Consider the following 89,250-nt stretch of genomic DNA (forward strand, 5'->3'; position numbering starts at 1 on the left):
CCCCGGCCTCGAGAACGCCCGCATCATGCGCCCGGGCTATGCGGTCGCCTATGACTTCATCTATCCGGACCAGCTCTATCCGACATTGGAGACCAAAGCGGTCCCGGGGCTTTATGCCGCCGGGCAGATCAACGGTACCTCCGGATATGAAGAGGCCGCGGCCCAGGGGTTGATGGCGGGAATTAACGCCGCTTTAAAAATACAGGGACGCGCGCCCTTTGTTTTAGACCGTTCCCAGGCCTATATCGGTGTCCTCATCGACGACCTGGTTACCAAGGGGGTGGACGAGCCGTACCGGATGTTTACCTCGCGCGCCGAGTACCGCCTGCTGCTCCGCTCCGACAACGCGGATATCAGGCTCTCGGGTTTGGCTTTTGAGCTCGGCCTCATCGACGGCGAGCGCCGTCGCCGGACCGAAGAGAAAGAGCGCCTGACGGCGGAGGTGTCGGGCAGCCTGGAGTCGACGATTATCCAGCCCACGGATACCCTCAACGACATGCTGGTCGGGGCGGGAACCACCCCGGTCGACCGCTCGATGTCCGCGGCGGATCTCCTCCGGCGTCCACAAATCACGGTCGCCGACATCGAGGGGTTTGCGCCGCAGCTGAAACGACTTACAGGGGAGGAGCGCCTCGTTGTCGAGGTCGAAGTGAAGTACGAGGGCTATATCCGGCGCCAGATGTCACAGGTCAAGCAGTTTAAGAGGCTGGAAGCGCGCCGTATCCCCGCCGAACTCGATTATACGCACCTCCACGGCCTCTCGATTCAGGCCCGCGAAAAGCTCACGCAGGTGCGGCCGCGCTCGTTGGGCCAAGCGTCGCGCGTCTCCGGGGTGACCCCGGCCGATATCAACGCCCTCCTTGTCCACCTCGAACAAAGAAAAGCACGAAGCCCCATGTAAAGGAGCCGCCTTGACGACAGAGAAATCGCCGCGCGAGTTGTTGCTGGAGGGTTCGGACGAACTCGGCATCGCCCTCGACCCCGGCAAAGCAGAGGCGCTATTGGCATATCTCGGGGAGATTGCGGCGTGGAACGAGCGGTTCAACCTGACCTCGATAACCGACACTCGGGAGATGGTCGTAAAACACCTCCTCGACTCGATAGCGCTCCTTTCGCGGTTCGAGCCGGCGCTTGGTTCGAGCCTGGTAGACATCGGCGCCGGAGCCGGATTGCCCGGAATACCGCTCAAGCTGGTCCGCCCCGACCTCAAGCTGACGTTGCTGGAGTCCTCAGCCAAGAAAAGCTCCTTTCTCGCGCACGTAATCGACCTTTTCGGCCTCGAAGACGCGATGGTCGCGAACGAACGAGCCGAGGACTTCGGAAAGCGTATGGAAAATCGCGATATTTTTTCTTACGCCGTATCGAGGGCCGTCGCCGATTTGGCGGTCCTTGTGGAGTATGCGCTTCCACTGCTCAGAGTAGGTGGGAGGTTCTTTTGCTACAAGGCCAAGGGCGCACGAGATGAGGTCGAAGGCGTAAAACAGGCCTTGAATTTGCTCGGCGGTCGCATTGATGAGGTCGCTGAAGTTGTGGTACCATTTCTTAATGCGAAGCGTTATCTTGTCGCTATGACGAAGGTAGCGCCGAGCGGGGAAACATACCCGCGCCGAGCGGGCGTACCGGCTAAAAGGCCGATCAGGTAGTAAGCGCGGCACCAAAGAACGTTTTATTGAGACACCGTAATAAGCAGGGGACAATGGCAATAAACCTCTTTTCGCGACGGCTACAGCAGATTGAAGAGGAGATTCGGGGAGAGAAGGCGCCTTTGAGCGACACCCCCCCCAAAATACTCGCGGGCGACCGCAGGGGACTAACGTACGCCGTCGTCAACCAAAAAGGCGGCGTCGGCAAGAGCACCACCGCGATAAACCTCAGCGCATACTTGGCCGACGCCGGCCACAAGGTTCTGCTGGTAGACTTCGACCCCCAGGGCAACTCGAGCAGCGGCTTGGGCATCGACAAGAAGTCGCTGGAGAGATGTGTCTACGACGCGATAATCGACGAGGTGCCGCTGAGAGACATCGTCACCGCGACCTCGATCAAGAACCTGGCGATGGCGCCTTCAACGGTTCAGTTGGCGGGGGCGGAGATAGAGCTGGTCTCGGCGCTCTCGCGCGAGCAAAAACTAAAGCGGGCCCTATCGGCGGTCAAGGGTCGCTACGATTATATCATCATCGATTGCCCTCCGTCGCTCGGCCTTTTGACTATCAACGCGCTGACTGCGGCGGATGAGGTCATAATCCCGGTACAATGCGAGTTTTACGCCCTAGAGGGCTTGAGTAAGCTCCTTGAAAGCGTCCGCTTGGTAAAGACGCATCTAAACCCGGATTTGCAAATCGCCGGCGTCCTTATGACGATGCGGGACATTCGCACGAGACTATCGCAGCAGGTCATCGACGAGGTCAGGAAGTTCTTCCACGAACTGGTGTTCGAGACGATCATACCTCGAACCGTACGCCTCAGCGAAGCGCCGAGCTTCGGGGTGCCGATAAACCGGTTCGACGTCGAATCAAAAGGCGCAAAAGCCTATCAACAATTTACAGGGGAAGTGATATCACGTGCAGAAAAGAGGATTAGGCAGGGGTCTTGAGTCCCTGATACCGGGCCTGACGCAAGACATGGATTTACCCTTGATAATCAGCGGAGACATGTCCGCCGCACTTAAATATGTTCAAGTCACAAAGATAGTGCCCAACCCGAACCAGCCGCGCCGCTATTTCGACGAGACCGCGTTTTCCGAACTGGTCTGCTCGGTCAAGGAGCATGGCCTCGTACAGCCGATCGTCGTTCGCCAAACCGGCTCACTCTTCGAGCTTATCGCGGGTGAGAGGCGCTGGCGTGCGGCAAAAGAAGCGGGGCTCGAGGTGGTGCCGGCTATTATTAAAAACACCTCGGACCGCGAAGCGCTGGAAATAGCGCTCATAGAAAACGTCCAGCGCGAGAACCTCAACGCGCTGGAGGAGGCGGCGGCATACTACCACCTTATCGAGGATTTCGACCTCACCCAGGAGCAGGTCGCCCGGAAGGTCGGCAAGAACCGCAGCACGATAGGGAATACCGTTCGCCTGCTCCAACTTCCCGAGCAGGTAAAGGCGCTTGTCGTCGAGGGAAAACTCTCCGCGGGCCACGCGAGGGCGATCTTGGCGGTAGACGGCGAGGAGTTCCGGTTGCGGTTGGCCGAGCGCGTTCTGCGCGACGCGCTATCGGTTCGCCAGGTCGAAGCGTTAGCCGCGCTATGGAAGGAAGCACCGCAAAAAGAGGCGGCTCACACGACTCCGCTCCATTACAAACGGGCCGCTAAAGACCTATCACGGCGGCTATCGGCCAAGGTGAAGATAAAGACCCAGGGCGAAAAGGGAAGACTCGAGATTCACTTCGGAACCGAGGACGAGCTTAGACAAATCATAGCGCGTCTCTCCGGAGAAGACCTCGAGAGCGTAGTGTTGTAGGTTTGACGCAAGAGCCTCGGGGCACAAAGGATGGGTTCCCGAACCTTTGCTCAACGCTTGGCGGGCGTCCGAGATAATCGATCCGCGCGTCCGGGCAGGCTGCCTGTGGAGACTGCGCCGACGATGACAATAGGTTTGGATTGAGACGGCCAAGCGGTTATAATGGAGTAAACGGCCACAAACGGAGGATTCAAATGAAAGTCAAGCGCTTTGGCGTAGCCGAGTTCGGATTAGGCTTGCTCTCGGGCACCCTGCTGGGGGTGGCGGCGGGTGTTATGATGGCGCCCGGCTCCGGCATTGAGACCAGAGCGCGTCTCTCTCGCCGCGCGAGTGGTCTAATCTACAACGCCGCGGACTTCTTTGAGCGAGCCAAGAGCGGCATCGACATCGCCGCCCTGCGGCTCGAAAAAGTGGTGGGGTTGCAGGAGCGAAGCCTGCGCAAAAGGCTCAACAGCATCAAAGCCCAGCTTGAAGAGTTTCATCTAAATGAAGTATAGTCATGCCGGTCTTCCGAGGCGGGATACCGGCTCGGAGTGCTTGCGGGGAGCGCGCCCAAGCGTGGGGCACACCCGGCGGCATAGCTTTGCGGGAAGGTTTGTTGTGAAGAAAAGAGTCGCGGTCTTGATGGGCGGCCGTTCCGCTGAGAGAGACGTATCGCTCTTGACCGGTGAGCGGATTTACCGGGCGCTGCTCGACAAGGAAGAAGAGGCCTTTAAGGTAGACCTCGACGAGAACGTGGCCGAGGAACTCCTTCGGCTCAAGCCGGATGTCGTCTTTATCGCTCTGCACGGAAAGTTTGGCGAGGACGGAACGGTCCAGGGGCTCCTGGAAATACTCGGCTTGCCTTACACGGGGTCGGGCGTTATGGCCAGCGCCATAGGCATAAACAAAGCGATGTCGAAGAGGCTGTTTCAAGCCGCCGGCGTCGAGACGCCCCCTTACAAATTATTTTGTGCCCGCGACTATGCCAAAGATAGCGAGGAGGTGCTCGCCGGCTCGCTCCGGACTACCGGCATTCCCTGTGTCGTAAAACCCATCTCCGAAGGTTCCACAATCGGCATGAGCCTGGTCAGGCGGGAGGCGGATTTTGTCGAGGCCGTCGAACGCGCTCTGGAGCATGATTCCGAGGTAATGGTCGAGCAGCTCGTCGAAGGTGTCGAGATAACCGTCGGGGTTCTCGGCAACGACCCGGTCGCGCTGCCGACACTCGAAATCGAGACCGAAACCGACTTCTTTGATTATGAGACAAAGTATACGGCGGGCTTAAGCAGGCATATCATACCGGCGAGGCTGCCCGAAGACCAGCAGCGGCGTGCCCAAGAAGCGGCGGTGCGCGCGCACAACGCCATAGGTTGCCGCGGGTTTTCCCGCGTCGACATAATCGTCGACAAAGAAGGAACCCCCCATGTTCTCGAGATAAACACCATCCCCGGCATGACGAGCCTCAGCCTCTTTCCAGACGCCGCTCGAGCGGCCGGCTATGAATTCCCCGAACTCATCGCTTACCTCATCGAGCAGGCGCTAGAGAAGCCTTAGGAGCAGCTTGTCCTTGAGGAGAAGCTATGGTTCTTGCGCGAGTCGCCAATGTTGATTAGCAATATGTAAAATAGTGTCTGTGGGGTTAGCAAGGAATATAGTACAATAGAGACTCGACACCCGGCAGGGCGGAGTTCTAATGTATAATTTCTTACGCGTCGCTCGGTTTATGGACGCCAAACGGAGCACCGAATGAAAAAGCTTCTACAAATATTTTCGAGTACGATGGTGATTCTGGTCGCAGCTCTCTTCGGATCGACGGTTTTGCGGCAGCCGGAATCGATAGGCTGGTTGTTCGAGATCGACCCGGTCTATCTTTTTGTAGGCTTTGGCCTGACCGGTGCGGGCGGCCTGGCCGCGTTTGTCAGCTACTTTGAGTACCACGGCATCGGCTCACAGGACGGCATCGTCAGGCGCGGTCCGCACGAGGACATCGTAGCCATAACCTTCGACGATGGGCCAAACCCCGCCTATACCCCCCAGCTTCTCGACATACTCAAAGAGAAAGGCGTTAAAGCGACCTTTTTTGTGGTCGGGCTTCATGTCAAAAAATATCCGGACATCGCCCGCCGTATCGTCGCGGAGGGGCACGACATCGGCAACCACACCTACACACACAAAGACCTGGTGCCTGCGACGAGGCGCATGGTTCTCGCGCAGACCCACAAGACCGAGCAGGCCATTAAGCGCGTCACCGGCAGAACAACCAAGCTCTTTCGCCCGCCGCGGGGTATCTATAGCGGCGCCGTGCGGCGCCTTCTCGTCGACGATGAGGGGTATCGCCTCATTCTGTGGTCGGTCAGTAGTATCGATTGGCGCCAGACAAGCCCCTTGAAGATATTGAGGCGCGTATTGTGCCATACTCGCCCGGGAAGCATCTTGCTCTTTCACGACAGCGGCGCCGTGCTCCGGCGCGAAGGAGCCAGTCGCCAGAACACGGTAGATGCCCTGCCTATGGTCATCGATGCCCTGCGGGAGAGAGGCTATGAGTTTGTGACGATGACCGAGATGCTTGAGCGCGGCGCCGAGGCGGAGACGGAACTCGCCGGCATATTGGAGCAAGCATAGAGACGACCGCTGCCTCTTATGGTCGGAACAAGGTTGCGCCGAACCTCCTTAAACCCCAAGCGCCCGCCTACACCTCATGCGAATAAGTCTCGGCCCGTCAGCCAAAGCGAGTGACTCACGCTAGAATAAAAGGTGTACACCTGTTAACAATAGATGTACAATATTGTGTATATTATTAATAAACACAGAGGTGAAGGCGGCCTAGATGCTCGAAACATTAATCCGGTCGAAGGTGATGGCGAAGTTGTTATCATTCTTTATGGCCGATATCTCATGCGACACCTACCTCCGCGACATCAGCCGTCAGATAGACGAACCGCCTAGCGCTGTCCGCCGCGACTTGGAGCGTCTCGAAGCGCTCGGTCTTCTAAGGTCTCGAATGGTCGGGAACCACAAGCATTTTAGCGTACGCCGGGAGTTCGCGCTCTTGCCCGAATTAAGAAGTCTTTATATAAAGACAGAGGGTATGTCGGACTTTCTCAGCGAAGAGCTGCAAGAGCTCCACGGTGTGCAGCTCGCTTTTGTCTATGGCGAGTTCGAGAGCCGTCCGGAGAAGATGCTGTCCGGGCTCCGTCTGGTAGTCGTAGGCGAGGTCGACGCGGCGCTCCTTGAGCGCAAGTTGGCCTACATAAAAGAGACGCTGGCCCAATCGATCGAGTGTCGGCAATACGGGGCCCATGAGTTCAAGCGGCTTCTCGAGTCGAAGGACCCATCGCTCGACTCTATTGTCACCGCTGAGACGATAGTGCTGGTCGCGCCCGAGGAGAGCGACGCGTAGGGCATCGGCTCGGCGCCGCTACACGTATTTTCTGCCGATGAGGTAGTGTATGGCCTCGGCCCACCCGGCTCCCATAGCGTGGTTGGTCACAAAGACGTTGGGATAATTTTTGACCGCGTCGAGGAGGCCGGAATTTTTGGTGATGGCGTTTTTGACGAGGAAAAGCGCGCCGACTTCGGGCGCCAGCGCGAGATCCGAGGCCGAGTCGCCAATCGCGATAGTGGTCTCTTTGGGAATAGCGCGAAGTTCGCGGTCTTTTCGCACCGCCGATGCTTTGCCGCTCGCCGCCGGCAAGAGATGGTACGCATGAATCTCCGGGATATCGGCCCGAAGCCGCTCGCTGCGCCGCCTCACCTCTCCGTTGTCTATGATTTTTACGTCCGCAAAGCCCTCGCGGGCCAACAGCTCGTTTGCTTCCTCGGTGTCGATCCGGCCGCGAAAAATGTGCGTGCATTCCCGGTTTTGCGACCAGGGTAGATGGTACTCGAGCAGGCCCGCATATGACTCGAGGAGCAATGCCGGTGCGCCGCCTGCCTCTATCGCTTCCCAGACCGTCTTTCCTTCGGTTCTGAAGTCGCCCGCGTTTAGGACTACCGTCTCGCCCATGCCGTATACCAGCTGGCAACCGAGTTCGGCAATCCAGTTTTGGAAGCCGAGAATGCGCGCGTCTCCGTGGAGCTGATGCCGGTTGCGCCCCGAGACCAGAACGACATCGATGCGGTGGAGGTGGCACGCGAGAATCGCCTGCGCGGCAGCGGCTGTATACTCGTGGTCTTCGTTCTTGAAGAGACATCCCCCGGGCCCAAAAAGCGTCCCATCGACATCGCTGTATACGACTTTTACATCCGGCACGATATTGTCGAGAAGCGCCAGCGGCCACTCCGACAGCTCTTTACCGAGCACGGGGCTCTCTTTAACGCCCAAGAACATATTTACACGCATCCTGTCCGTATCTCGTCTCGCGCGTCTCGCGCGGCTTACTTTATCTTAGTACCTATTTGTATATTTTAACAGATGAATTAGTCTTCGCGCGCGGCGGGCTTGTCGCTGGGGCCGCCGCCGTCGCTTGTTTATGCGGTTACGGCCCCCAATCAAAGAACCGACATCCATATTATTCCCTTTTCCGGCAAAAGCTTACGCGCGCCGGTCATGCCCGCAAAGAAGGCTGTCTAAGGTAGGTATTGCGTCCGCAGACCGACGCAAACCACATCTTCCGGCAGCGAGCGCTGTTTGTATCATAAAGGACTCGGCTCCATTAGGTTCAGGCGTAATATTATTGTTTTGGCATGCCCGGATTCATTCCGTGGCTAGATGCTGTCCCTCGCATATTGCTACCCGTAGCTATTCAAGCCGCGCTTTTTTCGGCGCCAAGACTGCTAAAAAAATTGTAACTAATCAGCGAAAATTTTTGAAAAAACTCTTGACAGGATTTTAGCGATGAATTTGCGTTTCCACAAGTACTTGAAGCGCCCGCCAAACAAGCCGCCCGTGCTTGCTGAAATAGGCTCGCTCGGCGCTAAATTACCGTCGATAATCACGGGAACATACGATTATTTCTAACGCCGCATAATGCCATACAAGCACTAAAACCCCCGCCTTAAAAACCTATGAGATAATATAGCCGCAAGCGAAAAACTAGACTCAGAGATTTTGCAACTCATATTTTATCTCCCGTAGCTCAGGGCTTTAGCCCTGATAATCGCGTATGCATGGCCGTTATCAGCCCTAAAGGGCTGAGCTACGTCAATTAAAATCCCTGAGACTGTGTGGAGCTATTGAAGATAGACACAATCGATGTTGATGCCGCTATTGGTAATGTCAAACAGCTTCTCAAAGAGGAGCCTGATTTGTCGCCTGCTTTAAGATCGGCCCTGGAAGTCCTGCTGCTGCTGCTGATCTCTGTGTTATTAGGCCGCGCCGCGCTAAATAGCAACAACAGCGGCAAACCGCCATCAAGCCCTACAGGCGTATACAGGAATATTTTGCAGCACAGTTGCAAATCCCCGCCCAAGAAGTGTTAGGCGTAGGAATTGCTTACGCTTATACCCATCCTCTTACGACACCATGGGGAAATACTTTCCAAACCTGCACATTCCAGATGCAGAATACATACGGAGCCACGACCAAGACGCAATTCGCGAGCGCGATATCCCATTGGAATGCCCAATTGACCAAGGGGTTTTTATATAAAAGCTCCAGCGATACAGCGGAAACCTATCCGTATCAGAATGGGATAAAAACCGTAACGAAGTACAGCTACGGCATGAATGGGATCGTAGCAGAGTGTGTCGCTTTTTATCATTCCGCTTATGGATATGTCATAGAAACTGATATTTACACCAATAGCTCTTATCCCTTTGCTAATTCTAAAATGGCGGGATACTATGATGTCCAAAGCGTCCCAACTCATGAATTAGGGCACGCGTTACGAGTGGGCCATTCTACGGTAAGCTCTGATACGATGTATACCGTACTGGTCAATAGCGATTATGCCAGAACCGTGACCGCCGCTGACAGGGATGCTGCTAGAGCTTCAACGGCAAGATGGTTTAATTAGCATAATAAGTGATGGAAGGAGGCCGAACTTCGACAGTTAGTAGACAAACGCCGCCCCAAGCAGGGCGTTATCCAGCAAGGATAGAAAGCGGTTAAAATGCGTGTAGTGCCTACGGGGTTATCTCGTAGAACTTCGGCGGCTCTTTGATCTTCAGAGCGGTAAATATCTCCCGCTGGGCCGGCGTGGTCTCGGTTCGCTGCAGAACTTTACCCGCAGGGCCGGAAAACTCGCCAAGGAGAGGGATATGAAAAGCCCCAAAAGATTAAGGGACGTTTTTGCGCTAACGTGTTTTCTAACGTGTGATGGTAGAATATGGCGAGCCCGAAGAATCCAAGCTACATCCATTACTATTATTGACGCGGCATCCACCTGATTTTCCAGCGACCGTCTTCGCGCACGCAGCCCCATCTTTCATCGGTGCCGGTGACAATGTTTCCGTTGACATCGGATTTGAAGCTGACCTCGACTTCGGCGATATCTTTGCTTAGCAGTAAAACAGAGCCGACCTCAAAGCTCAGCAACGTTTCTTTAGAGTCCTTCATCTCCGCCAGGTAGCTTGCACGCGGCGGCGCTCCGGTGTTTCGCCCGTACATAGCGTACACCTCTTGCCAGTCTTTGCGCCGACTTGCGCTCAAATAATCCTCCATAATATCGCCCGGCGCATTCCCGGCTTTGTCATAGACGAGATTTGAGATTATCTTCTTGATCTCACGCTTAAGCTCTTTTGGTGCAAGGTAGTGCCATTGTCGGCTAAATATATCGGGCCGGACTATTTCTTTACCGCCGCTTGAATAAAGCACAACGCGTATGGTCGGGCCGGATGGGTAGTTGAACCAAATCCCATATTGTTCTTCTCCGGGGCCGGGCCCCGGCTTGAATCCTTTACGCGCTTGCGCTTTCTCAATAAGCCGACATATCTTCGCAATCGACTCCGCGTCGACAACGCTAGCAATAGACCGCCAACCTTCTCTTTCCGTCCAGGGCCCTGCGATTGTGATCGTTTCGATATCGGTGAAGCGCAGCGCTTCGGGTTCGAGGCCGACGGGGTGAAAGTGATACCTGTCTCTTAAAGAAACGACTCCGGGCATTAAGTGCTCGATTGCTAGAAAAGCGCCGCGGATTTCGCCTGTGCCGTCGTAAAAGAAATGCGCATGGATTTCGCCCTTGCTTTCTTGAGCGTATTCTTCGAGCCGGTAGGTGAGCTTAGCCACGAGTCTGTCGAGATGCTCGATCATATCGAGCCCGATCTCTTTCGACGCGTCGTTATGAACTTTCATAAAGTAGTCGTCCGCACTGTCGGGCATATTCTCCCTGCCGGCAATGAGCCCGGGCTCACCGATGGGATGCAGGTCGTATTCGTCTAACAGTTGCCTTGCCCGGGCATCGGCTTTTGCTCTGTGCTCTTGAGCGAGCCGCCCATTCTCCCACTCGCGCTCTTTGTCGAGATCGGCTTGCGATTGAGCGGTCGGAGGCGTTTGTGCTTCGCGCACTTCGTCTTTAACGGTGCGAGAGCATGATACGAATATCAGCATGAACGACAAACAGACAAAAACGATTACAAGAAGAGATCGAACCCGCTTTTGCTTATCGCTTAGCAAAACCATCAGCCCCGTTACCCAATAACGTCACGATAATTCTATGGGCTAATGATAGCAAAGAAAAAGATAGTCGAACAGGTACTTTAGTCCAAGGGTATCATGTTCTTATACCACAGCACTCTCCGACGAGGCCTATCGCTAATGGGCACCCAAGAAGGCGGGCTAACGGTGTGCGTCAACCCGCGTGCGGAGCGCAGCGGCTCGCTCTTTTCCTGCACGATCACCTGATTGCCGCCAAGGGCTAACGCGTTGATCTCAATACCACAGGTTTCTTCATCGGTCGCCTCGATGAGATCAAAATGCCTTTCAAGCCAGCGAACCGTGTCAGGCTGAAAGCTCTTACGAGCAAACAGCGCGACATTCTTGCCCACGATGTTGAATTTGGTATCGAGATGGATCACTCCGCGATGCGCAAATGAGATGGTTACGACCTCACGCGGGTTGCCCAATTCTGCCATCAAATACCAGACCAAATACTCTTACTCTCTGCCGGAGTTCCCTCCTTCTCTTCGTTGATTTTTTCAGCCAGCCATTGCTGCCCCGTGGGTGAGTGTTCGCGCACTTCTACCGGCAGCCATTGGTTTGACTTAAATAAAGGAGCATCCTTATCGGCTTTATGCTTGCGAAGCCGGTACCATAACCGATCTGCCTTCACATTATTGGCCGCGCACCATTCTTTAACGCTCTCGCCGCTGCCCTTGATATTGGGCGATCCGATTCTCCCTATTCTGCATCGCTGGAATAGAGTGCATGTAGAAGAATGGAGCGTGTGAACAGGTGTTTTACCACCGGTGGTTGTCAGTTTGGCTGTCAAAACGGGAAAATCCACCGATCGTAAGACCGATGGATTTGTATATTCCCTGCTCGCCTGTTGTGCCCCCGGCATGAATCGAACATGCGACACCAGGTTTAGGAAACCTGTGCTCTATCCCCTGAGCTACGAGGGCAAAAACTTTTTTTAACGTGATTTTGACATAATTGAGTATAGAAGCTCGCCCCCGACACGTCAAGCAGCCTTGCGCGACGCGGCTGCTCATAGCGGCTCCAAGCACCCTGCGCCGGGTCGCTCTTTTATTGTGAAGTCTGTCTCAAGAGGTGTTTGACTTTGCCGTAAGGCTCCACTATCATATACCACAATATACTCCAAATACAGATGCGTAGATGGGAAGAGTACGGTTAAATCACGGGGCAAGAGAGCCGGGTTGCTGGAAGCCGGTGCCTGGTTTAACACGGAAGGCCATCCCGGAGCAGTCGGGCTGAACACAACAGGCGCGAGCCGGTAAATAGGCCCGACCGGTGGCGACGTTAGAGCCGGGGTCGCATCAGACCCCTTGAGGTCGAAGCCGTAAGGCAGCGATAAAAATGGGTGGTACCGCGAGCAGATGATAACCTCTCGTCCCGTTGGGATGAGAGGGTTTTTTTATACAAAGACATGCCGATAAAGGAAAGATATGACGGAGTTTAGGTTTGACCAGTGGCTCGAACTCTACGCCACTCGAGTAAACAAGATGCGCTCATCGGAGGTTCGGGAGATGCTCGCGGTCGCCGCGCGCCCGGACGTCATCTCGTTCGGCGGCGGGATGCCGGACACCCGCGTCTTTCCGATGAATCAAATCGTCGAGGCGACCCAGCGCGTGATGCTTCGTGAGGGCCACGCCGCCCTGCAGTATGGCTCGTCCGAGGGCCATGTGGGGCTGAGGCGCCATATCGCCGCCATCATGGGCGAAATCGACACCGGAATCGGCGTCGACGATATCATAATCACCGACGGCGCCCAGCAGGCGCTCGAGTTTATCGCCAAGATATTTATCAGCCGAGGCGACACTATAATCGTGGAGGCTCCGAGTTATGTCGGGGCGCTCCAGGCATTTATGAGCTACGAACCCGAGGTCGTCGGCATCCCGGTCGACGACTGCGGCATGCGGACCGACATCTTGGCGGTAGAGCTGGAGAGGCTGCGAAGGGAAGGGCGGCAGCCGAAATTCGTCTACGTCACACCCAACTTCCACAATCCCGCCGGGGTCACGCTTACCGGTGCGCGCCGGAGGCACATCCTGGAGCTTTCCGAGGAGTACGGCTTCGTGGTCGTCGAGGACGACCCGTATGGAAAAATCCGTTTTCGCGGGGAAGACGAGATAGCGATGCGGTCGCTGGATGAGCGCGTAATCTATGTCGGAACCTTCTCTAAGATATTCTCTCCGGGCATGCGCCTGGGATGGGTCGTGGCGCCCAGGGCTATCTTGGAAAAACTGATTTTCGCCAAACAGGCGGCAAATCTTTGCTCAAGCTCATTCTCGCAACACGTGACCGACGAGTACTTAAGCAGCTTTGACTGGCAGAAGAACATAGACGACCTGGTCGACCTGTACCGGGAACGCTGCGCTACCATGATCGGGGCGCTTGAGGAGTTCTTTCCCGAGGGCGCCACCTGGACGAAGCCCGACGGAGGGCTCTTTATCTGGGCGACGCTCCCCGAGGGGCTCGACTCGGGCGAACTGCTGGCCGAGTCGATTCGCGAGGCGAAAGTCGCGTATGTTCCGGGACGCGCTTTCTACGTAGGCGTTCAAAAAAACAGCAGCCTTCGCCTTAACTTCTCGTATTGCCCGTCCGAAACGATCGAAGAGGGCATCAAGCGCCTCGGCGCGGTGGCGAAACAACAACTAGCCCTCTACAGGTCGCTCTTTAAGGGTTACTCGCCAGGCAAAGACAAGAACAAGAAATAATGTTTGAGATTTGAGGTTTGTATCGGCGGGCACGCCGGGGGATTGGAGGAGGAGTCGGTGAACGAGAAGATAGCGGTTCTAATGGGAGGACGCTCGCTCGAGCGCGATGTCTCGCTCAAGAGCGGACATCGGGTATACGAGGCGTTGCGGGAGAAGGGCTACGAGGTATTCAAGCTCGATGTCGATGAGAATCTCGTTGAGAACCTCAAGCAGAACCCGGTCGATGTCGTCTATATCGCGCTCCACGGAAAGTACGGCGAAGACGGCACGGTCCAGGAACTCCTCGAGATAATGGGAATTCCATACACGGGCCCGGGTGTCTATTCGAGCCATGTCGGGTTCGACAAGTCGCTCGCTAAAGAGATATTTTTGCGAAAAGATATCCCCACCCCGGACTTCTTTACCCTGAGCGCGGGTAGTTTTCGCGAGATGGGGGCCGCGGGCGCCCTCGACGATGTAGTGGCCAAGCTAGGGCTCCCCATCGTCGTAAAGCCGGCCGGCCAGGGGTCCGCGCTCGGTATTAAAATCGCCCACTCCGTCGAGGAACTGCCGGGCGCGCTCATCGGCGCGCTCAGCTATGACGACAAGGTCGTCCTCGAGAAATATATCAAGGGAACCGAAGTGAGCGTCAGTGTGCTCGGTGAGGAAAATCCGGAAGCGTTGCCGGTGGTCGAGATAAGCACGAAAAAAGAGTTCTTCGATTTCGAGTCGATGTATACGATGGGCGACACCGAGTATTTCATACCGGCGCGCCTGCCCGAGGATGTCTTGAAAAAGGTTCAGGATATCGCGATTCGCGCCCATACCGTGCTCGATTGTCGGGATGTGACGAGAATCGATATCATGGTCGACGGGGACGGCAACCCGTATGTCCTTGAGCTAAACACCAGCCCCGGCATGACCGAGACGAGTCTCTTGCCGATGTCGGCCGCGGCCAAGGGAATCGACTTTAGCGACCTCGTCGAGATGCTCGTCGAGTTCGTCCTGGCGCGCAAGCGCTAGTTTCAAGGAAGCCGCAATAGGGTATTATAATCCGCACGAACGGTGCGGGGGTTTGATAAGAGAAGCTCAAGTATGTCTAAAAAGGAGAACGGTAGAATGGGTAGATTTTTAACGCTTGTCATAGGCGGTATCGCCGGGGCGATAGGCGGCTTGCTGTTTGCGCCGCGTACCGGCAAAGAGACACGGGAGCAGATAAAGTCGAAAATCGATGAGACGATGGAAGGCGGTCTTGAGAAATACGGCGAGCAGTCGGGGAAGCTCCTCGAAATGGCTTCCGAGCGCGGCCAGGTACTTCGCGTCAAAATCGAAGAGGCCAGAGAGCAGATGGTCGGCGGCGTCGACAGTGTAGCCGACAAGGTCCGGGCGAAGATGGGCGCGGAGGCCGAGAAAGCCGAAGAAGTCGTCGAGGAGAAAGTCGAGGCGGCGAAGGAAGAGGTCGAAGCGGTCGAGCCGGCCGAAACTCCCGAAGCGGGGGCCGAGGAGGCGCAACCCGCGGGGGCCGAGAAAGAAAAATAGAAAGCCCTTTTCTTGGGTACAAGCCCGATTGAGGTCAGACCAAGCATTTAAACGCAGGGGATTTTTTTCCCTTGCGTTTTGTTTTTTCGCGACGGCAACCGCTCTGACCTCCTGCGCTCGTGCTTGCAGTTGTTCGCGGATCGTCTAGAATTATAAGGACAGGCAAGGCTAACGGTGGTTGCATGGTGGAAAAAGTAAAAGCAAGACTCTCATCATGGTGGTTCGCGCTCGCCGCCGCATTGTTGGCGAGCGTTGTCTTCGCGGCGCTCTTCGGCCAGTCCTCATATGATATCAACGGGTTCAGGTTGGGCTTGAGCGCGTCACCCTCGTATCGGGGCGACACGGAACTCGCGATCCCGCCATTCGGCGAGATATCCGCCCGGACTCATGGTACGCCGCTTAAGCTTAAGGTCGCCTTCGAGCGTATTTACCCGAGCCGGTTAGCCCAGGTCGCAAACGATATAGACAATGGCGGCGAGCTGGTCGACAGACTCGAGGCCGACGGCCGGAGCGCTTTCAGGCGGTTCGTATTGCGGCTGATCGCGATAGCGGCGCTCGGGGGCGCCCTCGGGGCCGCGTTAACGCCAAGAAGACGCCTGCTCAAGGCAGGGGCCGGCGCACTCGCCGGCGCTTTCCTTGTCGGCTCGTTGCTGCTGGCGACCTACCGAACCTTCGACGTTGAAGCCTTTAAGCAGCCGCGCTATAGCGGCGCGTTGACGGCGGCGCCTTGGGCTATCGACGCCATCGCCAAGCAACTCGGCAATATCGCGGCGTTTCGTCAGGAGATAAAGAGCATCGCTAAGAATATCAACCTCTTTTACTCCAAGGTCGACGCCTGGCAACCGCTTCGGGACGACACCATCAAGGTGCTCCATGTCTCGGACCTCCACAACAACCCGGCGGCGGTAGACCTAACCCGGCGTGTCGCCATCGATTTTAAGGCCGACTTCATCATCGATACGGGCGACATCACCGACTGGGGCACACCGATCGAGACCAAGCTCATCGAGGGCATCGCGACGTTGCCGGTGCCGTATTATTTTGTCCCCGGAAACCACGACTCTCCGGAGACGATAGAATATCTGAAATCGGTAGAGAATGTGACCGTTCTCCAGGGAGCCCCGGTCGAGATAGAAGGAATCCCCGTTCTGGGCGTCCCCGACCCGGCGTCCTACGCCTTTGAGGCCCACGTAGCCGGCGAGGATTCGATGACGGCGATGGAGCGGCGAATCGACGAGACTATCGACACGATGACCGTCGAGCCTCAAATACTGGCGATCCATAACTCCGCGCTCGCCGGCGAGTTCTTTGGCCGGGTACCGGTAGTTTTGAGCGGACATGTCCACAAGGCGCAGCTCAAAGAGAAAGCCGGATACGTTATGAGCAACGCCGGGACTACCGGTGGGGCGGGAATTCGGACGTTTCAAAATAGAGAAGGCGTACCGTATACGCTCAACCTCCTACATTTCGACCGCGCGACAAAACGTCTGGCGGCAATCGACAGCCTTGCCGTGATGGGGGCGGCGCGCGAGTTTCGCCTGGAGCGGTCGCTAATCGAATGGCCGGATGGAGATAGCAGGACTTCCGGCGCGAAGGGCGAATTAATCGAGCAGAGAAAATAGGGGGGAGGTCGCTATAACTTTCGCGCGAACGCTAATCGGATTCTTACTGGAAGTCTACACCAAATTCATCGAGCATCGGGGCGCGCTTTTAGCGGGCGGCATCGCCTTTTTCATCTTCTTCTCGCTCTTTCCGATCCTGCTCTTCACCGGGGTTATCCTCGCTTACGTTCTCGAGAACCAAGCGGTGCGCGCGCAGCTCATGGACTATGTCTTCAATAATTTTCCGGTCTTCGCCGATTTGGCCGGGGGGACGATAGAGGAGCTTATCAACAAGCGCTCGAGCGCCGGCGCTATCGCGCTCATCGGTTTTCTTTGGGCGGGGACCAATCTCTTTGGCGGCTTGGCCATCGGGCTCAACGCGGTCTACGAGGTCGCCGAGACGCGCAACCTTATCTTGCAGCGGCTCATAGCAATTGTCGTTTATCTGATGATAGCCGGGCTTATCATCTTGTCCTTTGGCGCGACCGCAATCGCCTCGGTCTTTCGAGACGAGGTCTTGCGGATGCTCTTTCCCGACCGGATAATCGCGGTCACGTGGACGATATTCAGCCTCGGGTTGGGAGCCGTATTCACGATACTCCTCTTTCTCGTCGTCTACAAGATGGTCCCCAACGTCAAGGTCGGGCTCTTGAGCATCTTGCCCGGGACCGTCGCCGCCGGCCTATGCTGGGAGCTGGCGAAATATGGCTTCGCCGTATACCTAAGCGCGTTCGCGAGCCAGGGGTACGGCCTGATTTACGGCTCGTTCGCGACGATCGTTTTGTTGATGTTCTGGCTCTATATCTCGGCGGTCTTGCTCTTGCTCGGCGCGGAGATAAACGTCGCGTTCAAGCGCCGCGCCGCGGGTGGTGTCAAGAGCTTTGAACCGCGAAAAGGCAGCAAATAGGATATCGGACATCTTCAACCCTTATTATTCGTCGGCGCCCTTTTTTTGGCTGGTAGCGGCGATTGCGACCCCAACTACGGCAGCCTTTCTTCTCAATGCGGCTATTTTGACCGTTTTCTTCAGCGCTTTGCCGCTCTGGGATATTAGACGCCGCATTCGCGGAGGGCAGGTTCGAGACGTCCATATCAGCAGCCGCGAAGACCGGCTCAAGCCCTTCATCTTCTCGCTCAGTTGCGCGGTCGCGGGATTGGCGGCGCTCTACGTCGCCGGCGCCCCCGGCATGGTTCTCGCGGTCGCCTGGACGGTAGTAGCCTTGGGGGCGACGATAACGGCGGTGACTGCGGTTTGGAAGATAAGCCTCCATGCCGCCGGCATCACGTCGATTGCGGCCATGCTCTATTTCATCTTCGGCGCGGCGGCGGCCCCGGCCTTGCTGTTGGTACCGGTCGTGGGCTGGGCGCGCTTGACGCTCCGCAAGCATACTCCGGCGCAGTTGGCGGCCGGGATTCTCGTCGCAATAGTCGCTACTTCCGGGATTTTTTCGTTCTTCGGGCTGATTTGACGGAGCGGGCCGCGCTCGCTTGCCAAAGTATTGCGGTAGATTAGTAACCCCGGATAGACTCGCCGCGCAGCCTTCTGGATTCCTCGGCCACGATGACTCGCCTCTCGGTGATGATTTTATCGACCGGCAGGTCGTGGCTCTCTCTTGGGATGTGCGGGACGATTTGGAGTTCGTAGGCGATTGAGAGTCTCGGAATCGCGGCCCCGACCCGGCTTAAGAAACGGTCGTAGTATCCGCCGCCGTAGCCGATGCGGTTGCCGCATTCGTCGAAGACCATGCCCGGGACGATAACCAAATCGATTTCCGCGGTAGCACAGTCGCAGGTACACGCGACCACCGGCTCCGGAATGCCGTATTTGCTCACAAAAAGCGTGCTAAGGTCATCTACGCCGCGCGGAACGAGGCTGTTGTTTTCGGTGTCGGTGATGGGAAGGGCGATTTTTTTGCCGGCCTTAAGGCTCGTTTCCATCATCGCGAGCGTCGGGACTTCGCTGCCGAACGCCGCGTAGAAAAGTATGTAGGACGAGCGCTCGTACTCGGGCTGCGCGAAGAGGCGCTCTCCGATAAGCGCCGCCCTGTCTTCGCGGTCTTCGGGGCGGAGCGCGTTTCGTTTATCGCTCGTTCTTTGGCGCAGCGCATGCTTTGGCGACATGCAGTTCCTTTCAAAATTCCGCTATTGCGGCGCTTTCTATGTTGAAAGCCCGGCCCAAAAGCAGTTTAATTAAATAAACACGAGCATAGGAGAGGGTCCCGTGATATTCTTTGAGATCATAACGACATTTCGCGACATTACCCTCGACATACTCCCTTTAATTATTATATCACTTGTGCTCGCGGCTGTCCTGGCGCAATACTTCTCGCCGCGCTCGCTCGACCGGTTGATTCAAGGCACTCCGTCACGAGCGGTTTTAGTCTCGAGCTTCTTCGGCGTGTTTCTGCCGGCGACGACGGGTTGTCGAGTGCCGATGGCCGCCATCGCGCGCAAAAGCGGCGCCGCGTGGGCGCCGGTATTGACCTTTATTGCGGCGGGCTCGGCCGCCGGTGTTTCGACCCTGATTGTCACGTTGCTTCTTGGCTGGCAGTTAGCGGTGCTTCGCATTATAATCGCGCTCTTATCGGCGTTGGTACTCTCCCTGGTCGTCACGAAGTTTATCGAGCCGAGATTTGCAACGGCTGCGATGGACTGCGAGGTGGAGCCGCTCTTCGATAACGACTTCTGCGAGTATTGTTTCGAGGCCGAGGATGATGCCCCGCCGGTGTTGCGGCTGTCCCGGGTCTGGCGGAGCCTGGCGCGCGGCGCGCGCGTCGTCGTGCCGTGGCTGGCGCTCAGCCTGCTGTTGGCATCTCTAATAGAGGTGGTCGTCTCGGAAGAGACCGTCACGGCGCTGCTCGGCGGACCGCTGGAAGCGCCTAAAGCCGCGCTTTTAGGGCTGCCCTTTTATTTTGTCTTCGGCGCCGACGTCCCCATAATCTATGTTTTGCTGAAGAAGGGGCTTAGCCTGGGTGGAGCGGTCGCGTTTATGCTCGCCGCCCCTGTGGTAAACGCGCCGGTCTTCGCGATAGTGGGGAGATGGTTGGGCTACCGCAGAGCCCTCGTATTTCTGGCGCTGTGCTGGTTGGTAGCGGCGGCGATAGGCATGCTCTTCGGTTACATGGATGCGCGATAAGGCCGATAACGGCGATAAGGCCACAAGGGGATGTAGTGAAGGGCGCTCTTTGCGGCGGTTGCCGTCTGGATTCCGCCCGACAACTCCTGTATCCTCATGTAGTGCGCGGTTTTCTAGCGGCGGCAGTGAGATTTACAGATGACGCAATAACGAATATTAGCATGACCCCCGCCGAGGAGGCAGAGATGAAGATAGCGGCTAAGTTGGCCGATTCTCTTTTAGCTATCGCACCCGATGAGCGAGTGCACATAATCATAAAATCAAGGCTCTTGGAGAAGGATATCGTCGATGAACTGACGCGAAAGCCCAAGCTGAGCGTGAGGCACATCATCAAGATGGTCAATGCGATATCGGTCAGCCTCCCGGCCGGCGACGTAGAAGCGTTCGTCCGCGAGCCGTGGGTCGAGCGCATAGAGGAAGACGAGAAGGTCTACGCGGTTCTCGACGAATCGTTATCCCTGGTCAAGGTCCCCCAGGTATGGGAGAGCGGCCTCACCGGCAAAGATGTCAAGATAGCGGTCATCGACACCGGAATCGACATCTCGCACCCGGATTTCAACGGCAGGATTCTGGCGACGCAAGACTTCACACTCGAAGGGTTTCGTGACGGCAATGGGCACGGCAGTCTGGTCGCCGGCATTGCGGCCGGGAGCGGCTCATATTCGGCCGGTAAGTTTAAAGGAGCGGCCCCCGGCGCTTTGATTCTCGCCGGCAAAGTCCTCGCCGCCGACGGCAGCGGCAGGATGAGTGATGTGATGGCGGCGGTCGAATGGTCGGTCGACCTCGCCGCTGATATCATCAACCTCTCCCTGGGAACCAGCGGCTCTTCCGACGGCGGCGACGCGCTCTGTGAGATATGCGACCGGGCCGTCGAGAGCGGCATCGTGGTATGTGTGGCCGCCGGCAACGACGGGCCTAACCGCAGGACCGTAGGGAGCCCCGCCGCGGCGCGGCGCGTGATAACGGTCGGAGCCGCTACCGCTAACGGGTTGGTGGCCGAGTTTTCATCCCGGGGACCGACCTCCGATGACCGTCTCAAGCCCGAGATTATCGCGCCGGGCATCGACATTATCTCGGCGAGAGCGAAAGATACGAGAGCCGGTAAACCACTCGACAATTACTATACCTCGGCGACGGGCACGAGTATGGCCACGCCGCATGTCGCGGGCATAATCGCGCTGCTGTTGGAGGCCGCCGGAGATAGCTCCCCGCAGCTTATCAGAGAAGCGCTATTAAATACGGCGACCGACCTGGAATTGGACGATTACGCGCAAGGCGCCGGAATGGTCGACGCGGGCTCGGCCCTGCGCTACGTCCGGACGCATGAAAACCCGCCGGAGCCGAACGAGCAGGCGCCACCGCGCTCGGCCTCGCTAAGCGCCCTTACGCAGCTCTATGAATCGGTCGTCCACCGGGATCGGGGAGCGCGCCGCCGGAACTCCAAGCGGTTCGAACTAATGGATGAAGAGGACCGGGAGCGCATCGAGTTCTAGCCGACGAGGAGGCGCGCCGCCAACGACAGGGCCGGCGATTATTGTCATGCGCCCCAAGAAGTCGGCTCCAAATACGGAAAAACGAGACAGGCGGGGAATTTTTGTCGACTATTATCGAAGTAAACGAACTCGCTAAAGACTATAACGGCCACTCGGCGGTCAAAGGTATCTCGTTTGCGGTCGAGCGAGGCGAGATATTCGGATTTCTCGGCCCGAACGGCGCGGGAAAGACGACGACCATCAACATGCTCTGCACGCTGCTGCGGCCCACCTCGGGCAGCGCGACCGTCGACGGCTACGACATCATAAAAAACCGCCTCGCCGTCAGGCAATCGATCGGCCTCGTCTTCCAGGACCCGAGCCTCGATGAGCGGCTCACCGCCCTAGAGAACCTGAAGTTTCACGGCATGATCTACGGAATACGCCGCGCGGAGCGCGCTCGCCGCATCGAAGAGGTGCTGGAGCTGGTCGAGCTTTCCGATAGGCGCCATGATATGGTTCGCACCTTCTCCGGCGGCATGAAGCGCCGCCTCGAGATTGCGCGGGGGCTTATGCACCGACCGCGAGTCCTCTTTTTGGACGAGCCGACGCTCGGCCTCGACCCGCAGACCCGCCACCGTATATGGGACTACATCAACCGGCTGAGGGTCGACGAAGGCCTCACAATTTTCTTGACCACCCACTATATGGACGAGGCGGAGCACTGCGCGCGCATCGCCATAATCGACAACGGCGACCTTATCGCCATCGATACGCCCGAAAAACTAAAAGAACAGGTAGGAGGCGATGTTGTCGTTCTGGTTACCGATGACAACGCGCGCGCGGCGACCGAGATTCAAGAGAAGTTCGGCGTCGCGGCCAAAGAGGTCAACGGCGAGCTGTCCTTACAGGTGGACGCGGGTGAGCACTTTATGCCCGCGCTTATCAAGGGCTTGGAGTCCGGGGTCACATCGATGTCGCTTCGCAAGCCGACGCTCGAAGACGTCTTTCTCAACCTTACCGGACGGAAGATTCGCGAGGAGAAGCTCGCGGGCATGGACCAGGTTCGGTCCCGGGTGCGCTCAAAGAGGAGGCGACAGCGATGAACGCCGCTCTTATGGGTATTTACACCTTATGGCTCCGCGATATCACCCGGTTTGTCCGGGACAAGCCCCGGATAATAAGTTCGAGCGTACAGCCCCTGCTCTGGCTTTTCGTGCTGGGGATGGGGCTCTCGACCGCGTTTGCGCGCGGCGGCGGCGACAACGACTACATGCGCTTTATCTATCCGGGCATCATCTCGATGTCGGTCTTGTTCACATCGATATTCTCGGCGGTCTCCATAATCTGGGACCGCGAGTTCGGTTTCTTGAAGGAGGTCCTCGTCGCGCCGATACCGCGCTGGTCGGTGGTGATAGGAAGGGCGCTTGGCGGAAGCACCGTCGCGGTATTGCAAGGTACCATCATCCTTCTCGTCGCGCCGCTCGTCGGTGTGAGCTTTACCCTTATCCAACTGGCGCTCTCGTTTCTTATAATGTTTATGATAGCTTTCGCTATGACGTCATTCGGCATCTTGATAGCGGCGCGCATCCATACGCACGAGGGATTTCAGGTGGTCGTCAACTTTATCCTGCTCCCGATGTTCTTCCTGTCGGGGGCGATGTTCCCGGTCAACGAAGGTCTGCCCGCGTGGATGCGGGCGCTTGTCTGCGTCAACCCGCTCAGTTACGGCGTCGACGCGTTACGCCAGACCCTCGTTGGGATAAAGATTAATTCAATCTGGCTCGATTTGTCGGTAGTCGCGGCGTTCGGTATCCTCGCGTTGACGTCGGCGGTCTGGTATTTTGAAAAACACGAGTAAGTACCGGCGCTTTTCTGCCTCGCCGCCGCCGGCCGGCGGCGGCGATACCGTTCTAATATACCGCCCTAATAATTAGCGCTCGGACCGTTGACGAGAGGGCCGCGCAGGACTATCATTCATCTAGTAATTCTTAAGTGGCGAGCCGATAAAACAGGATAGATTGTAAGGCAATGGCCGGCATTGCGGCTCGCCGGTTGGAGGTCAGGTATGTATATCGTTATTGGCGGTTGCGGCCGGGTCGGCGCCCAGCTCGCGACAATGCTCTCGGACGACGGCCACAATGTCGTCGTCATCGACTCCGACGGAGGGTCTTTTCGGCGTCTCGGTACGACCTTTAACGGCCTGACCATTGTCGGCAACGGCTTCGACGAGCGGGTTCTAGAGAAGGCCGGCATACAAAACGCCGATGTCTTCATCGCCGTCACCAACCTCGACAATACGAATATCATGGCGGGCCAAGTCGCCAAGAAGCTCTATGGCGTCAAGAAGGTCATCTCCAGGGTCTACTATCCGGACCGCGAGAAGACCTACCACAAGCTGGGGCTGGAGACGGTCTGCGGCACCACGCTAGTCGCGCGCAAAATCCGCGATTTCATAATCGGGCGCGAGTTTGTCTCGGAGGTAAGCCTCGATTTCAATACGCAGCTCGTAGAGATTAAAGCATCAGCGACACTCGCAGGCAAGAAGGTCGGCGATGTCGAATTAGCCAATGAGTTTAGACCGGTCGTAATCGTGCGGGACGACGTGAGCATGATTGTGACGAATGAAACCAAAATCGCCGCGGGCGATGTGGTTATCGCCGCGGTCAGCGCCGGCGCGGTCTCGAAAGTATCGCGCTATTACGGGGTCGAAGTGCGCTCGACCAGCGCGGCCGGGCTCTCCTGTCCAATTTAGCGCAAAAGGGTCAAAGGTATGTATATTATTATTGGCGGCGGCGGAAAAGTCGGCTCCGGGCTCGCGCGTAAGCTCGGCAAGAAAGGCCACGCGGTGGTCGTGCTGGAGAAAAATCGGGAGAAGTGCGCGCGCATAGCCGAAGACAACGAGGATGTCTTAGTCGTCAACGGGGATGCGTGCGATGTCCGCTACCTCGAGGAGGCCGGCGCGGACCGCGCGGATGTGCTTGCCGCGGTCACCGGTGACGACGACGACAATCTGGTCATGTGCCAACTCGCCTCGGAGGGCTTTAATATCGCCAAGACGGTCGCGAGGGTAAACGACCCGAGAAATGAACGCATCTTCCACGCGCTCGGCATCAACGCTCTATCGAGCACGACGATTATTACAAAACTTATCGAGGAAGAGGCCACGCTCGGCGACATCATAACATTGCAGGCGCTCAAGAAGGGAAACCTCGTTCTTGTTGAGATGGACCTGCCGAGCGACGTCCCGATCGACGGGAAGAAGGTCATGGACATCAAGCTTCCGAAAGAGATAGTCTTGGTCTCGATTATCAGGGGCGATGACGTGATCATCCCGCGCGGCAACACCACCATTCAGGCGGGGGATTCCGTAATAGCGTTGACGACGCCGGACAGAGAGCAGGCGCTGCGAGACATCTTGACCGGAAAGAGGTAGGCGCGTGGCCGACAAGAAAGCGCTAAGCAAGCGAGTCCTAGAGTTCGCCGCGGGTATGGCAACCGAGTTGCTCTACACCGTCTTTCTCGCAGCGGTCGCATTTCTCATAAGCGTCTTCGCGGCGGGGTGGTTCTAAGTGCTTTTCAAGCCCAGGTTGGTCGATTTCAAGATAATAGGTTTCTACTCGGGGAAGCTCACAATCGGCATCGGCTTATTGATGCTTTTACCCATGGCTCTATCGCTCTCTTTACGCGAGTGGAGCCCGGCGCTCGACTTTGTCTTAGGGGTGAGCGCATCGCTGATTCTCGGATATGTTCTTCTCTTGTCGTGTCGCACAAACCGGGAGATGAGCTGGGTTCACGGCGTGGTCGTTGTGCCGATAGCTTGGCTCGTCGCCATGGTGCTAGGTGCGATACCGCTTTACCTAAGCGGGCACTTCGTCTCGTTTCTTGACGCTATGTTCGATACGATGAGCGGTTTAGCGACGACCGGTTTAGCCCTCGTACAAGACCTCGACCACCTTTCGTACGGGCATAATTTCTGGCGACACCTCACGATGTTTATCGGCGGGCAGGGGATAGTCGTCATCACTATCACGCTGATGACCGGCGGAGCATCCGGCCTCTACGGCATGTATGTCGGCGAAGCTCGCGAGGAGAAGATACTGCCGAACCTAATCCAGACCGCGCGCTTTATCTGGCTCGTGAGCCTGGTCTATCTCTGCGTCGGCAGCGCCTTGTTGTGGTTGGTCGGCTGGCAGATCGGCATGTCGCCCGCGCGGGCGCTCTTTCATGGCGTAACCAATTTCATGGCGGCCTTTGACACGGGCGGCTTTTCTCCCCAGTCGCAGAGCATTCTCTACTATCACAGTTTCGCCTACGAGTTCGCCCTAATTCCGCTCATGATAGCGGGCGCACTAAATTTCTCGCTCCACTTCGTGCTCTTCTCTGGAGAGCGACGCGAGCTTTTCAGAAACACGGAGACACGCATGCTGGCGGCGACAATAGCGCTTACTTTCCTGATTACGGCGGTAGGTTTGGCGCAAATCGGGGCTTATGTTGATAGCATGGCCATATTTAGAAGGGGATTTTTCCAAGTAATATCCGCCCACACCGGCACAGGGTTTATGACCGTCTACGGCCCCCAGTTCTCAGGCTTGTGGGGCACGCTTGCGATCGTCGGTGTTACGTTTGCGATGGGCCTCGGTGCGAGTGCCGGCTCGACCGCGGGCGGCATCAAGTCACTAAGGGTCAGGCTCATCCTCAAGGCTTTCGTCCTTGAGACAAAGTCGCTCATACTGCCGCGCTCGGCGGTTTTGGTCGAGACATACCACCACCTGAAGAAGAACATAGTCAACGAGCGACTGCTGCTCAACGCGTTTCTCGTCGGGCTCGCCTACATATTTACGTATATCGCCGGCGCCGTCGCCGGCGTCTTCTTCGGCTACCCGTTCCAGGAGGCGCTCTTTGAGTCGGTTTCGGCGGCGGCGAATGTGGGCTTAACGGCGGGCATCACCCTGCCAAGCATGCCCGACGCCCTAAAGGTCGTGTATATGATTCAGATGTGGGCCGGGCGCCTCGAATTTCTGTCGGTCATGGCGCTCGTCGGTTTTATCATATCGGCGGTGAAGGGGAAATGATGCGAAAAACCACCGTTTTGTTGGTCGCGCTGATTGCGCTGCTTGCCCCCGCGGCCACCGCGCTCGCGGCGGTGTCGAGCACCGAACTCATCGAGAACTCAAGAGCCTATGACGGCACGGTCATCGAGTTTCAGGGGGAGGCTATCGGCGATGTCATGGTGCGCGGGGAGTCCGGTTGGGTCAACCTGCACGATGGCGACAATGCTATCGGAATCTGGGCGCCCGCGAGCGAGTTGCGTAAGATCAAGACCGCCGGCGACTACAATAGCATCGGCGACCGGGTGCTCGTCGAAGGCAGGTTTTACATGGCCTGCCCCACGCACGACGGAGAATTCGACATTCATGCCGAAAGGTTAACGGTCGTCGAAGCGGGCGCGCGCGTGACCCACCCGGTGGAGCCGGGGAAGTTAATCGCGGCGGCCGTCTTGGCGCCCGTCGCCTTGGCGCTCTTTCTCTTCGAGCGCTACCGCCGGAGGCATAACGTGGGTGGTTCTTAACAGCCCTGTATTTACCTGTATTTATCGTGTATAATTATGTCGCGGCGCTGGAAGCAATAGCGTTTGCGGGCATAGCTCAGTCGGTAGAGCATCAGCTTCCCAAGCTGAGGGTCGCGAGTTCGAGTCTCGTTGCCCGCTCAGAGAAGGATGGTTTTGCGGCGATCCATCCATGGTTTCTTGTGCGATAAGCAGATCTAACGAAAAGAAATTCGCGCGCCGCGGAGGACGGCCGTTCGTAGGCCTACGGAAAACGGGCATTGCGCAGGAAGATACGATAAGGGCTACCGGGGCTACCGGGGATACGGGGAGGAGTGTCGATGTCGAAACAATCCAGGGGGCGCGAGGATGAGTATATTGCGAGGCTGGAGTTTGAAAGACTTAAGAAAGTAGACGAGGAAAAGCAGAAGGGTCTAGCCGAAGAAGAAAGAAATAGGCTGAAAGAACTCCACTACATGTGCTGCCCAAAATGTGGGATGCACCTGATCGAGATCGACTATAAAGACATAAAGATAGACAAGTGCTCTGAGTGCGAGGGCATATGGATGGACGCGGGAGAGCTTGAGGCCGTATCTCGGCTGGATAAGACTGTTGTCGATAAATTCTTTGGCGTATTTAAGAAGTAACTTAAAAGCCCGTAATAATTAATCAAGCATGACATTTTAAGGTGAGTGCATGATTTGACGGCAGGCATTGCTTCTAGAAAAGCTAAATATCGTTCGTAAAAGCTAAAGACAATCTAAGGTTTGATTCTTTAGCTTTTCTTATGGTTATTATTAGGGGGTATCATGGACTGGCATATCAAAGAAGTCGATGAAGCTATTGCTGAGTTAAAGACTTCGCTGCGGGGGCTATCTTCGGAGGAGGCCGCCGAGCGACTAGTCGAGTTCGGACGCAATGAATTGCGGGGAAAGAAGAAGAGAAAACCGATCACGATGGTTTTTGACCAATTCAAAGACTTCTTGATAGTCACCTTGTTTTTCGCCGCGGCTATAGCGGGCATCGTGGGAAAGCCCACCGATGCCTTGGCGATATTGGCGATAGTGATACTCAATGCCGCCATCGGCTTCGTCCAGGAATATAAGGCGGAAAAGGCGATCGAGGCCCTAATGTTAATGGCCGCACCGACAGCGACTGTTTTGCGGGACGGCGCGCCGAGGAGTATCGCGGCCTCCGAGTTGGTCCCCGGTGATGTGGTGATTCTCGAGGCCGGACGGATTGTCCCGGCCGATATGCGGCTCATAGAGGCGGCGAGTCTCAAAGCTGAAGAGGCGGCGCTTACCGGGGAATCGATTCCCGTGGAAAAACAGACCGGCGCCAAGGCGGATGTCGAGTTGCCGCTCGGAGACAGAACAAACATGGTCTACAGCGGAACCGCTATCTCCTACGGCAGAGGCGCGGGCGTGGTCGCGGCTACGGGCATGGGCACCGAACTCGGTAAGATTGCGCACCTGCTGCAGGAAGAGAAAGATGTAAGGACGCCGCTTCAACATCGTTTGACGATATTCAGCAAGAAACTCGCCCTGGCGATTTTGGCGATAGTAACAGTAGTCTTCTTGTTCGGGTTGCTCCGCGGTGAGGACGTAGTCCTGTTGTTTTTGACATCGGTAAGCCTTGCCGTAGCCGCGATACCGGAAGCTTTGCCCGCCGTTATAACCATCTCACTGGCCTTGGGGGCGAGCAAGATGGTCAAACAAAACGCCCTCGTAAGAAAGCTCCCGGCGGTCGAGACGCTCGGTTCCGTCTCATATATCTGCTCCGATAAGACCGGAACCCTCACCTTAAACCAGATGACCGTCGAGGAGATCTATGTCGACGGGGAACTCATTATGGGTGACGCGTTTCCTGAAATATCGATAAGTTTAGGATCCCGGGCCGGGCGGCTAGCGGAACGGAATCAACCGCGAACCAGCCTGCTTACGGCTATAGCTTTAAGCAACGATGCTTCCCTCGACAAAGAAGGCGGAGTAATCGGAGACCCCACCGAGGCCGCCCTATACGTGGTCGCTAAAAACATCGGTTTCGACAAAGAGGAACTCTCCAAAGAGTTTCCCAGGGTCGCCGAGATACCCTTCGATTCTGAGAGAAAGCTCATGACGACCTTTCATCGCCGGCCCGATGGGAAGCTGATATCTTTTACGAAAGGAGCCATCGAGTCTATAACCGGTAGGGCGAGTACTATTATCTCCGCCGAGGGGACAAGAGAGCTGGATGTCGCGGAGATTAACGCGGTAAACGACAGGATGGCCGCGGATGGGTTAAGAGTCATTGCGGTCGCGGTTAGAGAGTGGGCCGGCTTGCCGGACAACTTGTCGCCGGAGAAAATTGAAGCGGAACTGACGGTCGTAGGTCTGGTCGGGTTGATGGACCCGCCGCGCGAGGAGGCGAGAGAGGCCGTTTCCGTATGCAAGGAAGCGGGAATCGCGACGGTCATGATAACCGGGGACCATCCCATAACGGCTTTGGCGATTGCGAGGCGCATCGGGATAACCGATGAAGACGGCGTCATAACGGGAAAAGAACTCGATGGGTTTACTCTCGAGGAGTTCGAAAAGCGCGTGGAGCATATACGGGTTTATTCGAGAGTGGCGCCCGAGCAGAAACTTAAGATAGTCAGGGCATTGCAGGATAAGAATCAATTCGTTGCAATGACGGGAGACGGCGTAAATGACGCACCGGCGCTGCGCAGAGCAAATATCGGGGTCGCGATGGGCATCACGGGTACGGATGTCGCAAAAGAAGCGTCGGACATGATACTTCTCAACGACAATTTCGCGACTATCGTCAGCGCCGTAAAAGAAGGCAGGCGCATTTACGACAACATTCTGAAGTTTATCAAATACTCGTTAACCTCGAACGCGGGGACCATATGGGTCATATTTCTTGCTCCCTTTTTTGGTCTGCCGCTCCCGTTATTGCCGATACAGATACTCTGGATGAATCTTCTCTGCGATAGCTTGCCGGGCCTTGCGCTCACCTCCGAGCCCGCGGACAAGAATACCATGAGGAGACCGCCGAGACCGCATGGTGAAGGTGTTTTCGCTCACGGCAGAGGCGGCTTTGTGTTGCGGGTCGGCCTTATTGTGGGCATAACGGCCCTGGCTTTACAGGCGTATGCTTACAGTGCGGGCATGGCCTGGCAGACGATGTTGTTTACATCTCTCGTGCTCGGCAGGATGGCCGTTGCGATGGCGGTGCGATCCGAGCGTGATTCGCTATTTCAAATAGGCGTTTTTAGCAACAAACCGCTCATAGGCGCCATTCTTCTGACCTTCGCTCTACAGATGGCCGCAGTCTATGCGCCGTTCTTGAATCCGATATTTAAGACCGTGCCTCTAAGTTTAGTCGAGCTTGCGGTTGCTTTTTCAATATCGGCTGTTGCGCTGGTCGTGGTCGAGGCGGAGAAGCTTTACAGAAAGAGGTCGGTTGTTACTTCTTAACTTTGGGTAAGGTCTCTTCGACTTTTACTACGCCTTTGTCGCCGGCAATAGGTTCGCCTTTAGCGATGGAATCTCGCAGGACGATGATGTCGACGCGGCGATTCTTCGCTCTCCCGGCCACCGTGCCGTTCTCGGCGATTGTGCGATGCTCGCCATAGCCCGCGGCTGAAAGGCGATCGCTTGCTTCAGGGTGTTTTTCTATCCAGTACATAATGACGTTGGTAGCGCGGTCGGTAGAGAGCTGCCAGTTGGAGGGATAGCGCTCATTGCGAATGGGTACGTTGTCGGTGTGGCCCTCGACCTTTATGTGTTTCTCCGAATGGAGAAGAATGGTTGCGATGGCATCGAGTAGCTCCTTCGCTTTCGGCGACAGGTCGGCCTTGCCGCTTTCGAAGAGGACGTTATCGGAGAGATTTATGACGAGCCCTCGGCCATCGGTAGTGGTCGAGAGATTCCCCACAATATTATTCGCTTCGGTATACTCTTTGATGCGCTTCATCATATAGGTGAGTTCGCGGTGCTCCTTGGCCTCCTTCATATCGACGAGCGCCGCCTCTTTCGGTGCCGGAGCGTTCTTATTATTATCGGCCGCCTTTTTCGACTTCGAGTCGGTTTCCCCAGTTTGCTGTCCGCCCAGGCCGGGAGCGATGCCCTGCCCGCTACTCGCCGTGCCGAGCGCGACCTCAAGCGACTTCGCCATCTTCGAGTATTTGGCGGCGTCGACGTTGGACATCGCATACATTATGACAAAGAAAGCGAGAAGCAGGGTGATAAGATCCGCGTAGGTGATAAGCCAGCGCTCCATACCGCCCTCATGGCCGCCCTCTTCTTCAAAACGGGATCGTCCCATAGATGTCAACCCTCAACTGCCGATAGCTGCGCGTCCGCTTCGGCTTTAATGTTTCTGACCTCCGGCGAGAGAAACGATTTTAGTCGATCCTCGATGATGCGGGGACTCTCGCCCGATTGGATGGCGAGGACCCCCTCGATGATGATCTCGCGCGCAATCGCCTCTTGTTTGCTGCGCACCTTAAGCTTCGCGCCAATCGGAATATAGATGACGTTCGCTGAAAAAACGCCGTATAGGGTTGCGATAAAGGCGACCGCGATAGCCGAACCCAGGTTTCCGGTGTCGGACAGTTTTCCGAGTACGTGGACGAGGCCCATAACCGTTCCGATAATACCCATCGTCGGCGCGAACGCACCGGCCGTGTCGAAGAACTTGGCGCCGGTCTGGTGTCTCTCGCGCATAAACTCCACCTCGGTTTCGAGGATCGATTTGGTCACCTCGTAGTCGGTGCCATCTATGACCAGCGAGATTCCCTGTTTGAGAAAGTCGTTGTCGAGATTTTCGACTACGCTCTCGAGCTTTAGGATTCCCTCGCGTCTCGCCATGTCGGCGAGGCCGACGATGGTTCGAATCGTCTTGAGCGCGTCGGCTTGCTTTTCTTGAAATGCGACCTTAAACCAATTCGGAAGATTCTTGACGTCATTCATCGAGAAGCAGATTATGGTCGCGCCGAGCGTTCCTCCGAAGACGATGACGGCGGCGGGTAGATTGAGAAGCGCCGATAGTTTGCCGCCCTCGAGCACGTTACCACCGAGCAAGGCCGCCATGGCGATGACTATACCGATGACCGTTGCTAAATCCATAAATTTCCTCTTCGAATATGTTTGGAGCAGGATATATTCAATAGACTCGTCACTAACGATTTATCGGCAAAGGGTTCGAGGCTCTTAAGGTTAAAGTGGCGCAAAAATCACTCCGAAAATCATCCCTGGGCAGGATGTGTCCAGCGCGCCGCCTGCTATTATTGGGATAGATTATAAGATTGGGACTGAGGTCGATGTTTGAGCGGGTAAATCTGGGGTATTTATCGGAATTTTACGGCTATTTGATGCTTGCGGCCATAGTCGCACAGTGGATAGTAGTGCCTGTCGGCGCGGCGCTCTATGTCTACATCATTACCAGGAGAGCGCGGTGGTAGCGGGGAAACGCGGGCTACTCTCCGGAATCGCCGACGACGATGAGGACTAAGGTTCCTTTTCTTCGTTGCTCGCCCCCGCTCGGGTCCTGGCTTATGACGCGGTTGTCCTTATCGGCCGATACTCCACTTAGGATTTGCGGATCGATATTGAAGCCTTTCTCCGCCAGGATAGCCTTGGCCTCGTCCTCGAGTTTGTCGAGCACATCTGGGACGGCTATAAGTTCGGGACCCTTGCTAACGTAGATCGTAACAACCGATTCCTTCTTCACCAGGCTTCCGGCGATAGGGACGGTGCGTATTACGGCTCCTTTGTCTATCGTTTCATGGAACGCCTCCGAAGTCTTAACCGTAAGCCCGTCGCCCGCGAGAAGGCTCTCGGCATCAGCCGAGGTCTTTCCTTCGACATCTTGTATTTGAACCGAATCCCGGCCCTTGCTTATTATGAGGTTTACCTCGGTGTCGGCCGGAACCTCTTCGTCCATCTCGGGCTCGGTTCGGATGACCTTGTCCTGGTCGAATTCGTCGCTGAACTCGTATTTGCTGTCGCCGAGCGCCAGTCCCGCCTTGATTAGTTTGTTTGTGGCGACCGCCGAGGTCTCGCCGGTCACATCGGGGACGGTTACCAGGTCGCGGCCCATGCTCACGGTTACCGCCACCTCTTTGCCTTCTTCCAGCTTCTCGCCCGCGCCGGGCTGTTGGCTCATGACGATCCCCGGTTCGATCGTATTGCTAAACGCCTCGCTGACCTCGCCAAGCTTTAGGCCTTTGGCGCTGAGCATGGCCGCTGCTTCGGCTTCGGTCTTTTCGGTGAGGTCGGGGACGGTTATCATCTCGGGGCCGCCTACGATACCGGAGCTTACCAGGAACCAACCGCCGGCCGCGCTTGCCGTTAAAACGAGCATGACCGCGATGATAATCGCCGGCCAGTTAGGTTTTGTTTTAGCCGGCGCCGGGATAGGCCTGGGCGCCTGGCGCTGCGTCGCCGCGTCGTTGCGCGATGTTTGAAGCGGCGCCATAACCAGCGTCTCCTGCTCGTCCGGCGGGATGGCGACAATGGGCATGCCTTCCATCAAGCGCATGATGTCGTTTCGCATCTCGGCGGCGCTCTGGTATCTGCTCTCCGGGTTCTTGGCCATCGCCTTCAGGATTATCGTCTGAAGCGCCGGCGTCACCTCGGGGTTGATTTCAGTGGGCCGCACCGGGGACTCATGGACGTGCTTGAGGGCTATCGCGACCGGGTTTTCGCCGTCGAACGGTATGCGCCCGGTGACCATCTCGTAGAGGACGACGCCGGCTGAATAGATATCCGAGGTGACCCCGACCTCATGGCCCCGCGCTTGTTCCGGCGAGAGGTAGTGCGCGGTCCCTAGAATCGTGCCGGTCTGTGTCATAGTCGAGACACCCGCGCGCGCGATACCGAAGTCGGTCACTTTAACCTCATCGTCCTTTGTGATGATGATGTTGTGCGGCTTGATGTCCCGGTGGATGATGTCGTTGCGGTGGGCGAAGCTGAGCGCCGATAGAACCTTTTTGGTTATCTCCATCGCCTCACGAAGCCCCACTACTCCTTTTGACCGGATGTGTTGCTTGAGGCTCTCGCCCTCGAGGAGTTCCATCACTATGAAGTAAGTGCTGTTTTGGCTGCCCCAGTCGTAGATGCTGACTATATTGGGGTGGTTCAAGTTGGCGGCGGCTTGCGCTTCGCGCCTGAAGCGTGTGACGAAATCCTCGTCTTCGGCAAAATGGCGGTGGAGTACCTTAATCGCCACAGGTCTCTCAAGGACAGAGTCCATGGCTTTGTACACATCGGCCATGCCGCCCGAGCCTATTTTGGCGATTATTTGATAGCGGTCGTTGAAGACTTGCTGTTCCATCTGTTGATTTAGGACTCCCATATTTCTAACAAATTTCGTCATCTGCTTCGATTATCCTGCAACTAAGTCTAAATTCTTGCATACTATGCCGAGCTTTGAAAGGTCCTGGAAATCGCTTGCCCGTTGTACAAGTTACTATCAGGGTTCAAGTTTTTAATCATACCAGACTTAGTCGTTTTTTCCTATCCAAGTTTTCATTACTTCTTTGGCGATGGGCGCCGCCACCTTGCCGCCGGTACCGGCGTTTTCCACTATGACCGCGACGACTATCGCCGGGTCATCGGCGGGCGCGAAGCCGACAAACCAGGCGTGAGGCGCTCCCTTGCCGACCTCGGCGGTGCCTGTTTTTCCCGCGACCCGGACCCCGTCGATGCGCGCGGCCCCACCCGTTCCCTCATCGACGACTTTCTCCATCATCGCCGCAAGCGCCCCGGCGGTCTCTTCCGAGACGGGCCTTAGCCGGGTGCGCGGTTTTCGTTCGAAGACCACGGTGCCGTCGTGTTCGGCGGCGTGAGCGACCAGGTAGGGCTGCCTTATCTCCCCCCGGTTGGCAACCGCGGCGCCGACCAGCGCCATTGTCAGCGGGCTGGCCTCGATTCTTCCCTGGCCTACCGCCATCCATGCGACCTCTAGCGGGTCCATATCTTTCGCGGCGGGCAGCTTGCTCTTTGACGTCGGCAAATCGAACGGGGTGTCGCGATTGAAGCCGAACCGCTCCGATACCTCGACGAGTTTATCGCCGCCGAGGTCGACGCCGACCTGCGCGAAGACCGTATTTATCGACTTGGCGAAGGCGGTTTCAAAGGAGACCTCGCCGAAGGACGTCCCTTCGTAGTTGGTCACTTTACCTCCGTGGACCGCTAGCTGAGCCGGGGCCTCGAAGGTGGTCGAGGGCGATATCCGGCCTTGCTCGAGGGCCGCCGCCCCGGAGACTATCTTGAACGAAGAGCCGGGGACGAAACGGCCCTGCGTCACGCGGTTTACAAGGACGCCCTCTTCGCTGCCGCTCAGGGCTTTCCAGTCGGTGTCGATTGTGTTGGGGTCGTAAGAGGGTTGGCTGACGAGCGCCAGGACCGCTCCGGTGCGGGGGTCGAGCGCGACGACCGCCCCTTTTCTCGCGCCGAGCGCTTTGGCGGCGGCGCGAGAAAGGCGCATATTTATCGTAAGGGTAAGCGTGTTCCCCGGCACATCTTTGCCGAGCAGGCGTTTCAGATAGTCATCGAGCGACGATACTTTGCTCTTCCCGGAGAGATAATCGTTGTAGGTAAGCTCGAGGCCCGCCCGCCCGTATTTAGTCGAGTAGAAACCGGTTATAGGTGCTGTCAGCGCCCTCTCGGGGTAGCCGCGGCTATAGCCGGCGCCGTCCGCATGGCTTCTCGCCAGGACCACATTGTCGGCGCTGATGATGTCGCCCCGCTCGATTCGCCGCTCGGTGAGGAGCGGACGGACGTTTTCGGGTTTCGCGGTGAGCTTTTGCGCGCCCAGGAACTGGAGGTAGGTAAGGTTTAAGACGAGAATCAGGGAGGCGGCGGTAAAAGCCGCGCCGAGCCTGCCGATGCGTTTATTCACCGCGCTCACCTCGCTTTGCCGAGATCGTCAGAAGCAGCGCGAGCAGGATAAAGTTGATCAAGATGGAGCTGCCGCCGTAGCTCATGTACGGCAAGGTCACCCCGGTGAGCGGTATCAGTTTTGTCGTCCCGCCGAGTATGACGAACGTTTGCAGCGCAAAGACCGAGGTAAGCCCGGCGGCTACCAATTTGCCGAACTCGTCGTCGGCGGTTAGTGCGATTTTCAAGCCCCGCGAGATAAACAGGAGGTAGGCGAGGATGACCGCGACGCTGCCGAGCAAGCCGAGTTCTTCGGCGATGGCCGAGAATATGAAATCGGTATGTACGGCCGGGATAAGGTTCGGATTTCCCAGGCCCAGGCCGGTTCCCGCCAGACCCCCGCTCGATATCGCGAATATCGACTGGATTATCTGATAGCCCCGGCCGGAGGGGTCGAGCCAGGGGTCGAGCCATATATCGAAGCGCACTTGGACATGGGAGAAGGCGAAGTAGCAGGCGGCAGCCCCGGCGATGAAGAGGCTTGTCCCGAGGACAACGTAGAACGGCCGCCCGGTCGCCACGTATAGCATCGCCAGGAACAAGCCGAAAAAGAGGAGTGATGTCCCCAGGTCTCTCTCTAAAACCAGGATGACTAGGGAGACGGCCCACATGATGAGGAGCGGGCCGAGGTGTTTCAGCTCGGGCAGCCAGATTCCGAAGGCCTGCTTTGTCGATATCGAAAGAAGTCGGCGTTTTTCCTCGAGGTATGATGCGAGGAACAAGACGAAACAGAGCTTGGCTATCTCGGCCGGTTGAAAGGAGACCGGCCCGAGGTCTATCCAGAGGCGCGCTCCGCCCCGTTCGACTCCGAGGAAGACCGGCGCGAACAATAAGATGACGCCGGCGATGGCCCAGGTGTATTTATAGTCCTTGAATTTCTGGTAACGGCGCGCCGTAAGCATCGCCCCAACGAGCGCTATCGCCCCAACGAGCAGCCATACGGCCTGCGCGGCCGCTAATTCGGGCTTGAGACGCCAAATCATCACCAGCCCAAGACCGGTGATGAACGCGACGAGTGGAACGAGAGTGGGCTCCGCTGTTGAGACAAACAAGCGGTTCGCTATATGTATGGCGATGAAGACGGCGGCGAGAAACCCGGTAAAGCGCAGCGCGGTCGCGATCGGCCGGCCGGTGTTGAGCGCGGTCAAGACAAAGCCGGTCGCGATTACCAGCATTGCGAAGAATATTAGGAGTAACTCACGGTTTCGGTTCGTGCCGCTCATAACTCGAATCGCGCGCCGCCTTTGGGTTTGTTTGGACATTAAGGGGCGCTCAACCGCGCCACAGGCGGTTTATGCTCCCGGGTGAGTTCTTGCTGTTTTCGAACATTATAACGGTGATGTTGTCGTTTCCGCCCTTGTCGTTAGCCCAGGCGACCAGCTCTCGGCACGCTTCCTCCAGGCCTTTTTTGTCTCGGAGGACTTCGGCTATTTCCTCGTCGCTGAGCATCGTGTTTAAGCCGTCGGTGCAGAGCAAAAATTTATCGCCCGGCAGCATTTCCTCCACGATGATGTCGACCTTTATATCGTTATCGCCGCCGACCGCCCTCGTGATGACGCTGCGCTGCGGATGAATCTCGGCTTCCTCGGGTTTGAGGTGCCCGCTCTCGACCATCTGCGCGACGAGCGAGTGGTCTCTGGTGAGCTGCATGAGCTTGCCGTCTCGCATACGGTAGAGCCGGCTGTCTCCGACGTGTCCGATATAGAGCTTGCCGCTCTTGGGGACTGCGACCGTGAGCGTCGTGCCCATGCCGCGTCTGTCCAGGTCGCGGACGGCTTTATCGTGTACCGTTTTATTGGCGCGTTTTACCGCTTCTTCGAGCAGCTCCTCCAGGGTGTCTTCCGCGCGCTTGCTCAAGGCGAACGCCAGTGCTTCGAGCGCCATAGAGCTGGCGACCTCGCCGGCGCGGTGGCCGCCCATGCCGTCCGCGACCGCAAAGAGCGCGCCGTCCGCGATATATGCGTCCTCGTTCAGACTTCTTTTTTTGCCGACATCGGTCAATGCTGTATATTTCATAGTATTTAAGAATGCGTCTTCCAAATTGTGTCCGACTCAACTCTCTCAAGACAAAGAATACAAGAGTCAGGGTCGAGAATCCAGACGGCGAGTGATATAATCGATGCTCCGCGCGGAGCGGCGTAGCTTTCAATCCATAACGGGGCAAATCTCTTGGTCTTTAGGGTTGTCATTGGGCAAACCTAAAGGTGGTCTCTCCTATCTTAAACCGGCTGTTGTCGACGAGATTGACCGGCTTATCGATAAGCTCGCCCTCGATGGTCGTACCATTGGTGCTGTTCAGGTCTTCCAGCCAGTAAGCGGAATCCGCGCGATAGACCCTCGCGTGGTGCGCCGAGGCGAACGTATCGTCTAAAATAATGTCGCAATCGGGTGCGCGTCCGATGAGCACCTGTTCGATGACGGGCACCGAATCGATATCCCCCGCCGCGATTCCTTCTTCGATTACGATACGCGGCGGCTCGTCGCTTCCGGCCAGGCGCGCGCTTCCCAGGTCGCGCGAGATGGCCCTTACCGCGAAGAACAAAAAGAGGTATATCGCGACCAGCAGGGCTATTTGCAGCGCCAGTGTGACCTCGTTAAACACGCTATTCTCTCCTAAAGTGGAGCTTGGTCTTGCCGACGACGACGACGTCGCCCTCTTTCAGGGAGTGTTCCTCGACCTTGGCGCCGTTTACAAAGGTGCCGTTGGTACTGCCGAGGTCTTGCAGGACATACCCTGTGCCGAGGTGCTCTATTCGCGCATGGTGTCGCGATACGTTGGCGTCGGCGACTACGATGTCGTTGTCGGGCGCCCGGCCCACCCCTATCTTTCGCCCCGTTAGCAAGGTCTTAGTAGACCCTCCTCGCCCGGTGCGAACCAAGAATGCCTGCTTGGTCGAGGTGCGTGCCGTAGGCTTCATTATAGTCGTGCCGTCCGGCGCCTCGACAACGACCGAATCCCTGCTCTCCAGGCTGCTCTCTATCGAAAACTCGCCGAGCGATAACTTTGTCCGCCTCTTCAATTCGATGAAGGGGTGCCCGACGAGTTCATAACCCGCTTTTTTCGCGTGCGCCGTGAGAAAGCTTTGCAGCTCGGAGACGAGAGTCTTCGCGAACGGGCGCAGTTTCTCCAAGTCCTCGGCGCCGACGAATATGGTGTAGTGGTTGGGCACATACACCTTCTTAACGCTTATGGTCCGGTTCGCGTCCATCTCCCGGGATAACTTTTTAGCCAGCTCCACCGGCTGGACACCCGATTTGAATTGCCTGGTAAAAAAGCCCTCAAACAGTGACTCGAGCCGTTGCTCAAGCTCTCTCAACAAGCTCACTAGTCGCCTCCCTTATACCCTAAGCGGCTTGCTAGTCCGCGCTCTCGATTAGACGCTCGTATTCTTTCGGCGGCCTTATGATAGGCAGCAGTAGGAGTATTATAAGTGAAAAAGAAAGGTCTTGCATTAGCGCGCTCATGTCCATGTTATCGCTCTCGAGATTCGCGAACGCTCCCTGATAACCGAGGACCAGGACGACAAAACCTGACAACACGGCGCTTAGCCAGCGCCCTTTTCGCTTGACAAACGAGGTCGTCGCCGCGACTATAGCCCAGAGGATCGGCTGGAGCAGCAAGAACGGGTTTTCGATGAACGGGCCGCTTATAAGTTGCGCGACATAGATAGGATTGGTCTCGCCCTCAAGCATCGACCAGAGATCGTAGCTCTGTACCAGCAGCGGGGCGGTGGTGTCGGCCGCGAAGATGTTGACCAACTCGAAGACAAGGCACCCCAGTCCGGCGATGAAAGCCGCCGTGACCGGGCCGGCAAGCAGGCCGACCGCGACCGGGAAGACCAAGGGTATCCGCAGGAACCCGAAGACGGCCCCGGCGGCGGGCCACACCGAGAGCGCCGGCCGCCACCGCGAAATAGTCGCCCAATAAGGAACCGCCAGGGCGAGCGCGACGATGAAAACGCCGGTCGAGTGCTTCGCGGCCGTCAAAGCAAGGAGCACCAAGGTGAGGCCGACCGTATGGCCGGGGAGGAGGAGCACCATTAAAAATATAGTCGCCGCCCCGAACAACGTGAGGCTTCTGGGAACGCCGAACCAGCTGTGGAGTATCGGGAAGAACGGCGCCGCGAGGAGCATCGCTATCGCGGTCCGTGCCGCGGGTTCACCGTGTTCCTCGAAGAAGCGCCACAGACTCCCGCGCCAACCGGCCAACTCGTACTCGGCACGGCCTTCGGCGCGCCGTCCGTACCGCTCCATCATTAGGGCGAGCGTCTTTTCCGGGAGCGCGGTGCCTCCGAGCATACCCTCCAGGCTCGCGCGAAATTCGAACGCGCTCGCGTACCGCTCTTCCGGGTTTTTCTCCAGCGCTCGCATCACGACCGCGTCGGTCGGCGCGTCGAGGAGCGCGTTGACGGCGCTCGGCGGCGGCGGGTCGAATTTTTGCACCAGGCTTAGGGTCTCGTTAGCGCTCTCTCCGCTAAAGGGGATGGCGTCGGTGAGCATTTCGTATAGGAGTGTGCCGAGCGAGAAGATGTCGCTTCGCTCGTCGACGATATCCCCGCGCGCCTGCTCGGGCGACATATAGCTAAAAGTGCCGATGATATCGCCGCTCGTTATCGTCGATGCGCCTTTGATGGCGGCGATTCCGAAGTCCATGACCTTGAGCCGTCCATCGTTTAAGACCATGACGTTCTCGGGCTTGATGTCACGGTGGATGATGCCGTGTTCGTGGGCCGCCGTGAGCGCCCGGCAGATTTGACCCGCGACCACCAGTGCCTCCTCGACCGGGAGCGGGGCGAGCCGCGCGAGGATTTTCGAGAGCGGAACCCCTTCGATCAGTTCCATAATGAGATAATAGTCGTCCCCGTCTTTCTCGAATTCGTGGAGGGTGACGATATTTGGATGGTTGAGGAGCGCGACCGTTCGCGCTTCGCGAATGACGCGCTCGGCCGAGCGGCGGTCGACGTGGATTTGTTTGATGGCGACGACCCGCTCCATGCGCGTATCGAAAGCCTCGTAGACGTCGGAGAACCCGCCGCCGCCCAGCTTGGACGTTATTTTATAACGGTTGAGGAGTAGTTGATCCGTTCTTACGTACATCTAAAGCTACTTCGACGAGCCGGACGCTTTCTCCTTGATTATATTGCGCGGCGGGTAAAAATGATATAATCTATGATGCGATTGGATAGTGTCCGGACGCGAACGGATTTTGCGGACGCGCAAAGTTAGTCAATGTGTGCGAGATTTTTGCGAGAATGGCGGAATTGGCAGACGCGCTAGGTTCAGGGTCTAGTGTCCGTAAGGATATGGGGGTTCAAGTCCCCCTTCTCGCACCAAAAAAGCCACCTCTTTCGGGTGGCTTTTAGCGCTTCTAGTGCGCGTCGTCGATTTGGCGACGCGCCGCCTCCCGCGCCGCCGCGAAGACCTCTTTGAGCGGAACCGCGTGTGTTTGGGCCGCCGCGCGGCAATCATCGAACTCCGGCGCGATCGAGGTGATACGCCCCTCGTGCCGGCCGATTTTGACACAGAGGCACCCGAACGCCGTGTCTACTTCGAGCATCTCTCGCTCGACGACGACGCGCGCGTGTTTGCTTATTCGAACGCCGAGCGTCCCCGTTTCGGAGATGATGGTGTCGATGGCCGCTTGTTCAAGATGGGCGGGGACCAGCGCCGAGAGCATCACGGCGGGGCGGTTTTTCTTCATCTGAATCGGCGTAAACCAGAGATCGAGCACGCCCAGCTCAAAGAGCGCCTCCATCGTGTAGCCGAGAACCTCACCGGAGGTATCGTCGATGTTGGTCTCGATGAGCGTGACCGTCTCATCGCGCTCCACGGCGACCTCCCCGACGATGACGCGGAGCACGTTCGGGATTTCGAGGTCGCGCCCGCCCGCCCCGTAGCCGGTCTTTTCAGGGCGCATGACCGGTATCCCCGCTGTAAAGGTAGCGTAGTGCGCCAGGATGGCGGCCCCCGTCGGCGTCGCAAGTTCGGCGTGGATATGCGTGCCGTAGACGGGGATGCCTGAGAGAATCTCGAGGGTCGCCGGCGCGGGTACCGGCAAGACCCCGTGGGCGGTCGCAACGGTGCCGGTTCCCGTGGCGATGGGCGAGGCGTAGACTTTCTCGACGCCGAGGTATTCGAGACCCGTGACGGCGGCGATGACGTCGATTATCGCGTCGGTCGCGCCGACCTCGTGGAAGTGGACCTCGCCGAGGGGGACGCCGTGGACTTTCGCCTCGGCTTCGGCTATCCGCGTAAAAATAGCGAGTACGTCGAGCTTGGCGGCCTCCGGCAACCCGCTTGCCTCTATTAAGTCGCGCACTTCATTGAGGGTGCGCGCCGCCTCCGGCGCCGCTGTCGAGACATCGAACTTGGTCGCGCCGATATGGTTTTTCCGCGTGCGCCCGGCGCCAACCTCGTAACCGCCGATGCCCACCTTCGCGAGTCGCTCTTCCAAAATCGCCAGGGGCAGGCCCAGGTCCAGGAGCGCGCCGGCTATCATATCGCCGCTTACGCCCGCGAAACAGTCAAAATACGCGACCTTCAACTCTGTCGCCTCCATCCGTCTCCATATCCGTGGTTTTCCTCAATATTATCGCCGTCCTTTACAATCTATCCTAATGCAAAGGTTAGGCCGCTGCTGTATAATCTGTGATAATTATGGCGGATATTTCTTCTCATGCGAAGGGGCAGCAATGAATGGAGCAACGGTTGAAATTATTGTAGCACTACTCGGAGCCGGCTGGGCAATCCTAGCGATATGGCTAATCGCAGTGTCGGTGCGCCTAAAGCGGCTGGGCAAAGAGCGGAAGGTGTTGGCGAAAGCCGGCGAGAACGGCGACTTTGTCGCCGCCGTCAGCAAGAGCCTCAGCGAATTAGCAGTGCTCGGCGCCGGTCTCGTCGAGATAAAAGAGAGCCTCTCGAAGCTCGAGTTCGACCTGCGCACGACGGTGCGCCACGTCGGTGTCGTCCGCTTCGACGCTTTCGACGATGTCGGCGGCAAGCTCAGTTTTGCCGTGGCGCTTTTAAACGGGCACGGCGACGGGGTTGTGCTAAGCACGATAAACGGGCGTCAGGAGAGCCGCAGCTACGCCAAATTTATCAAGAACGGCGACTCGAGCTACAGCCTCTCATCCGAGGAGCGCGAGGCGATAGCCGAGGCGCGCTCGGGCGACTTAGTCAAAGCTTAAGCTGAAACCGGAAAGGAAGAGCGGACTTGTCTGAGACCCGGAACACGAAGATAGGGTTTCTCGGCCCACGCGGGACGTATACCGAGGAAGCCCTGCAAAAGTTATTGAAAATAGACGACCATAACCTCGTGCCGTACGGCGCCGAGGCCGATGTCCTTCGCGCGATCGAGCGGGGAGAGGTAGCCAAAGGGATGGTCCCGATCGAGAACTCCATCGAGGGCTCGGTCAACGCCACGCTCGATGTGCTCGCGTTCGACGTCAACCTCTTCATCGAGCGTGAGATAGTCATACCGATAAACCATAACTTGGTGGCACGGCCCGGGGTGAAGATGGAGGATATACGGACCGTGATATCGCACCCGCAGGCGCTCGCGCAGTGCCGAGACTACCTTGCCGAAAAATTACCCCAAGCCAAGACCGAGTTTGCGAGCAGTACCGCCGGGGCGGTGAAGTTGATATCCGAGCAGAACGGGGCGCTGGCGGCGATAGGCCCGAAACTCGCGGCCGAGATGTACGGGCTCGACGTCCTCGACGAGGGCATCGCCGACTTCGAGGAGAACCAGACCCGCTTTGTCCTGGTAGGCAAGGATCCCGCGCCGCGCACGGGGAACGACAAGACCTCCATCGTCTGTTTTATCTTCGAAGACCGGCCCGGGAGCCTCCTGCAGATACTCCAGGAGTTCGCGTTTCGCTATGTCAACCTGACGAAAATCCAGTCGAGACCGACGCGCAAAGCGCTCGGCGACTACTGTTTCTTCATAGACATGCTCGGCCACGTCGAAGACGAGGTCATCGAGTCGGCTCTGAAATGCTTGAAATGTAAGATCAGAAACATAAAGGTCTTAGGGTCGTACCCGGTAGCGGACGTTGTGGGAGGATAAATGCTTGATTTAAGATGGGTTCGCGATAACCTAGACGTCGTTCAGGAAGCGCTCGAAAAACGCGCGGCCAAAGTAGACCTTTCGCGCTTCAAGGAACTCGATTCGGAGCGGCGCACCCTCATTGTCAAAGTTGAGCATTTGAAGAACGAGCGAAACATTGTCTCCGGCGAGATAGCCAAGCTTAAAAAAGCCGGCGCGCCGGCGGACGATAAAATAGAGGCGATGCGCGCGCTCGGAGACGACATAAAAGAGCTTGATGAGCGGCTCGCCGATATCGAAGACGAGCTGGGACGGCTGATGATGGATATCCCGAATATTCCGCATGAGTCGGTACCCGTCGGCGAAGATGAGACCTGCAATCCCGAGATAAGGACCTGGGGAGAGCGGCCGAAATTCGACTTCGAGCCCAAGCCCCACTGGGATTTAGGGCTCGACCTCGGGGTGCTCGATTTTGAGCGGGCGGCTAAGATTACGCGGGCCCGTTTCGTGCTCTATTGGGATTTGGCGGCCCGGCTCGAGCGAGCGCTCTTGAATTTGATGCTCGATTTGCATACCGGCACGCACGGCTACACCGAAGTCTTTCCGCCGATACTCGTCAACGACACCAGCCTTACCGGCACCGGGCAGCTGCCCAAGTTCGCCGACGACCTCTATAAGATAGAGAACGAAAACCTCTATCTTATACCTACGGCGGAGGTGCCGGTCACCAATATCCACCGCGACGAGATATTCGCCGGGGACGATTTGCCGCGCCGTTACTGCGCGTATACGCCTTGTTTCAGAAGCGAGGCCGGCGCGTACGGGAAAGACACCCGCGGCCTTATAAGACACCACCAGTTCAACAAGGTCGAGCTGGTAAAGTTCGTCCGCCCGGAGACGAGCTACGATGAACTCGAGAAGTTGACCGCCAACGCCGAAGCGGTTCTGCGGGCGCTCGATATTCACTACCGCGTCATCTCGCTCTGCACCGGCGACATCGGGTTTTCCGCGGCTAAGACCTACGACATCGAGGTCTGGCTGCCCGGCTTCGGCGGCTACAAGGAGATATCGTCCTGCAGCAATTTCGAGGATTTCCAGGCCAGGCGCGCCAATATCCGCTTCCGCGAAAACCCGAAAGCGAAACCGCAGTTTGTGCACACGCTAAACGGAAGCGGGCTGGCGATAGGCAGGACGGTCGCGGCGGTCTTCGAGAATTACCAGCAAGCCGACGGCACGATTCTTATCCCCGAGGCGCTCAAGCCCTACATGGGCGGCGCGGAGCGTATCGAGGCGAAGAAGTTCTAGGCAAGCGAGTCTGCCGGTCTCGTTGTTCGAGCGGGTAGGATGTGGTACACTACGCAATGGAAAAATTGCAAGGCGCAAGCCGCGCATGCCATACAGGGAGAGGTGGCGGAGTCCGGTTGAACGCGGCGGTCTTGAAAACCGTTAGAGGCGTGAGTCTCTCGGGGGTTCGAATCCCTCCCTCTCCGCAGAGAAAGCCACCTACTTGAGGCGGCTTTCTCTCTGATTTTTCGTCCTCGATCTGTCGGGACGAGCTGATTGTCATGACCTGCCCGAATATAGCGAATAGAGATGTTATCTCGGGTGGACAAAGTCTATCGCCTGCGGTATAGTAAGTATCTGATTTTATCGCGCATAGCGGCCTGGAGAGATGGCCGAGTCGGTCGAAGGCGCTCGCCTGCTAAGCGAGTAGGGGGTTTAAAACTCCCTCGAGGGTTCGAATCCCTCTCTCTCCGCCATAATATTTTCTGGTCTAACGACTAGAATGTGCCCGTAGCTCAGCTGGATAGAGTGTCTGACTACGAATCAGAAGGTCGGGGGTTCGAATCCCTCCGGGCACGCAAGATGCTAACAGGGGAAACTTAGAAACATCGGTCGATAAGAGCGGTATTTTTGTCTTATCTGCACTTGTTTTGCACTTACGATCATTGATTTTGTGTTCTTTTATAACCTTTTTGGGGGTTGCCTGATAATGCTTCATGATTTATGATATATATAACAGAACAAATGTTTGCTATAATGAAAAGCACTCTCCGCCCCTGCAATCAAGCAGCATCTAGCATCTGCCGATGCTTCAGTAGCACCTGGTTCTTGTTTAACGTGTTGGCCACAGGGTATATTGAAGATGCTGAGTGTTTGGGCTAATAAAGGATGATTTAAATGGCATCGTGCACAATTAGGTTTAGATACGATGTTGAGAAGTTCGTAAACGTGGTTGCCTATCTTGCCATCAATAATGTTCCCAATTTAGATAAGTTAAAAGTCTCAAAATTAATGTATTTTGTAGACAAGCTTCATCTGCAAAGATATGGCCGCCCGGTGTCTGGGGATAGCTATAATGCTCTTCCTTACGGCCCAATTCCTTCAGTTTCGCTTGATATTATGGATGAGGCGGTTGCTGATGAGTTATCGTATTTTGGTATCACAAATACTAATGTTGAACTCTTTATGAACTACTTAGAGGTCATAGACAGAAGCGAGAAGTATCCAAAGTTTAGAGCAAAGAGACAACCCGAGTTAGACATTTTCTCGGACTCTGACATTGAGATACTTGATGAGGTTATTAAAACATATGGTCAGCTCACCGGGCTTGATTTGGTAAATCTAACTCACAAAGAGCCGGCATGGACGAAGACCCAGGGAAACGCACTTATTGATTTTAGACTCTTCCTCGAAGGCTTAGATGACGAAGAAAAAGAATCGATCATAGAGTTGCTTGAACACGATCAAGAGGATAGAGAAATTTTTGAATTAAGCCGATGATCGATTTTCCTTCTGAGTTCACTGACAAGATCTTTAATGAGAGACTTGCCCGCGGCACAGTTATTCTCACAAAAATACCCCTACATGATGGTTCAGAGGATTATAAGAGGTTAATCGTCGTCAGTTTAGATTGTAGTAACCCTACTACTCCATCACACGTTTTATGAGTTGTCATTCTGAGTGAAACGAAGAATCTCTAAAGCTTGAGATTCTTCGGTCGTTTTCAACTCCCTCAGAATGACGGATACTAGTCGATGTATGTGTGATGGAGTACTAGTTTTGTGACGTTTGTGCGTAAATGTCACAAAATGTTGCAAAGCAAAAGGTGATAAAACTTTTAACCAGGACTTATGGTAAAGCTTCAATCGATTTCATGCGCTCTGCTTCGCGCTATGCGCTTTGTACTCCTCCAAATCTTTTAACCGCCATATTCTTCCTGAGGCCAGCGCGGCTACCGGTTTAGGGAAGTCCTCTTTGCCGACGTAATCCCTGATAAAGTTCGGTTTTTTGACGCCAAAAAGCTTAGCCGCTTCGGCGACTCCGACCAAAGAGTCCAGGCCAATATCTTCGATGCTTGCGCCAAGCGTTTTTGAAGCCTGCCATATTTCGATACCGACCAGCCTGCCCTCGCTATCCACATCTAAATAGAGGTTGTCCGCAAGCTTCTTGGTTTCTGCCGCTATGCCCGCTAGTTCCTTGTTCTCTCGAAACAAGATATATAGCTGGTCGTTGTCCTTGTCCGCCTGTATTGTTATATTCATTTGGCGCCCCTCATCTTATTCCCACATCGCATTAATGACCTCTATCGATTCTTATTCTTGCCCTTGCTTGCAGACAAGAGAAGCGTTTTAGAATATCCCGCATTTTCATCCGCATAATCGCGTAATCGGTAAAGCTAATTTTCAAGCGGCGCCTCCATACAAAGGCATTATTATGATAACGCTGTTATCATAATAAATCAAGTGTTGTTGCGGTCTGTATTTGGCGGATAAGGCAAAATCACAAACAGCCCTGAACACGGCTAATGGTGCGATTATACAGACTGTTATGCTTTAAGACAAGAGCACAAATAAGATAGGAAAAAACAGGCATAAAAGGTACTGCGACATACCGTGCCTGGTAGCGGATATGTCGCAGTCGCATGGGATAAAATGTATGAAGGATATTATAAAGCCTGCGCCTATTGGCCATTATCCTTGACATGCGAGGACGAATTAATAAAAACCCGGCGAGCGTGCTCATCTTCTTGCCAGTGGTAGAATTTTCGCGGTAAACGGTAAGTGTTGAACCCGCATGACAAATGGATGCCTGGGGCACCCTGTGGCAAATCTCGCTAAAGCTCGCTTACCTCTTCGACGATAACTAGATAAACCGGAACCCTATTGGCAGCTCTACACATCGAAGGGACATACTTTTTTTATGTGCGACAGAACCTCGCTAGCTAGATTAATCGAATCGGTTCGCGCACTGGCTGCGGGCGACTACCGGAACCGGATTCAAATCGATAAGGCCGGTGAGCTGAGTGCGCTCGCTGTTGAAGTCAACAAGCTCGCCGAAGCTCACCAGATGGCACACGAGACGATACGCGCCCTCAACCACCAGCTCAAACGGACAAACTTCGACGCGATAATGGCGCTCACCGAAGCCCTGAGCGCTAAAGACCCCTATACGCGCAGTCATTCGGAGCGCGTCTCGATATACTCGCTGTTGCTTTCGGAAAGCCTGGGACTGAAGGACGAGGAGATCGATGGCGTCCATGTCGGTGCATATCTGCATGATGTCGGCAAAATCGGCATACCCGAGACAATCCTCAACAAACAGGGGAAGCTTTCGGCGGATGAGTATAGGCAGATTATGGAGCACTCAAATATATCCGGGCAGATCGTCTCGCAAATTCCGAATCTGACGCATATCGCGCAGATGGTCCGCTATCACCACGAGCGCTATGACGGCAACGGTTATCCTGACGGCCTAAGGTCGGATAAGATACCACTCGGTTCACGAATCCTCTCCATCGCCGACGCTTTCGACGCGATGACCTCAGCCCGCCCATACCGACCGGTTTATGAGCCGAAAGAGGCGCTAATCGAGCTAAAGAGCTGCAGCGGGACCCAGTTCGACCCGGTTCTTTGCGAGGCTTTTGTCGACGCCTATGCGCGTAACTTCGGTGAGTATCTCCCGTATGCGCGCGTGTCGTAAGCTAACGTAACAACCGTAACAACGTCCCCTGCACATGTTCTTCAGTCAAAATCCTGCTAGAATACTCTTGTGGTCTATTTCTTATTTTCGAGGTTTGTTTAAGTGGTCGAATACGAGGCCGAAGATGCCGACATCACATATATGAGAATTGCGATAGCCGAGGGGGCGCGGGCGGCGGAGGCCGACGAGGTACCGGTCGGCGCGGTCGTGGTCTGCGACGGAACGGTCGTGGCGAGCGCGCGAAACGAGCGCGAAGGACGTGCCTCGGCGCTCGCGCACGCGGAGATTCTCGCTATAGAGGCGGCCTCGAAGAAACTCGGCCGTTGGCGCTTGAGCGATTGCACCATCTATGTGACGAAAGAGCCGTGCCCGATGTGCGCCGGCGCAATATTCCAGGCGCGGATGGCGCGTCTCGTCTACGGCCCGTCAGACCCCAAAAGCGGTGCGGCGGGAACGCTCTTCAACATAGTCGAAGACGAGCGTCTCAACTGGCGGCTTCCGGTCACCAGGGGTATCTTGGAGGAAGAAAACATCAAGTTGCTTCAGGATTTTTTTAGAGAGAGGCGGCAGCGACCGGTTGGCGGCGCCGACGATTAGCCTAGTAGCCTGCCCTAGTTGCAGAGTCAGCCGGCATAAAAGTCGCCGCCGCTATCGAAGGAACCGCGACTATTTCGGGAGAAGGACAGCGCTGACAGACGTTGTTTTTGGGGGTATTAATTGATAATATTAGAAGGCGCTTTGGGCGTGCCCTAAAAGACAGAGCCAAACGGGGTGCTTTAGGGCGGCAAGAACCGAATATTGGAGGAGTCGCATAGTCCGGCCGAGTGCGGCGGTCTCGAAAACCGTTAGGCCCGCAAGGGCCTCGAGGGTTCGAATCCCTCCTCCTCCGCAGAAAAAGCTCCCCGAGGAGCTTTTTCTAATTTTCTTGCTTCTCGCTTAAGTGAGGCTCGACGCAGATTTGGTCAAAAAGATGAAAATTAGGCGCCTGCGTGTTAAAATGCTAATGCTTGAAATTTAATATAGGTTTCGGAGGAGTCGCATAGTTCGGCCTAGTGCGCGCGACTGGAAATCGCGTTGGCGTTAATAGCGCCTCGAGGGTTCGAATCCCTCCTCCTCCGCATGACCGTGCTAGGTGGGGAGGTAGCGGTGCCCTGTATCCGCAATCCGCTATAGCGGGGCTGAATTCCTGCTCCAGGCTCCCCGGTTGTGAGGTCGGTTGTTGCGCAAGTGGTGTTGAGGGCTGGGTCCCGCGCAACGGAAACTCGTGAACCCCGTCAGGTCCGGGAGGAAGCAGCGGTAAGCGATATTTTCCGTGTGCCGCGGGGAAGCCTGGCCGGAGCCGGCTACGCGGCAACGCTTGGGGCCGGATGTCAAAAGCAGGTGCACGGTCATCTTGTTTCAAGCATTGAGAAAGGCGCTCAATAGGGCGCTTTTTTCTATTCATGCCCGCGAATTTCTCGGCATGCGAAACCTCGATTCCGGCCTCGTCGGGCGTTGCCGACAGCGGCAGCTTCTTTGACTTGACCGGTCAAATCTGCTACGTTTTGTTTAATCATTTAAGCGGCTACGACCGGAGGCTTACCTTGTCTTACGTTTCACTCTATCGGAAATGGCGGCCTCAGACCTTCGACGAGATAGCAGGTCAATCCCACATAACTCAAACGCTTCAGAACGCGATCGATAAAGGGCGCATCTCGCACGCGTACCTCTTTTGCGGACCGCGCGGAACCGGAAAGACGACGACCGCCCGCGCGTTGGCGAAGGCCATAAATTGCGTCGAGGGGCCTACATCGAACTCGTGTAATAAGTGCGAATCGTGCCGGTCGATTGATGACGGCAGCTCCATCGACGTGCTCGAACTCGACGCCGCCTCTAACCGCCGGGTCGAGGAGATACGCGACCTCCTCGAGAAGATCCCATACAGCGCGAGCGGCGGAAACAAAAAGGTCTATATAATCGACGAGGTCCACATGCTGACCACCGAGTCGTTCAACACGCTCTTGAAGACGCTCGAAGAGCCGCCGGAGCATGTCATCTTCGTGCTGGCCACGACCGAGCCGCACAAGGTAATCCCGACGATACTCTCGCGGTGCCAGCGGTTCGACTTTAGACGAATTTCCCCGCCCGACATCGAGGCGCGGCTCGCGCACGTAGCCGAGGCCGAAGGGATCCCGATAGAGACGGCCGCCCTGTCGCTAATCTCGCACCATGCCCAAGGGGCGCTTCGTGACGCGCTAGGCGCACTAGAGCAGCTCGGCTCCTATACTAACGAAAAGATAACCAGCGCCGATGTTATCGCGCTGCTCGGGCTGACCGATAGTGAACTTCTCTTCGATTTCACCGACTTACTGGGCAAGGATGACCTTGCCGGAGGCCTTCTCTTCATAGACGAGCTGGTCGCCAAAGGAGTCGATTTGCGCCGGTTTATCCAAGACCTTCTCGGGCATTTGCGCAACGTCTTTCTAAGGCAGAGCGTCCGGGATATGCGGCAGGCCGGCGTTCCCGACGACCTTAAAGAGCGGCTTTCGGCTCAAGCTGCCCAAATCGAGCCGCGGACACTCACCTTTTACATACAGACACTCAATGATATCTACGGACAATCGAGATGGTCCACCGACCTGCGCCTTCTATTTGAAATAGCCCTGTTTAAGCTCGCCAAGAGCGAGACGGACGCCTCTTTCGAAGGGATACTCCGCCGCCTGGAGCGCCTCGAGAGTGCGGCGCTCAACGGTGCTCTGTCGGCGGCGCAGGCGGCGCCGGCAAGCACGCCGAAGAGACCGGCACGAGCAAGCACGCCGAAGAATAGGGATGAAGCGGCGCCGACGGTACCGGTCGCGCCGGTCGCGCCGGCACCGACGCGGAAGACGGAGGCGGGCACACCGGCGCCGCCGGCGGCAGGCGGCGGTGACTTCGACATCGAGTCGGTTCGCCGGGCGTGGCCGCAGGTTCTCAAATTCGTCAAGGAGAAGAAACCGTCGCGCTACAACTTTTTCGCCGCCGGAAAACCGGTGCGACTCGAGGACGGCGTGCTGGTTCTCGCGCTCAAGAAAAGCGACAAAGAGTTTGTCGAGACGCCGGAGAACATCCAGCTATTGCGCAATACCCTTAAACTGGTGGCCGGTTATGACATCCCGATTCAATGCGAACTCGCCAACGGCGCGCCCAAGACCGTCGCGGTCACCGAGGGCGATGGGGCAGCGGACGATATGCTCGCGCCGGATGATTACATAAAATTGGTTCAGGATACGTTTGGTGCTAAGATAGTCGAAGATATTTCCGTCAAAGAGACAGAGAGTCAGGGGGAACAATCGTGAAGGGCCAGTACGGAAACATGATGAAACAAGTACAGAAGATGCAGGCCGATATGGCGCGTGTCGAGCAAGAGCTAAACGAAACCAACATCGAGGCAAGCGCAGGCGGCGGGGCCGTCAAGGCGGTCGTCACCGGCAAGCAGCAAATCGTTGAGATAAAAATAGACCCGTCGGTAGTCGACCCGGAAGACGTCGAAATACTCGAGGATATGGTGGTAGCCGCCGTAAGCGAAGCGCTCCGTCAATCACAGGAACTCGCGCAGAGCAAACTCGCGGCGGTGACCGGGCCGCTCGCCGGAGGTCTGGGCGGCCTGGGTCTACCCGGCTTCTAGCCCCACATATTTTATTACCAAATCAGGTATAATCAAGGGCAGCGCGAGTGTCGCGCACGCGCATTTTCCAGCTTTCGGCTGTAATGCAAACAGCCGAAAGCTAAAAGAAAGCAAGGTGGATTTTAAATATGGCATATTATGCCGGTCCGGTTGCGATGCTCATCGATGAATTCGCAAAGCTTCCGGGTATAGGCCCGAAGACCGCGCAAAGGCTCACCTTTCATATTCTCAAGTCGCCGCCGGCGGACGCCAAGAAGCTGGCCAGGGCGATAGATGAGGTCAAGGATAAGATAAGCTTTTGTGAGGAGTGTTTTAATGTAACCGACCAGGTTCGCTGTGAATTCTGCCGCGACGCCAATCGCGACCAGGAGGCGATCTGTGTCATCGAGGAACCGAGAGATATAGTGGCCCTGGAGAAGACCGGGGAGTTCAGGGGTCTTTATCATGTGTTGCAAGGCGCTATCTCTCCGATAGACGGTATCGGCCCGGATGATATTCGGGTGCGCGAGTTGCTCAAGCGACTCGGGGGAAAAGAGATAAAAGAAGTAGTAATCGCCACCAATCCCAACATCGAAGGCGAAGCCACAGCCATGTACCTCGCTCGACTCATCAAACCATTGGGTATTACCGTTACCCGCATCGCGAGCGGCTTGCCGGTCGGCGGCGACCTCGAGTACGCTGATGAGGTTACCTTGGGCCGGGCTCTTGAAGGTAGACGCGAAATGTAGTTTACTTCAAATGGGAGAAATTTCCAGCTATGTCTCTAGCCGGAACACGCGACCCAAGGTATAAAGTGTTACTATTTCGGTTACTTACCGTGTGTATAGCATCAATTGTGACAAACATGTAACAAACATGTTGACAGGCTGACGTGTCGACCATTAGAATTCTTCTAATTGCCTTATAAGCAACCGTTCCGCTTTGTAAGCGATAGAGGAACACATTTGACAAGTCTCAAATTTTTCGGAGGTGACAATGGCAGAGGTAAAACTTACTGAGATTCGCTGGCACGCGCGCGGCGGCCAAGGCGCCGTTACGGCGGCAAAGCTTCTGGCTGAGACCGCGCTCTCGCAGGGCCGGTATTTTCAGGCGTTTCCGGAGTACGGCCCGGAGAGGATGGGCGCTCCGATTCAAGCGTTCACGAGAATCAGCAGCGAACCGATCCATATTCGCAGCAGTATCGCGAACCCGGAGATCGTTGTCGTGCTCGACCCCACGCTATTAAAGGCGGTCGATGTTACGTCGGGCATGCACACAGACGGCGTCTTAATCGTCAATACCGATGATGAGCCGAAAGCGATTCGCAAAGCGATGGGCCTCAAAGGTCGCACGATATTTACGGTCAATGCGACTAGAATCGCGCAGGAGACGATAGGGCGGCCGATTCCGAACACGCCTATGATGGGCGCGCTCGTCCGGGCGACCGACATGATGCCGATAGAAAACCTCACCGACTATGTCCGCAAATCCTTCGGCAAGAAATTTTCCGACGAGATTATCGAGGGCAACGTGCGCGCGGTCGAGCGTGCTTATGCGGAGGTGAAAGCGGAGTGAAATGGAATATAAAAGACGCCGAGCACTGGGGTTGGAAGAAATATCCCGAGGGCGCACTCATTCTTGAGGGCGGCAACGCCGCGTATTATAAGACCGGCGGCTGGCGCACCGACAAGCCCGCGTGGGATGAGGAGAAATGTACCCAGTGCTTGATTTGCTGGATAAGCTGCCCCGACTCATCGATTATCGTAAAAGACGAGAAGTGGGATAGCTTCGATTACGACCACTGCAAGGGATGCGGCATCTGCGCGAAAGTTTGCCCGGCCGACGCTATCTCTATGCATCCCGAAGGAGGCGAGGAATAATGGCAAAGACGGCTACTAAGCAAAAAATTGTTGCGATGACCGGTAACGCGGGCTGCGCGTTCGCGATGAAACAGATAAACCCGGATGTCGTCGCGGCGTATCCGATTACACCGCAGACGACGATTGTCGAGGAGTTCGCGAACTACGTGGCCAATGGCGTTGTGGATACCGAATATGTCAATGTCGAGTCGGAGCATAGCGCGATGAGCGCCTGTATCGGCGCTTCCGCCGCCGGGGCTCGAGTTATGACCAGCACCTCGTCCCAGGGCCTCGCGCTCATGTGGGAAGAGCTTTCTATTGCGTCGGCGCTCAGGTTGCCGATTGTCATGCAGACCGTAAACCGGGCGCTCTCCGGCCCGATAAACATCCACTGCGACCACTCGGACTCGATGGGCGCGCGTGATATGGGTTGGATACATCTCTTCGCCGAGACGGCGCAAGAGGCCTACGATAACACGATTATGGCCATCAAAATAGCCGAGCACAAGAATGTGCGGTTGCCGGTTATGTCGATGCACGACGGTTTTATTACCAGCCATGCGATAGACCGTTTCGAGGTTTTGGACGATGCCGACGTAAAGAAGTTTGTCGGCGATTACAAACCGAAGCACTCGCTTCTATATGATCCGAACGAGCCCGTGACCTTTGGCCCGTTCGCGATGCCGGCCTTCTACTACGAGCAGAGAAAACAACTGCGTGTCGCGCTCGACGGCTCAAAAGATATCGTCATGAAGGTCACCGACGACTTCGCGAAACTATCCGGCAGGCAATATGGCCTCTTCGAAGAGTACAGGCTAGACGATGCCGACGTCGCCGTCGTGGTTCTCGGCTCGACCGCCGGAACCGCCCGCTATACCATCGACGCGATGCGCGCGCAGGGCGTCAAGGTCGGCATGCTTAAGCTGCGGGTCTTCAGGCCGTTCCCGGCGGCGGAGCTTGCGGAGGCGCTCGGAAAGATCAAAGCGGTCGGCGTTATGGACCGCTCCGATACGGCGGGTTCGCTCGGCGGGCCGGTCTACACAGAGATAAAAGCGGCGCTCTACAACAGCAAGCTGCGACCGGCTATTCAGGGATACGTCTACGGTCTAGGCGGCAGGGATACCGGACCGGATCAAATCGAGACGGTCGTAAATGACCTTGTCAAAGTAGTCAAGGGCGAAGAATCGCCGCGTGAGGCCGTTACATTACTTGGAGTAAAGGAGTAGGAGGCAGATGGCAACGATTAAAGAGCTTAGCAGGAAACCCGAGCTTCTAACCGGCGGCCACAGGCTGTGCGCCGGTTGCGGTGCCTCTGTCGCGGTTCGCCAGGTGTTGCTTGGTGCGAATGACCAAGTTATCGGCGGTATAGCAACGGGTTGCTTGGAGGTCTCGACAACGCCGTACCCGTTTTCGGCGTGGAAGATACCATTTATCCATAATGCGTTTGAGAACGCCGCGGCCACTATCAGCGGCGTCGAGTCGGCGTACAACGCGCTCAAGCGCAAGGGCAAGATCGAAAAAGAGATGAAGTTCGTCGCGTTCGGCGGCGACGGCGGCACCTACGACATCGGCTTGCAGTCGCTCTCCGGGGCGATGGAGCGCGGCCATAATATGGTCTATGTCTGCTATGATAACGGTGCGTACATGAACACCGGTATCCAGCGGTCGAGTTCGACCCCGTTCGGCGCGTCGACGACGACCTCGCCGGCGGGCAAAGTTCGCCCGGGCAAGCCGCAACAGAGAAAAGACTTGGCGCAGATCATGGCGGCGCACAACATCCCGTATGTCGCGCAGGCCTCGATAAGCCATTGGAAAGACCTCGTCAAGAAGGCCGAGAAAGCATTTTCAGTCGAAGGCCCGGCGTTCTTGAATATTATGGCGCCGTGCCCGCGCGGCTGGAGGACACCGAACGAAATCACCATCGAGATTGCGAAAATATCGGTGCAGACCGGTTATTGGCCGCTCTACGAGGTCGAAGACGGCGAGTGGAAGCTCAACTTCAAGCCGAAGGCGCTCAAACCCATCACCGACTTCTTGAAACCGCAAGGGCGTTTTCGCCACCTCTTCAAGCCGGGCAACGAGCACCTGCTTGAGACGTTCCAGGTCGAGATAGACAAGAACTGGAGCCGGCTTAAGAAACGCTGCGGCGTGGAGTAATTCGTAGCTCAGGGCTTTAGCCCTGATTTTAGAAGGAGTATAATAGAAGCCGAATTAGAGGCCGAGTTTGACTCGGCCTCTAATGATATGGGTAGAATTAAAAGTCACGGAAAAGTCATGGTTGCGCAATACGCCGACCCTTAAAGCGTAGTCGTCCGATTTATCGGGCGAAAGAGGTGTCTTTGATGATGCGGCCCGACATACCCTTTGCGGAATATGAAAAACAGACCACGCGCGACGTCTTCATCGTCATTGAGCCGATTGCTCTCAAAATCGAGGAGGGCGCTATCGAAGATGCCCGCGGTATGCTGGCGCGCCTGTCCGGTTGGTTTCTGGATAAGATTGAAGCAGGAGAACTAGAGCCTTGGAAGGCACGGAATGCTTACTTCCTACTCAGCGTCTATCTTACTCATAACTATTCTGGGGACATATTGGGCGGGGAGGCGCACGAGCTTATCCATGAGGGTACGCTTCTTCATGAGTACGGCCTGGATTTCGGCCCGGATACCAAATACATGCGTGAGCTGGCCGGCAGGCTTGCGCTCGAGGATGACGAGGCCGAAGCTTAATCCGGCTTAGTTTTGGACTTCGGGTCGCTCTTCTTTTTAAACGGGATGACGTTGGTGCGCTTTTTCGGTATAGGCTTTGGCACATAGTTACGCGGCGGCCCATAGCCGGTGAGGTTGTTGGGTTGCCGGGGTTCTCGCCTGTCTGGACGGTGGTTATGGTAGGCTCGTTTCGCCCGCCGGTTTTTGAGCACGGTATAGAGAAGCGCCCCGAGCAAACCTACGATAATTATCCAATAAATGCCCGTTACTACGAAAACCGAGCGCGTCATCAGGATAATGGCCGCCAATGCGACCAGGATGAGCGGGTTCCTATACTTGGCAACGCGCATGCTGAGCGGCGGACCTGTTCGCAGTGGTCCGTTAGTCGGCCGCGCCTCGCAGTTCGCGCACCTGTATGCGCCTTTTTCAAATCTGGTTCCACATTTTGGACAGTATGACATATTCACTAATTATAAAGGCAAAGCCGATTTTTTGAAAGATGGGTTTGGCCGCCTATTTTCCTGACGACTCAAATTTTGTCCGCCCGCAAGTGCTCAGCCGAGTTGCTACAAGCAGTCTTGCCTGCTAAAATAAAGATTTGTAACAGAATGGGGGTAGGATTGTGGGAATTATCGTGCAGAAATTCGGCGGGAGTTCCGTCGCCGATGTCGAAAAAATCAAAAATGTCGCTAAAAGGGTCGTCGCGACCAAGCAGGCCGGGAGTTCTGTTGTGGTCGTAGTATCGGCGCTTGGTGATACCACCGACGAGCTCGTCGAGTTGGCGCGGCAGATTTCCGTAAAACCGCCCGAGCGTGAGATGGACATGCTACTCGCCACCGGCGAGCAGCAATCGGTCGCGCTCTTGGCGATGGCCATATATGAACTAGGCCACGAGGCGATATCGTTCACTGGCTACCAGGTCGGCATCGTAACCGACGACAGCCACACCAAAGCGCGAATCGTCGATGTCAAGTCGGAGCGTATCATGGACGCGCTCGAGAGCGGCAAGATATGTATCGTCGCCGGTTTCCAGGGTGTGACCATCGACAACGATATAACCACGCTGGGCCGGGGCGGCTCGGATACGACGGCCGTAGCGTTGGCCGCGGGCCTCAACGCCGACAAGTGCGAGATATATACCGACGTCGAAGGGGTCTTTACAGCGGACCCGAGGATTGTGCCGGAGGCATCGCTGGTGTCCGAGATAACCTACGAGGAGATGCTCGAGATGGCGTCGAGCGGCGCCAAGGTTCTCCAGCTTCGTTCGGTCGAGTACGCGCGCAATCACAACGTCGTTATGCAGGTCAGGTCGAGTTTTGCCGATAGTGCGGGAACGGTTGTCAAGGAGGAAGATGAGGGGATGGAGAGACCTATAATCAGCGGCGTAACCCACAATACCAGCGAGGGAAAGATAACCATCTACGGCGTGCCGGACAGGCCGGGCATCGCGGCTAAGGTCTTCAAACCGCTGGCGGCGGCCAACATCAACGTCGATATGATAGTGCAGAACGTGAGCCACAAGGGCCACACAGATATCTCCTTCACTCTCGACCTCGACGACGTGCCGAGGGCGCAATCGATAATCGAAGATTTGGTGCGCGAGTTCGGCGCACAAGGACACGACCTCGACAAGGATATAGCCAAGGTATCCATCGTCGGTGCCGGCATGAAGAGCCACCCCGGTGTGGCCGCCGAGATGTTCGATGTCCTGGCGGAGAATAGTATCAACATCCAGATGATAAGCACCTCGCCGATTAGGATATCCTGCGTCATCGACGAGGGTAATATAGCGACAGCGGTCCGCGCGCTCCATGAGCACTTCCAACTCAGCGAGGAGGCGGTCACCGATGAAGCTCTTTAATGTCGCCGTTGCCGGGGCGACCGGCGCGGTAGGCGAGGAGATGCTCCAGGTCTTGGAGGCGCGCGATTTTCCTGTCGCCGACTTAAAGCTTCTGGCCTCGGGTCGCTCGGCGGGCAAAAAACTTCGATACAAAGGCGAGGAGTTGGCCGTCGAGGAGTTGGCTAAGGACTCTTTTAAGGGTATAGACATCGCGCTCTTTTCAGCGGGCGGCTCGATTAGCAAAGAGTTCGCGCCGGCCGCGGTCGAGGCGGGCGCGGTCGTGGTCGACAACTCCAGCGCGTTCCGCATGGACGCAGATGTGCCGCTGGTGGTGCCCGAGGTCAACCCGGCCGATGTGAGGAAACACAACGGCATTATCGCCAACCCGAACTGCACGACCATCATCATGCTGGTGGCGCTGAAACCGCTCTACGACTACAGCCGCATCAAGCGCGTGGTCGTCTCGAGCTATCAGTCGGCGTCGGGCGCCGGGGCTAAAGGCATGAGTGAGCTTATCGACCAGATGCGGGCGTTTGCGGCCGGCAAGGAACTCCATGTCGAGCACTTCGCCTATCAGCTTCTATTCAATCTCATACCGCACATCGATGCCTTTCAGGAAAACGGGTATACCAAGGAAGAGATGAAGATGGTCCATGAGACCCGCAAAATAATGGGTGATATGGATATCGCGGTCTCGCCGACCTGCGTGCGCGTCCCTGTGCTCAGGGCGCATTCGGAGGCGATAAACATCGAGACCGAGAAGAAGATAACCCCCGAGAAGGCGCGCGAGCTTTTCGCGGCCGCACCGGGTTTAACCGTCATAGACGACCCGGCGAACAAAGCGTACCCGATGCCGCTCTTCGCGGCGGGCCAAGACGACTGCTTCGTCGGGCGCATCCGCGAGGACCTCTCGCTCGAGAACGGCTTGAACTTCTGGGTCGTCGGCGACCAGATAAGGAAGGGCGCCGCGCTCAACGCGGTGCAAATCGCCGAAGAACTTATAAGGGGATGATGTTATAGTGGACAACAATATTCCGTCGATTGAAGAGGTCTCGAAATTTCACGGGCACGTCTGTCCCGGCTTGGCGCTCGGCTACCGGGCGTCCGAGGTCGCGCTGGAGTGGCTCAAGCACCACCGCGCCGAGGACGAGGAGATAATCGCCATCGTCGAGAACCGCGCCTGCGGTATCGACGCGCTCCAGTATATGCTGGGGACGACCGCCGGCAAGGGTAACTTCTTCATCAGCGATTACGGCAAACATGTCTACACCATCGCCAACCGTGCGACCGGCAAAGCGCTTCGTATCGCGGTTAAGCCGAAGGGGCGCTGGGCGAAAGAGGGCGAGAGCCGCGAGGAGACCCTCAAGCGCCTCCTTGAGATGCCGGCCGATGAGCTCTTCGAGACCCGCGAGGTCGAAATCGAGCTGCCGGGCAAAGCCGAGGTTCTCCAATCGGTCGTCTGCGAGGATTGCGGTGAAGCCGCCATGGAGACTAAAATTCGTCACTACCACGCCCGCCGGCTCTGCATCCCCTGCTTTGAAGCGGAGAGCGGTTTGGAGGCGTAGGTTTTTTTGCCGAGCGGCATGCCTTGGCGTCACTTAATCATGCGAGAAACCGGCAGGACGATACTATTTGTTAAAAAGTTTAAAAACTTGCGCGGATAGTATTGTGGGTCGCCAACGAATACTCTATTGTAGTATGTTATGGACAGCAGAGAGCATATCGCCATCGGTACTTATGGTCTTTTAGACAACGTACATCCGTTGCCGGTTACCTATCACATCATTCTCTCAACAGTCGAAGACGACTTCTTTACGACCCACGGGAAATGCAACAACCTCGCCTACCTGATATTCGAGACGACCGCGCTCCACGGTTACAGCCTCTTCGCGTTTTGCATACTCCCCGGCCAGGTGCATATACTGTGCAGACCCGGCAATTTGCTCGTCGGCCATTTCGTTAACCTCTTGAGGTTTCGCTACGAGCATGTCATGGCCAAACTTGGTTTTGGCAAATGTGTCTGGCAAAGACCGTTCGACGAGTACCGGCTCCATGCCGAAGAGGTGATAGAAAAAGCCATGTATATTTTTGACGCGCCGGTCGAGAAAGGGCTTTGCGAAAGCGCCGTCGCATACCCGTTTTCGTTTGTGCTGGGAGGCAAGGACTATCTCCCTTGACGCAGCGAAACAGTCAGACCCTATTACTACACATCCGGCCGCTGCGCGCGCGCAACCGGGCCGCTCTTTAGCTTGTAGGCCGGGCCGACGCGTACCTCGGCGGTCGCGCCGGGCATCGACTCGCCGATACGCGCCGCCACCTCATGGGAGATGTCGTGCCTGCGTTCAGTGCCCATATCCTATGTCGCCTCCTTGCCTGATTCTATTTATCCCCGATATGGCTCCATCTTTATTGACTTAATGCAGTAACATGTGTTACAGTTGCATCATATGATACACGATATGTTTCTCGAAGGTGAGGGCTGGCTATTGCTTTTTTATAGCACGCCTTCAAAACCTGTGAACCTCAGAGTCAGGGCATGGAGGAAGCTCGCAAAGGTGGGGGCGGTGCAGCTTAAAGGCACCGTCTATATACTCCCATACAATGAGGAGCACTACGAGTTCTTCCAATGGCTGGTCTCTGAGATTGTTTCCCTGGGGGGCGAGGGAGCCTTCGCCCGTGTCGAAGCGATCGAGAACATGGAAGAGCGCGATATAGTCGATCTCTTCAACCGCCAACGAGAAGAGGAGTACGGCCAAATCGAAAAAGGAATCGACGAACTCGAAAGAAGGGCAAACAGCATAAGACAGGGGAGTGAGAACCCGGGCATTAAGGCGCTGTTGGAGAAGGTGAACAAGTACCTAAGAGAGTTCGATGAGGTAAAAAGGAAAGATTTCTTTGCGTCGAATGCCGGGATTCGCCTAGAAAAAAGATTAAAAGTCATCGAGGACCTGATCAAAGGCTTGTCGGGAATCGATTCGAAGAGGTCCGTCCCCGCCGTGGTAGTAAAACGCTTGGAAGAGTATCAAGGTAAGAGATGGGTTACGCGAAAAAGGCCTTTTGTGGATAGGATGGCGTCCGCATGGCTTATTAGAAAATTTATAGATGAGAAGGCGACCTTTGATTTTATAGATGAAGAGGAGTTAAAAGCGCTGGGAAAAGACGTCGTCGCTTTCGACGCAATGGGTGCGGAATTCACCCATCAAATGGATATGTGCACATTCGAGGTGCTTATTAAGTCGTTCAGACTTAAATCGAAAGCCCTTAAAAATATAGCCGAGATCGTCCACGAACTCGATATCAAGGACGACCGGCACAAAAAACCCGAAGCTAAAGGGGTTGAGGAGATCCTGATAGGGATAAGAAAAACCGCAAAAGACGACCGGCAAGCCCTTGAGCAAGGGATGGTAGTATTCGAGATGCTCTACGCATCTATGGCGTGATTGAAAAAGGAGGAGATTATGCCGACTGTTGATAAGCATTTTAAACTGAGTGCGGAAAGGACCGGCAAAGAGTATCGCGATATCCATGAGTGGATCGATCTAGATCCTGAACACAAGGCCGAGCGTCATGACATTACGAAGATATACGAGCATGGAAGGGCGATTGAGGAGATGTATGGCAAGGAGGCGCTGGAGGAGTATATCGGGCATATCCGTGATGATATTCGCGCTAAATTCGCGCACATCCTGAGGGGTCTTGATGAGACGATCGAAGATGCGCTAACCTCGTTCGGCATCAAAGCGGCGCAAAGAACGGGTTATAAAATTCAGGATTCGGATTTAGCGCTACTCAAGGAGGCGGGCGTCTCGGATGATGACATACGACATTGCAGCGAGGTCGCGAAAAAGGCCTTAGAGATCGCCGAAAGGATTGCCGGCAAGACAGGCATAAGGATCGATATGGAGCTTGTTGGACGAGGCGCCTTATTTCATGACCTTGGCAAGTCAAAGACCCATGCTCTCGAGCACGGCGCGATCGGCGCCGGACTCGGAGAGAGTTTTGATCTCCCCAAAGCGATCACCGATATCATGGAGAAGCATATAAGGGGCGGGCTTACCGAGGAGGAGGCGCGTGAACTCGGCTTGCCGGAAAAAGACTATTCTCTTAAAACCCTGGAGGAAAAAGTAGTGATCTATGCCGACAGACTGGTAGACATAATCACCGATCCCGATGGGATCGTAACCGACGAACTAGAAGCGGAAGCGCGATTTGAAGAGATACTTAGAGGCTATCCTAAATACGGCAAGAACGATAAGACCCTCAGCCGGTACGTGGGCTATCACAACGAGCTGCAGAGGCTTATGTAACCGATGCGACCCACACCCTTCGTAGTGCTATGCAGCGCAGGATTCTTTGCCATATTCAGCTCTACAATATCGAAGAGTCCTGTGCTGCCGCTTTTCGCATCGTATCTCGGTGCGGACCCGGCCGGTGTGGGGATGGTCGCCGCCGTATCCGCGTTCACGGGCATCTTCGTCGGCATACCCGCCGGCATGCTCTCAGATAGGGTGGGTCGCCGGCGAATGTTGATCTTTGCCGCCCTCGTCTTCTCAACCGCCCCGTTTCTCTACCTTCTCGTGACGCAGCTCTGGCAGCTAGCCCTTATCCGCCTGTATCATGGCGTTGCAACCGCCGTATTCATACCGGTTGCAATGGCGCTTGTAGTAGATCTCTTCCATAAGGAGAGGGGCGAGAAAATCGGGTGGTTCTCAGCATCGACCCTTATCGGCAGGTTTATGGCGCCGATAGTCGGGGGCGCCGTCATCGGCATGTTGGCGTTGAATCCGGGTATCGGTTACCGAGTTGTTTATCTGGTATGCGGAATAGCCGGCGTGCTTGCTTTGTTGCTCGTTTTCAGTATACCCGACCAGGCTAAAGCTAAGGGGGATGAGCAGCGGTGGGCGGAAAAACTAAGCTCGCTTATGTTTATAGCGCTGACCAATAAGGGAATTCTAATTACAAGCATCGTTGAGGCGGCAATGCTCTTCGCGTATGGAACCTTTGAGACATTTCTGCCGCTCTATTCGATAAAGATAGGCCTGAGTGCATATACGGTCGGGGCCTTTCTCTCGGCGCAAGTAATCACACTGGCGCTTACGAAGCCGATGATGGGCCGGTTCTCTGATAGGCATGGCAGGAAACCCCAGATAATTGTGGGAGCAATAATCGGCGCGCTCTGTGTCGGAAGTATCTCATTGTTTGAATCTTTTCTGCCGTTGCTGGCCTTAAGCATATTGCTGGGGTTAAGTCTTTCCATTGTAACGTCGGCCACTTCGGCCCTTATCGCTGATTTAAGTAGGCGTGAGACCCACGGCTCGGCCATGGGTGTTTTTGGCTCGATAATGGATATCGGGCACACTGCGGGCCCCTTAGCCTCTGGGATTGTAGTAACATATTTTGGCTTCGGAAAGGCCTTTGTGATGGCGTCCCTCATTCTTATAGCGGCCGCTTTTCTATTTTGGCTTGGTGCTGTAGCCGGCGGGTTGGTAGGGCGTATCGAAGAAGTTCACGACGAAACCATTTCCCCATTTAAGTAATTAATGTTAACAATATGGCTATGGGCGAAATCACGAGCTTTCTCCACCACATCGAAGGACAAGAGGAATACGGCGGCCAAATCACGCACCGGCGCACGCTGCCGGCGCGGCCCGCGGCATACACCTCGCCGCGCCACGCGCTCGTCGATGGGGTGAAGGCGAGGCTTGAGCGTATCGGGGCTAAGCGCCTCTACACCCATCAGGCGGACGCCTACGACCTCGCCAAGGAAGGCAAGCATGTCCTGGTGGTAAGCGGGACGGCGAGCGGCAAGAGCCTCTGTTACAATCTCCCCGTCCTCGACGAGTTGCTGGCCAACAAGAAAGCGCGGGCGCTCTATCTCTTCCCGACGAAAGCGCTCGCCCAGGACCAGCTGCGCGCGCTGGGAGAGATGGACTTCCCCGGCGCTTGCGCGACCTACGACGGGGATACCCCGCGCGAGGAGCGCGCCCGCATCCGCCGGCACGCCTCGGTGGTCTTGAGTAACCCGGATATGTTACATGCCGGCATCATGCCGGCGCATAAGCAGTGGGCGGGTTTTTTCTTGAACCTGCGTTACGTGGTCATCGACGAGATACACATCCTGCGCGGCGTCTTCGGCTCGAACGTCGCCCAGGTGATACGGCGCCTGCGCCGCGTCTGCCGGCACTACGGGAGCAGCCCGCAGTTTATTATGGCCTCGGCGACGGTGGCCAACCCGGATGTTTTCGCCAGGCGCCTTACCGGGCTCGATGTCGCGCTCGTCGAGGACGACGGCGCGCCGCGCGGGCGGAAGACCTGGGTCTTCTGGAACCCGCCGCTTCTCGAGGAGAGCCTCAACAAGCGAAAAAGTTCGAACTCGGAGACGACCTGGCTCCTGAGCGAATTGGCCAAAGAGCACCTTCGAACCATCGCTTTCAGCAAGTCGCGAAAGCTCGCCGAGCTTATCTTAAACTATGTCGCCAAAGCGCTCTTCGAGCGCCCCGATATCGCCGGGCGCATCGCCTCGTACCGGGCGGGCTACCTGCCCGCGCAGCGGCGCGCCATCGAGGAGCGCCTCTTCTCGGGCGAACTTCTCGGGGTGTCCACGACCAACGCGCTCGAACTCGGTATCGATGTCGGGGCGCTCGACGCGGCTATTATGAACGGCTTTCCCGGCACCATCAGCTCGACCTGGCAGCAGGCCGGGCGCGCGGGCCGCGCCATCGGCGAATCGCTCGCTATCCTAGTGGCGGGGGCCGACGCGCTCGACCAATACTATATAAACCACCCCGAATTCTTCTTCGGGCAAAGCTTCGAGGAGGCTATCATCGACCTCGACAACGCCAAGATTCTCGGGCGCCACCTCCGATGCGCCGCCTACGAGCTGCCCCTTCGCGAAGAGGACGGGGCCTGCTTCGGCGCCGGCTTTGCCGAGGCGCTGCAGCTACTCACCGCGACCGGCGAACTCAAAGAGCGCAAGGCGCGCTGGTATTTGGGACGCCCCGGCTATCCGGCGGGGGAGACGAACATCCGCTCGGCCTCACAGTTTAGCTACGATATCGTCGAGTCCGACAGCGGACAGCTCTTGGGCGCCAGCGACGCGGCACGCGCTTTCTTCGAGGTGCACCCCGGCGCGGTCTATCTCCACCAGGGCGAGCCCTACGAGGTTCTCGCCCTCGACCTCAAAGAGCGGGTCGCCTTTGTCGAGAAGACCCCGCACGACTACTATACCGAACCGCACGAGGAGACCGACATCTCGGTCATCGCCGAGATAGAGCGGCGCGCGCTCGGGGCGACCGAGTTCTTCTTCGGCCAGGTCGAGGTGGCGACGCACGTCAGCGCGTACCGCCGGAAGCGAACGGTCACACAGGAAATTCTCGGGATGGAGGAGCTGGACCTCCCGCCGGTACGGTTTCAGACCGAGGCGCTCTGGTTTACAGTACCCGATGATATTATAGGCGCGCTCGGCTTGAACGAGTTCGAACTCGCCGGCGGCATCCACGCGGTGGAGCACGCCGCCATAGCTCTCCTTCCCGTCTTCGCGATGTGCGACCGCTGGGACATCGGCGGAGTCTCGACCCCGCTTCACCCGCACACCGGCGGCGCTACCATCTTCATCTACGACGGCTTCGAGGGCGGCATCGGCATCGCGCAGCGCGGTTTTTGGGTGGCGGCGGAGCACCTGGCGCGCACGCTCGCCGCCATCGAGGAATGCCCGTGCAAAGAAGGCTGCCCATCGTGCATCCAGTCGCCCAAGTGCGGCAATTGGAACGAGCCGCTCGACAAGAAAGCGGCGGTCGCGATTTTGAAAGCTATAATAAATATGGGTTAAACCGGCTTGCGCTACGAATCTTATATTTCATGCCCATCGAAATACGCTTGTTGAAATTAATCGTTAATGGTACGATTTCTTCTAAGGTTAAAGGGGGCGACCGGATGCGAACCAGTGTCGATTTGCACAATTTTCTGCAAATGCGTGAAATTCCGCACGAAATCAGCCTTGTCGAGATTTCCACAAGAACCGCGGCTCTCGCGGCCGATTCGCTCGGTTTGGACCGGTCCGAGGTGGGCAAGACCTTGATAATCGACGTAGACGGCAAGCCGCTTGTCGCGATTGTTCCGGGGAATCGCCGCATAGATATCCGCAAGCTCCGCGCGCTCACGGGCGCGGGTAAGGTAAGAATGGTCGAGCCCGAAGATGTCGTCAACCTCACCGGCTATGTCCTCGGCGGCACGCCGCCGATAGCGCACGCGAACGAGATGCCGATATATCTCGACCACAGATTGCTCGGGGTTCCGGTTCTCTACACGAGCGGCGGACAGACCAACACCATCTTAAAGATAAAACCCATCGACCTCATAGAAGTAGGTGGCGCGCAAATCGCCGACCTCGCCGACGACGGGAGAATCTAGCCGTTGGCGGCTACGATTATACGTCTTTTGTTCGCATGGCGCCCCGACGGGTATTGTAGCCTTATGCCCGCCTATATTATTATAATACTAGCGACATTTAATCGAACGGCACGGATTACGGGGTGAACCGTCGTTATTTAGATTTTATTTATAAGGATTTTCAGGGTTTTCCGCGGTCGGGCTAAGATAAGAAGATATGATTTAAGCACGTGTGATGCTACTCCAACCCACTCTTTTCCGCACCAGGTGTTCTAGCCGGACTCGACGCTAATCGCATCCCGCATGTGCGGGGCGAACCACAAAGGTTTGATATGAGCATATTGACCGTTAAAGACGGGCGCTGCGCGGAGTGCTACTCGTGTATCCGCGTGTGCCCGGTAAAAGCGATAAAGATGGCCGCCGGCCGTATAGAGATACTCGATGAGCGCTGCGTCTATTGCGGCCGCTGCTTCGTTGCTTGCACCAAGGGATCGATTAGCCTCGGCGACGACCTCGACCGGGCGCTCGGCTTGCTTTCGTCAGGCCGAAAAACGGTGGCCGTACTTGCGCCCGAATACCTCGCTTCGTTCTACCCGATCAATACGGCGCAGGTGCTTTTTCTCATCGAGCGGGCGGGTTTTTACGGTTGCGAGGATACTATCCTGGGCGAGGAGATGGTCGCTCGCCACTACTTGCGGTACTTTGCCGGCCGGGCCGAGACACCGGTCATACGCTCTACCTGTCCGGCCGCGACTTCCTGGATTGAGAAGTATTACCCGGCGCTCGCCGGCGCGCTCGCGCCCGTCGCCACACCGATGGTCGCGCAGGCAAGGCTGGTAAAGAAGCTTTACGGAGGTGAGGTAGCGGTCGTCTACGCGACGCCTTGCATTGCGGCAAAACACGAGGCCAAGCAAGGCGACGAGGTCGACGCGGTCTTGACCTTCGATGACTTCAAGGAGTTGCTGAGGATAAGATTTTTACAGACGCGGGGCGACCTAGCGGTCAAAGACGAGCCGAAGCCGGCAATCAGGCGCCGTTACTCGGTGCCCGGCGGCTTTCCTCGCCCGACGATCGCGCAACACAGCATGCTCGACCCGGCGCTCATGGTCGTGCGCGGGGTTTCGGACCTTAAGGGGCTGGCCGCCGCCATCGAGCGCGACGAGGTCGGCGCCAAGTTCATCGACATATTGACCTGCAACGGCTGCATCGACGGCCCCGCCATCGACACCGATATCGGAATCCACCTGCGCAAACAGGTGACCGAGCGCGCGTATAAGGAAGGCCTGGTCAAAGCCTCCAGGCAGCTCACCTTCGACCAGCTCGAGCCGTACCTGCCGAAAATCGAGACACATAAATCGTTTACCGGCAAGCAGGTCGATTTGCCGATGCCCGATGACGAAGCGCTCAAGAGAATCTTGGCCGAGGGCGAAAAACATATACCTCGGGATGAACTCGACTGCGGCGCCTGCGGTTACGATACCTGCCGCGAGGAGGCGGTCGCGATATACCAGGGTATCGCCGATTGGAGCATGTGCTTTCCGTTCCAGCGCAAAGTATATATGCGCATCATCAAGCAGCTCCGGGAGACCGCCGTGACCGACGGGCTGACGGGCGTCGCCAACCATAAGAGCTTCATCGAGCGGCTTGGTGTCGAGTTCAACAGGGCGCAGCGCTATGGCTCGGAGCTGTCGCTCATGATGGTCGACATCGATACCTTCAAGAGCATCAACGACACGCACGGCCACCTCGCCGGCGACGAGACGCTCAAGACTATCGCGAAGACGATTAAAGACAACATCCGCCAATCCGACTTCGCGGCGCGCTTCGGAGGCGATGAGTTCGCCTTGATTCTGCCCGAAACCGATGTCGTCAAGGCGCAGAGGGTCGGCGAGAAACTACGCCGCAGGGTCGAGGCGATGTCGATAAGGCTCGCCGACGATACCGCCATCAAGGTTTCGCTCAGCATCGGCCTCAGCTCGATTAATGAGAAGATGCAAGACCCCTTGAGCCTTGTCAAGCGAGCGGACGAAGCGCTTTACGACGCGAAAAAGGCCGGTCGCAACCGGATGGTCGTAGCCGTCGACGAACCCGTTGAGCAGGCGGAAAAGGGGTAGGGATCGTCCGGTAAGCCCGCGATGAAAGCGATTCCTTAAACCAGTTGCGATATCCTGCGACCATCCGGTACCAGCCTTACTATGTAACAAGCTTGTTACTATTTAGAGGAAAATCTTCGACCGATTCGCCGATTTTCATTGCTAATTGTAACTGATTTCGCTAGACTAATTCCTTAACAACCATGCAAACGGTCTAATTCGACAATAATGAACGCCTTCCCTTTTGCCGTAGCGGACCTATCCGCACTAAAGCACTCTAAGAACACATACATGTCTTCCGGCAAAAGGAGCACAAAATACATGAATCGGCCGTGATCAAAGAAGACCAGAATAGCGTAAGGGGTTAGCGTATGAAAAAAGAAGCGGTTTTGGAGACGAGTTTTGCGGGTTTAAACAAGGCGAGAAGCGGCAAGGTGCGCGATGTCTATGAAGTCGACGACAAATTGCTGATCGTCGCCACCGATCGCATCTCGGCGTTTGACGTGATATTGGCGGACGGTGTTCCCGGCAAAGGCATCATCCTTACGCAGATGTCCAAGTTCTGGTTCGACCTGGTAAAAGATATCGTCCCCAACCACCTCGTCTCGACCGAGGTCGAAGAGTATCCGCAAGTTTGCCGGCCGCACGCGGACGGGCTCAGGGGACGGAGCATGCTCGTAAAAAAAGCCGAGCCGCTGCCGGTCGAATGTATCGTTCGCGGCTATATCGCCGGTTCGGCCTGGAACGAATATAAGGCGAGCGGCACAGTCTGCGGGATAGAGCTGCCCGAAGGACTGGTCGAGTCCGACAAGTTCCCGGAGCCGCTATTCACCCCGTCGACGAAAGCGGAGATAGGCGACCACGATGAGAATATCTCTTTCGAGCGGATGAAATCTATCGTCGGCGACGAGATGGGGCGGCGCCTCAGTGATATCAGCATAGCCGTCTATAAGCGGGCCGCCGAGTGGGCGCTCGGGCGCGGGATTATCCTTGCCGACACCAAGTTCGAGTTCGGTATCGCCGACGGCGAACTCATTCTTATCGATGAGATATTCACGCCGGACTCTTCCCGTTTCTGGCTGACGCGCGAGTATGAGGCGGGTAGGGGCCAGGAGAGCCTCGACAAACAGTTCGTCCGCGACTACCTACTTACTACCGGTTGGGACAAGACCCCGCCGCCGCCGAGCCTTCCCGAGGAAGTGGTCGACCAGACCAGGGAGCGCTATTTGGAAGCGTACCGGATCATAACCGGCAAAGAGCTTGAGCCGGTCTAGCATCCTTGCCGAGGTGGCCGATGTCAGGAGTCAAGCCTTGAGTTCGGGGAGTGAGCATAGATGGATAACCGATAGCTGAAGACTTAATCAGGGCTGAAGTCCTGAGCTACTTTTAATATATGTACCGTTAGACAACCCGAGGTATGCGCTATGAGCACAACTAGAAAAATCCCGCGTTGCATGAGCACGCAGCACCCCGACAATGTCACCGCGCCCTTCTTCTCAGCCGACGCGCTTCTCGGCGGGGAGGACGAGATAAAAGAGGCGTATTACGCCTACTCGCACCTCGGCTGCGATGAGCAGATGTGGGATTGTGAGGGAAAAGAGGTCGACAACTACGTCGTAAGGAAGCTTCTCACCCGCTACAAAGAGTACTTCATCGATAACAAGTTGGGGGAGGATGTCTTTTTGACGCTGCGCGTGCCCAATCCGACCGTCGAGCGCGAAGAGGCCAAAGTTTTGCTCGAGACGCTTGAAGGCATACCGCGAGCCTTCGACACGGCCAGGGTGCTCAGCCTCGACAGCCCGGCGCCCGTCTTCGAAGTCATCTTGCCGATGACGACGTCGGCGCGCTGCCTTTACCGCATTTACGTATACTACCGGGATTTCGTAGCCGGCAAGCAGGACAAACTTTTCTGCGAGGGCGATGTCTCCATAGCCGACTGGATAGGCGGCTTCGAGCCGCACGAAGTCCACGTCATCCCGCTTATGGAGAACAAGGAAGGGATGCTCAACGCGCACAATATCGTCGAGGAATATGTCTCCAAGGTGCGGCCGCCATACCAGCGGGTCTTTCTGGCGCGCTCCGACCCGGCGATGAACTACGGCCTGATAAGCTCGGTGCTTTTGAATAAGATAGCGCTCCAGCGACTCCATCGTCTTTCGCGGGATATCGGAATCGAGATATTTCCCATTATCGGCGTCGGCTCCGCGCCGTTTCGCGGCAATCTGAAACCGACCAACGTGATAAATTGTCTCGAGGAATACCCGAGCGTGCAGACCTTCACCGCGCAGTCGGCGTTTAAGTACGATTACCCGGAGCGCGAGGTCATGAGCGCCATAGATACCATCAAGGCCCGGGAGCGTAAGGACCCGACCGAAGTCGACGAGGCCGCGTGTCTGCGCGTCATGGACGCGCTCTCCAGGGAATACACGCGCCAGGTGGAATTGCTGGCGCCGCTTATAAACACGGTAGCGAAGTATGTGCCGGCCCGGCGCAAAAGGAAGCTCCATGTCGGTCTCTTTGGATACGCCCGAAGTGTGGGTTCGGTCTCGCTGCCGCGCGTGATAAGTTTCTGCGCGTCGCTCTATTCTATAGGCCTGCCGCCCGAACTTCTCGCGCTCAACGCGCTCACCGCTGATGACCGGGCGCGCCTTAAAGGGGCCTACCTCCATTTCGAGGATGACCTGCGCGACGCCATGGCATACTTCAACGAGGATGTCCTTGATATCTTGCCCGGCGACCTTGGCGACAATATTCGCCGCGATATCGTCGATTATGAGGTTAACGAGCAGCATCGGGAGATAACCTCGAGGATTATCGACAATATCAAAGAGCAAAAGTTCTCCAATGTTCAGGAGCAAGTCGTCGAAGCGGCGTGGACCAGGCGTTTCTTAGGGTAACAGCCGCCCGCTTTATGTGCGGGCCGGCCATTTCCGGCAGACCAAGTTAAAATCGTCGACGCGCTACCTCGCAGCTCATTTTTTTTGTGCTTGTGCATATGAAACCGGCGCTGATTTCGATATAATCAGGGTATTCTCGAAAGTCGGTGACCGGGGTTAAAAGAAATTTTGTTAGTTCAAGCGAGCTAAATACGAACACTTTTTATTACTTCATAGGCAGCCTTGCCTTTGGCAGCCTGCTCGCCTTGGCCGTCGTCTATCTCGGTACGCGCTTCTTCGACCTGGAGGCCGGCTACTTCTATTTTTTCTTGCTCGCCGCCTCGGCGACGGCCACGATTTTTGTCGCTCTCATTCTTTTCCGTTATATGAGCCAGTCCGAGCATTTTAGGGCGAAGCAATCTTACCACGTTCTTGAAATCACGCGAAAAACCCTGCCGCACCTGAGAAAAGGCCTTAGTATCGATTCGGCGTCGCAGGTCGTCGAGATAGTCTTCAACTATACCGACGCGGTCGCGGTCTCGATAACCGACCGGACGACGATCCTCGCGTTTCACGGTGTCGGCAAAGACCATCACCTGCCGGGAAAGCCGATTTTAACGCGCGCGACCAAAGAGTCGATCGAGACCAATACGACGCGGATTCTCGGTTCGAAAGCCGAGATTGGGTGTCCGGTCGTCAATTGCCAGCTGAAAGCGGCGGCGGTGGTGCCGCTTACGCAGATGGGAAAGGCGATAGGTTCGCTAAAATTTTATTATAGTAACCCGTCGAAACTGACTGAGAGCAGGATTGCTCTGGCCGAGGGCCTGGCCCAACTACTGAGCACGCAGATAGAACTCTCCGAACTCGACCGTCAGACCGAGCTGGCGTACCATGCCGAGCTGAGGGCGTTGCAAGCGCAGATAAACCCGCATTTTCTCTTCAACACGCTCAACACCATCACGGCCTTTATCAGGACCGACCCGCCAAAGGCCCGCAAGCTTCTCATCCAGTTTTCGGACTTCTTCCGCAAGTCTCTGGAGTGGAAAGAGGGCTTCATCACGCTCGCGCAGGAACTCGACTATATCGCGACCTATCTGGTGTTGGAGAAGGCGCGTTTCGGGGAGCGCCTCGATATAAGTTTCGACATCGACCACGAGGCTCAGACCTGCATTTTGCCGGGGCTGACCATCCAGCCTATCGTCGAGAACTCCATCAAGCACGGTTTTTGTGAAGAAAAGCCGTTGGAGATTGAGATAAAAGTAAAAATTGTCGATGATAACCTACAAATAACCGTCATCGACAACGGCAAAGGGATTGCCGAAGAAGAGCTAGACCAGGTATTGAATATTGGTTATGGTAAGGGTATCGGGATTGGGCTAAGCAATGTCAACGAACGCCTGAAGGGCCTTTACGGGCAAGACCACCAGATAACGCTCGAAAGCCGGCCCGGCGCGGGCACGACGGTTCACATAAATATCCCCGTATCCAGGAGCGAAGAACATGAAGTTGAAAACACTTATAGTCGATGACGAGGCGCCGGCGCGCTCCGAACTCCGGTATATGCTCGAGAAGGCTCCGGATGTTCATGTAGTCGGTGAGGCGACGAACGCGAGCGAAGCGCTGGAGTTGATTCGCGCCTTAAACTACGACCTCGTCTTCATAGACATACATATGCCGGGCCTAAGCGGGCTCGACGTTGTCGCTGCCCTGAAAGATTTAGAGCAGATGCCGTCCGTTGTATTTGTGACCGCGTACGGGGAGCACGCCGTGCAAGCCTTTGAGCTGGATGCCGTCGATTATCTGGTCAAGCCGATAGACGAAGACCGTCTGATGAAAGCTATCAGCAAAGTAATTAAGCACCGCGAGACGAAGCCCGCACCTCAAGTCCCGGCCAAAGCCGAGCCGGTCATCGAGATAGAGAGAATACCGGTCGAGAGCAAAGGCAAGACGCTCCTCTTGGCGCTCCAGGACGTAATCTATGTATCGAGCAGAAACGATATCGTCTTTGTGCACACGGCGGACAACACGTACATAACCAAATTTACCCTTAAGACCCTGGAGGATCGCTTGAAGAACAAGTCCTTCCTGCGGGTCCACCGCAGCTACATCGTCAATCTCGCGCATGTCATCGAGATTGTGCCGATGTACGGTCGCAGTTATATTCTGAAGGTTCGCGGCACCCAAAAGAACGAGATCCCGGTAAGCCGCAGGCGCGGTCAAAAGCTCAAAGCCATGCTCGGCATGTAACAGCCAACGTGCCGAAAGTGCACCCGGAAGCGTTTGATAACTTTTTCGCTTACCCTGGGAATGATACGTTCACCTCTAAAAATCGACCGCTTGCTAAATCATTGTTGCCGGGTATGAAATCATCGGTATAGACTTAAGGCTTAACACGGTCATTTGTAGGGCGCATGAACCGGTTGAGCAAAATACGTAACAATCTTGCAGTTTTGTTACATATTATTATTGGCGCGTATAATATGCGCGGGACGCGGGCCTCGAAGGCGGCCTGAAGTTACCTCAAACCGTTTAATCCTATATCTCAACGCTCGCGGGTTTATTCGAACCGTTCACCAATATAAAGTTGTTGTTGTTTGAAGCTCGGCCTATGTTTAAGGATTGTTTCAAATAGCTTGACTGGTGTGCGGGTTTGAGCTATATTATTACATGGTTTGTAGTCATTGTTACGTACTGTTACAAACCATGGAACCCTGAAGAAACCATGACGAGCGCGTCCTGCAAGGACCCCTTATGAATGTCTGTATGTAGTCTCTGGCTGCGCGCACTGTTGCGGCAACCAAGTTAAAGATTTCACATACTCATGTTAATAGCAAGACAATCGATTTCCTTCGGCTTCTGCCGGAGGTTGAAGGCTTAAGCTAAAAACAGTAGGCAGGAGCACCAAGGAGGTTGTATGGGAGCAAAAGGAAAGTACGAACCGCGTTCAATGGACCCGACAAAGTTTAAGGATTATCAGATAGCTCAGGAAGCTGAGAAACATCTGCCGACGACTGAGGAGTGGATTGACAAGCTGGGCCTCGAGAAAGAAGAGATGATTCCCTATGGGAAGACTCCGAGGCTCGACTTCATCAAGATCATGAACCGGCTAAAAGACAAGCCGGACGGAAAGTACATCGAAGTCACCGCTATCACCCCAACCCCTCTCGGCGAGGGTAAAACCACGGTGTCCATGGGCCTCGTTCAGGGCCTCGGTGTGAAGGGCATCAACGTGGGCGGCGCGCTGCGCCAGCCATCGGGCGGCCCGACGATGAACGTCAAGGGCACGGCGGCCGGCGGCGGCAATGCCCTGCTAATCCCGATGACCGAGTTCTCGCTTGGTCTTACCGGTGACATCAACGACATCATGAACGCACACAACCTCGCTATGGTCGCGCTTACCTCGCGCTACCAGCACGAGTGCAACTACACCGACGAAGAGCTCACCAGGCGCGGGCTTAAGCGCCTCGATATCGACCCTAAAAATGTCGAGATGGGCTGGGTCATCGACTTCTGCGCCCAGGCGCTTCGCAATATCACAATCGGTCTTGGCGGCAAGAAAGACGGCTATCCGATGTCGTCGCGGTTTGGTATCGCGGTCGGCTCCGAGCTGATGGCGATTCTCGCCGTCTCTAAAGACCTGGCGGACTTGCGTGACCGTTTGGGCAAGATCACCGTCGCTTGCGACCGGACCGGCAAGCCTATCACCACGTCCGACCTGGATGTAGCAGGCGCCATGACGGCCTGGATGCGTAATACAATCAACCCGACGCTCTGTTATTCGGTCGAGGGCCAGCCGATCCTGATCCACGCGGGCCCGTTCGCAAATATCGCCATCGGCCAGAACTCTATTATCTCCGACCGTTTGGCGCTGAAACTCTTCGACTACACCGTAACCGAGTCCGGCTTCGCCGCCGACATCGGCTTCGAGAAATTCTGGAACGTCAAGTGCCGCCTCAGCGGCAACGTCCCGAATGTATCCGTTATCGTCGCGACTATCAGGGCGATGAAGATGCACGGAGGCGGCCCGAAGGTCGTACCGGGACGCCCGCTTCCGGAAGAGTACACCAGGGAGAATCTCGGCTTGGTCGAAAAGGGCTTCGAGAACTTGCGCCACATGATAGGCGTCGTCAAGAAGTCCGGTATCGTCCCGGTCGTCTGCGTAAACGCGTTCTACACCGACACCCAGGCCGAGACCGACTTGGTCAAGAAACTCTGCGACGAGATAGGTGTTCGTTGCGCGAGGTCCGATCATTGGATGTACGGCGGCGAAGGCGCGGCCGAGTTGGCGGATACCGTCATGGATGCCGCTAACGAGCCGTCCAACTACAAACCGCTTTATCCGCTGGAGTTGCCGCTGCGTCAGCGTGTCGAGATGATCGCCAAGGAAGTCTACGGAGCCGACGGCGTTAGCTTCTCGCCGGTTGCCGAGGAAAAAGCGAAGCGCTTCGAGTCGGACCCGCAGTTCGCGGACTACCAGACTATGATGGTCAAGACACACCTGAGCCTCTCGCACGACCCGACACTCAAGGGTGTGCCGAAGGGCTGGACGTTGCCCATTCGCGATGTCCTGGTCTACAGCGGCGCGAAGTTCCTCTGCCCGATGGCGGGCGATATCAGCCTGATGCCGGGGACGGCATCCGACCCGGCTTACAGAAGAGTCGACGTCGACGTAGAGACCGGCGAGGTAAACGGATTGTTCTAGGAGCCGGTTTTACCCTAAAGCAAATGTAGCTTGTAGCTTGTAGCTTGTAGCTTGGGCGGGCCCATGGGAGCCCGCCCAAGCAAAACTTGTCACCGGGTCGAGGTTTTTAAGTCAATAGCCGCACTCTAGCGGGGCTCGAGCTGTGACGGGAGCTTTACAAAAAGTTTGAATTCAGCAGTAGAAAGTCGGTAAGTTTCAATATGCCTAAGGTTTATTTCTACCCCGACAACCGAGGAGTCGAAGTAGAAGAAGGGGAAAACATTATCCGGGCGGCGATGCTGGCCGGGGTTCATATAAATGCATCTTGTGGCGGGACCGGCACCTGCGGAAAGTGTCGTGTCGTCGTCGACAAGGGTGAGGTAATCAAACATGCGACCGCGAAACTCACACCCGAGCAAATCGAGCAGGGCTACGTGCTTGCGTGCACTACGCAAGTCAAAAGCGACATAGAAGTGCGCGTACCGGTCGAGACCCAGATGGGCGACGGCGGGGCGGCCCTCGAGAGAGAGCACCGACCGGTCAGCCGCGGGTCGGTCTTGACCAGCAAAGACCTGAGCGAACTCTTCGGCGATTTCGAATTAGAACCGGCGACACACAGGTACTACATCGAAATCGCGCCGCCGACACTCGAAGACAATCTCAGCGACCTCGAAAGACTCAAGCGTGAGTTGGCGCGGACCTATCAGGTAGGAGATTTTACGGTCGACCTCGACTGCCTGCGGCGGATGGCGGTAAGGCTTCGCGAAGCCGACTGGAAGGTCACCGCGACCATCATGGAGGGCGCCGACGGCGAATGCCCGCGCCTTATCCGGCTCGATTTGGGCGACCGCTCGCGAACGCATTACGGGCTGGCGGTCGACATCGGCACCACCTCGGTCTATGTCGAGCTTATCGACCTCAATACCAGGGAATCGCTTGGAAGGGTGTCTGAATATAACGCCCAGGTCAGCAGTGGCGAAGACATAATATCGCGCATCGTCTATTCGCTCAAGAGCGACGGGCTTGAGAGGTTGCAGGCGCTGGTAGTCCAAACGATAAACGGCCTCATAGACAGGCTCCTCGATAAAACCGGCGTTGAGCGGGATGATATCGTCTACATGGTCGCCGCCGGCAACACGACGATGGTCCAACTCTTCTACGGAATCAACTCTCGCTACATCCGCGAGGAACCTTATATTCCAACGGTTAACTTTACCCCCACGGTTAAAGCGTCCAATCTCGGCGTAAAGATCGCCGACGGCGCCCGGGTCTATTGTATCCCGGGACGGGCGAGCTACGTGGGCGGCGACATCACCTCAGGCCTTTTGGCATCGGGTGTGTATAAGACGGATAAACTCACCCTCTATATAGATGTCGGCACCAACGGCGAGATGGCGCTCGGCAATGATGAATGGCTCCTCTCCTGCGCGTGCTCGGCGGGCCCGGCTTTCGAGGGCGGTTCGGTCAAGCACGGCATGCGTGCGGTAAAAGGCGCGATAGAGACGGTCCGTATCAGCACCGAAACGCTCGAGCCGATGATTTTGACGATCGGCCAGACCAAACCGAAGGGTATTTGCGGCTCGGGCCTGATAGACGCGCTGGCGGAGCTCTTCTTGACCGGCATCATCGACGAAAAGGGCAAGTTCAAACTCGAGCTTGGGCACCCGAGAATCCGCGAAGGCGGAGGCCAGGGCGAGTATGTGCTCGTCTGGGCCGACGAGTCTGCAACGAAAGAGGATATTGTCATCACCGAGGCCGACATCGACAACCTCATCCGCACCAAGGGTGCGATATACGCCGGCATCACTACGCTCTTGGATTCGATGGAGATGCCGGTGGAAGCGATTGAGCGGGTGCTTATAGCCGGTGGTTTCGGGCGCTACTTGGAGCTTGACCAAGCGATTACCATAGGCCTGCTCCCCGAGTTCACAGAAGAACAAGTGATGTATGTCGGTAACGGCTCTCTGATGGGCGCGCATCTGGTGCTCCTGTCGCAGTCCGCGCGCCGTTCGGCTAAGGATATCGCGCAACGGATGACTTACCTGGAGTTGAGCACACACCCCGGCTTCATGGATAATTATGTCTCGGCGTTGTTTCTGCCGCACACCGATATCGGCGCGTTTCCGTTGACGGCGCGGAGAGTCAAAGAGCGTAGCGGCGTCTACGGCAGCCGAGATGTTCGCTAAGGGCTTGGTTGTTGAGATTTGAGTTCAGAGGCCGTAATCTCAAGTTGAGGCCGCGGAAATTGGTAGAGTATACCAGCGGGCGGGGTTTTAATTTAGCTGCATGTGTAGCAAGCGGAAGGTGTTGAGTTTTGAGTTTTACAATCGCGGTCGCCGGTAAGGGCGGCACAGGAAAGACGACATTGACGAGTATGATCATCGGTCATCTCCTGCGAACGGGGAAGACGCCGGTATTTGCGGTCGACGCGGACGCTAACATAAATTTAAACGAGCAGCTCGGCGTAGAGGTCGATTCGACCATCGGCGGGATGCGCGAGGAACTGAAGGTTAAAATCGGGGCCAACGAGGTTCCGGCCGGCATGACCAAAGATATGTATATGGAATATTTGCTCCAGGATACAGTCGTCGAAAGCACCGGATTCGACCTTCTGGTCATGGGTCGCCCGGAGGGGCCCGGATGTTATTGCGCCGCAAACAATATGCTCAGGCGCTACATCGAGATACTCGCGAAGAACTACCCGTATGTGGTCATCGACAACGAAGCCGGAATGGAGCACTTGAGCCGGCGCACGACGCAAAAGATAGACCTGCTGCTCCTGGTCTCCGAGCCGAGCCCGATAGGGATAATGACTGCGGCCCGGATTCGCGATTTAGCTAAAGAGATGGAAGTAAGCGTGAAGCAAGTCGGTCTCATTATCAATAGAGTCAACGGGGAACTCCCCGCCCGCCTGATGGAAGAGGCGGAGAGCCAAAACCTGGATGTCTTGGGGACGGTCCCGCTCGACGACACCGTCTTCGAGCATGCGCTCAACCGTATCCCGGCGGTCAAGATCCCCGAGAGTTCGCCTGCGGTGCAGGCAATAGACAATATACTTGGCAAGTTGGACATCTAACCGAGGAGGAATGTGAATGACGGCTAAAATTATTGACGGTAAAGCTATTTCGGCCCAAATCCGGGCTGAGCTTGTCGAAGAGGTAAAGAAGCTCCAGGCGGAAACCGGTGTTACTCCGGGTCTCGCGGTGGTTCTGGTCGGAGAGGACCCGGCATCTAAGGTCTATGTCGGCCAAAAAGAGAAAGCCTGTGAAGAGCTGGGGCTCGTATCGAAGAAGTTTGTCCTTTCGGCGGAAGCATCCGAGCAAGAGTTGCTCGACCTCGTTGAGAAGTTAAACAACGACCCGGAAGTCGACGGTATTCTCGTTCAGTTGCCGCTGCCCAAACAGATAGACGAGAACAAGGTCATCGCGGCTATCAATCCCGACAAAGACGTCGACGGGTTTCATCCGGTAAACGTCGGCCGTTTAGTAATTGGGACAGAGGGCTTCAAGCCTTGCACCCCGTATGGCGTTATCCACCTGCTAAAGAGGTCTAACGTTGAGCTTGCGGGAGCCGAGGCTGTCGTCGTGGGCCGGAGCAACATCGTCGGCAAGCCGGTCGCGCTGATGCTCCTGCAGGAGAGCGCTACCGTCACCGTCTGCCACTCGAAGACGAAAGACCTCGGCGAGGTATGCCGCCGCGCGGATGTTCTCGTCGTCGCGACGGGGCGCCCGAACATGATCACCGCGGATATGGTAAAAGACGGCGTCGTCGTAATCGATGTCGGCGTTAACCGCCTCGATACCGGCAAACTCCGCGGCGACGTCGATTTTGAGGCGGTCTCGCGGAAGGCTTCCGCCATAACCCCGGTTCCGGGCGGAGTGGGCCCGATGACCATTGCCATGTTGATGTACAACACGGTAAACTCGGCAAGACGCCGCGCCGGCGTCCCGGTTCTTGCATAGCGAGGGGCACGACCGGGTGCGAACCCGGTGCTTTTGCGGCAAGGGTTGCGCACAACGCTCGCGTAATCGGCGCCCGCGATGGGTGCGGCACATATAGACTATAAGAGGAAGTTTCGAAGAAGGGGGAGAACATATGGCAATTCAGGCACCGACTGAATCATACACCGGTAAGATCAGGGAATTAGTCTTGGGTTCCGATACCCAAGTGGCCGTCGGTGGCGAGAACACACTGCCGTTTTACGGATTTGAAGGCAACATTCCCAACGGGCCAAAAATCGCGATGGAGGTATTTGATACCGCGCCGTCCGATTGGGCCGAGGAGTTAGAAGCGGTCCTCGGCGACGTATGGGGAGACCCGGTCGCGTGGGCGAAGAGGTGCGAGAGCGAGTTCGGCGCGGACATGATATGCTTGCAGCTCGCCGGGACCGACCCGAACGGCGCAAACAGGAGCGCTGAGGACGCGGTCGCGACCGTCAAGGCTGTTATGGACGCGGTGAAGATTCCGCTAATCATCTACGGCAGCGGTAATGCGGACAAAGATAGCGAAGTCTTGAAAGCGGTAGCCGAGGCGACTCAGGGCAAAAATGTCGTCATCGGCCCGGCCGTCGAGGATAACTACAAATCGGTCGCCGCCGCGGCGATGGGCTTTAATGCGAAGGTAGCGGGCGAGACCCCGATCGACGTCAACATGGCTAAGCAGCTCAATATTCTCATGAGCAACCTCGGAGTGCCTGTCGAGAACCTTCTTGTCGACCCGTCGACCGGCGCTCTCGGATACGGTCTCGAGTACTGTTTCTCGGTCAACGAGCGCATCAAACTCGCGGCGCTGACCCAGAACGACAACATGCTCCAATCGCCGACCATCAGCAACCTCGGCAAAGAGGTATGGAAGGCCAAAGAGGCCAAAATCACGCGGGAAGAGGCGCCGCAGTGGGGCGACCAGAAAAAGCGCGGCATCCTCTGGGAGACGCTGACCGCGGTCTCCGTTATGATGGCCGGAGCGGATTTGCTCATCATGAGGCACCCGGAGGCGGTCAAGCTTATCAAGCAGACCATCTCGGAGCTAATGGTTTAAGATAGTAAGTATCAGTTAGGGAAGCACGCGGCCGACCGAAGTCGGGCCGCAAAGATCACTAGATCGAAAGTAAGGAGAGATTATGTCAGACAAGATCAGAAGCGTGGATCCGGCGACAATCGAGATGCTGGAGAAAATCGGCGACATGTCGACCATGTTCAGCCGAGCCGAGGAGATGAGGGCTTGTACCTTCGGCTCCGAAGGAAGCTGCTGCCGGATTTGCGCCATGGGCCCATGCCGCCTTGGCGGAAAAAGCAAAAACGGCAGAGAAAAAACCGGTGTCTGCGGTGCGACTATGCACACCGTCGCCGCCCGTAATCTCGCGCGCTCCGTCGCCGCCGGTGCGTCCGCACACGCGGACCATGGTCGTGCGGTAGCTATGACGTTCCTCGCCGCCGCTAAAGGTGAGGCGCCGGGCTACGGAATCAAAGACGAAACAAAATTGATGGTGGTTGCAGGCCATTTCGGTATCGAGACCGAAGGCAAGACCGTCCAAGAGGTCGCTATCGCTCTCGGCGAGGCCGCACTCGCGGAGTACGGCAAACAAGACGGCACCCCGATGATGTACGTCAAACGTGCCACCGAGAAGCGCAAGAAAATCTGGGACGAGCTTCAAATCTTCCCGCGCGGTTTCGACCGCGAGGTCGTGCAGCTCATGCACCAGACACACGCCGGAACCGACCAGGATGCCGAGCATATCCTGATGTCGTCGATCCGCTGCGCGCTCGCTGACGGCTGGGGCGGCTCCATGATGGCGACCGACCTATCGGATATCATGTTCGGCACGCCGAAGCCGCTTCGCGCAGAGGCGAATCTCGGTATTTTGAAAGAGAAAGAAGTAAATATTATCCTCCACGGCCACGAGCCGCTTCTCTCGGAGAAGATCGTCGACCTTGCGACCAGCCCGGAGATGATAGAGTATGCCAAGAGCAAGGGTGCCGAGGGCATCACGCTCGGCGGTATCTGCTGTACCGGCAACGAGGTCTTGATGCGTCGCGGCGTTGGCCCGGCCGGTAACGTTCTCCAGCAGGAACTCGCTATCGCGACCGGTGTCGTCGATGCGATGATCGTCGACGTCCAGTGCGTCTTCCAGGGTCTCGTCGAGATCGCCGAGAAGTACCATACCAAAGTAATCACGACCAATGAGCGCGCGTTGATGACCGGCGCCGAGCACATCCAGTTCGATGAGCACAACGCGATAGAGACCGCCAAGACCATCGTCAAGGCGGCGGTCGATAACTTCGCGAACCGCAAGGGCGAAGTCTTCATCCCCGACCACAAGAAACCGATGGTCGCCGGCTTCAGCCACGAGTACATCAAATACATGCTCGGCGGCAAGTTCCGCGGCTCGTTCCGTCCGCTAAATGACGCCATCATCAGCGGCCGTATCCAGGGTGCGGCGGCCATCGTCGGGTGCAACAACCCGCGTACCACGCACGACGATTCACATAGGTTCCTCATTGAGGAATTTATTAAACGTGATATTCTCGTCGTCGTGACCGGTTGCGCCGCGCAAGGCGCCGCAAAAGCCGGCTATCTGACGCCCGAGACGATGGAGATGGCAGGCCCGGGTCTCAAGGAGATTTGTGAGACCGTCGGTATCCCGCCGGTACTCCATCTCGGCTCCTGCGTCGACAACAGCCGCATACTCACCGTCCTCAACGAGATCGTCGCCGAAGGCGGCCTTGGCGAAGACGTAAGCGACCTGCCGGCAGTCGGCATGGCTCCCGAGTGGTATTCGGAGAAAGCGCTCACCATCGCACTCTACTGTGTCGCCAGCGGCGCGGATGTCATCTTCGGCGGCGTCGGGGCGCCGTATCGCGCGAGCACAGAGATGATGAGCCTCACGACCGAGGGCTTTAAAGAGAAGTTCGGCGCGACGTTTGAATTCTACCCGACAAAAGAGGAGATTCTCGAAGCGACGGTCAACAAGATTCAAGCGAAGAGAAAAGCTCTGGGTATCGATACCCAGAAAGAAAGAGTCCTCTTCGATATGGAGATGAGGAGGGAACTGAATGTCTAAGATTATTGCAACCTCAGCTATCAGGGGCGCGCATGAGACCGTCAATCTCGCGGAAGCGAAGATTAAAGAGGCTATCGATTCTAAAGGCGCGAATCATGAAGTAGCGTTCCCGAATACCGGCTACTTTCTCCCGGTCATCTACGCGTTGACCGGTGAGAAGGTCGAGAAAGTCTCCGATATGGAGAAAGTTCTCAAAATCGCGAAGGACCTCCTTCCGGAGGAGCCGAGCGAGAGCCTGTGGCTCCCGTACCTCGGCGGTACTCTGGATGCGGGCATCGCGACGCTCTTCGGCGCCGAGATGATAATGGCGCTTCGCTACATCGGCATCGGTGACGCGCCCGTGACCGACCTCTACGTCGGCGCCGCCGATGATGTCATCATGCGCGCCCGAGGCGTCGAGTTCGTGGATGGTTCGGCTCCGGGTTTTGCCGCGATAGTCGGCGCCGCCCCCAGCGTTGAACAGGCCGTTTCTATGGCTCGCGACCTGCAGCAGAAGAACCTCTATACCTTTATCGCCGGCTCGACCGACGGCGTATGCTTCGCCGACCAGCTCGTCGAGGGCGGCGTGGAAATCGGTTGGGATACCCGTCTCGTCCCGTTCGACCCGCACGTCTACGGGCATATCTACTCGATTGGTTTCGCCACCAGGGCCGCTATGGCCTTCGGCGGTGTCCAGCCGGGCGATTATGAGAGAACCCTTCGTTACAACAAGAACCGCGTCTTCGCGTTCGTCGTCGCACTCGGTGAAGTCGACCCGGTCAAATACGCGGCGGCCGCCGGCGCCATCAACTATGGTTTCCCGGCAATCGCCGACACCAATATCCCGGAAATACTTCCGACCGGTGTCTGTACCTACGAGCATGTCGTCGCAAACGTGCCGTTTGAGGACATCATCCAGAAAGCAATCGAAGTTCGCGGCTTGAAGATCAAAATCGACAAGGTGCCGATTCCGGTCGCCTACGGCGCGGCCTTCGAGGGTGAGCGTATCCGTAAGGATGATCTCTACTGCGAGTTCGGCGGCTCCAAGAGCGAAGCATTCGAGCTTCTGCAGATGAAAGATATGGATGAGGTAGAGGACAACAAGATAGAGCTTGTCGGTCCCGACCTTAAAGACATGGAAGAGAAGAAGGCGTACCCGATGGCAATCGTCGTCGATGTCGCCGGCCGCAAGATGCAAAAAGACTTCGAGCCGATTCTCGAGCGCCAGATACACCATCTCATCAACGGGGCGGAGGGCGTCATGCACGTCTCTCAGCGTGATGTTATGTGGATTCGCGTCGGCAAGAAAGCCGTCGAAAAAGGCTTCGGACTCGCCGACATCGGCCGCATCCTGCACACCAAGATACTCAACGAGTTCCCGGCAATCGTCGACAAGGTCCAGGTGACAATCTACACCGAAGCCGAAAAAGTCCACGAACTGCTCGAGATAGCCCGCAAGGAGTATCACGACCGCGATGAGCGCGTCTCGGGCTTGACCGACGAGAACGTCGATACGTTCTACAGCTGCACGCTCTGCCAGTCGTTCGCCCCGACCCACCTCTGCATCATCACACCGCAGCGCCTGGGTCTGTGCGGCGCTTACAACTGGCTCGACGGCAAGGCATCCTTCGAGATCAACCCGACCGGCCCGAACCAGCCTGTCCTCAAGGGCGAGACCCTAAACGAGGAAAAAGGCGAGTGGGCGGGGATCAACGAGTATCTCGCACGCGCGTCGAACGGCGCTATCCAGAGGCTCTATGCCTACTCCATGATGGAGAACCCGATGACCTCCTGCGGTTGCTTCGAGGCCATCATCGCCCATCTGCCGCTCGTCGACGAGGATACCGGAGATGTCAGAAGCGGCTTCATGGTCGTCAACCGCGACTATGCGGGCCAGACCCCGTTCGGTATGACCTTCTCGACCATGGCGGGCCTTGTCGGCGGCGGTCTGCAAAACCCGGGTATGGCCGGCGTTGGAAAGTACTTCCTCGGCAGCCCGAAATTCCTATCGGCCGACGGCGGTTTCGCCCGCGTCGTATGGATGCCGAAAGAGCTTAAAGAACAGCTCGCCGGTATCCTCGAAGGGCAAGCGGAGCGCGTCGGCGACCCCGACTTTCTCAACAAGATAGCGGATGAGACGAATGCGCTCACCATGGAAGATGTCATGACGTTTGCGAAGTCCAAGAACCATCCGGCGCTCGCGTTGGATATGCTCGGCTAATATAGACTCGACGCGGGAGGCGGGGCGCTTTGCCGCGCCCCGCTCCGCGTGATTTTTTTCTAGCGATGGCCGTATGGCCGAATGAACGATTAACCTTTGTGGAGGTGAGTGAATGTGGCTTTAACCGGAATGGATATTTTTAAACAGCTCCCAAAGACTAACTGCGGCGAGTGTGGGATTCCCACCTGTTTGGCGTTCGCGATGAAGCTTGCCGCCGGCGGCGCTTCTCTCGAACAGTGCCCGCACGTTAGTGAGGAAGCAAAAGCACTGCTCTCCGAGGCGTCCGCGCCTCCGATGCGCGGTGTGACGATAGGTGAGGGTGAATACGCGCTCAAGATTGGTGAGGAACTCGTAATGCACAGGCACGAGAAGACCTTCTTTAACCCGCCGGGCCTGGCACTCCTTGTTGAGGATACGGAAGACGGCGCGGCCGTCGACGCGAAACTAGCCGCGCTAAAGGAGGCTACCTATGAGCGTGTCGGCCAGACGTTGCGCGCCGACCTAGTCGCGGTCAAGAACTCTTCGGGTGACGCGAGCACCTTTAGCGATATGGTGAAAAAAGTAATGGCGGGCATCTCATACCCGCTTGTTTTAATGGCGGACGCGGCGGCTATAGATGCCGCGATGTCGGCCGCCGGCCCCGTAAAACCATTGCTCCATGCGGCGACCGCCGACAACCTCGACGCGATGGCGGCGCTTGCCAAGAAATACGGCGCTCCGCTCGCCGTCAAACCGGCCTCCCTCGATGAGCTGGCCGAGTTGACGACGAAACTCGCCGGCATGGGCCTTAAAGACCTCGTCATCGATATGGGTACGCGCACCCTAAAAGAGACCTTCCAGAACCTGGTCTTTACGCGGCGCCTGGCTCTCAAGAAGAAACAGCGCCCGTTCGGGTATCCGACTATAACGTTCCCCGCCGAGGAGACAGCGGACGATATGATGGAGACCGTCCACGCGGCCGTCTACACCATCAAGTACGGCGGTATCATGGTGCTCAAAGACCTCAGCCCAGAGAAGGCCTATGCCCTCTACGTCTTGAGGCAGAACGTATATACAGACCCGCAGCGTCCGATGCAGGTCGATCAGGGCGTCTACCCGATAAACAACCCGACCGAGGACTCGCCGTTCCTGGTCACTACCAACTTCTCGCTTACATATTTCATCGTTTCGAGCGAGGTTGAAGGAAGCAAGATGCCGGCGTGGCTCGGTATCGTCGATGTCGACGGCCTCTCGACGCTTACCGCGTGGGCGGCCGGCAAATTCGTGCCGGAGAGAATCGCCGCCTTCGTCAACAAGAGCGACATTCTCGAAAAGATCAAGCATAAGACCGTCGTTATTCCGGGCTATGTCGCACAGATAAGCGGCGAACTCGAAGAAGAACTCCAGGGCTGGAAGATAGTCGTCGGCCCGCGTGAAGCGGCCGATATCCCGGCCTTCCTGAAGAGTTTTCAGACGGTTACGGTTTAGTTTACATATGAGGGACGAACCATTAGTGGGTTAGCGATAAGCCGATCACTAACCCACTAATGTCATCTCGGTTGCGGCGTAATAGTTGAGAATTGCAAATTATTGGGGAGTCGAGCGATTTGCAATTCGACAATTAATATTCTTCGATCAATCATCTTTTTTGTAGTAGTGAGTAGAGGAAAGGTTGCTACTATGGCGAGTGAAGCTACGAACGTAAATTCTCAGAGCGAAGCCTTTGAGACATGGATAAAAGACCAGCCGCTCAAGCCGCCGTGCGCAAGCGCGTGCCCGGTCAACGCGGATATCCAGTCGTTTGTGAGCCTTGTTGCCCAGGGCAGGTTCAAGGAGTCGCTGGAAGCGGTGCGGGAGCGCTGCACATTGCCGGGCTCGCTTGGACGCATCTGTCACCACCCGTGCGAGGGCGAGTGCCGTCGCAACGACGTGGAGGGCGCGGTAAACATCAGGGCCATCAAACGTTTTGCATCGGATGTCTGCGCGGATGAACCCGCCTCGGACGCGGTTCCGAAGACGCGGGGCAAGCGGGTCGCCATCATCGGCGGCGGCGTCGCCGGATTGACCGCCGCTTACGACCTGGCCAAGGACGGCTTCGATGTCACAATCTACGAGCAAAACGACGCCTGCGGCGGCGCGATATATACCGGCGTTCCCAAATACCGCCTCCCAAAAGAGGTTGTCGCGCGGGATGTCGCGGCTATCGAGTCGCTCGGGGTGACGATTAAGACGAACACCGCCATCGGCAGGGACGTCGCCTTCGACGACCTCGCCAAAGACTACGACGCGGTCCTTATAGCCATCGGCCTCACGGTGAGCAGGGGTATCCCGATACCCGGCCACGACGCCGACGGCGTCCTCTTGGCGCTGCCGGTCTTAAAAGAGGCCAACTTCAATGATAACGCCGTCATCGGCAAGCGGGTCGTCGTCATCGGCGGCGGCAACGTCGCGTTCGACGTGGCGCGCTCGGCGAAGCGTATGGGTGCCGAGGAGGTCAGTCTCTGCTGCCTCGAGTGCGAGGACGAGATACCGGCGTTCAGCTGGGAGCTGGGCGAAGCGCGCGAAGAAGGTATAATTATCAACCCCTCTTGGGGCCCGAAAGAGATAAGGGTCGAGGACGGCAAGGTGTCGGCGATAAGCTTTAAGCGCTGCTCGCGCGTCTTCGACGAAAAAGGCATCTTCAACCCGGCCTATGACGAGAACGAGATTCTCGGAATCGAGGCGGACAATGTGGTCTTCGCCATCGGCCAGGGCGCCGATATGAACGGCTTTACCGGGACCTCGCTCGAGGTCGACGAGCGCGGCCGCATCGAGTGGGATGCGCTAACCCTCAAGACCAACCTCCCGAACGTCTTCGCGTCCGGTGAGGTCGTCACCGGCCCCGGTTCCGCCGTCGCGGCGATGCGAAACGCGCACCACGCCGCCACCGCCATCGAGCGTTTTTTGACCACCGGCACCGCCGGCGCGGTTGTCGTGCCCGAGCCGCTCGCTATCGGCAGGCTT

Annotated in this window: 82 protein-coding genes, 8 tRNA genes and 1 other RNA gene; 72 read left to right on the forward strand and 19 right to left on the reverse strand. The window is 56.5% G+C overall.

Annotated features, from left to right (window positions below; translation table 11 throughout):
* The 8 genes from KGZ93_03155 to KGZ93_03190 form a co-directional block, all read left to right on the forward strand.
* Positions 1-901, forward strand: a 901-nt coding sequence (locus KGZ93_03155) for a tRNA uridine-5-carboxymethylaminomethyl(34) synthesis enzyme MnmG (GenBank protein MBS3908620.1), incomplete at its 5' end; no start/stop codon positions are given.
* Positions 902-911: 10 nt separating this feature from the next.
* Positions 912-1,643, forward strand: coding sequence for a 16S rRNA (guanine(527)-N(7))-methyltransferase RsmG (rsmG, locus tag KGZ93_03160; GenBank protein ID MBS3908621.1), 732 nt, complete (start codon positions 912-914; stop codon positions 1,641-1,643).
* Positions 1,644-1,696: 53 nt separating this feature from the next.
* Entirely contained in the window at positions 1,697-2,590 is an 894-nt protein-coding gene (locus KGZ93_03165) for a ParA family protein (GenBank protein MBS3908622.1), read from the forward strand.
* Positions 2,559-3,449 carry a ParB/RepB/Spo0J family partition protein gene (locus KGZ93_03170; protein ID MBS3908623.1) on the forward strand — a complete coding sequence of 297 codons (891 nt, stop codon included), beginning with the start codon at positions 2,559-2,561 and terminating at the stop codon, positions 3,447-3,449. Before KGZ93_03165 ends, KGZ93_03170 begins: the two co-directional genes overlap by 32 nt.
* A gap of 194 nt (positions 3,450-3,643) precedes the next feature.
* Complete coding sequence (locus KGZ93_03175; protein MBS3908624.1) at positions 3,644-3,946, forward strand: YtxH domain-containing protein; 303 nt, start codon at positions 3,644-3,646, stop codon at positions 3,944-3,946.
* Between the two features lie 103 nt (positions 3,947-4,049).
* Positions 4,050-4,985 carry a D-alanine--D-alanine ligase gene (locus KGZ93_03180; protein MBS3908625.1) on the forward strand — a complete coding sequence of 312 codons (936 nt, stop codon included), beginning with the start codon at positions 4,050-4,052 and terminating at the stop codon, positions 4,983-4,985.
* Between the two features lie 192 nt (positions 4,986-5,177).
* A complete protein-coding gene (locus KGZ93_03185; protein ID MBS3908626.1) occupies positions 5,178-6,053 on the forward strand; it encodes a polysaccharide deacetylase family protein in 876 nt (291 codons plus the stop codon).
* A 205-nt stretch (positions 6,054-6,258) separates the two neighbouring features.
* A complete protein-coding gene (locus KGZ93_03190) occupies positions 6,259-6,831 on the forward strand; it encodes a hypothetical protein (protein ID MBS3908627.1) in 573 nt (190 codons plus the stop codon).
* A gap of 18 nt (positions 6,832-6,849) precedes the next feature.
* Here KGZ93_03190 and KGZ93_03195 read toward each other — a convergent pair whose 3' ends face one another.
* On the reverse strand, positions 6,850-7,761 hold the full coding sequence (locus tag KGZ93_03195; protein ID MBS3908628.1) for a hypothetical protein: 912 nt from the start codon (positions 7,759-7,761) through the stop codon (positions 6,850-6,852).
* 845 nt (positions 7,762-8,606) lie between these two features.
* Between KGZ93_03195 and KGZ93_03200 the strand changes: the two genes are divergently transcribed.
* Positions 8,607-8,852, forward strand: a complete 246-nt coding sequence (locus tag KGZ93_03200; GenBank protein MBS3908629.1) for a hypothetical protein — start codon at positions 8,607-8,609, stop codon at positions 8,850-8,852.
* Complete coding sequence (locus KGZ93_03205) at positions 8,825-9,388, forward strand: matrixin family metalloprotease (GenBank protein MBS3908630.1); 564 nt, start codon at positions 8,825-8,827, stop codon at positions 9,386-9,388. Before KGZ93_03200 ends, KGZ93_03205 begins: the two co-directional genes overlap by 28 nt.
* 350 nt (positions 9,389-9,738) lie before the next feature.
* Here KGZ93_03205 and KGZ93_03210 read toward each other — a convergent pair whose 3' ends face one another.
* From KGZ93_03210 to KGZ93_03225, 4 genes are all read right to left on the reverse strand, one after another.
* Positions 9,739-10,878 carry a DUF4830 domain-containing protein gene (locus KGZ93_03210; protein ID MBS3908631.1) on the reverse strand — a complete coding sequence of 380 codons (1,140 nt, stop codon included), beginning with the start codon at positions 10,876-10,878 and terminating at the stop codon, positions 9,739-9,741.
* Positions 10,879-11,069: 191 nt separating this feature from the next.
* Complete coding sequence (locus KGZ93_03215) at positions 11,070-11,459, reverse strand: hypothetical protein (protein ID MBS3908632.1); 390 nt, start codon at positions 11,457-11,459, stop codon at positions 11,070-11,072.
* Complete coding sequence (locus KGZ93_03220) at positions 11,444-11,800, reverse strand: hypothetical protein (protein ID MBS3908633.1); 357 nt, start codon at positions 11,798-11,800, stop codon at positions 11,444-11,446. Before KGZ93_03220 ends, KGZ93_03215 begins: the two co-directional genes overlap by 16 nt.
* A 60-nt stretch (positions 11,801-11,860) precedes the next feature.
* A tRNA-Arg gene (locus KGZ93_03225) sits at positions 11,861-11,933 on the reverse strand.
* A 504-nt stretch (positions 11,934-12,437) separates the two neighbouring features.
* Between KGZ93_03225 and KGZ93_03230 the strand changes: the two genes are divergently transcribed.
* From KGZ93_03230 to KGZ93_03255, 6 genes are all read left to right on the forward strand, one after another.
* A complete protein-coding gene (locus KGZ93_03230; GenBank protein ID MBS3908634.1) occupies positions 12,438-13,709 on the forward strand; it encodes a PLP-dependent aminotransferase family protein in 1,272 nt (423 codons plus the stop codon).
* Positions 13,710-13,766: 57 nt separating this feature from the next.
* Entirely contained in the window at positions 13,767-14,711 is a 945-nt protein-coding gene (locus KGZ93_03235) for a D-alanine--D-alanine ligase (GenBank protein ID MBS3908635.1), read from the forward strand.
* A gap of 96 nt (positions 14,712-14,807) precedes the next feature.
* Complete coding sequence (locus tag KGZ93_03240; GenBank protein ID MBS3908636.1) at positions 14,808-15,227, forward strand: YtxH domain-containing protein; 420 nt, start codon at positions 14,808-14,810, stop codon at positions 15,225-15,227.
* Positions 15,228-15,409: 182 nt separating this feature from the next.
* Positions 15,410-16,849, forward strand: a complete 1,440-nt coding sequence (locus KGZ93_03245) for a metallophosphoesterase (GenBank protein MBS3908637.1) — start codon at positions 15,410-15,412, stop codon at positions 16,847-16,849.
* A 13-nt stretch (positions 16,850-16,862) separates the two neighbouring features.
* Positions 16,863-17,735: a YihY/virulence factor BrkB family protein gene (locus tag KGZ93_03250; GenBank protein ID MBS3908638.1), complete on the forward strand. Its 873-nt coding sequence runs from the start codon at positions 16,863-16,865 to the stop codon at positions 17,733-17,735.
* Complete coding sequence (locus KGZ93_03255; GenBank protein ID MBS3908639.1) at positions 17,710-18,297, forward strand: phosphatidic acid phosphatase; 588 nt, start codon at positions 17,710-17,712, stop codon at positions 18,295-18,297. Before KGZ93_03250 ends, KGZ93_03255 begins: the two co-directional genes overlap by 26 nt.
* Positions 18,298-18,337: 40 nt before the next feature.
* On the opposite strand, the gene KGZ93_03260 is transcribed toward KGZ93_03255, so the two are convergent.
* Positions 18,338-18,949 (reverse strand): 5-formyltetrahydrofolate cyclo-ligase, encoded by a 612-nt coding sequence (locus KGZ93_03260; protein ID MBS3908640.1) that lies wholly within the window; start codon positions 18,947-18,949, stop codon positions 18,338-18,340.
* 100 nt (positions 18,950-19,049) lie between these two features.
* Here KGZ93_03260 and KGZ93_03265 point away from each other — a divergent pair, with 100 nt between their 5' ends.
* From KGZ93_03265 to KGZ93_03315, 11 genes are all read left to right on the forward strand, one after another.
* Positions 19,050-19,964, forward strand: coding sequence for a permease (locus KGZ93_03265; GenBank protein ID MBS3908641.1), 915 nt, complete (start codon positions 19,050-19,052; stop codon positions 19,962-19,964).
* A gap of 185 nt (positions 19,965-20,149) precedes the next feature.
* Positions 20,150-21,457, forward strand: coding sequence for a S8 family serine peptidase (locus tag KGZ93_03270; GenBank protein ID MBS3908642.1), 1,308 nt, complete (start codon positions 20,150-20,152; stop codon positions 21,455-21,457).
* Positions 21,458-21,558: 101 nt separating this feature from the next.
* On the forward strand, positions 21,559-22,542 hold the full coding sequence (locus KGZ93_03275) for an ATP-binding cassette domain-containing protein (GenBank protein ID MBS3908643.1): 984 nt from the start codon (positions 21,559-21,561) through the stop codon (positions 22,540-22,542).
* Positions 22,539-23,297, forward strand: coding sequence for an ABC transporter permease (locus tag KGZ93_03280; protein MBS3908644.1), 759 nt, complete (start codon positions 22,539-22,541; stop codon positions 23,295-23,297). Before KGZ93_03275 ends, KGZ93_03280 begins: the two co-directional genes overlap by 4 nt.
* Positions 23,298-23,504: 207 nt before the next feature.
* Positions 23,505-24,191: a TrkA family potassium uptake protein gene (locus KGZ93_03285; GenBank protein ID MBS3908645.1), complete on the forward strand. Its 687-nt coding sequence runs from the start codon at positions 23,505-23,507 to the stop codon at positions 24,189-24,191.
* Positions 24,192-24,209: 18 nt separating this feature from the next.
* Positions 24,210-24,872 (forward strand): NAD-binding protein, encoded by a 663-nt coding sequence (locus KGZ93_03290; protein MBS3908646.1) that lies wholly within the window; start codon positions 24,210-24,212, stop codon positions 24,870-24,872.
* 136 nt (positions 24,873-25,008) lie between these two features.
* Positions 25,009-26,511 carry a TrkH family potassium uptake protein gene (locus KGZ93_03295; GenBank protein MBS3908647.1) on the forward strand — a complete coding sequence of 501 codons (1,503 nt, stop codon included), beginning with the start codon at positions 25,009-25,011 and terminating at the stop codon, positions 26,509-26,511.
* Positions 26,508-27,008 carry a DNA-binding protein gene (locus KGZ93_03300; protein MBS3908648.1) on the forward strand — a complete coding sequence of 167 codons (501 nt, stop codon included), beginning with the start codon at positions 26,508-26,510 and terminating at the stop codon, positions 27,006-27,008. Before KGZ93_03295 ends, KGZ93_03300 begins: the two co-directional genes overlap by 4 nt.
* A gap of 65 nt (positions 27,009-27,073) precedes the next feature.
* Positions 27,074-27,146 (forward strand) — tRNA-Gly (locus tag KGZ93_03305).
* A gap of 179 nt (positions 27,147-27,325) precedes the next feature.
* A complete protein-coding gene (locus tag KGZ93_03310; GenBank protein MBS3908649.1) occupies positions 27,326-27,631 on the forward strand; it encodes a zf-TFIIB domain-containing protein in 306 nt (101 codons plus the stop codon).
* Between the two features lie 162 nt (positions 27,632-27,793).
* Positions 27,794-30,445, forward strand: coding sequence for a cation-translocating P-type ATPase (locus KGZ93_03315; GenBank protein MBS3908650.1), 2,652 nt, complete (start codon positions 27,794-27,796; stop codon positions 30,443-30,445).
* Here the strand turns inward: KGZ93_03315 and KGZ93_03320 are convergent.
* Entirely contained in the window at positions 30,435-31,295 is an 861-nt protein-coding gene (locus KGZ93_03320) for an OmpA family protein (protein MBS3908651.1), read from the reverse strand. The two genes, KGZ93_03315 and KGZ93_03320, sit on opposite strands and share 11 nt — an antisense overlap.
* 5 nt (positions 31,296-31,300) lie before the next feature.
* On the reverse strand, positions 31,301-32,098 hold the full coding sequence (locus tag KGZ93_03325; protein ID MBS3908652.1) for a flagellar motor protein: 798 nt from the start codon (positions 32,096-32,098) through the stop codon (positions 31,301-31,303).
* A gap of 194 nt (positions 32,099-32,292) precedes the next feature.
* On the opposite strand from KGZ93_03325, the gene KGZ93_03330 reads away from it, so the two are divergent.
* Complete coding sequence (locus tag KGZ93_03330) at positions 32,293-32,433, forward strand: hypothetical protein (GenBank protein ID MBS3908653.1); 141 nt, start codon at positions 32,293-32,295, stop codon at positions 32,431-32,433.
* Positions 32,434-32,447: 14 nt separating this feature from the next.
* Here the strand turns inward: KGZ93_03330 and pknB are convergent, their stop codons facing one another.
* From pknB to KGZ93_03365, 7 genes are all read right to left on the reverse strand, one after another.
* Positions 32,448-34,307: a Stk1 family PASTA domain-containing Ser/Thr kinase gene (pknB, locus tag KGZ93_03335; GenBank protein ID MBS3908654.1), complete on the reverse strand. Its 1,860-nt coding sequence runs from the start codon at positions 34,305-34,307 to the stop codon at positions 32,448-32,450.
* Between the two features lie 168 nt (positions 34,308-34,475).
* Entirely contained in the window at positions 34,476-35,876 is a 1,401-nt protein-coding gene (locus KGZ93_03340) for a hypothetical protein (GenBank protein ID MBS3908655.1), read from the reverse strand.
* Positions 35,869-37,137 (reverse strand): FtsW/RodA/SpoVE family cell cycle protein, encoded by a 1,269-nt coding sequence (locus KGZ93_03345; protein ID MBS3908656.1) that lies wholly within the window; start codon positions 37,135-37,137, stop codon positions 35,869-35,871. The genes KGZ93_03340 and KGZ93_03345 overlap by 8 nt, the downstream gene beginning before the upstream one ends.
* 49 nt (positions 37,138-37,186) lie before the next feature.
* On the reverse strand, positions 37,187-37,930 hold the full coding sequence (locus tag KGZ93_03350; protein ID MBS3908657.1) for a Stp1/IreP family PP2C-type Ser/Thr phosphatase: 744 nt from the start codon (positions 37,928-37,930) through the stop codon (positions 37,187-37,189).
* Between the two features lie 169 nt (positions 37,931-38,099).
* Positions 38,100-38,516 (reverse strand): FHA domain-containing protein, encoded by a 417-nt coding sequence (locus tag KGZ93_03355; protein ID MBS3908658.1) that lies wholly within the window; start codon positions 38,514-38,516, stop codon positions 38,100-38,102.
* Between the two features lies 1 nt (position 38,517).
* Positions 38,518-39,240, reverse strand: coding sequence for a DUF3662 domain-containing protein (locus tag KGZ93_03360; GenBank protein ID MBS3908659.1), 723 nt, complete (start codon positions 39,238-39,240; stop codon positions 38,518-38,520).
* A 31-nt stretch (positions 39,241-39,271) separates the two neighbouring features.
* Positions 39,272-41,011 carry a serine/threonine protein kinase gene (locus KGZ93_03365; protein MBS3908660.1) on the reverse strand — a complete coding sequence of 580 codons (1,740 nt, stop codon included), beginning with the start codon at positions 41,009-41,011 and terminating at the stop codon, positions 39,272-39,274.
* Positions 41,012-41,160: 149 nt separating this feature from the next.
* On the opposite strand from KGZ93_03365, the gene KGZ93_03370 reads away from it, so the two are divergent.
* Positions 41,161-41,247 (forward strand) — tRNA-Leu (locus KGZ93_03370).
* A gap of 35 nt (positions 41,248-41,282) precedes the next feature.
* On the opposite strand, the gene larC is transcribed toward KGZ93_03370, so the two are convergent.
* Positions 41,283-42,473: a nickel pincer cofactor biosynthesis protein LarC gene (gene larC / locus KGZ93_03375; GenBank protein MBS3908661.1), complete on the reverse strand. Its 1,191-nt coding sequence runs from the start codon at positions 42,471-42,473 to the stop codon at positions 41,283-41,285.
* A 133-nt stretch (positions 42,474-42,606) separates the two neighbouring features.
* Between larC and KGZ93_03380 the strand changes: the two genes are divergently transcribed.
* From KGZ93_03380 to KGZ93_03410, 7 genes are all read left to right on the forward strand, one after another.
* The gene (locus tag KGZ93_03380) at positions 42,607-43,101 is read left to right on the forward strand and encodes a DUF4446 family protein (GenBank protein MBS3908662.1); all 495 of its coding nucleotides are present in this window, start codon (positions 42,607-42,609) and stop codon (positions 43,099-43,101) included.
* A 26-nt stretch (positions 43,102-43,127) separates the two neighbouring features.
* Complete coding sequence (pheA, locus tag KGZ93_03385; protein ID MBS3908663.1) at positions 43,128-43,982, forward strand: prephenate dehydratase; 855 nt, start codon at positions 43,128-43,130, stop codon at positions 43,980-43,982.
* Positions 43,983-45,266, forward strand: coding sequence for a serine--tRNA ligase (gene serS, locus KGZ93_03390; protein MBS3908664.1), 1,284 nt, complete (start codon positions 43,983-43,985; stop codon positions 45,264-45,266).
* Between the two features lie 96 nt (positions 45,267-45,362).
* A tRNA-Ser gene (locus tag KGZ93_03395) sits at positions 45,363-45,451 on the forward strand.
* Between the two features lie 176 nt (positions 45,452-45,627).
* Positions 45,628-45,721 (forward strand) — tRNA-Ser (locus KGZ93_03400).
* Positions 45,722-45,749: 28 nt separating this feature from the next.
* Positions 45,750-45,823: transfer RNA gene (locus KGZ93_03405), tRNA-Arg, on the forward strand.
* 319 nt (positions 45,824-46,142) lie between these two features.
* On the forward strand, positions 46,143-46,745 hold the full coding sequence (locus tag KGZ93_03410) for a SocA family protein (GenBank protein ID MBS3908665.1): 603 nt from the start codon (positions 46,143-46,145) through the stop codon (positions 46,743-46,745).
* Between the two features lie 371 nt (positions 46,746-47,116).
* On the opposite strand, the gene KGZ93_03415 is transcribed toward KGZ93_03410, so the two are convergent.
* The gene (locus tag KGZ93_03415) at positions 47,117-47,506 is read right to left on the reverse strand and encodes a DUF2283 domain-containing protein (GenBank protein MBS3908666.1); all 390 of its coding nucleotides are present in this window, start codon (positions 47,504-47,506) and stop codon (positions 47,117-47,119) included.
* Positions 47,507-48,164: 658 nt separating this feature from the next.
* Between KGZ93_03415 and KGZ93_03420 the strand changes: the two genes are divergently transcribed.
* The 13 genes from KGZ93_03420 to KGZ93_03480 all read left to right on the forward strand — a co-directional run bounded on the left by KGZ93_03420 (position 48,165) and on the right by KGZ93_03480 (position 57,151).
* Complete coding sequence (locus KGZ93_03420; GenBank protein MBS3908667.1) at positions 48,165-48,944, forward strand: HD domain-containing protein; 780 nt, start codon at positions 48,165-48,167, stop codon at positions 48,942-48,944.
* A 141-nt stretch (positions 48,945-49,085) separates the two neighbouring features.
* The gene (locus KGZ93_03425; GenBank protein MBS3908668.1) at positions 49,086-49,541 is read left to right on the forward strand and encodes a nucleoside deaminase; all 456 of its coding nucleotides are present in this window, start codon (positions 49,086-49,088) and stop codon (positions 49,539-49,541) included.
* 203 nt (positions 49,542-49,744) lie between these two features.
* Positions 49,745-49,833 (forward strand) — tRNA-Ser (locus KGZ93_03430).
* A 139-nt stretch (positions 49,834-49,972) separates the two neighbouring features.
* A tRNA-Ser gene (locus KGZ93_03435) sits at positions 49,973-50,062 on the forward strand.
* A 5-nt stretch (positions 50,063-50,067) separates the two neighbouring features.
* An RNA gene (ffs, locus tag KGZ93_03440) (signal recognition particle sRNA large type) lies at positions 50,068-50,332 on the forward strand.
* A gap of 195 nt (positions 50,333-50,527) precedes the next feature.
* A complete protein-coding gene (gene dnaX / locus KGZ93_03445) occupies positions 50,528-52,258 on the forward strand; it encodes a DNA polymerase III subunit gamma/tau (GenBank protein MBS3908669.1) in 1,731 nt (576 codons plus the stop codon).
* Positions 52,252-52,587 carry a YbaB/EbfC family nucleoid-associated protein gene (locus KGZ93_03450; protein ID MBS3908670.1) on the forward strand — a complete coding sequence of 112 codons (336 nt, stop codon included), beginning with the start codon at positions 52,252-52,254 and terminating at the stop codon, positions 52,585-52,587. Before dnaX ends, KGZ93_03450 begins: the two co-directional genes overlap by 7 nt.
* 128 nt (positions 52,588-52,715) lie before the next feature.
* Positions 52,716-53,315: a recombination mediator RecR gene (recR, locus tag KGZ93_03455; GenBank protein MBS3908671.1), complete on the forward strand. Its 600-nt coding sequence runs from the start codon at positions 52,716-52,718 to the stop codon at positions 53,313-53,315.
* A 247-nt stretch (positions 53,316-53,562) separates the two neighbouring features.
* Positions 53,563-54,141, forward strand: coding sequence for a 2-oxoacid:acceptor oxidoreductase family protein (locus tag KGZ93_03460; protein ID MBS3908672.1), 579 nt, complete (start codon positions 53,563-53,565; stop codon positions 54,139-54,141).
* A gap of 8 nt (positions 54,142-54,149) precedes the next feature.
* Positions 54,150-54,446, forward strand: a complete 297-nt coding sequence (locus tag KGZ93_03465) for a 4Fe-4S binding protein (GenBank protein MBS3908673.1) — start codon at positions 54,150-54,152, stop codon at positions 54,444-54,446.
* The gene (gene porA / locus KGZ93_03470) at positions 54,446-55,651 is read left to right on the forward strand and encodes a pyruvate ferredoxin oxidoreductase (GenBank protein MBS3908674.1); all 1,206 of its coding nucleotides are present in this window, start codon (positions 54,446-54,448) and stop codon (positions 55,649-55,651) included. The genes KGZ93_03465 and porA overlap by 1 nt, the downstream gene beginning before the upstream one ends.
* Positions 55,652-55,658: 7 nt before the next feature.
* Positions 55,659-56,582 carry a pyruvate ferredoxin oxidoreductase gene (locus KGZ93_03475; GenBank protein ID MBS3908675.1) on the forward strand — a complete coding sequence of 308 codons (924 nt, stop codon included), beginning with the start codon at positions 55,659-55,661 and terminating at the stop codon, positions 56,580-56,582.
* A gap of 185 nt (positions 56,583-56,767) precedes the next feature.
* Positions 56,768-57,151: a hypothetical protein gene (locus KGZ93_03480; GenBank protein MBS3908676.1), complete on the forward strand. Its 384-nt coding sequence runs from the start codon at positions 56,768-56,770 to the stop codon at positions 57,149-57,151.
* Here KGZ93_03480 and KGZ93_03485 read toward each other — a convergent pair.
* The gene (locus tag KGZ93_03485) at positions 57,148-57,480 is read right to left on the reverse strand and encodes a hypothetical protein (protein MBS3908677.1); all 333 of its coding nucleotides are present in this window, start codon (positions 57,478-57,480) and stop codon (positions 57,148-57,150) included. The two genes, KGZ93_03480 and KGZ93_03485, sit on opposite strands and share 4 nt — an antisense overlap.
* A 272-nt stretch (positions 57,481-57,752) precedes the next feature.
* On the opposite strand from KGZ93_03485, the gene KGZ93_03490 reads away from it, so the two are divergent.
* The 4 genes from KGZ93_03490 (at position 57,753) to KGZ93_03505 (ending at position 61,147) form a co-directional block, all read left to right on the forward strand.
* A complete protein-coding gene (locus KGZ93_03490) occupies positions 57,753-58,991 on the forward strand; it encodes an aspartate kinase (protein ID MBS3908678.1) in 1,239 nt (412 codons plus the stop codon).
* The gene (locus KGZ93_03495; protein ID MBS3908679.1) at positions 58,978-59,982 is read left to right on the forward strand and encodes an aspartate-semialdehyde dehydrogenase; all 1,005 of its coding nucleotides are present in this window, start codon (positions 58,978-58,980) and stop codon (positions 59,980-59,982) included. Before KGZ93_03490 ends, KGZ93_03495 begins: the two co-directional genes overlap by 14 nt.
* A 7-nt stretch (positions 59,983-59,989) precedes the next feature.
* Positions 59,990-60,535: a TraR/DksA C4-type zinc finger protein gene (locus KGZ93_03500; protein ID MBS3908680.1), complete on the forward strand. Its 546-nt coding sequence runs from the start codon at positions 59,990-59,992 to the stop codon at positions 60,533-60,535.
* Between the two features lie 138 nt (positions 60,536-60,673).
* Positions 60,674-61,147, forward strand: coding sequence for a hypothetical protein (locus KGZ93_03505; GenBank protein ID MBS3908681.1), 474 nt, complete (start codon positions 60,674-60,676; stop codon positions 61,145-61,147).
* 26 nt (positions 61,148-61,173) lie between these two features.
* Here KGZ93_03505 and KGZ93_03510 read toward each other — a convergent pair whose 3' ends face one another.
* The gene (locus tag KGZ93_03510; protein ID MBS3908682.1) at positions 61,174-61,323 is read right to left on the reverse strand and encodes a hypothetical protein; all 150 of its coding nucleotides are present in this window, start codon (positions 61,321-61,323) and stop codon (positions 61,174-61,176) included.
* Positions 61,324-61,534: 211 nt separating this feature from the next.
* Here KGZ93_03510 and KGZ93_03515 point away from each other — a divergent pair, with 211 nt between their 5' ends.
* The 19 genes from KGZ93_03515 to KGZ93_03605 all read left to right on the forward strand — a co-directional run.
* Positions 61,535-62,410 carry a chromate resistance protein gene (locus KGZ93_03515; protein ID MBS3908683.1) on the forward strand — a complete coding sequence of 292 codons (876 nt, stop codon included), beginning with the start codon at positions 61,535-61,537 and terminating at the stop codon, positions 62,408-62,410.
* Between the two features lie 18 nt (positions 62,411-62,428).
* Positions 62,429-63,277 carry an HDIG domain-containing protein gene (locus KGZ93_03520; protein MBS3908684.1) on the forward strand — a complete coding sequence of 283 codons (849 nt, stop codon included), beginning with the start codon at positions 62,429-62,431 and terminating at the stop codon, positions 63,275-63,277.
* An 81-nt stretch (positions 63,278-63,358) separates the two neighbouring features.
* Positions 63,359-64,507, forward strand: a complete 1,149-nt coding sequence (locus KGZ93_03525; protein ID MBS3908685.1) for an MFS transporter — start codon at positions 63,359-63,361, stop codon at positions 64,505-64,507.
* 14 nt (positions 64,508-64,521) lie between these two features.
* Positions 64,522-66,798 (forward strand): DEAD/DEAH box helicase, encoded by a 2,277-nt coding sequence (locus KGZ93_03530; protein MBS3908686.1) that lies wholly within the window; start codon positions 64,522-64,524, stop codon positions 66,796-66,798.
* A gap of 104 nt (positions 66,799-66,902) precedes the next feature.
* Positions 66,903-67,379: a YbaK/EbsC family protein gene (locus tag KGZ93_03535; GenBank protein MBS3908687.1), complete on the forward strand. Its 477-nt coding sequence runs from the start codon at positions 66,903-66,905 to the stop codon at positions 67,377-67,379.
* Between the two features lie 311 nt (positions 67,380-67,690).
* On the forward strand, positions 67,691-69,472 hold the full coding sequence (locus tag KGZ93_03540) for a diguanylate cyclase (GenBank protein ID MBS3908688.1): 1,782 nt from the start codon (positions 67,691-67,693) through the stop codon (positions 69,470-69,472).
* Between the two features lie 350 nt (positions 69,473-69,822).
* Positions 69,823-70,725: a phosphoribosylaminoimidazolesuccinocarboxamide synthase gene (locus KGZ93_03545; GenBank protein ID MBS3908689.1), complete on the forward strand. Its 903-nt coding sequence runs from the start codon at positions 69,823-69,825 to the stop codon at positions 70,723-70,725.
* A 150-nt stretch (positions 70,726-70,875) separates the two neighbouring features.
* Positions 70,876-72,348, forward strand: a complete 1,473-nt coding sequence (locus KGZ93_03550; GenBank protein MBS3908690.1) for a phosphoenolpyruvate carboxylase — start codon at positions 70,876-70,878, stop codon at positions 72,346-72,348.
* A 146-nt stretch (positions 72,349-72,494) separates the two neighbouring features.
* Positions 72,495-73,856 (forward strand): histidine kinase, encoded by a 1,362-nt coding sequence (locus KGZ93_03555; GenBank protein MBS3908691.1) that lies wholly within the window; start codon positions 72,495-72,497, stop codon positions 73,854-73,856.
* Positions 73,828-74,574, forward strand: a complete 747-nt coding sequence (locus KGZ93_03560) for a response regulator (protein ID MBS3908692.1) — start codon at positions 73,828-73,830, stop codon at positions 74,572-74,574. The genes KGZ93_03555 and KGZ93_03560 overlap by 29 nt, the downstream gene beginning before the upstream one ends.
* A 667-nt stretch (positions 74,575-75,241) precedes the next feature.
* Positions 75,242-77,029 carry a formate--tetrahydrofolate ligase gene (locus KGZ93_03565; protein MBS3908693.1) on the forward strand — a complete coding sequence of 596 codons (1,788 nt, stop codon included), beginning with the start codon at positions 75,242-75,244 and terminating at the stop codon, positions 77,027-77,029.
* Positions 77,030-77,229: 200 nt separating this feature from the next.
* Complete coding sequence (locus KGZ93_03570) at positions 77,230-79,194, forward strand: DUF4445 domain-containing protein (GenBank protein ID MBS3908694.1); 1,965 nt, start codon at positions 77,230-77,232, stop codon at positions 79,192-79,194.
* Between the two features lie 128 nt (positions 79,195-79,322).
* Entirely contained in the window at positions 79,323-80,084 is a 762-nt protein-coding gene (locus KGZ93_03575) for an AAA family ATPase (GenBank protein MBS3908695.1), read from the forward strand.
* 16 nt (positions 80,085-80,100) lie between these two features.
* Positions 80,101-80,970, forward strand: coding sequence for a bifunctional methylenetetrahydrofolate dehydrogenase/methenyltetrahydrofolate cyclohydrolase FolD (gene folD, locus KGZ93_03580; protein MBS3908696.1), 870 nt, complete (start codon positions 80,101-80,103; stop codon positions 80,968-80,970).
* A gap of 133 nt (positions 80,971-81,103) precedes the next feature.
* Positions 81,104-82,045, forward strand: a complete 942-nt coding sequence (locus tag KGZ93_03585) for an acetyl-CoA decarbonylase/synthase complex subunit delta (GenBank protein ID MBS3908697.1) — start codon at positions 81,104-81,106, stop codon at positions 82,043-82,045.
* 82 nt (positions 82,046-82,127) lie between these two features.
* The gene (cooS, locus tag KGZ93_03590; GenBank protein ID MBS3908698.1) at positions 82,128-84,068 is read left to right on the forward strand and encodes an anaerobic carbon-monoxide dehydrogenase catalytic subunit; all 1,941 of its coding nucleotides are present in this window, start codon (positions 82,128-82,130) and stop codon (positions 84,066-84,068) included.
* Positions 84,061-86,268, forward strand: coding sequence for a CO dehydrogenase/CO-methylating acetyl-CoA synthase complex subunit beta (cdhC, locus tag KGZ93_03595; GenBank protein ID MBS3908699.1), 2,208 nt, complete (start codon positions 84,061-84,063; stop codon positions 86,266-86,268). Before cooS ends, cdhC begins: the two co-directional genes overlap by 8 nt.
* A 114-nt stretch (positions 86,269-86,382) precedes the next feature.
* Complete coding sequence (locus KGZ93_03600; GenBank protein ID MBS3908700.1) at positions 86,383-87,735, forward strand: acetyl-CoA decarbonylase/synthase complex subunit gamma; 1,353 nt, start codon at positions 86,383-86,385, stop codon at positions 87,733-87,735.
* Between the two features lie 192 nt (positions 87,736-87,927).
* On the forward strand, positions 87,928-89,250 hold a 1,323-nt coding region (locus tag KGZ93_03605; GenBank protein MBS3908701.1), incomplete at its 3' end, for an FAD-dependent oxidoreductase.

This window comes from Actinomycetota bacterium (assembly GCA_018333515.1).
GTDB lineage: Bacteria > Actinomycetota > Aquicultoria > Aquicultorales > Aquicultoraceae > Aquicultor.

Excerpts from the sequence above, each read along its gene's own strand:
- KGZ93_03540 (MBS3908688.1), top strand. The coding sequence starts at position 67,691 with ATGAGCATATTGACCGTTAAAGACGGGCGCTGCGCGGAGTGCTACTCG.
- folD (MBS3908696.1), top strand. The coding sequence starts at position 80,101 with ATGACGGCTAAAATTATTGACGGTAAAGCTATTTCGGCCCAAATCCGG.
- KGZ93_03260 (MBS3908640.1), bottom strand. The coding sequence starts at position 18,949 with ATGTCGCCAAAGCATGCGCTGCGCCAAAGAACGAGCGATAAACGAAAC.
- serS (MBS3908664.1), top strand. The coding sequence starts at position 43,983 with ATGCTTGATTTAAGATGGGTTCGCGATAACCTAGACGTCGTTCAGGAA.
- KGZ93_03420 (MBS3908667.1), top strand. The coding sequence starts at position 48,165 with ATGTGCGACAGAACCTCGCTAGCTAGATTAATCGAATCGGTTCGCGCA.
- KGZ93_03325 (MBS3908652.1), bottom strand. The coding sequence starts at position 32,098 with ATGGATTTAGCAACGGTCATCGGTATAGTCATCGCCATGGCGGCCTTG.
- KGZ93_03315 (MBS3908650.1), top strand. The coding sequence starts at position 27,794 with ATGGACTGGCATATCAAAGAAGTCGATGAAGCTATTGCTGAGTTAAAG.
- cdhC (MBS3908699.1), top strand. The coding sequence starts at position 84,061 with ATGTCTAAGATTATTGCAACCTCAGCTATCAGGGGCGCGCATGAGACC.
- KGZ93_03550 (MBS3908690.1), top strand. The coding sequence starts at position 70,876 with ATGAGCACAACTAGAAAAATCCCGCGTTGCATGAGCACGCAGCACCCC.
- KGZ93_03310 (MBS3908649.1), top strand. The coding sequence starts at position 27,326 with ATGTCGAAACAATCCAGGGGGCGCGAGGATGAGTATATTGCGAGGCTG.
- KGZ93_03535 (MBS3908687.1), top strand. The coding sequence starts at position 66,903 with ATGCGAACCAGTGTCGATTTGCACAATTTTCTGCAAATGCGTGAAATT.
- KGZ93_03175 (MBS3908624.1), top strand. The coding sequence starts at position 3,644 with ATGAAAGTCAAGCGCTTTGGCGTAGCCGAGTTCGGATTAGGCTTGCTC.
- KGZ93_03545 (MBS3908689.1), top strand. The coding sequence starts at position 69,823 with ATGAAAAAAGAAGCGGTTTTGGAGACGAGTTTTGCGGGTTTAAACAAG.
- KGZ93_03345 (MBS3908656.1), bottom strand. The coding sequence starts at position 37,137 with ATGAGCGGCACGAACCGAAACCGTGAGTTACTCCTAATATTCTTCGCA.
- KGZ93_03410 (MBS3908665.1), top strand. The coding sequence starts at position 46,143 with ATGGCATCGTGCACAATTAGGTTTAGATACGATGTTGAGAAGTTCGTA.
- KGZ93_03475 (MBS3908675.1), top strand. The coding sequence starts at position 55,659 with ATGGCAACGATTAAAGAGCTTAGCAGGAAACCCGAGCTTCTAACCGGC.
- KGZ93_03415 (MBS3908666.1), bottom strand. The coding sequence starts at position 47,506 with ATGAATATAACAATACAGGCGGACAAGGACAACGACCAGCTATATATC.
- KGZ93_03300 (MBS3908648.1), top strand. The coding sequence starts at position 26,508 with ATGATGCGAAAAACCACCGTTTTGTTGGTCGCGCTGATTGCGCTGCTT.
- larC (MBS3908661.1), bottom strand. The coding sequence starts at position 42,473 with ATGGAGGCGACAGAGTTGAAGGTCGCGTATTTTGACTGTTTCGCGGGC.
- KGZ93_03330 (MBS3908653.1), top strand. The coding sequence starts at position 32,293 with ATGTTTGAGCGGGTAAATCTGGGGTATTTATCGGAATTTTACGGCTAT.
- KGZ93_03365 (MBS3908660.1), bottom strand. The coding sequence starts at position 41,011 with ATGTACGTAAGAACGGATCAACTACTCCTCAACCGTTATAAAATAACG.
- KGZ93_03560 (MBS3908692.1), top strand. The coding sequence starts at position 73,828 with ATGAAGTTGAAAACACTTATAGTCGATGACGAGGCGCCGGCGCGCTCC.
- KGZ93_03165 (MBS3908622.1), top strand. The coding sequence starts at position 1,697 with ATGGCAATAAACCTCTTTTCGCGACGGCTACAGCAGATTGAAGAGGAG.
- KGZ93_03565 (MBS3908693.1), top strand. The coding sequence starts at position 75,242 with ATGGGAGCAAAAGGAAAGTACGAACCGCGTTCAATGGACCCGACAAAG.
- pknB (MBS3908654.1), bottom strand. The coding sequence starts at position 34,307 with ATGGAACAGCAAGTCTTCAACGACCGCTATCAAATAATCGCCAAAATA.
- KGZ93_03280 (MBS3908644.1), top strand. The coding sequence starts at position 22,539 with ATGAACGCCGCTCTTATGGGTATTTACACCTTATGGCTCCGCGATATC.
- KGZ93_03520 (MBS3908684.1), top strand. The coding sequence starts at position 62,429 with ATGCCGACTGTTGATAAGCATTTTAAACTGAGTGCGGAAAGGACCGGC.
- KGZ93_03230 (MBS3908634.1), top strand. The coding sequence starts at position 12,438 with ATGACGGAGTTTAGGTTTGACCAGTGGCTCGAACTCTACGCCACTCGA.
- cooS (MBS3908698.1), top strand. The coding sequence starts at position 82,128 with ATGTCAGACAAGATCAGAAGCGTGGATCCGGCGACAATCGAGATGCTG.
- KGZ93_03510 (MBS3908682.1), bottom strand. The coding sequence starts at position 61,323 with ATGGGCACTGAACGCAGGCACGACATCTCCCATGAGGTGGCGGCGCGT.
- KGZ93_03380 (MBS3908662.1), top strand. The coding sequence starts at position 42,607 with ATGAATGGAGCAACGGTTGAAATTATTGTAGCACTACTCGGAGCCGGC.
- porA (MBS3908674.1), top strand. The coding sequence starts at position 54,446 with ATGGCAAAGACGGCTACTAAGCAAAAAATTGTTGCGATGACCGGTAAC.
- KGZ93_03290 (MBS3908646.1), top strand. The coding sequence starts at position 24,210 with ATGTATATTATTATTGGCGGCGGCGGAAAAGTCGGCTCCGGGCTCGCG.
- recR (MBS3908671.1), top strand. The coding sequence starts at position 52,716 with ATGGCATATTATGCCGGTCCGGTTGCGATGCTCATCGATGAATTCGCA.
- KGZ93_03285 (MBS3908645.1), top strand. The coding sequence starts at position 23,505 with ATGTATATCGTTATTGGCGGTTGCGGCCGGGTCGGCGCCCAGCTCGCG.
- KGZ93_03480 (MBS3908676.1), top strand. The coding sequence starts at position 56,768 with ATGATGCGGCCCGACATACCCTTTGCGGAATATGAAAAACAGACCACG.
- KGZ93_03270 (MBS3908642.1), top strand. The coding sequence starts at position 20,150 with ATGAAGATAGCGGCTAAGTTGGCCGATTCTCTTTTAGCTATCGCACCC.
- KGZ93_03245 (MBS3908637.1), top strand. The coding sequence starts at position 15,410 with ATGGTGGAAAAAGTAAAAGCAAGACTCTCATCATGGTGGTTCGCGCTC.
- KGZ93_03185 (MBS3908626.1), top strand. The coding sequence starts at position 5,178 with ATGAAAAAGCTTCTACAAATATTTTCGAGTACGATGGTGATTCTGGTC.
- KGZ93_03240 (MBS3908636.1), top strand. The coding sequence starts at position 14,808 with ATGGGTAGATTTTTAACGCTTGTCATAGGCGGTATCGCCGGGGCGATA.
- KGZ93_03460 (MBS3908672.1), top strand. The coding sequence starts at position 53,563 with ATGGCAGAGGTAAAACTTACTGAGATTCGCTGGCACGCGCGCGGCGGC.
- KGZ93_03320 (MBS3908651.1), bottom strand. The coding sequence starts at position 31,295 with ATGGGACGATCCCGTTTTGAAGAAGAGGGCGGCCATGAGGGCGGTATG.
- KGZ93_03530 (MBS3908686.1), top strand. The coding sequence starts at position 64,522 with ATGGCTATGGGCGAAATCACGAGCTTTCTCCACCACATCGAAGGACAA.
- KGZ93_03195 (MBS3908628.1), bottom strand. The coding sequence starts at position 7,761 with ATGTTCTTGGGCGTTAAAGAGAGCCCCGTGCTCGGTAAAGAGCTGTCG.
- KGZ93_03585 (MBS3908697.1), top strand. The coding sequence starts at position 81,104 with ATGGCAATTCAGGCACCGACTGAATCATACACCGGTAAGATCAGGGAA.
- KGZ93_03350 (MBS3908657.1), bottom strand. The coding sequence starts at position 37,930 with ATGAAATATACAGCATTGACCGATGTCGGCAAAAAAAGAAGTCTGAAC.
- KGZ93_03495 (MBS3908679.1), top strand. The coding sequence starts at position 58,978 with ATGAAGCTCTTTAATGTCGCCGTTGCCGGGGCGACCGGCGCGGTAGGC.
- KGZ93_03425 (MBS3908668.1), top strand. The coding sequence starts at position 49,086 with ATGAGAATTGCGATAGCCGAGGGGGCGCGGGCGGCGGAGGCCGACGAG.
- KGZ93_03570 (MBS3908694.1), top strand. The coding sequence starts at position 77,230 with ATGCCTAAGGTTTATTTCTACCCCGACAACCGAGGAGTCGAAGTAGAA.
- KGZ93_03505 (MBS3908681.1), top strand. The coding sequence starts at position 60,674 with ATGGACAGCAGAGAGCATATCGCCATCGGTACTTATGGTCTTTTAGAC.
- KGZ93_03190 (MBS3908627.1), top strand. The coding sequence starts at position 6,259 with ATGCTCGAAACATTAATCCGGTCGAAGGTGATGGCGAAGTTGTTATCA.
- KGZ93_03485 (MBS3908677.1), bottom strand. The coding sequence starts at position 57,480 with ATGCGCGTTGCCAAGTATAGGAACCCGCTCATCCTGGTCGCATTGGCG.